Annotated in this window: 80 protein-coding genes, 2 tRNA genes and 1 pseudogene; 58 read left to right on the plus strand and 25 right to left on the minus strand. The window is 59.8% G+C overall.

The features are described 5' to 3' along the window. The 11 genes from HQL56_00005 to HQL56_00055 form a co-directional block, all read left to right on the plus strand. Positions 1-183 (plus strand): site-2 protease family protein (locus HQL56_00005; protein ID MBF0307897.1); only part of this gene is annotated, 183 nt, incomplete at its 5' end. 4 nt (positions 184-187) lie between these two features. Further along, complete coding sequence (gene bamA / locus HQL56_00010; GenBank protein ID MBF0307898.1) at positions 188-2,503, plus strand: outer membrane protein assembly factor BamA; 2,316 nt, start codon at positions 188-190, stop codon at positions 2,501-2,503. A 244-nt stretch (positions 2,504-2,747) separates the two neighbouring features. Further along, a complete protein-coding gene (locus HQL56_00015; GenBank protein MBF0307899.1) occupies positions 2,748-3,221 on the plus strand; it encodes an OmpH family outer membrane protein in 474 nt (157 codons plus the stop codon). Positions 3,222-3,224: 3 nt separating this feature from the next. Continuing rightward, positions 3,225-3,686 (plus strand): 3-hydroxyacyl-ACP dehydratase FabZ, encoded by a 462-nt coding sequence (gene fabZ, locus HQL56_00020; protein ID MBF0307900.1) that lies wholly within the window; start codon positions 3,225-3,227, stop codon positions 3,684-3,686. Next, positions 3,683-4,453: an acyl-ACP--UDP-N-acetylglucosamine O-acyltransferase gene (lpxA, locus tag HQL56_00025; GenBank protein MBF0307901.1), complete on the plus strand. Its 771-nt coding sequence runs from the start codon at positions 3,683-3,685 to the stop codon at positions 4,451-4,453. Before fabZ ends, lpxA begins: the two co-directional genes overlap by 4 nt. A gap of 41 nt (positions 4,454-4,494) precedes the next feature. Further along, positions 4,495-5,373 carry a UDP-2,3-diacylglucosamine diphosphatase LpxI gene (gene lpxI, locus HQL56_00030; GenBank protein MBF0307902.1) on the plus strand — a complete coding sequence of 293 codons (879 nt, stop codon included), beginning with the start codon at positions 4,495-4,497 and terminating at the stop codon, positions 5,371-5,373. Positions 5,374-5,384: 11 nt separating this feature from the next. Next, positions 5,385-6,389 carry a Gfo/Idh/MocA family oxidoreductase gene (locus HQL56_00035; GenBank protein ID MBF0307903.1) on the plus strand — a complete coding sequence of 335 codons (1,005 nt, stop codon included), beginning with the start codon at positions 5,385-5,387 and terminating at the stop codon, positions 6,387-6,389. Next, positions 6,386-7,531: a lipid-A-disaccharide synthase gene (gene lpxB / locus HQL56_00040; GenBank protein ID MBF0307904.1), complete on the plus strand. Its 1,146-nt coding sequence runs from the start codon at positions 6,386-6,388 to the stop codon at positions 7,529-7,531. Before HQL56_00035 ends, lpxB begins: the two co-directional genes overlap by 4 nt. Positions 7,532-7,533: 2 nt before the next feature. Continuing rightward, a complete protein-coding gene (gene trxA / locus HQL56_00045) occupies positions 7,534-7,902 on the plus strand; it encodes a thioredoxin (GenBank protein ID MBF0307905.1) in 369 nt (122 codons plus the stop codon). A 26-nt stretch (positions 7,903-7,928) separates the two neighbouring features. Then, positions 7,929-11,231, plus strand: coding sequence for a PAS domain S-box protein (locus HQL56_00050; protein MBF0307906.1), 3,303 nt, complete (start codon positions 7,929-7,931; stop codon positions 11,229-11,231). 135 nt (positions 11,232-11,366) lie between these two features. Next, complete coding sequence (locus HQL56_00055; GenBank protein ID MBF0307907.1) at positions 11,367-12,221, plus strand: NAD(P)-dependent oxidoreductase; 855 nt, start codon at positions 11,367-11,369, stop codon at positions 12,219-12,221. Between the two features lies 1 nt (position 12,222). On the opposite strand, the gene HQL56_00060 is transcribed toward HQL56_00055, so the two are convergent. Next, positions 12,223-13,671 carry a circularly permuted type 2 ATP-grasp protein gene (locus HQL56_00060; protein MBF0307908.1) on the minus strand — a complete coding sequence of 483 codons (1,449 nt, stop codon included), beginning with the start codon at positions 13,669-13,671 and terminating at the stop codon, positions 12,223-12,225. A 35-nt stretch (positions 13,672-13,706) separates the two neighbouring features. Next, entirely contained in the window at positions 13,707-14,978 is a 1,272-nt protein-coding gene (locus HQL56_00065) for a diguanylate cyclase (protein MBF0307909.1), read from the minus strand. Between the two features lie 194 nt (positions 14,979-15,172). Between HQL56_00065 and HQL56_00070 the strand changes: the two genes are divergently transcribed. The 4 genes from HQL56_00070 to HQL56_00085 all read left to right on the plus strand — a co-directional run bounded on the left by HQL56_00070 (position 15,173) and on the right by HQL56_00085 (position 18,182). Beyond that, the gene (locus tag HQL56_00070) at positions 15,173-16,189 is read left to right on the plus strand and encodes a sel1 repeat family protein (GenBank protein MBF0307910.1); all 1,017 of its coding nucleotides are present in this window, start codon (positions 15,173-15,175) and stop codon (positions 16,187-16,189) included. Between the two features lie 410 nt (positions 16,190-16,599). Then, on the plus strand, positions 16,600-17,325 hold the full coding sequence (locus HQL56_00075; GenBank protein ID MBF0307911.1) for a response regulator: 726 nt from the start codon (positions 16,600-16,602) through the stop codon (positions 17,323-17,325). Between the two features lie 14 nt (positions 17,326-17,339). Then, positions 17,340-17,717, plus strand: a complete 378-nt coding sequence (locus HQL56_00080) for a response regulator (GenBank protein ID MBF0307912.1) — start codon at positions 17,340-17,342, stop codon at positions 17,715-17,717. Positions 17,718-17,723: 6 nt separating this feature from the next. Beyond that, entirely contained in the window at positions 17,724-18,182 is a 459-nt protein-coding gene (locus tag HQL56_00085; GenBank protein MBF0307913.1) for a D-tyrosyl-tRNA(Tyr) deacylase, read from the plus strand. A gap of 12 nt (positions 18,183-18,194) precedes the next feature. Here HQL56_00085 and HQL56_00090 read toward each other — a convergent pair whose 3' ends face one another. Both HQL56_00090 and HQL56_00095 read right to left on the minus strand, forming a co-directional pair. Further along, positions 18,195-19,217 (minus strand): GGDEF domain-containing protein, encoded by a 1,023-nt coding sequence (locus HQL56_00090; GenBank protein ID MBF0307914.1) that lies wholly within the window; start codon positions 19,215-19,217, stop codon positions 18,195-18,197. A 537-nt stretch (positions 19,218-19,754) separates the two neighbouring features. Next, a complete protein-coding gene (locus tag HQL56_00095) occupies positions 19,755-20,555 on the minus strand; it encodes a flagellin FliC (GenBank protein MBF0307915.1) in 801 nt (266 codons plus the stop codon). Positions 20,556-20,712: 157 nt separating this feature from the next. Here HQL56_00095 and HQL56_00100 point away from each other — a divergent pair, with 157 nt between their 5' ends. Continuing rightward, positions 20,713-21,666 (plus strand): GGDEF domain-containing protein, encoded by a 954-nt coding sequence (locus HQL56_00100; protein MBF0307916.1) that lies wholly within the window; start codon positions 20,713-20,715, stop codon positions 21,664-21,666. Between the two features lie 3 nt (positions 21,667-21,669). On the opposite strand, the gene amrB is transcribed toward HQL56_00100, so the two are convergent. Further along, on the minus strand, positions 21,670-23,193 hold the full coding sequence (gene amrB, locus HQL56_00105; GenBank protein MBF0307917.1) for an AmmeMemoRadiSam system protein B: 1,524 nt from the start codon (positions 23,191-23,193) through the stop codon (positions 21,670-21,672). Positions 23,194-23,356: 163 nt separating this feature from the next. On the opposite strand from amrB, the gene HQL56_00110 reads away from it, so the two are divergent. Genes HQL56_00110 through HQL56_00125 form a run of 4 tightly spaced genes read left to right on the plus strand, consistent with a single transcriptional unit; the run spans position 23,357 to position 30,323 of the window. Further along, a complete protein-coding gene (locus HQL56_00110) occupies positions 23,357-24,460 on the plus strand; it encodes a hypothetical protein (protein MBF0307918.1) in 1,104 nt (367 codons plus the stop codon). A gap of 21 nt (positions 24,461-24,481) precedes the next feature. Continuing rightward, positions 24,482-28,219, plus strand: a complete 3,738-nt coding sequence (locus tag HQL56_00115; GenBank protein MBF0307919.1) for an SLBB domain-containing protein — start codon at positions 24,482-24,484, stop codon at positions 28,217-28,219. Positions 28,220-28,260: 41 nt separating this feature from the next. After that, the gene (locus HQL56_00120) at positions 28,261-29,118 is read left to right on the plus strand and encodes a co-chaperone YbbN (GenBank protein MBF0307920.1); all 858 of its coding nucleotides are present in this window, start codon (positions 28,261-28,263) and stop codon (positions 29,116-29,118) included. Between the two features lie 11 nt (positions 29,119-29,129). Next, positions 29,130-30,323 (plus strand): hypothetical protein, encoded by a 1,194-nt coding sequence (locus tag HQL56_00125; GenBank protein ID MBF0307921.1) that lies wholly within the window; start codon positions 29,130-29,132, stop codon positions 30,321-30,323. A 280-nt stretch (positions 30,324-30,603) separates the two neighbouring features. Here HQL56_00125 and HQL56_00130 read toward each other — a convergent pair. The 3 genes and pseudogenes from HQL56_00130 to HQL56_00140 form a co-directional block, all read right to left on the minus strand. Continuing rightward, positions 30,604-30,931 (minus strand): annotated as a pseudogene (locus HQL56_00130) (site-specific DNA-methyltransferase). Further along, positions 30,928-31,524: a hypothetical protein gene (locus HQL56_00135; GenBank protein MBF0307922.1), complete on the minus strand. Its 597-nt coding sequence runs from the start codon at positions 31,522-31,524 to the stop codon at positions 30,928-30,930. The pseudogene HQL56_00130 and the gene HQL56_00135 overlap by 4 nt, the downstream one beginning before the upstream one ends. A gap of 90 nt (positions 31,525-31,614) precedes the next feature. Further along, the gene (locus tag HQL56_00140; GenBank protein ID MBF0307923.1) at positions 31,615-32,442 is read right to left on the minus strand and encodes a glutamate racemase; all 828 of its coding nucleotides are present in this window, start codon (positions 32,440-32,442) and stop codon (positions 31,615-31,617) included. A gap of 148 nt (positions 32,443-32,590) precedes the next feature. On the opposite strand from HQL56_00140, the gene HQL56_00145 reads away from it, so the two are divergent. The 6 genes from HQL56_00145 to HQL56_00170 all read left to right on the plus strand — a co-directional run bounded on the left by HQL56_00145 (position 32,591) and on the right by HQL56_00170 (position 41,162). Further along, a tRNA-Leu gene (locus tag HQL56_00145) sits at positions 32,591-32,675 on the plus strand. A gap of 89 nt (positions 32,676-32,764) precedes the next feature. Further along, positions 32,765-36,343 (plus strand): DNA polymerase III subunit alpha, encoded by a 3,579-nt coding sequence (gene dnaE / locus HQL56_00150; GenBank protein ID MBF0307924.1) that lies wholly within the window; start codon positions 32,765-32,767, stop codon positions 36,341-36,343. A gap of 6 nt (positions 36,344-36,349) precedes the next feature. Then, positions 36,350-37,327: an acetyl-CoA carboxylase carboxyltransferase subunit alpha gene (locus HQL56_00155; protein MBF0307925.1), complete on the plus strand. Its 978-nt coding sequence runs from the start codon at positions 36,350-36,352 to the stop codon at positions 37,325-37,327. 304 nt (positions 37,328-37,631) lie between these two features. Then, positions 37,632-38,696, plus strand: coding sequence for a fructose-bisphosphate aldolase class II (locus HQL56_00160; GenBank protein MBF0307926.1), 1,065 nt, complete (start codon positions 37,632-37,634; stop codon positions 38,694-38,696). Between the two features lie 4 nt (positions 38,697-38,700). Continuing rightward, the gene (locus tag HQL56_00165) at positions 38,701-40,275 is read left to right on the plus strand and encodes a caspase family protein (protein MBF0307927.1); all 1,575 of its coding nucleotides are present in this window, start codon (positions 38,701-38,703) and stop codon (positions 40,273-40,275) included. Further along, positions 40,272-41,162 (plus strand): formylglycine-generating enzyme family protein, encoded by an 891-nt coding sequence (locus HQL56_00170; GenBank protein MBF0307928.1) that lies wholly within the window; start codon positions 40,272-40,274, stop codon positions 41,160-41,162. Before HQL56_00165 ends, HQL56_00170 begins: the two co-directional genes overlap by 4 nt. 147 nt (positions 41,163-41,309) lie before the next feature. On the opposite strand, the gene HQL56_00175 is transcribed toward HQL56_00170, so the two are convergent. Both HQL56_00175 and HQL56_00180 read right to left on the minus strand, forming a co-directional pair. After that, entirely contained in the window at positions 41,310-43,040 is a 1,731-nt protein-coding gene (locus HQL56_00175) for a radical SAM protein (protein MBF0307929.1), read from the minus strand. Then, on the minus strand, positions 43,037-44,062 hold the full coding sequence (locus tag HQL56_00180) for a TIGR04283 family arsenosugar biosynthesis glycosyltransferase (GenBank protein ID MBF0307930.1): 1,026 nt from the start codon (positions 44,060-44,062) through the stop codon (positions 43,037-43,039). Before HQL56_00180 ends, HQL56_00175 begins: the two co-directional genes overlap by 4 nt. Before the next feature lie 133 nt (positions 44,063-44,195). On the opposite strand from HQL56_00180, the gene HQL56_00185 reads away from it, so the two are divergent. The 3 genes from HQL56_00185 to HQL56_00195 are packed head-to-tail and all read left to right on the plus strand — an operon-like array spanning position 44,196 to position 47,570. Continuing rightward, positions 44,196-44,600 (plus strand): hypothetical protein, encoded by a 405-nt coding sequence (locus HQL56_00185; protein ID MBF0307931.1) that lies wholly within the window; start codon positions 44,196-44,198, stop codon positions 44,598-44,600. Between the two features lie 6 nt (positions 44,601-44,606). After that, complete coding sequence (gene ftsY, locus HQL56_00190) at positions 44,607-45,551, plus strand: signal recognition particle-docking protein FtsY (protein ID MBF0307932.1); 945 nt, start codon at positions 44,607-44,609, stop codon at positions 45,549-45,551. A 9-nt stretch (positions 45,552-45,560) separates the two neighbouring features. Continuing rightward, positions 45,561-47,570, plus strand: coding sequence for a lytic transglycosylase domain-containing protein (locus HQL56_00195; GenBank protein ID MBF0307933.1), 2,010 nt, complete (start codon positions 45,561-45,563; stop codon positions 47,568-47,570). Between the two features lie 28 nt (positions 47,571-47,598). Here HQL56_00195 and HQL56_00200 read toward each other — a convergent pair whose 3' ends face one another. From HQL56_00200 to HQL56_00230, 7 genes are all read right to left on the minus strand, one after another. After that, positions 47,599-48,468, minus strand: coding sequence for a chemotaxis protein CheR (locus HQL56_00200; GenBank protein MBF0307934.1), 870 nt, complete (start codon positions 48,466-48,468; stop codon positions 47,599-47,601). A gap of 12 nt (positions 48,469-48,480) precedes the next feature. Beyond that, positions 48,481-49,683 carry a chemotaxis response regulator protein-glutamate methylesterase gene (locus HQL56_00205; GenBank protein ID MBF0307935.1) on the minus strand — a complete coding sequence of 401 codons (1,203 nt, stop codon included), beginning with the start codon at positions 49,681-49,683 and terminating at the stop codon, positions 48,481-48,483. A 45-nt stretch (positions 49,684-49,728) separates the two neighbouring features. Further along, positions 49,729-51,834, minus strand: a complete 2,106-nt coding sequence (locus tag HQL56_00210; GenBank protein MBF0307936.1) for a chemotaxis protein CheA — start codon at positions 51,832-51,834, stop codon at positions 49,729-49,731. Positions 51,835-51,944: 110 nt separating this feature from the next. After that, positions 51,945-52,286 (minus strand): STAS domain-containing protein, encoded by a 342-nt coding sequence (locus tag HQL56_00215; GenBank protein MBF0307937.1) that lies wholly within the window; start codon positions 52,284-52,286, stop codon positions 51,945-51,947. Between the two features lie 191 nt (positions 52,287-52,477). Continuing rightward, complete coding sequence (locus tag HQL56_00220) at positions 52,478-53,110, minus strand: thiamine phosphate synthase (GenBank protein ID MBF0307938.1); 633 nt, start codon at positions 53,108-53,110, stop codon at positions 52,478-52,480. Then, positions 53,092-53,709 (minus strand): 7-carboxy-7-deazaguanine synthase QueE, encoded by a 618-nt coding sequence (locus HQL56_00225; GenBank protein ID MBF0307939.1) that lies wholly within the window; start codon positions 53,707-53,709, stop codon positions 53,092-53,094. The genes HQL56_00220 and HQL56_00225 overlap by 19 nt, the downstream gene beginning before the upstream one ends. Before the next feature lie 7 nt (positions 53,710-53,716). Then, positions 53,717-54,157, minus strand: a complete 441-nt coding sequence (locus HQL56_00230; protein ID MBF0307940.1) for a 6-carboxytetrahydropterin synthase — start codon at positions 54,155-54,157, stop codon at positions 53,717-53,719. Positions 54,158-54,261: 104 nt separating this feature from the next. Here HQL56_00230 and HQL56_00235 point away from each other — a divergent pair, with 104 nt between their 5' ends. The 8 genes from HQL56_00235 to HQL56_00270 all read left to right on the plus strand — a co-directional run bounded on the left by HQL56_00235 (position 54,262) and on the right by HQL56_00270 (position 61,045). After that, on the plus strand, positions 54,262-56,214 hold the full coding sequence (locus HQL56_00235; GenBank protein ID MBF0307941.1) for an ATP-dependent DNA helicase: 1,953 nt from the start codon (positions 54,262-54,264) through the stop codon (positions 56,212-56,214). Between the two features lie 2 nt (positions 56,215-56,216). Next, a complete protein-coding gene (gene tsaB, locus HQL56_00240; protein ID MBF0307942.1) occupies positions 56,217-56,918 on the plus strand; it encodes a tRNA (adenosine(37)-N6)-threonylcarbamoyltransferase complex dimerization subunit type 1 TsaB in 702 nt (233 codons plus the stop codon). Beyond that, positions 56,915-57,397, plus strand: a complete 483-nt coding sequence (locus HQL56_00245) for a GNAT family N-acetyltransferase (protein MBF0307943.1) — start codon at positions 56,915-56,917, stop codon at positions 57,395-57,397. Before tsaB ends, HQL56_00245 begins: the two co-directional genes overlap by 4 nt. A gap of 32 nt (positions 57,398-57,429) precedes the next feature. Further along, positions 57,430-58,110 (plus strand): HEAT repeat domain-containing protein, encoded by a 681-nt coding sequence (locus tag HQL56_00250; GenBank protein MBF0307944.1) that lies wholly within the window; start codon positions 57,430-57,432, stop codon positions 58,108-58,110. A 134-nt stretch (positions 58,111-58,244) separates the two neighbouring features. Next, positions 58,245-58,700, plus strand: coding sequence for a CBS domain-containing protein (locus HQL56_00255; GenBank protein ID MBF0307945.1), 456 nt, complete (start codon positions 58,245-58,247; stop codon positions 58,698-58,700). A 60-nt stretch (positions 58,701-58,760) separates the two neighbouring features. Then, positions 58,761-59,507, plus strand: a complete 747-nt coding sequence (locus HQL56_00260) for a hypothetical protein (protein MBF0307946.1) — start codon at positions 58,761-58,763, stop codon at positions 59,505-59,507. Positions 59,508-59,536: 29 nt separating this feature from the next. Continuing rightward, the gene (locus HQL56_00265) at positions 59,537-60,010 is read left to right on the plus strand and encodes a CYTH domain-containing protein (protein MBF0307947.1); all 474 of its coding nucleotides are present in this window, start codon (positions 59,537-59,539) and stop codon (positions 60,008-60,010) included. 171 nt (positions 60,011-60,181) lie between these two features. Next, complete coding sequence (locus HQL56_00270) at positions 60,182-61,045, plus strand: symmetrical bis(5'-nucleosyl)-tetraphosphatase (GenBank protein MBF0307948.1); 864 nt, start codon at positions 60,182-60,184, stop codon at positions 61,043-61,045. A 201-nt stretch (positions 61,046-61,246) separates the two neighbouring features. Here HQL56_00270 and HQL56_00275 read toward each other — a convergent pair whose 3' ends face one another. The 5 genes from HQL56_00275 to HQL56_00295 all read right to left on the minus strand — a co-directional run bounded on the left by HQL56_00275 (position 61,247) and on the right by HQL56_00295 (position 66,325). Continuing rightward, on the minus strand, positions 61,247-62,467 hold the full coding sequence (locus HQL56_00275; GenBank protein ID MBF0307949.1) for a DUF790 family protein: 1,221 nt from the start codon (positions 62,465-62,467) through the stop codon (positions 61,247-61,249). Further along, positions 62,461-63,921, minus strand: a complete 1,461-nt coding sequence (locus HQL56_00280) for a DEAD/DEAH box helicase family protein (GenBank protein ID MBF0307950.1) — start codon at positions 63,919-63,921, stop codon at positions 62,461-62,463. The genes HQL56_00275 and HQL56_00280 overlap by 7 nt, the downstream gene beginning before the upstream one ends. Continuing rightward, positions 63,902-64,327 carry a hemerythrin family protein gene (locus tag HQL56_00285; GenBank protein ID MBF0307951.1) on the minus strand — a complete coding sequence of 142 codons (426 nt, stop codon included), beginning with the start codon at positions 64,325-64,327 and terminating at the stop codon, positions 63,902-63,904. The genes HQL56_00280 and HQL56_00285 overlap by 20 nt, the downstream gene beginning before the upstream one ends. A 63-nt stretch (positions 64,328-64,390) precedes the next feature. Beyond that, positions 64,391-65,476 (minus strand): 3-phosphoserine/phosphohydroxythreonine transaminase, encoded by a 1,086-nt coding sequence (serC, locus tag HQL56_00290; GenBank protein ID MBF0307952.1) that lies wholly within the window; start codon positions 65,474-65,476, stop codon positions 64,391-64,393. 174 nt (positions 65,477-65,650) lie between these two features. Then, positions 65,651-66,325 carry a type II secretion system protein gene (locus tag HQL56_00295; GenBank protein MBF0307953.1) on the minus strand — a complete coding sequence of 225 codons (675 nt, stop codon included), beginning with the start codon at positions 66,323-66,325 and terminating at the stop codon, positions 65,651-65,653. Positions 66,326-66,829: 504 nt separating this feature from the next. On the opposite strand from HQL56_00295, the gene HQL56_00300 reads away from it, so the two are divergent. From HQL56_00300 to HQL56_00330, 7 genes are all read left to right on the plus strand, one after another. Next, positions 66,830-67,327, plus strand: a complete 498-nt coding sequence (locus tag HQL56_00300; GenBank protein MBF0307954.1) for a hypothetical protein — start codon at positions 66,830-66,832, stop codon at positions 67,325-67,327. Continuing rightward, positions 67,324-68,757 (plus strand): hypothetical protein, encoded by a 1,434-nt coding sequence (locus tag HQL56_00305; protein ID MBF0307955.1) that lies wholly within the window; start codon positions 67,324-67,326, stop codon positions 68,755-68,757. The genes HQL56_00300 and HQL56_00305 overlap by 4 nt, the downstream gene beginning before the upstream one ends. Then, complete coding sequence (locus tag HQL56_00310; protein ID MBF0307956.1) at positions 68,754-69,563, plus strand: hypothetical protein; 810 nt, start codon at positions 68,754-68,756, stop codon at positions 69,561-69,563. The genes HQL56_00305 and HQL56_00310 overlap by 4 nt, the downstream gene beginning before the upstream one ends. A 200-nt stretch (positions 69,564-69,763) precedes the next feature. Next, entirely contained in the window at positions 69,764-72,142 is a 2,379-nt protein-coding gene (locus HQL56_00315) for a hypothetical protein (GenBank protein ID MBF0307957.1), read from the plus strand. A 71-nt stretch (positions 72,143-72,213) separates the two neighbouring features. Further along, positions 72,214-75,339, plus strand: a complete 3,126-nt coding sequence (locus HQL56_00320) for an SEL1-like repeat protein (protein ID MBF0307958.1) — start codon at positions 72,214-72,216, stop codon at positions 75,337-75,339. A gap of 7 nt (positions 75,340-75,346) precedes the next feature. Beyond that, positions 75,347-76,252, plus strand: coding sequence for an ROK family protein (locus HQL56_00325; GenBank protein MBF0307959.1), 906 nt, complete (start codon positions 75,347-75,349; stop codon positions 76,250-76,252). Positions 76,253-76,462: 210 nt separating this feature from the next. Beyond that, on the plus strand, positions 76,463-77,215 hold the full coding sequence (locus HQL56_00330; protein ID MBF0307960.1) for an MBL fold metallo-hydrolase: 753 nt from the start codon (positions 76,463-76,465) through the stop codon (positions 77,213-77,215). Between the two features lie 29 nt (positions 77,216-77,244). Here the strand turns inward: HQL56_00330 and HQL56_00335 are convergent. Then, a tRNA-Gln gene (locus HQL56_00335) sits at positions 77,245-77,318 on the minus strand. A 195-nt stretch (positions 77,319-77,513) separates the two neighbouring features. On the opposite strand from HQL56_00335, the gene HQL56_00340 reads away from it, so the two are divergent. After that, positions 77,514-78,542 (plus strand): inorganic phosphate transporter, encoded by a 1,029-nt coding sequence (locus HQL56_00340; GenBank protein MBF0307961.1) that lies wholly within the window; start codon positions 77,514-77,516, stop codon positions 78,540-78,542. A 40-nt stretch (positions 78,543-78,582) separates the two neighbouring features. Then, positions 78,583-79,041: an FKBP-type peptidyl-prolyl cis-trans isomerase gene (locus HQL56_00345; GenBank protein MBF0307962.1), complete on the plus strand. Its 459-nt coding sequence runs from the start codon at positions 78,583-78,585 to the stop codon at positions 79,039-79,041. A gap of 187 nt (positions 79,042-79,228) precedes the next feature. Here the strand turns inward: HQL56_00345 and HQL56_00350 are convergent, their stop codons facing one another. Further along, the gene (locus HQL56_00350; GenBank protein ID MBF0307963.1) at positions 79,229-80,116 is read right to left on the minus strand and encodes a diguanylate cyclase; all 888 of its coding nucleotides are present in this window, start codon (positions 80,114-80,116) and stop codon (positions 79,229-79,231) included. 1 nt (position 80,117) lies between these two features. Then, positions 80,118-82,598 (minus strand): CHASE domain-containing protein, encoded by a 2,481-nt coding sequence (locus HQL56_00355; GenBank protein ID MBF0307964.1) that lies wholly within the window; start codon positions 82,596-82,598, stop codon positions 80,118-80,120. Positions 82,599-82,989: 391 nt separating this feature from the next. On the opposite strand from HQL56_00355, the gene HQL56_00360 reads away from it, so the two are divergent. From HQL56_00360 to HQL56_00415, 12 genes are all read left to right on the plus strand, one after another. Continuing rightward, positions 82,990-83,379, plus strand: a complete 390-nt coding sequence (locus HQL56_00360; GenBank protein ID MBF0307965.1) for an EF-hand domain-containing protein — start codon at positions 82,990-82,992, stop codon at positions 83,377-83,379. Between the two features lie 58 nt (positions 83,380-83,437). Next, the gene (locus tag HQL56_00365; GenBank protein MBF0307966.1) at positions 83,438-84,001 is read left to right on the plus strand and encodes a sigma-70 family RNA polymerase sigma factor; all 564 of its coding nucleotides are present in this window, start codon (positions 83,438-83,440) and stop codon (positions 83,999-84,001) included. 2 nt (positions 84,002-84,003) lie between these two features. Next, complete coding sequence (locus HQL56_00370; GenBank protein ID MBF0307967.1) at positions 84,004-84,354, plus strand: hypothetical protein; 351 nt, start codon at positions 84,004-84,006, stop codon at positions 84,352-84,354. Next, positions 84,344-84,844 (plus strand): periplasmic heavy metal sensor, encoded by a 501-nt coding sequence (locus HQL56_00375; protein ID MBF0307968.1) that lies wholly within the window; start codon positions 84,344-84,346, stop codon positions 84,842-84,844. Before HQL56_00370 ends, HQL56_00375 begins: the two co-directional genes overlap by 11 nt. Continuing rightward, positions 84,841-86,955, plus strand: a complete 2,115-nt coding sequence (locus HQL56_00380; GenBank protein ID MBF0307969.1) for an acetate--CoA ligase family protein — start codon at positions 84,841-84,843, stop codon at positions 86,953-86,955. Before HQL56_00375 ends, HQL56_00380 begins: the two co-directional genes overlap by 4 nt. Next, positions 86,952-88,847, plus strand: coding sequence for a GNAT family N-acetyltransferase (locus HQL56_00385; protein MBF0307970.1), 1,896 nt, complete (start codon positions 86,952-86,954; stop codon positions 88,845-88,847). Before HQL56_00380 ends, HQL56_00385 begins: the two co-directional genes overlap by 4 nt. A 175-nt stretch (positions 88,848-89,022) precedes the next feature. After that, complete coding sequence (locus HQL56_00390; GenBank protein MBF0307971.1) at positions 89,023-89,652, plus strand: response regulator; 630 nt, start codon at positions 89,023-89,025, stop codon at positions 89,650-89,652. A gap of 139 nt (positions 89,653-89,791) precedes the next feature. Beyond that, positions 89,792-90,187 (plus strand): Hpt domain-containing protein, encoded by a 396-nt coding sequence (locus tag HQL56_00395; GenBank protein MBF0307972.1) that lies wholly within the window; start codon positions 89,792-89,794, stop codon positions 90,185-90,187. Next, positions 90,184-91,248: a spermidine/putrescine ABC transporter substrate-binding protein gene (locus HQL56_00400; protein ID MBF0307973.1), complete on the plus strand. Its 1,065-nt coding sequence runs from the start codon at positions 90,184-90,186 to the stop codon at positions 91,246-91,248. The genes HQL56_00395 and HQL56_00400 overlap by 4 nt, the downstream gene beginning before the upstream one ends. Positions 91,249-91,253: 5 nt before the next feature. Further along, positions 91,254-93,389, plus strand: a complete 2,136-nt coding sequence (locus HQL56_00405) for a HAMP domain-containing protein (GenBank protein ID MBF0307974.1) — start codon at positions 91,254-91,256, stop codon at positions 93,387-93,389. Further along, the gene (locus HQL56_00410; protein ID MBF0307975.1) at positions 93,386-94,531 is read left to right on the plus strand and encodes an FIST C-terminal domain-containing protein; all 1,146 of its coding nucleotides are present in this window, start codon (positions 93,386-93,388) and stop codon (positions 94,529-94,531) included. Before HQL56_00405 ends, HQL56_00410 begins: the two co-directional genes overlap by 4 nt. A 4-nt stretch (positions 94,532-94,535) precedes the next feature. Further along, a partial coding sequence (locus HQL56_00415) for a PAS domain S-box protein (GenBank protein MBF0307976.1) occupies positions 94,536-97,151 on the plus strand: 2,616 nt, incomplete at its 3' end.

Consider the following 97,151-nt stretch of genomic DNA (forward strand, 5'->3'; position numbering starts at 1 on the left):
TTGCCCATTCCCATTCTCGATGGGGGCCATCTCTTCTTTTTTGTTGTGGAAGCGCTCAAAGGTTCTCCGTTGAGCGACAGGGTGCAGGGGGTAGCCAACCGGATCGGGCTGGCCATGTTGGGCAGTTTGATGCTGTTGGCTTTTTACAATGATATCGTGCGACTCGTGGCAAGGAATCCTTGAAACCATGACAGCGACCAAAAGCGGTTTCCGGCATTGGCGTCAACAAGGGCTTCGCCTGGGAGCGGTCCTGTTCCTGGCCTGCTGGTTCGGGGGGACTCCCCAGGGGCAGACGGCGGAAAATATCCAGCGGATCGAGGTTTCGGGTAACCGCCGCATCGAAACGGATACCGTCAAAAGCTACCTGGCGGTGCGGGAAGGGGAATCCTTCGACGCTCCCGGCGTGCAAAAAAGCATGAAGGATCTCTACGATACCGGCTTCTTCAAGGAGGTCTCCCTGGAGCGGGAAGGGGGCAGCCTGGTGGTGCGGGTGGTGGAAAATCCGGTCATCCATCAGATCACCTTCGAAGGACTGGATGCCTTTTCCGAAGAAGAGCTGAAGAAAACCATCAAACTTCAGGAAAACGATATCTACAACCGGGCCAAGGTGGAACGCGATTTGACGGCCTTGCGTCAGGCCTATCGCATCAAAGGTCTCTTCCTGGCCAAGGTGGAGATGTTGCAGAAGCCCCGGGACGAGAACGCCATCGATCTGGTCTATCGCATCACCGAAGGACAGAAATCCAAGGTGCAGTCGGTGCGCATCATCGGTAACCAGCAGATGTCGTACAAGGATCTGACCAAGAAGATGATGATCCAGTCTTCGGGCTGGTTCTCCTGGTTGACGGAAGACGATACCTACGATCGGGAAAAGCTGCTGTTCGATCAGTCCCATCTGCGCAACGTCTATCTGAACAACGGCTACGTGCGGGTGAAGGTCTCCTCTTCCGTGGCCGAGTTGACCCCGGACAAACAGTCCTTCGTGGTCACCCATGCCGTGGAGGAGGGGGAACGCTACAAATTCGGTCCGGTCTCCATCTCCGGGGATTTCGACGAACTGCCTCCCGAGGCGTTGCGGGAGGCCTTGAAAATCAAGGAAGGCGCCTGGTATTCCCGTGAAAAGCTGCGGGAGTCGGTGGAGGCCCTGTCGGACAAGGTGGGCGATTTCGGCTACGCCTTTCTGGAAGTCGATCCGGGCACCACCATTCACGACGACAGCCATACGGTGGATGTGGCCATTACCGTCAAGAAGGGGCGTCGGGTTTACCTGAACCGCATCGATATCGTCGGCAACAATCGTACCCGTGACGAAGTCATTCGTCGGGAGATGCGTTTTGCCGAAGGGGATCGTTTTTCCGCCTCCAAGGTGCGTCGTTCCCGCCAGCGCCTGGACAACCTCAACTTCTTCGAGAAGGTTGACATCACCACCCAGCCGGTACCTGCCACGGAAGACCGCATCAACATCAAGGTCGATGTGGCGGAGAAATCGACCGGGGCCTTCTCCATCGGGGCCGGTTTCTCGACGGCGGATCAGTTCATCGGTACCGCCAGCCTGAGCCAGAACAACTTCCTGGGGTTGGGACAGCAGATGGTCTTCAGCTTCGCCATCTCCTCCCGAACCTCCGAATACGATCTCTCCTTCACGGAACCCTATTTTCTGGGCAGGGATATTTCCGCCGGAGTGGATCTGTTCAACCGCAAAATGAACCGCATGGATGTCTCCGCCTATAAGCAGGACTCCTACGGGGGAGGGCTGCGTCTCGGTTTTCCCATCAACGAGTTCCTGGATGACCGGGTCAGCTACCAGTATTCCTACGTGACCCTGACGGATGTGGCCGAGAACGCCTCCCAGTTGATCAAGGATCAGGCTACCCGCAGCCCCTACAGCCAATCCATGATCAGCAACGTCCTGACCTGGAATACCCTGGATCACAATCTGCTGCCCACCGCCGGCCAACGGCATAAGTTGACCACCGATTTTTCGGGTGTGGGCGGGGATGTTCACTTCCTGCGTCTCATCACCGATCACAGTCTGTTCCACACCCTGTGGGATGACAAGAACCTGGTGGGCCATTTGAAAGGTCGGCTTGGCCTGATCGAAGGGTTGAACGAAGACGTTCCGATCTACGAGCGCTTCTTCGTCGGCGGACCCTATTCCCTGCGTGGTTTCAAGAAGAGCGGGGTCGGACCTCGAACCGTTACCGGAGAGGCTTACGGCGGAACCTATATGGCCACCACGAGCGCGGAGTTGCTCTTCCCCATCCTGGGTATGGAGGACAAAGGCATCCGGGCGGTCACCTTCCTGGATGCGGGTATTCTCAACGATATGGATACGGTCGGAGCCACGGTGTTGCAGGATTCCGACCCTCGGGTTTCCACGGGAGTGGGGTTGCGCTGGAACTCTCCGTTCGGACCGCTGCGGTTCGAACTGGGCTTCCCCTTGCGCAAGAGAGAGTATGATCGTCCCCGAACCTTCGATTTCAGTATCGGAACGGCTCTGTAGTATTGCGACGTCAGGGGGTGTTGACAGTTGCCGGATTTTGGTTCCGGGCAAGGCGCAATGGAGTGGGGAGGTGGAATGCCGTTCGCCTGCATGAGCTTCCGAGCCGGATGGCAACGCCGCCAGGGGCCAAAAGATGGTGAATGTCAACACGCCCAAGAGGGTAAACAGAGCAGAATAGGTGTTGCCGGTAATGTCCATCTTGCGAAATTTTAGTGTCTTTGTCGCTGTTTGTATGACCTTGAGTATGTCTCCCGTTTGGGGAGGGGAGTATCGGCTGGCCTTCGTCGATACCACCCGGGCCATCTCCGGATGTCAGGCCTCCAAACAGGCGGCGGAAATCATTCAGAAGAAGATCGACGCCATGCGCAAGGAGGCGAGCGTGGCGGAGACCGAGATCAAACGTCTGAAAGAGGATCTCGAAAAGCGTAAAAGTGTCATGAGCCCGGAAGCGCATGCCGAACTCGCCGCCCAGGTGCGGCAGAAATACACCGATTTCCAGCGACTGATGGAAGACAATCAGGTGGCCTTGGACCAGGACAGCGGGCACTGGACCAAACGTATCACCGCCGAGTTGCGGGCCGTCATCGAGGAGATCGGCAAGGAAAAGAACTTTACCGCCATTTTTGGCAAAGGGCAGGTGATCTACAGCGATCCGGGCATCGATATCACGGAGCTGGTCCTGCAGCGTCTAAACAACCGCACAAAAAACTGGTTCTGAGCGATGGTCAAATCGGACGAAATTCAGGAAATATTGCAAGCCTTGCCACACCGTTATCCCTTTTTGCTGGTGGACCGCATTCTGAGTGTGGAAGACAACCAGCGGATCGTGGCCATCAAGAACGTCACCTTCAACGAACCCCAGTTCACCGGCCATTTTCCGGATCATCCGGTGATGCCGGGTGTTCTGATTCTGGAAGCCATGGCCCAGGCGTCGGCGCTACTGGCTTCCCGCATCGATCCGGAGGCGGTTCGGGGACGGCTGGTCTACTTCATGGCCATCGATGGGGCGCGGTTTCGCAAACCGGTGGTTCCGGGTGACCAGATGCGTATCGAGATGACTCTGTTGAAACGGCGCGGTGACGTGTGGAAATTCACCGGCAAGGTGACCACCGACAATCAGGTGGCCGCCGAGGCGGAGTTGATGGCCATGGTGAGGGATCGCGACAAGGGAGAATCCTCATGATCCATCCCACGGCGGTAGTCGACAAGAGGGCCGAGTTGGGCCGCGATGTGGAGGTGGGGCCTTATGCCATCGTGGAGGGGGATGTCGTTCTGGAGGATCGGGTGCAGGTTTCCGCCCACGCGGTGATTGCGGGGCATACCCGCATCGGGGAGGAGACCCGGGTTTCCAGTTTTGCCTCGATTGGCACCCCCCCGCAGGACACCCACTATTCGGGAGAACCCACCCGGGTGGAGATCGGCAGCAAGTGCGCCATTCGGGAATACGTCTCCATCCATCGCGGCACCGTGGAGGGCGGCGGTTTGACCCGTGTCGGTCATCGGTGCATGATCATGGCCTATTCCCATGTGGCCCACGACTGCCGGGTGGGGGATGAGGTGATCATGGCCAACGGGGCTACCCTGGCCGGCCATGTCGAGATCCAGGATTTCGCGGTCATCGGCGGTCTGACGGCGATTCACCAGTTCGCCCGGGTGGGGCGCAACGCCTTTATCGGCGGGGCTTCGGCCATTTCCATGGACGTGGTGCCCTATGCCTCGGCAGCGGGCAATCGGGCCAACATCGTCGGCGTCAATGTGGTGGGTCTGCGTCGGCGCGGTTTCTCCGAGGAGCAGATCAAATCCATCCGACAAGCCCACCGTCTGATCTTCAAGGCCAATCTGCGCCTGGAGCAGGCTATTGCAGAACTCGAAAAAGAGAGTTCCGACAACCCTGAAATCCAGTTCATCGTGGAATTCCTGCAATCCAGTCGGCGAGGCATCTGCCGGTGATCGAACCGGCCCGCAACGGGCCGTGTCCACCCGATGCGCCGTTGGGGATCATCGCCGGTTCGGGGTGGTTGCCCGTGGCGATTGCCCGTGCGGTCAAGGAGCGTGACAACCTCCCTGTGGTGGCCGTGGGCCATCTGGGAGAGACCGATCCGTCGCTGGCCTCCTGGGTGGATGCCATCTCCTGGGTACGCCTGGGACAGTTCGGGCGCATCATCGATTATCTGGCGCAACAGAAAGCCCGGCGCGTGGTTCTGGCCGGGGGCATCGTCAAAAGCCGCATCTGGCAGGTTCGTCCGGACTGGCTGGCCATGAAACTGGTGGCCCGGCTGCACCATCTGCACGATGATCTCTTGTTGCGGGGTATCGGGGCGGAGCTGGAGTCCAGGGGCTTCGACGTGGTTGGAGTGGCCGACCTGCTGCCGGGATTGCTGGTGCCGGAGGGGCTGCTGACTCCCGTCGGGCCGACGCCGGAGGAGTGGGAGGATATCCGTTTCGGCTGGGTGATGGCCAAGCAGTTGGGCCAGCTCGATATCGGGCAGGGAGTGGTGGTTCACCGCAGGAATGTCGTTGCGGTGGAGGCCATGGAAGGCACCGATGCCATGATCCGGCGGGCCGGGGAGCTGTTGCGCAAAGGGGGAGTGCTGGTCAAGGTGGTCAAACCGACCCAGGACCGGCGCTTCGATCTGCCCTCCGTGGGGCCGAAAACGGTGGATGCTCTGGCAGCAGCCGGTCTTTCGGTTCTGGCATTGGAGGCGGGAGGGGTATTGTTACTGGAACCGGAAGAGACCCTCGCCCGAGCCAAACGGGCGGGAATTGTTCTGCTGGCCTTGTCGCCTTCCCCGAACGCGGCGGTTGAACTGGGTCGGTTCGGATTTGCTGTCGCCGGGCCGGAAAGATCCCCTGACGGGGCGGTGTCGTGATGGGGTGAGGGATGGAAACACTCAGGGCAGGTGTCATCGGTGTAGGATACTTGGGGCGTTTTCACGCAGAAAAATACGCTCGGATTCCGGGGGTTGCCCTGGCCGCCATCGCCGATACCGATGCGGCGAGAGGTCAGGAACTGGCCAACAGGCTGGGGGCGCACTTCGTGGCGAATTACCACGACCTTTTTGGCCGGGTCGATCTGGTTTCGATCTGCGTGCCGACCCCACTGCATCACGGCGTGACGCAGGATTGCCTGCAGGCCGATCTTCACGTCTTGGTGGAAAAGCCGTTGACCCGAACCACCGAAGAGGCGGAAGCCTTGATCGCTCTGGCTGCCGCCCGGCGTCGCGTGCTGCAGGTGGGGCATCTCAAACGGTTTCATCCCGCCATTCAGGCTCTGCGCCGCAGCGGACTGGTCACCCGACCCCGCTTCGTGCGGGCGCGTCGTCTGGCCCCCTTCAAGAATCGCGCCCTGGACGTGGATGTCTGTCTCGATCTGATGATTCACGATTGTGATCTGGTTCTGGAGTTCATGCCCGCCCCGCTGGTTCATGTCGAGGCCATCGGCGCCCGGATCCTGAGCGGTTATACCGATCTGGCCCAGGCCCGCCTGCGTTTCGCCGACGGCAGCATCGCCCAGGTGGAGGCCAGCCGTGTTTCCGGGGAGTCGCTGCGCCGTCTGGAACTCTTTCAGGAGGAGTCCTTGCTGGAGGTTGATTTCATCGGCAAACGGGTCAGCGTACAGGAAAAGGTGGCCGGTCGGAGTATGGAACTGGCGGGGATTCCGGTTCCGGAGGTGGTGCGGCGGGAGCTGGAAGTGCCCGATTACGACACCCTGGAAGCCCAGATCGCCTCCTTTTGTCACGCCGTGGCCTCGGGAGGGCGTCCGCTGGTCTCCGGTGAGGAGGGTTTGCGGGCTCTGCAGGTGGTGCAAACCATCCAGGCCGCCATCGCCGATCAGGAAAAGCACTTTCATGCCTGGTGGTCGGAACGGGAATCCGGCAGCCGATGAAAATCATGATGGTGGCCGGCGAAGCCTCCGGAGACCTTCTGGGCGCTCAATTGCTGCACGGATTGCACACCCGGTTCCCCTCCCTTCAGGCCGAGGGCGTCGGCGGTCCGGCCATGCAGCAGGCGGGTCTGGTCTCCCGGCACGATTTCCGACGGCTCTCCATTGTCGGATTGTTGGAGGTGGGGCGGGCTCTGCCCTCCCTGGTGGGCATTTTCCGGGATCTCCTCTCCTGGATGCGTCGGGAACGACCACTGCTTCTGGTCACCATCGATCTACCCGACTTCAATTTTCTGTTGGGACGGTTGGCCAAACGGGCGGGTATTCCGGTGGTGCATTACGTCAGTCCCCAGGTTTGGGCCTGGCGACCCGGTCGCGTTCACTCCCTGGCCCGGTTTCTGGACCATCTGCTGGTACTCTATCCCTTCGAGCCCCGGTGGTACGAAAATACCACCCTTCCGGTCCATTTCGTGGGGCATCCCCTGCTGAAGTGGGCGGTGCCGTCCCGCCCGAGGGAGGTGATTCGCGCCGAACTCGGACTTGAGGAGGGCCAGGAGCTGGTGGTGGTGCTGCCCGGCAGCCGCCACGGAGAGATCCGGCGCATGCTTCCGGTTCTGGCCAGGAGCTGTCGGCTGCTTCGGGAGAGACGGCCCCGGGTTCGGTGCGTGGGGGCGTTGGCCGCCACGCTGACGGAGGGGGATATCCGGCAATTCTGGCCAGCGGAATGCGGCGAGCCGATTCCGTTTTACGCCGGCCGTACCTACGATCTCCTGGCGGCCGGCGATGCGGGACTCATCACCTCCGGCACCGCCTCCCTGGAGGCAGCCTGTCTGGGGCTGCCCATGGTGGTGGCCTATCGTGTCAACGCCCTGACCTATCAGATCGGTTTGCGGCTGATCAAAACGCCCTTCATCTCCCTGGTCAATTTGATTTTGGGCGAAGGGGTTGTTCCGGAACGGATTCAAAACGAGGCCAACCCGGAGCGGTTGGCGCAGGATGTGGAACGGTTTCTTGCAGATCCGGTGGGTACTTCCCTAACCAAAGAGGCCTTCGCCAGGATGCGTCATCGCCTGGAAAGTCCTGATTGCAACGCCGTGGATGTCGTGGGCAACATAATGGCAGGACTGACCAATAAGGAGAGATGACAATGGCAACAATGGCCCTGAATCAGGAAAATTTCGAACCGACGGTTGAATCGAGCGATATGGTGGTTCTCGATTTCTGGGCTCCCTGGTGCGGTCCCTGCCGCGCCTTCGGGCCGATTTTCGAGAAGGTTTCCGCCCTTTTTCCCGACGTGGTCTTCGCCAAGGTGAATACCGACGAGGAGAGAGAGCTGGCGGAGATCTTCCAGATCCGTTCCATCCCGACCTTGATGATCATGCGACAAAAGATCCCCATTTTTTACCAACCCGGCATGCTTCCCGAGCAGCAGTTCACCGATCTGATTCGCAAAGCCATGGAACTCGACATGGATGAGGTGCGCAAGGATATGGAAGAGCAGATGGCCAAACAGTAAGGATTCGCTGCGGAGGGAAGCGTGCCATGAAGGAACGGCGTCGCATTGCCATCATGGTATTGATTCTCGCCATCTTGTTGCTGCTGGCGTCGTTCGTCACCTTTGGCCTGTTTTTCCGCACGGGGATGCAGGTTCAGAACGATCGCCTGGCGGAGCTGGCCCGGATTCAGGCGGATCTGCTGACCGGGAAGAGCGCCGACTGGACGACCGATAACCGGGAAGGGTTCACCGCTTCCCGTTCCCTGAACGATGCCTTGTTGGTCAAGCACCTGTTTGCTCCCGACCCGAGAGGGAGCATCGAATTGGGGCGGAGGGAAGGAACAGGCATCCTGTTCCTGACTCCGCCTGCCGATGCGGCAGACGAGACTCCTCCGGCCTGGTTGCCGGAGGAGGTTCCCTCGGCGGAACCCATGCGCCGGGCATTACAAGGCCAAACGGGCGTCATGGTCGGCATCGACCATCGCGACGTGTCCATTCTGGCGGCATACCGCCCCTTGCCCCGGCTCAATATGGGGCTGGTGGTCTCCCTGGAGTTGGATGTGGTCAAACGGCCCTTCCTGCAAGGCATGGTGGCCACCGGCAGCATTGGTTTGTTCCTGCTGGTCGTTGGTGGTATCGCGTTGTTCCGCATCGGTTCCCCCCTGGTTGTCAGCCTGCAGGAAAATGAGAGCCGCATCTCCCTTCTGGTCGAATCCATCGCCGACGGTTTACTGGAGGTGGATCTCCAGGGGCGTCTGATCTGGTGCAATGCTGCAGCTCATAAGTTATTGGGATTCCGCCAGCGGCATGAACTGCTGCAAAAGAATATCGAATATCTGTTGCTGCCGGATGAGGGGGAAACCCTGCGCAACCGCCTGGGGGGAGCGATTCTGGAGTCGTTTTCCCGGGGGCAGTCGGTCAATCAGGATGGGGTGCTACTGAAACGGTCCGATGGTCAGCGAGTGGAGGTGGTGCTGCGCCTGGAACCGTTGTTTCGCGAGGGGAAACGGGCGGGTTCGGTGGTCAGTTTCTCCGATGAGACGCCGCGACGCATGTATCAGGCCGATTTGCGGCGTAGCGAGGAGCGGCTGCGCTCGGTGGTGCAGAACATGCCCGTGATGATGGGGGCCTTCGATGCGGAGGGGGCCATTCTGGTTTGGAACCGGGAGTGTGAAAACGTCACCGGTTTTTCGGCGGCGGAGATGGTGGGCAATCCGCTGGCCATGGACCGGTTGGGAACCTTTGGCCGCTCCATGGGGATCGGGCCCATGGGGGAAGGGTTGGGGGAGGACGGGGCCCGTGAAGTGGAGATCTCCTGTCGCGATGGCGGGACGCGGGTCATCTCCTGGTCCGATCTGACCCACCGGTTTCCCATTCCCGGTTGGTCGGAATGGGGCATCGGTTTCGATATCACCGCGCGCAAAGAGGCCCAGCGTCGTCTGCTGCGTGTCAACCGGGCGCTGCGCGCCATTTCGGCCAGCGGCCAGTCGTTGTTGCAGGCTATGGATGAACGCTCCTATCTCGAAGGGGTCTGCGCCGTCTTGCGCAGGGAAGGGGGCTATTCGCAAGCCCGCATCACCTGGGAAAACCGTCTGGAGCGGCCCATCGGGGAGGAGGTCGACAGGTTGCTTTCCGGGGGGCGGGGTTTGAAAAACGATCCGCGCCTGACCCTGAGTTTGCGCCCCGGCGGCCTACTTCTCGGTGAGTTGTGCATCGACGCCGGAGAGGGGTTCGACGAACAGGAGATCCGTCTGCTGGAGGAGTTGGGCAATCAGGTCTCCCTGGGCATCACCTCCCTGCGGGAAGGGGCCGAACGCAAGCGATTGGCGGCGGCAGTGGATCAGACCGGGGACATGGTGATCATCTTCACCCGGGATTATGCCATTGCCTATGTCAACCCGGCCTTTTTGAACCTGATGGGTATCGACCGCTCCTCGGTGTTGGGCATGGACATCTGTTCCCTGCGTCCCTCCGTGGAGTCGGGGCCCGGCTGGACCGGACTGGTGGATGCCATGGAGCGGGGTTTGCACTGGCAGGGACGTCTGGTTCTGGAAACCGGGCAAAATGGCCGGATCACTACCGATGCCTCCTGTTCCCCGGTGCGCGATCCCGGACATCAACTGACCCACTGGGTAGGGGTGTTTCGCGATGTAACCCGCACCGAACGGTTGGAGTATCGGCTGCGTCAGGCCCAGAAACTGGAAGCCATCGGCACTTTGGCCGGTGGAGTGGCCCACGATTTCAACAACATCCTTTGGGTGATTCTGGGATTTACCGAACTGGCCATAAGCCAGCTCTCCCCGGACCATGGGGTTGTGGGGCATCTGAAGGAGGTACGTCAGGCGGGACTGCGCGCCCGGGATCTGATTGCGCAGTTGCTGACCTTCAGCCGCAGCGGGGAGGCCCCGGCCCGATTGATTCCCCTGGCCCCGTTGGTGAAGGAGACGGCCCGGTTCCTCTCGGCCACGCTGCCGGCTTCCATCAAGGTGGTGGTTCGCATCGAAACCTCCGACTGCATGGTTCGCGCCGACCCGACGCGCATGCATCAGGTCTTGATGAACCTTGGCACCAACGGGGCTCAGGCCATGGAGGAGAAGGGCGGTCTTCTGGAGCTGTCGATGGCTTCGGTAACCCTGGCCTCAGCCCAGGCCGAGGAGATGGGGTTGACGGCGGGTTCCTACTGTTGCCTGCGGGTGGAGGATTCCGGTCCGGGTATCGCTCCGCATCGCATCGACCAGATATTTGATCCGTTTTTCACCACCAAGGAGGCTGGAAGGGGTACGGGCTTGGGATTGTCCGTGGTTCATGGCATCGTGCAGCAGTGTGGTGGCGCCATCAAAGCGGAAAACCGCTCCCAGGGCGGGGCGCGGTTCACGCTGTTTTTGCCCTTGGAGCGGGTGCTGCCTGCGGAAATGGAGGAGAAACCGGTTCCGGCGCCGCTGCCTCGCTGGAGAGGACATATCCTGTTGGTGGACGATAAACCCACGCTGTTGAAGATGAGCGCCACGGGTCTGCGGGAACAGGGCTGCCGGGTGACGCCGTGTACGGGAGTGGGCAAGGCCCTGGAGCGGTTTCGACGGCATCCGGCCCAGTTCGATCTGGTCATCGCCGATTATGCCATGACCGATGGCAACGGACTGAATCTGGCCCGTGAGATTCATGGCCTTCGCCCTGAGCTGCCTATCTTTCTGGTCAGCGGTCGTCCGCCGGAGATCTCCCAGGAGGCGCTGCTGCAGGCCGGGGTGTGGTGCATTTTGACCAAACCGCTGCTCTGGAGCGAACTCTTTGCCGAAATCGCCCGGTTGCCGAAGCCGACGGCCCGTTCGGGCGCACAAGTTGTGACACGTTGAAACAATTACTTGATATTCGCAAAAAAGCCGATACAATAGACTCGGATTGAAAGGCCCGTCCATCCAGAGTGAGTGCACCCCCACGTGCTTGCCTGGAAGACGGGCCTTTTTTTATCGGATAAAGGGGAAGGTTCAATGCGCGTTGGTATGCTTGGACTGGGAGCCATGGGATCGGGCATGGCGGGCAACCTTGCCAGGGCCGGTCTGTTGCGGTCCATCTGGAATCGCACCCCGGACAAGGCCCGACTATTGTCCGCAGAGTTGGGTGCGGAGGTGGCGCAGTCGCCGCAACAGCTCATGGCGCAATGTGATCTGGTGGTGGTTTCGGTCAAGGCCGATGCGGATCTGTTGCAGGTGGCTGCCGCGCTGTCCGAGGGGATTTCTCCCGGTAAAGTGGTGGTGGATACCTCCACGGTGGCGCCCCGGACGGCCATTGCTGTCAGCGGCCAACTGACGCAACGGGGTGGAGCCTTTCTGGACGCCCCGGTTTCCGGGGGGCCGGAAGGGGCCAGACGGGGCAACCTTTCCATGTTCGTCGGCGGCGAGGCCTCCGTTCTGGAACGGGTGCGTCCCGCCCTGCAGACCCTGGCCGGACGCATTCTGCCCATGGGAGAGGTGGGTAGCGGTCAGGCGGCCAAGGCGGTCAATCAGGTGATGGTGGCCGGAATCAATCAGGCGGTGACGGAAGCGCTCGCTTTCGGCAGCGTCCTGGGTTTGCCCATGACGACGCTGTTGCCGGGATTGGCCGGGGGAGCGGCGGGCAACTGGTTTCTGGATCATCGGGGGGCGAACATGCTGGCCGGTGAGTTTCCCGCCGGATTCAAGGTGGCCCTGCACCACAAGGATCTGCGCATTTGTCTGGAACTGGCCGAAGCCCGTGGCTTGAATCTGCCTCTGGTCGCCGAAACCGCCCGCCAGTATGAAATCCTGTTGCGGCAGGAGCATGGCGAAGAGGATATTTCCGCCCTCTATCGTCTGAAACGCCCCTGATTCAGGGTTCGGGGCAAGGGATGTCCACCACCCAGGTATCCTTGATGCCGTTGCCCGGCGAAAAGTTGATGATCGGCGCCGGTTTCACCAGGCCGACCCGTGTCACTCCCCCCGGCGCCACCTCCAGCGATTTTCCCTGCACAATGAAGGTACGCAACTCCACCGGGCGCGGCTCCAGTCGTCCTCCCACCACCGTGGGTTGGGTCGAGGGAACGAGGGCGGGTTGGGCCACATAGTGGTGGGGATGCTGCTTGATCCGCGCCGCGAAGGCTTCGCGTTGCTCCCGTGTCGAGGTGGGTCCGTTCAGCATGTTGCGGGGGCCGCTTCCCTGCCTCGATTTGACGACCATGTCACGGAGATGGGCCAGGACGTGGGATTGTTCCCGGGGATCCCGACAGTGAAACGTCTGCACGTTGGGCAGAATCGCCTCCTCCCCCAGATAATAGGCGATCATCTTCGGAACGAAGGCGTAAACGGCTTTGTCGTCGGCGATGCCCGCTCCGGGTGCGTTGCAGAGAACGACGTTTCCCGCATGCCAGGCCTGCAGCAGACCGTTGACCCCCACGGACGAATCGGGAAAACAATGTTCCGGGTCCAGAAGATCGTCCCCGATGCTCCGGTAGATCACGTCGACCTTTTGCAACGTGCGCTGTTTCCGTCGGAACACGCCGGCATCCGACACCACCAGTTCGCTGCCGTCCACCGCGTCGATTCCCATGGCCTGGGCCAGGTAGCGGTATTCGAGGGACTCCGATCGGTTTTGTCCCGAAGTCAGAATCACCACATTGGCCGTTTTCCCATCCTCCCGGCTTAAGCTGCGAAGTTGGGCCAGCAACTGCCCGGGATAATCCTCCACGGGCAAAATGGCGCCATCTTCGAAGAGTTTCCGGAAGATTTGTCGGGACCGGAAGCGGTTTTCCAGCAGCAGGGCGCCGCCGGAAGGTTGGCGTAGATTATCTTCCAGAACGTAGAGGGTGCCGTCCCGGTCGCGCAACAGGTCGCAACAGCACACATTGGCCCAGACCTCGAAGGGGGGACGGGCTCCGCTGCAGGCGGGCCGATAGCTTTTCGAGGAGAGGAGTATCTCTTCCGGAAGGATGTTGTCGGTCACAATCTTCCGGGGGCCGTAGAGATCGCACAGGAAGAGGTTGAGGGCCGTCATTCTCTGCCGGAGCCCCTTTTCTACCCGTTGCCACTCGTCCGAACCGATGACTCGGGGCACGATGTCGAAGGGATTGCCGGTATCGGACTCTCCCGAGGGGGGCGGTGACAGGGTACTGACTCCGGGTGAGAGGTGCCGGGCGGACTCTTTATGAAAACGCAGTTGGTGTTTGCCCAGGGTTCGCAGGAAGTCGACGAGCGGCTCCGTTCCGGGTCGGGGTTGTCCGCTGGGATCGATCATCTCGTCGAGGTGACGGCGATGGGGATAGCTGCTCCAGTTGACGGGCATGAACGATATCTATGTACCAAGAGGCGTGGAACAGGTCACCATTCCAATTGAACCTGATTGCCACCACGTCGTTTGGCCTCTTTGAGGAGGGTTTCGGCCCGATCGAAAAGCTCCTCCAGGGAGTTGACGGGCAGGAAGGAGGCTCCGAGGCTGGCGGTGATTTGCACGGTCCGGCCTTCCAGGGGTATCTCCTCCCGGGTCAGGAATTGATTCAGGAGGAGCAGATGTTCCTCGGCCTTTTCGGGCAACATGTTGACGAGAAAGACCAGGAAGAGGTTTTCCGAGAATCGGGCGACCAGGTCGGTATCGCGGAAATGGCGTCGTATCAGCTCCGCCACCCGTTGCATGACCCGATCTCCGGCTTTGAGTCCGTAAAGTTCGTGAATCACCTGGAAGCGATCGATCTCCAGCAGACATAACCCGAGGCCGATCTGACTGCGGCGGGCGCTGGCGAAGAGCTGCATGCCGGATTCCATGGCGAAACGGCGATTGGCCAGACCGGTGACGTGGTCCCGCAAGGTGTCCGTGCCACCGGATTGCTCCTTTTGCAGATGGCCCAGACACCGGTCGATGCGACAGGAGATCTCCTCGCTTTCCACGGGCCACATCAGAAAATCGTCCGCGCCGCTTTTGAGGAAACAGGCGGAGAGCAGTGGATGATCCCGTGAGGTGATGCCGATCAGGAAGAGGTTGCGTTCGGGCATTTTTTTGCGCAGGGAGTGGCACAGCGTGGGTCCGTCCATATCGCCGGCGTGCCAGGAGAGGATGGCGCCCTGGATACCGGGGTGTTGCTGCAACAGTTCCATGGCCTCTCTGGCGGAGGTGGCTCCCAGGAGGTGAAAGCGTTTGGGACGCAACAGACTTTGCAGGTGTTGCAGACGGCGCACGTTGGGCTCGACAATTAACAGAAAAACGTCGCTATTGCTCTGAAAGGCCCGGATACTGGCCACCAGCCAGTCGATCAGCAAGGAGGTGGATTTTTGCAGATAGTCGTAGACCTTCATCTCCAACAGGGTGATGCGCTTTTCCGGATGGAGGTCCGGCAGCAGGGCCAGGATGGGAATGCCGTGGGCCTGAATCGGATCGAGAAGATCCCGAATGGGGGCCGGACCTTCCAGATCCACCACGCAGAGAAAGTGGTGCAGCGGGTATTGTTCGAGGAGCGACAAGGCCGCGTCGAGGGAACCAGCCAGGGAGGTTCGGATACCCAAACGGCGAAACAGGGCCTGGCTCACCTCTTTGCCCAGGGTGGCGGAAGGAGTGAGCAGCAGCAGTTCGGACGGCTGTGTAACGGACTGAGGGCCCATGGAGTGGTCACCGATAGCAAAGGTATCTCGATTGCGATAGCCCATTATGACAATAAAATCCTAATAAAGCTACCAACGAATAAATGGCGCCTCCGGCGGGGGAGAGGGTCGGAATCGCTGGCGCGCCTTGCGTGAATGGCGAATTCCGAGGGAAACTGTCCTTTCCGATTCGCTTCGAGCCATATGGGATTGTTATGAAAGAGGAGCAGATTCTGGAGGTGCTGCAGCGCAAGGCGATGATGGGAGACATTCCCGCGATGCGGGAGTTGGGCCTGTGGCATCTGCGCGGCAAGGGGGGAGAGCGCAACGGGGCGGAAGCCGTCAAATGGCTGCGCAAGGCGGGTGTTGCCGGAGACGCCAAGGCCCGGTTCCAGTTGGGTCAACTCTATGCCAGGGGGCCCGGTCGCAAACCGGAGGAGGCCTTCCGCTGGTTCCGGCTGGCGGCGGAACAGGGTTTGGCGGCGGCTCAGAACGTGCTGGGCATCCTCTACGCCGATGGCCAGGGAGTGGCAAAGGATGAGGCGGAGGCGGTCAAATGGTTCCGTTCGGCAGCGGAGCAGGGGGTATCCATGGCCTGGGAACGGCTGGGTCTCCTGCTGGTGAATGGTCCGGATGCGTTGCGCGCGGTGCAGGAAGGGGGGCGATGGTTGACGAAAGCTGCCGAACAGGGGAGTGCAACGGCTCGACGTTCTCTGGCGCTCCTCGTGATGGCTGGCGAGGCAAACGGGGATGTAACGTTGTGCCGCGAGGTGTTGGAAGAGGCGGGCCGGCAGGGTGACCTTGAGGCCCAGCTTTGTCTGGGACGGGCCCTGCAGGAGGGCAAAGTCTGTGCGGCCGATTTGACCCGGGCCGCCTACTGGCTCGATCTGGCCGCCCGACAGAACCATCCCGAGGCTCAGTTGCATCTCGGGGCGCTCTATTTCGCCGGGCGTGGTGTGGCCCAGGATTATCGTCAGGCAGCGGAGTGGTTGACCCGGTCGGCCAATCAGGGCCATGCCGCCGCCATGGCCATTTTGGGATCCATGTATGCCACAACGGGTCAAGGGGTAGCCCAGGATTTCGTGCAGGCCGTGGTCTGGTTCTCTCTGGCGGAGCGGAGAGGGGATGGCAATGCCGCCCACTACCGTCAGCTTCTGACCACGCTGTTGAGCGAAACCCAGTTGCAGGAGGCAAGTCGCCGCGTCGCGGAGTGGAAAGAAGGCGCCGGTTGATCGGGCCAACGGTCAACTTTGTCGTGTCGGGCCGCATCGAGGTCGTGGCAGCGCGGGTTGAAACCCTGATCCGGGTTGGTTCGGACAGGGTTGAAATCGGGAAAGGGGGCTGACAAAGCGCGTTTATCGGGTCGTACCTCTTCAAAATGATTATCGAAAATATAAGCAGGGGAGGTCCGCATCCGATCAGAGGTCGGCAACCCGGCGCAGTCGGCCCCCGTTTGCCTCCAATTGGATTCCCATGCCTCCTTGATTGGCCGTTTCGTTCATGTTTTGTCTAATCTTGAGGCAGCAACCATTGGCAAAGCATGATCATCCGGTTTACATTTTCTCCTATCCGGAGCCGGACAGGGGCGTTTTTACCCTCGGTTTGCTGGCGATAACTCTGTTTCCTGGTTTGGTTTGAACCCATGGCTGCATCGGACCACGTTCTGGTTGTGGATGACGATCCGGAAATCCGCTCTCTGGTGGGACAGTATTTCTCCCGCCACGGCTTCAAAGTCACCCTGGTGTCCAACGGTAAGGGCATGCAGAAGGCCTTGGAGAAGAAGGAGATTTCCCTTATCGTCCTGGATCTCGTCCTGGAGAATGAGGACGGTTTGGAGCTGTGCCGCAACCTGAGAGCCACCTCCGATATTCCGGTGCTGATCCTGTCCGCCAAGGGGGAGGAGATGGATCGCATCATCGGCCTTGAAATGGGGGCGGACGATTATTTGTGTAAACCGTTTCACCCGCGCGAGCTTCTGGCACGGGTCAAAAGTATACTTCGCCGGGTAAGGGTCAGCCACCAGGCCGAAGAGCAGGAAAACCATCGCAACTTCCGCTTTTCCGGCTGGGTTCTCGACAGCGTGGCCCGAATTTTGACCAGTCCGGAGGGTAAGGTGATCTCCTTGAGCGGCAGCGAACACAACCTGCTCTCGGTATTTCTGACCCATCCCAACCGGGTTTTGAGCCGCGACCAGCTTCTGGACTTTTCCCAGGGGCGCGAAACCGATCCCTTCGACCGAACCATCGACATGCAGGTCAGCCGCTTGCGCAAGAGGCTGCAGGATGATTCCAAGGATCCGCGTCTGATCAAAACCGTCCGCAGTGCGGGTTATATCTTTTGTGCCCGGGTTGAGCGCAACGATTCGTGAAAGAAGGGGAAATCATGGCCTCAAGGGTACTGATCATTGAAGATGATCGCGCCATTCGCCAGTTGTTGCATGATATTCTGGAAGGGGCGGGCTACGTCGTCGTGGAGGCGAAGAACGGTCGGGAAGGTTTGCATCTGTTTCAGAAACACCCCTGCGACCTGGTGCTGACCGATATCCTCATGCCGGAGGTGGACGGCGTGGGGGTGATTCGGGAGATGCGGTCCCACCATCCGGGGGTGCCGATTGTGGCCCTCTCCGGGGGAGGTATGACCGTCACGGCGGAAACCAGCCTGCAGGTGGCGCGGAAACTGGGGGTGAACCGTACCTTGTCCAAACCTTTTGCCATCGCCCAGGTGTTGGATGTGGTGGCGGACCTTCTGGCCGAGGGATAAGGAAGCATGAGGGCGCTGATTCAACGGGTGAGTCAGGCGAATGTCGTGGTGGGCGACCAGGAGGTCGCTCGCATCGAACGGGGCCTCCTGGTGTTTCTGGCGGTCGAAAAGGGTGACGGGCCGGAACAGATGGAACGCATGGTGCGCAAAGTGGCCGGTTTGCGCATATTCCCGGATGAAGAGGGGCGCATGAACCGGGACGTGGCGGCCATCGGCGGTGCGGTGCTGGTGGTTTCGCAGTTCACCCTGGCGGCGGAGTTGGGACGGGGCTATCGCCCTTCGTTCACCCGAGCGGAAGATCCGCTTCCGGCCAAAGAAAAGTACCTGGAATTCGTGGCCGCCTTGCGACAGCGGGGTTTGCCGGTGGCCGAGGGTGTTTTTGCCGCCGATATGGCGGTTTCACTGGTCAATGATGGTCCGGTGACCATCTGGCTCGACTATCCGCCAGGGGATGGGCTCCCCTGACGGAAGGGGGAATCAGTCGGCTACCCGTGACCGTCCCGCCGCCTTGGCGCGATAGAGGGCCGCATCGACCTCTTCGTTCCACTCGGCCAGGGAGAGGCCTTTGCGATAGGCGGACAGGCCGATGCTCACCCCGAGCGGAGGTGAATCGGGAGCCTGAATGCCCAGTTCGACCACGGCGCGACAGAGGCGTTGGGTGAGATGCCTGGCCGACTCCTTCTCCGTATTGGGCAGTATCAGAGAAAATTCGTCTCCCCCCACCCGAGCCAGCAAATCCGAGTCCCGAATGCCGCGTGACAGGGTTGAGGCCACCTTCATCAGGGTGGCATCCCCTTCGGCGTGGCCGAGCTTGTCGTTGATGGCCTTGAAATGGTCCAGGTCGAGTCCCGCCAGAACCAAGGGGTGGCCGTAACGTTGCGCGTTGTTGATCTCCTGGGCCAATCGTTCCTCGAAGACCCGGCGGTTGACCAGTCCGGTCAGGGAATCGCGCCGCGCCTGGTCGTAGAGGTCTTCATAGGCCAGGGCGCGTTCGATCGGACCCCGCAGCTCCGCCATGATCTCCTCCATCATGGAGATCCCTTTTCCCGCTCCTTTCAGCGGATTGGAAAAGAACATCACCAGAACATCCGCGTGGGTTTCGCAGTCCAGGTTCAGACAGAGATAGTGGACCTTCTCCTCCGGCAGATAGCCTTCCGCATAGGGAGGTTTGGGCTGGTGAATCAGGTTGCGGGCGGCATCGCTCAACTGCTGGCGACGGGGGCCGTGGCTGGAACAGGTGACGTGAATGCGCCGTCGCAGGTAGTGGTTGTAGGCTACCAGTTCGTGTTCCAGATAACTGGCCAGCCAGATGGAAAAGGCTTCCACCATGGAGGCGAGGTCCAGTTTTTCCGCCAGACGGCTGTGCAATTCGTAGATGCGTGCCAAGCGTTCGTTTTTGATGCGGTAGGATTCCAGCTCCTCCAAGAGGTTGACCGGCATGGCCAGCCCGCGTCGGCTGCTTTCTCTCCATCTATTCTCATGGCACACGAGAATACTCATGCAATCTCCTTGCTGCCCCGTTCCGAGTCGAATCTCCCCGCCGAGTCGTATGAACCTCGATCGGCAGTGCCATCCTTGGGGGGGATTCCTGATTAGGGCTTATTGCGTCCCTGTAACCAACCTGTTCCGGGATCGATCCCGTCTGGGGAAGGACTATTGCCAAGTTCGTGCCAAGCTGGATAGCGGCGGACAAAGGCGGGGAATTGTCGGGTCAACTGACTGATATTTGAAGAACATTACGGCAATTGTCAAATTTGGTCAGTTCGGGAGGATTGTAAAATAGCCGGAGCGGCAGGCCAGTCACGAAATTGGCGAAGGCGGGGGCTGATTTGATCAACTGATTGAAAATAAAGCGATGTGTCTGTTTCGGACGGGTGCGAGCTTCGGAACGGGCTGTTTCAAACCCGTTCCGAGGCCGGCAAGGATGATCCGGCAGCGAGGCGGCAAAAGATTCCGCTTGGCCGGAGGGGAGGGCACTTGCCGGGTTTGGGCTCCCGGCAAGGTGCAAACGGTGCGGAAGCGAAAGGTCAGCACGCCCTAAAGCAGGCTGAGTACCTGCTGGGAGAGCAGATTGGCCTGGGAGAGCATGGCCACATGGGCCTGCTGACGGATGGCCAGGCTGACCTTGCGGGCGGTTTCGGAGGCCATGTCGGCATCCATGATCCCGGAGCGGGCCTCCTGGGTGGAGAGTCCCTGGTGAGCAAGGGAGTTGATCGACGACCCCAGTTCGGCTTCCAGCGCGCCGAAACGGGACTGGCTGGCAGAAACCCGGGCCATGTTGTCGTCCAGAATTCCCAGGGCGCTCTCGGCGCCACTCCGGGTGGAAAGGTCGACGGCGGAGAGGTTCGAGGCCAGATCGTCCAGGGCGAATGGGGTTTGATTGCCGGCATTCGGCCCGGTCTGCAGGGTGAGGCTGTCGTTGGAGGAGAGGAGGTCGATTTCGTTGAAACGGGTTTCGGCGAGGGCCGTGCCAATTTGGGTTTGCAGTTGCCGGGCCTCCTCGGCCAGAGCGGCACGGTCCGTATCGTTGAGTCCGCCGCTGGAGGCCTGCACGGCCAACTCCCGCAGGCGCTCCATATTGCCTTGAACCTCCTGAAGGCTTCCCATGGCCACCTGGGCCAGGGAGACGCCGTCATTGGCGTTGAGGGTGGCCTGATTGATGGCGCGAACCTGGCTGGTCAAGGTGGTGGCCACCGCCAGGAGGGCCGCCTGATCCTTGCCCTGGGAAACGGACTGCCCCGAAGCGAGCTTGCGAAAGGCTTCAGTCAGGTTGCCTTGTACCTGCCGGGATTGACCCAGAAGGCTTTGGATGCCCTTGTCCTGGATGGAGATGGCCATATCCTGTATTCCTTGCTACCATGAACGTTGACGGATCCGAAAAAGAAATGCCCCTTTCGACAATCTTATCGGATGGAAATCGTGTTATCTTTAACATAATTTCGCGTAGGGGGCGAAATATTTTCCGCCCAAAACCCGCACCCATCCGGGGAGAGCCATGATTCAAGCCCTTCTTAAGAAGTATCCTCTTGAAAATATGCATCTTTTCCTGGGAATGTCCCAGGAGTCGGTGGGCCATTTCCTGGAACATGGGCAAGTGCGTCATTTGGCGGAAGGGGAGGTTCTCCTGAGGCCCGGTATGACCAACGCCCATCTGTTCATCGTTTTGGCCGGAAGGTTGCGAGTGCATCTGGAAGAGCCGGAGGGCGATCCCATCGCCTTTCTGGAGAGCGGCGAGTGCGCCGGAGAACTCTCCCTGATCGAGGCCCGTCAGGTATCCGCCTGGGTGCTGGCCGACCGGGAGGTGACCCTGCTGGCTCTGCCTCACGAGACGGTGTGGGCGTTGGTCAATAATTTCCATGCCATCGCCCGCAACCTGTTGTTGATCCTTTCCCGACGCATTCGCCTGATCAACAAGACGCTGGTGGCGGAAAATCAGCGGCTGGCCGCCAGTGAGTACAATGCGCGGGTCGACGCCCTGACCGGCCTTTTCAACCGGCGCTGGCTGGACGAGGCCCTGGATCGGCTGCTGAAAAGGCAGAGACGAAATGGTTCCGCCCTGGGGGTGGTGTTGATCGACGCGGACCATTTCAAACGCTTCAACGATACCTACGGGCACCTTTCGGGAGATTGTGCCCTGAGAACCATGGCGCGCACCATTCGAGACCATCTGCGTCCGGGCGACCACGCAGCCCGCTACGGAGGGGAGGAGATGGTGGTCCTTCTGCCCGACTCCAGCCGGGAAGAGGTGGAACGGGTCGGGGAGAGGTTGCGTCAGGCGGTGGAGGAGGCGGCCATCCACGGGGAAGATGGTCAGCCCTTGCCGGGAATCACCATCTCCTGCGGCATGGCGATTCCGGAAGGGGATCTCACCTCCCTTGAATTGCTGGCGCTGGCCGATTCCGCCCTCTATCGCGCCAAAGCAGCCGGGCGCAACCGGGTCTCCTGGTAGGTTTCAGTTCTCCTGCTCCAGGAAAGGGGCGCTGTATTTCCGGGTGGTGAAGACCTCGAACGTGGCTCCCGAGCGCCAGGCGTCCGCAGCCAATCCGGCCTTCCGGGAGAGTTGGGCGAGGGTCTCCTCCCGGCTCCAGCCCTGTTCCGTGGCCACTTCCGGCAGGAACACCGCCCGGCGGCCCTCTTTGGTGAGCAGGATGCCCTGTTTTCCGACGACGAAGGCTTCCGGTCCCGGGATGGGGCGCAACGGGCTCAGGACGCTGACTTCCACCTCCAGTTGAGGCAGCTCCTCGGGCTGCACCGGGCGAAAGCGGGGATCGCGCAGCGCGGCGTTGAGAGCGTTGTCGGCCACGGCGTCCCACAGAGGCATCACCGGCAGGATGGAGCCGATGCAGCCCCGCAGATCGTGATGTTTCTTGAGGGTGACGAAGGCGCCGGAAAGACGTCGCAAATGGTCCGGAACCTCGAACCCCCGAGCGATTTCCCGAACGTTGGCGGGGGTTGAACCGGAAGTGACCACCTGTTGCAGAACGCGCCGCGCCAAACGATGCAGCAGGCGCATGTCGGCTTCCCCAAGGGTATCGGTGTCGTGATCGGGCTGTGTTGACAAGGGGGCCTCCCGGGTGACGGCAATGGCCAGGTAGCTGACCGATAAGGTGTTGTCGCGGGTCATGCGTCCGGAGGTGTCGTACTCCAGCAGGGTGACCCGGCACTCCGCGTCGAGGAGATTCAGGAGTATCCCTGCCGGGGCGGCGGCGCAACTGGTGTTTCCGGTTTTTTCGAGGTGGTCTAGGAATCCCTTGGTATCGTGACGTTGCAGGAAGCCGAAGGTGGTCATGTCCATTTCGCGGAGCCGTTCCGGCAATTGTTCGTTCGCCGGCCAGGGCTGATAGCCGTAGGCGGCGCCGTAGTGGGTGAAATCTCCGGAGATGACCAGCAGGGTCTCCTGGTCCAGCAGGGGGCGGAGGGCGTCGGCAGCCCGAGCCGCCGTATCGGGCGTGGTGCGTCCCACGATCACCGGCACCAGTTGCCAGGAATCGGGCAGAGCCACCTGCAAAAGGGGCAATTCAATCTCGATGGCGTGTTCAGTATCGTGGGCTTGAGGGGCGTTGGCAAAAAGGGGTTGCCGGCGCAGGGTATCGAGGGCGGTCAGATCGAGGGGAATCTCTCCCAGGGGGGTGGCGAAATGGGTCGCCTCCGGGAGGGAGAGGCCGGAAAACCCCACACGATGCGACGGAGACAGAATGACCACCCGGCGGGGGGGATGATCGCGGAGCAGGGCGAAGCCTCCTGCGGCCACGCCGCCGCTGTACGCCAGCCCCGCGTGGGGCACCACCAGGGCGCGCAACGGCTGGGGGCCGATCTCCGGATGGGAGGTTTTCTCTTCCAGGAGGCCGCTCACCAGATTGCGCAACGACTCGGCGGAGGCGGGATACCAGCTTCCGGCCAATACCGGTTTGCGGACCTTGCGCGCCGTGGCGGGATCCATGTTCACGGCGGTCTCTTTCCAGGAGATCCAGACCATTTCATCGCTCCTTTCGGCAGCAGGCGAGGGGGGCTCCGGTGAAAAGAATGGGACTATCCTCTGTGGAAAGCAACGATTGCCTGGCCGATAACCTTCTTAAGGTTGCGCTGGAGGGCACGGCTTTATACAATCGCCTATTTTTACCCGTCCAGAATAGCGGCACATGGCAGAAAAAGGCATCATAATCGCATGGCTCACCCTTCTTCCTGCCGTCGTCCTGGGCGGGGGGTTGGCCCATGGTGCGCCGCTGGATGAATTTTTGACGGCCCAGCACGGCTATCCTCCCTGGCATGGGGAGTGGGAAGTCGGTATGGATGTCATGAACGGCAAGCTCGATCTGCTGAATCTGCGCAAAAAGGACCAGGATTTTTCCGGAACCACCGTCGGCGACTATACCGGTTGGCATGCTTTGGGCGGAATAGCCGTAACCCGGCGGCTCTGGGTCGACGGCGGCGTTTGGGACCGTTCCATCATGACTCCCCTGGATACGGCGGAGAGCGTGGGTTGGCAGGTTGGCGCCCAGTACCAGTTCACCGTCAATGTCGACAATCTGCCGGCGCTGGCTTTGCGCTGGACCCGTTGGGGCAACAGCGGCCAGGAGGTGGAGAAGAAGTCCGCCACCACCCTTCGCGGCATCACCGCCGATAAGATCGCCATCAAGGGGCCGGGTGATCGCCAGACCCAGATCGACCTTCTGGCCACCTGGATGCGAGGCGAAAACGACAGCTTCTCGTTGTTTTATGGACAGGGCTGGAGCAAGGTCAACTACGACAAGCTGCTGGTCACCTTGCGGGGGGAGTGTGTCTACGACGTGGATTCTCCCAACCCCCAACAGTTCAAGGGGTTCCTGGTCAGTGGCGACCCCGATTTTTGCGAGGTGTTGAGTTTCGATCTTCACGATGAGGGGGGGGCTTTTCCGGGGAAGGGCATGGGAGCGGCTTACGATGCCCGTTATGTCCACTTCGGCGGCATGTACCAGTGGTTGGACGACAAATGGCGCACCCGTCTGGGCATGCGCTTTCAAAAACATGATCGGGATGTCGAGGATTCGGTGCATCGCTTTGGTCGCACGACTTACGACAATAACCTGACTATTGTCGGCGACGTGGGATACAAGATTTTTAAGGAGAGCGGTTTGGTTTTTAGGATAGAATTGATGAAGAATCAATTCGTGGGGGACATTCCGTTCACCTACAATACCTTTTCATCCAACCGCTTCAATCGGAAATACGGCTTTCTGACCATTGCCTGGGTCAGTGGTTTCTGACGGTGACAAGGGGATGACGCCATGCGGCGCTTGAGGGCAGTATGGGCTTGCAATCGATGCTTTCCGAAGGCACGGGATCTTCCGATCCTGTCGGGGTTGTTGTTTCGGACGGCTCTGGCGCTTCTACCGTTGTTTCTGGTCTTCTCCGGGCAATCGTTCGCGGCCTCCTCTTTCTCGGACCAGTTGGGATCCAACAACCTGCTCAACCGGCTGGATCGCATCAACCGGTTGATGAACGACAAAGAGGATGATGATTCCTCTCCTGCCGACACGGAGATTCCCGGCAATGGCCAACAGCCGGCCCTGGGAGGAGCGGACCCGAAACAGCCCAAGCAGCAGCCGGTGCAACGCAACGACGAAAAGCTGAATAAGGTCCATCCGGCCCGGCCGCGTCCCCAACCGAAAAAAGCGGCGGCTCCCGTCAAGCGGGAGGATAACAAGAGCGGTCGGAGCGGCGCGGAAACCGAAAAGAAAAATCGCCAGGAAAAGGAAGAGGCCCTGCTGAAGGATGCCCGGGAAAATGAACTGACGCAATTCGGTTACGACTTCTTCGCCAACCAGCCGTCGACCTTCTCCCAATCCCGCAGCATGCCGATCCCCAACGACTATGTGATCGGTCCGGACGATGTGTTGCAGGTCAATGTCACCGGCAAGGAGATCAAGAATTACAATCTTCGGGTCAACCGGGACGGCATCATCAATCTGACCGGAATCGGGCCCGTTTCCGTGGGGGGCTTGCCCTTCAAGGAGGTGCGCACCATCCTGGAAAACCTGGTCGAAACCCGTTTCATCGGCATGAAACTGGCGCATCTGTCCATCAGTGCCCTGCGCTCCATTCAAGTCTTTCTGACGGGCGAAACGCAACAACCGGGTGCGTTTACGGTCAGCGCGCTGTCCACGGTGACCAATGCGCTGTCGGCCAGCGGGGGGGTCAAGCCCCGGGGCTCGCTGCGCAAGATCGAGTTGCGTCGTGAAGGGCAGGTCATCGCCACCCTCGACCTGTACAATCTCCTACTGAAGGGCGACAAGAGCGGCGATTTGCGTTTGCAGGGCGGGGACGTCCTCTTCATTCCCCGGCGCGGGGCCACGGTTGGTCTGGCCGGAGAGGTGCGCAGTCCGGGCATCTACGAACTCAACGGGGAAAAGACCGTCGGCGACGTGGTCAAACTGGCGGGAGGGTTGCTGCCCACGGCCTATGCCAACGACTTCGAACTGGAACGGATCCAGCCCGGCAAGGGACGGGTGATGGTGCCCACCCCCTCGGGGATGGATCCTTTCATGGCCTTGAAGGTGATGGACGGCGATACGGTGCGCTTCCATCCCGTGCAGGACAAGACCCTGGAGACCGTGGCCCTGATCGGCCATGCGGAGCAGGAAGGCATTCATCAGTGGAAACCGGGTATGCGCCTGGTCGATCTGCTGCCGAGCCGGGAGCTGTTGCAGCCGGATGCCGACCTGGATTATGTCCTGATCATGCGCTTCAACAAGGCGACCATGCGTTCCGAAGTCATGGCGACCCGTCTCGGATTGGCCTGGGCCAATCGCAACTCGTCCCACAATCCCGCCTTGCAGCCCCAGGACGAGATTCTGGTCTTCGGCCTGCACGAAGATCGGGCCGCGACGCTGGTGCCCTACTTGAACCGCCTGCGCCGCCAGACCGGGTCCGCCGAGCTGGAACCGGTGATTTCGGTGCGGGGTCATGTGCGTTTTCCGGGGGACTATCCCTTCGTGCCGGGGATGCGTCTCTCCGATCTGGTTCATGCCACCGCAAACATCCGCTCCGGCACCGATCTCGATTATGCCCTTTTGACCCGTGTGGTGGACAAGGACGGGCGCATCGCTCCGGTTTCGGTTCGGCTTCGGGATGTGCTGGGCGGCGAAGGTTCTCCGGCGGATCTGCCGTTGCAGGGGGAGGACCAGTTGTTGATCTTCCCCAGCAGCCAGTTTTTCGAGGAGCAGCGTAATCTGGAGGAGCGGGACGGGGTCTTCTCCCGCAAGCTGGAACTTCCGGGACAGGGCGGCTTCCGGGAGGCTTTTCCGGGTGAAAGCCTGGAGGTGAAACAGAAGGCCGCCTCCCAGGCCGGATACGGTTTCAATGCCAACCTGCAACAGTTCCACTATTCGGGACAGCCAGCCGACAACAAGGTGCCGACGGCTCCTGGCGCCCCCACCCTGTTCGGCAACAACAGCAGCTCCCGAAAACCGGGCACCAGTGTAACCAGGCTGGGTCCCAACCCGACATTGCCCGATCTGTTGGCGGCCTCCTCGTTGTCGAAGAGCCAGGAGGAGGGGACCGCCGCGCGTCGCCAGGCGGCTTCTATGCCCGGACTTTTCCCTCAGGCGGGAAAAACGGATGGCAAAGATGGGGATTTGGAGGGGAAAGAAAAGGAGAAAGGCGGGGAAGAGGGACTGGTCGATTTCGAAACCTATTTTCGCAACGAACGCTTCCGCAAATTCCGTCATGCCGTGGGGGATTTGCCGGCTTTGATGACCGGCAGCGTCTCCGAAACGAAGCTCGACAAGTTCGAATTTCTCAATGTGCCGCCCAACTCCAAGGAGTTGACGGACCACTACCGGCAATGGTCCCGGTATACCCGGGAAGGGCTGTTGGCCCCGGTGATCGAGAAGCTGACCTCCCAGGCCACCATCTTCGAGCCGTCCCGCATCGTTCAGGTGGCCGGCATGGTGCGGTTTCCCGGCAAGTATCCCCTGGAAGAGGGCATGCGCATCAGCGATCTGGTTCGCGCCGGCGGGCAGATGTCCGAACCGGCCTATGGTCTGGAAGGGGAGGTGTCGCGCTACTCCGTCAACCCGCAAGGGGAACGGGAGATCGTGCATCACAAGATCAATCTGGCGCGCATCCTGACGGGAGATGTCGGGGCGGACATGGCGTTGCAGCCTTTCGATACCCTGAGTGTCAAGGTGACCCCCGAGTGGAGCGAGGTACGCATGGTCTCCATTCAGGGTGAAGTGCGTTTTCCGGGGGTCTATCCGGTGCGCAAGGGGGAGACTCTGATCAATCTGATGGAGCGTGCCGGGGGGTTGACCTCCTACGCCTATCCGGCCGGAGCCATCTTCCTCCGGGAGAACCTGAAAGAGCGGGAGCGTCAGGAGATGGCGGCCCTGGCGGATCGGGTTGAAATGAGCATCGTCAAGGCCGCTTCAACTGTCAGCGGCGAGAATCAGGGTCGTATCGATCCCAACATGGTCATTGGATTGGCCAAAAAGCTTCGGGAGACCGAACCGCATGGCCGCTTGGCCATCGATCTGCCGGAGATCCTTTCCGGCAAGCAGCCGGGGGGACAGGCCACCCTGGTCAGTACCTTGCTGGGCAAGGGGGGGGAGCAGGATGTGCCTCAGGTGACCCTGCGTGACGGCGACCGGTTGCTGATTCCGCAACGCAGTGACGAGGTGACGGTTTTCGGGGAGGTCTATTATCCCACCTCCCACCAGTTCATACCGGGGCGCAATGCCGAAGAGTATGTCGACATGAGCGGCGGGTTCACCTCCATGGCCGACAAGAAGAACGTCTACGTGGTCAAAGCCAACGGGCGGGTGATCCCTCGCCATACCCAGAACACCTTCGGCGTCAACTGGTTCCAGTTGGGTTCCCAGGACGTGGGGCCGGGGGATGCGGTGGTGGTTCCGCTCTATCTGGAGCCGACCTGGACCATGGTGGGCATGATGAAGGAAGTGACGGGCATTCTCTACAATATCAGCGTGACCTTGGCGGCCATCCATGCGGTGGGGGCTATTTGAGTCCGGGCAGGCGTTCTTTCCAGAGGGGTTGAGAGGCGGACATGAGTTCTTCTCCGTGGATCATCGAAGCGAATACACAGAACTTTCGCAGCCAGGTGGTGGAGCGTTCCCGCACCACGCCGGTACTGGTGGATTTTTGGGCTCCCTGGTGCAATCCCTGCCGCACATTGGGGCCCATTCTGGAGAAGCTGGCCCGTGAGGGTGAGGGGCGCTTTGTGCTGGCCAAGGTCAACTCCGACCAGAACCCCGATCTGGGGCGCTATTTCCAGGTCAAGAGCATTCCGGCGGTGAAGTTGATCATCAACGGGCAGGTGGTGGATGAGTTCACCGGGGCGTTGCCGGAGTCGGGGATCCGCAAGTTTCTCGACAAGGCCATTCCCAGCCCGGAGGATCGGCTGGCCGAGCAGGGTATGATGTTGGAGGAAAGCGGGGATTTGAACCGGGCTGCCGGTTGTTATCAGGCGGTATTGGAGCGCAATGCCGCCCATGCCCCGAGTCTGTTGGGCATGGCCCGCATCTACCTTGCGGCAGGGGAGAAGGAGCAGGCCAAGGCGTTTCTGGAAAAACTGCCCGCCAAGGAGGCCGAGTCCCCGGAGGCCAAGTCGCTGAAGGCGCAGATTGAATTCGATGCCTCCGATCTGGACACCTCGGCGTTGGAGGCGCGTATCGCCGCCGACCCTGGTGATCTTCAGGCCCGTCTGGACCTGGGACGGGCTCTGGTCGGGGATGAACAGTTCGCTGCGGGCATGGATCAGTTTCTGGCGGTGGTGCGGGCGGATCGCTCCTTCCAGGAGGATGCGGGTCGCAAGGCGATGCTGCAGGTATTCGATCTTCTCGGTCCGAAACATCCCTTGGTGGTGCAGTATCGCTCAAAGCTCTCCTCGATTCTCTTTTCGTGAGGGCGTCGGACATGGAGACCGGGCCGAGGGTACTGGTGACGCCGCGCAAGAAGATGCCGTTGACCATTCCCCAGGGCATGACTCCGGTGGAGTTTTACAACAGCGCCGCCAATCTGAAGAATCTGGCCCGGGAGAATGGTCTGTTGCGTACTCCCGAGGACTTTCTGCTCTATCGCAAGCTGTTGGGCCACAGCATCGAGTTTGACACCTCCATCATTCTGGATACCTCGCAGCGCATCTTGAATCCCCTGGGCAGACCGGTGCGGCGGGATCAACTGACCCATCAGGAGAAGCGGGTTTGGAGCCGCATGACCCAGTTGATTCTGGAAGACATGTTGATGCGTTATCCGGATCCGGGCCAGCATGTCATCTTGTGCGGCGAGGCGAGTCTGGATGCCACCTGGCCTTTGTCGAAGCCGGGGGTTCCCAGTATTCGCATGATTCACAACCACTTCATCTGTTTTCCGGTCACGGATCTGGCAGCGGCCCGGATGGCGCGGGTGGATGATCCCAATCTGACGGACAGCGGGCATCACAGCCTTTTCCTGTCGCGGTTGAGCGCGGTTTACGTGCGTTTTCTGGAGGCCTTGGATCTCAAGCAGTTGCGCCCGGTGGTGACGCGGGAGGCGCGGTTGTCCTTGACGGGGTATCCCAAGGGATTGCCGAGTTGGGAGGTGGTGGACGGTGTTGCGGCGTTGGGCAGACCGGCTTTCTGGGCGGAATATGACCGGGTGTTGATGGGTTTCCTGGATTTTTACCGCACCTTTTTCAGCCAGGTTTCCTCACGGGGCGCGGAGGCGGTCGCAGAGTTGCACTTTCCGGATCATGTGGAAAATATTTTATTGTTTTCCAATGACTTTCATAAGGGGGTGCTGGAGGTTCGCAACCGTATCCTGGCGGACCCGCAGTTTGCCAACGAGGTGCGTTGGCAGCCGGCGTACAAGCAGATTTTGTATCGGGATGACCGGGGGCGGTTGATTGTGACCATCAGTCAGAACTCGGTGGGCAATGCCATTACGGAGTTGTTGGGCATTGTGGTGGAGCGGAAAGAGGATGAAGCGGCTTATCGGGCGGCGGAACCGGGCCTGATCGGCAGGCTGCTGGAGGTGCGGCGCAAGTTGATGGAGGCGGATTTGGGCAGCCCGATTTCGGCCCCGAACTGGCCGGAAGACACTTTTGTGCCGGATCCTGTATCTGTTCAATAAAATCCTTTTATTAATAAAAAGGGTTGGGGGAGTTTGAGGGGGAGCTCTGCTGCCCCCTCAAGGTTTTTCTTTTCGTATCTGTTCAGGTATACGGGGTTTTGGGGGGATTATCCCCACCCCAACGGGTCCAGGGGGCACCCCTGGGACTTTTCCTTGCGCTGTTGACTCCGTCATGTCGCGCTGCACAGGGCCCTGAATAGTTATTTCTTTTCTATCATCTAATAATATATCAAAAGAAAGCATAATCAATCCGTTCCAGGAAATGAATATCGCTGAAACAAACCCTCAAAATCATCTCCAGTCTGTCGCGCATCAACGACAACCACAAAGAATGCTCCGCACCGTCATCATAATGCTCAAACGCCGATCCGGTATTATAGGGCGGATCGATGAACACACACTTCACCTTGCCGGCGAACTCCTGCTCCAAGGCCTTCAAGGCCAGCAGGGTGTTCCCGAAGATCAGCCGGTTATCGTAAAGGTCCCCTGCGGTCCCCGGTGGCGGGCATGGTGGGATTTCGTCGCATCTTCCAGCAGAATGCGCGGCTCCGTCGAGGGCGGTACTCCTTGCCGATCCAGGTGAGTTCGAGTTTTGGCTTGTTGTTCATTGAGAGGAGTCTTTCGTTTGCGGTATGGCATTACGGGATTTATTGACTTTATTAACAACTTGAGACAAAAAACCGACTCGCCATGAATATGCTTCTGCAAGACCTTGTTCACTAATGGTTAATATATGAGGATTGATCGCTGCCTCGAAGTTTTCTAGCCACCAGTGGTCAATTTTGTGAATAAGGCTCAAGATGGCTTCTATGTGGCCGATCTCGATCATGGGGGTATGGTCATTAATAAGAATTCGTGTTATCCTATGGGCAATCTCGTTGCGATATTTGCGAAGCTCCTGGATTAAGTCTGTTTCTTCATCTGATAGTACTTCCCATTCTTTCCATTGCGCTAATTGCATTTCGAATTGTTTCGTCCCAGAGAACAAATGTGTGTATTTTTCTTGAACTTTGAACTCAATCTGTCCTGATTCAGAAGATATATCAGAAAAGAAGGTTTCCAAATGCTCGCGTATTGCTGTCTGCAACATTTCCCACGCCAGAAGATAAAGTCCCGCGAGTTGAATTTGTTGCTCCAGACAACCGTCATCATCTAGAAGAAAGCGGCGCAGTTTATTAAGAGGTTCTTCCGAATCAGACATTATCGAGTCCATTGTATAGCAAGTTTATTTGGCGTGGCCAATTATACCCTATTTATGAATATCTAACCTGTATAAATTGTTATTACCAGGCTAAAGATCCACCGTCAACACTTCCCCCAAAGCCATCCCACCCAGAAAGCGTTGCGCCACTTCGCGGAAGCGTTCCGCCGTATCGGTGACCATCAGTTGCAACCCCCCTTTGCGCCGGGCGGGGGCGGGGAAGAGGCGGCTGCCCAGGATGGCGGAAAGCTCTTCCGCCACCGCCTGGGCGGAATCGACCAGATGCACTTTATCCCCCATGACCTCCTGGATCAGCGGTTTCAGCAGCGGATAATGGGTGCATCCCAGAATCAGGGTGTCGATCTTCTGCCCCTGTAACGGGGCCAGGGTGTCGGCCACGATCAGCCGGGTGGCGGCGTGGTCCAGCCAACCCTCCTCGACCAGGGGCACGAAAAGGGGGCATGGCAGGGAAATGGTGCGCAGTCGCTTGTCCAACTGGGAGAGGGTTGAGGCATAGGCTCCGCTGGCCACGGTGGAGCGGGTGGCGATCACCCCGATGCGTCCGGTTTGGCTGGCAGCCAGGGCCGCCTTGCAGCCCGGCTCGATCACCCCCACCACCGGGATGGGAATGGTCTCGACCAGAGCGGGCAAGCCCATGGCCGAGGCGGTGTTGCAAGCCACCACCAGAGCCTTGACCTCGCGGGCCAGAAGATAATCGGCCACCTGCAGGGTGTAACGCGCCACGGTGCGGGCCGATTTGGAACCGTAAGGCACCCGCGCCGTATCCCCCAGATAGAGATACTGTTCTCCGGGAAGCTGCCCCAGAAGGGCCCGAAGTACCGTCAATCCGCCGATTCCCGAGTCGAAAATGCCGATGGGATGGGGATCCTCACGCCCTGAAATGGTGTTTCCTTCCATGGACCGACCGCTCCTTACCTTTATAACACGGTGTTACGGCCAGGGTACGCCAGGAGCGGAACCCATGCAACCGCATGCATCGCACCGATTACGGAACAAAAAACGTTGCATCCTGCCACCGGCTTTTGATACCTTCCCCCCTGCCAGTGCGGATGTGGTGGAACTGGTAGACACGCTGTCTTGAGGGGGCAGTGGCGAGAGTCATGCCGGTTCAAATCCGGCCATCCGCACCAATTTACGTTTGCAGGTATTGCATGCAAAGGCCTTTCCGCCCACAATGGCGCAAAGGCCTTTTTGCTGTCTATCCCCTTGCGGAGCCGGAATGGCCCACGCCCGCTTTGTTCACCTCCATGTGCATACCTGCTATTCGCTGCTCAAGTCCACCGTTCGCATCGAATCCCTGATCGAACGGGCCAAGAGCTGGCGCATGCCGGCCTTGGCCATTGCGGATCAGGGCAATCTCTTCGCCGCCATCGCCTTCTATACCCAGTGCCTCAAGTCGGGGATAAAACCCTTGATGGGGGCGCAGATCCTGGTGGTGCCCGACCGCCTGGAAAAACGCTCCCGGCACGACCGGGAGGTGCGGGATCAACTGGTACTGTTGTGCCGCAATCAGACTGGTTGGCGCAACCTGCTGGCCATACTCTCCATCGGCTACAACGAAGGCATGCACGGGGCTCCACGGGTCGATGCCAAGGTGCTGGACGCCCACAGCGAGGGACTGATCGTGCTGTCGGGGGGGCTGAAGGGGGAGGTGGCCCGACATCTGCTGGCCGGTCACGCCGACGAGGCTCGCGAGGCGGCCATGCGCTGGGCCACCTGCTTTGCCGGCCGCGACAACCAGCCCAACTTCTACATGGAAATTCAGCGTCACGGCCTGCCCGGCGAAGAGGGGGTCAACGCCCGACTGGTGGCCTTGGCCCAGGAACTCGATCTGCCCCTGGTGGCCACGGGCGATGTCCACTTCCTGAGACGCGAGGAGCAGAAAGCCCAGGAGGTTCTGGCCTGCATCGGCCTGGGTTTGACCCTCAACCACGAGGAGCGTCCCCGTCTCGACGAAAGCCACGCCCTGCTGTCCCCTCAGGAGATGGCGCAACGTTTCGCCGATCTGCCCGAAGCCCTGGAAAACACCCTGCACATCGCCCGACGCTGCAATCTTCAATTGCGTCTGGGCAAACCGATGCTGCCCCACTACCCCCGGGTGCCCGAGGGCTTGAAGCTGGAAGGCTATCTCTCCGATCTGGCCCGGCAAGGGCTGGAGAGGCGGCTGGCGGAGTACGTCTGCGTGCAGCTTCCCGAAGAGCTGACGGAAGAGACCGGTCGCGCCTATCGGGACCGGCTCAATTACGAACTTGGCGTCATCGTGCAGATGGGGTTTGCCGGTTACTTCCTCATTGTGTCTGACTTCATCCGGCACGCCAAGCACCAGGGGATTCCCGTGGGACCGGGACGCGGATCGGGCGCCGGTTCGCTGGTGGCCTACGCCCTGGATATCACCGATCTCGATCCCATCGAACACCAGCTTCTTTTCGAACGCTTTCTCAATCCCGAGCGGGTCTCCATGCCCGACTTCGACGTGGACTTCTGCCAGGACCGGCGCGGGGAGGTCATCGAATACGTCAAGGAGACCTACGGCGCCGATCGGGTGGCCCAGATCATCACCTTCGGCACGTTGATGGCGAGAGCGGTGCTGCGGGACGTGGGGCGGGTCATGGAGTTTCCCTACAGTCGGGTGGATCGCATCGCCAAACTGGTGCCGCCCACCCTGGGCATCACCTTGAAGGACGCCCTGGAGCAGGAGGACAAGCTGCGCCAGATGGTGGCGGAAGATCCCGATGTGGGTTCCCTGGTGGAGATGGCGCTCATTCTGGAGGGCTTGCCCCGTTCCGCAGGTACCCATGCCGCCGGTGTGGTCATTTCCGATGGTCCCCTGACCGACACGGTGCCCCTCTATCGCGATCCCCGCTCCGACATGCCCGTCACCCAGTTCAACATGGGGGATGCGGAGAAGGCGGGGCTGGTCAAATTCGACTTCCTGGGGCTGAAGACCCTGACGGTCATCGACCAGACCCTCAAGATGGTCAACGCCACCCGAGCCGCGGATGAGGCGGTGGATGTGGCGCTGTTGCCCATGGATGACCGGCCCACCTTCAAACTGCTCTGCGATGGCCATACCCGGGGTGTTTTCCAGCTGGAATCGTCGGGCATGCGGGAGTTGCTGCGCCGGCTGGCCCCGGACACCTTCGCCGACATCGTGGCTCTGGTGGCTCTCTACCGGCCCGGACCCCTCGGGTCGGGCATGGTGGACGATTTCATCAACGGCAAACACGGTCGTGTGGAGGTGCGCTATTTTCTGCCGGAGCTGGAGCCCATTCTCAAGGAGACCTACGGGGTAATCCTCTACCAGGAGCAGGTGATGCAGATTGCCCGCGTGCTGGCGGGTTATACCCTGGGGGGGGCCGATCTGTTGCGCCGGGCCATGGGCAAGAAGAAGCTCTCGGAGATGGCGGCCCAGCGGCAGAGCTTCCTGGAAGGGGCGCGCAACCACCGGGTGCCGGTGGAGATGGCCACCCACATCTTCGAGCTGATGGAGAAGTTCGCCGGTTACGGCTTCAATAAATCCCACTCCGCCGCCTATGCCCTGATCTCCTATCAAACCGCCTGGTTGAAGGCCCATTATCCCCGGGAATTCCTGGCCGCGACCCTGACCTGCGACATGGAAAACACCGACAAGGTGATCACCTTCGTGCGGGAGTGTCAGAGTCGGGGCATTCCCGTCCTTTCGCCGGACTGCAACCGTTCCGGCAAGGGTTTTACCGTGGAGGAGAAGGGCATACGTTTCGGACTGGCGGCCATCAAGAATGTGGGCGAAGGAGCGGTGGACGCCCTGCTTGCCGCCCGTTCCCAGGGGGGGGCTTTCAAGGATCTGGGAGATCTTTGCCGCCGTAGCGACGCCTCCCGGCTCAACCGGCGGGTTATGGAGAACCTGATCAAGTCCGGGGCCTGCGACGCCCTGGGCCCCCATCGCGCCGCTCTGCTGGAAGAGTTGCCCGCGGCCATGGGGGAGGGGGTGCGCCGTCAGGAGGCCAAGGCCATGGGCCTGCGCAGCCTTTTCGGCGAAGAGGGTGAGGAGACCGTTGCCGAAACGGGCCCGAATCGTCGCAAGGTTCCGCCCTGGACCGACGCTGTGCAACTGGAAGCGGAAAAAGAGGCGTTGGGCTTTTACATTACCGGCCATCCCCTGCGAAAATATGCCGAGGAGTTTGCCAGCTACGGCCTGGAAAGCACCGGTTCCCTGCGGGAGAGGCTCCTGCCCGGCGAGGCTCAGGCCGAAGGGGCGGCCCTGGCCACGACGCTTCAGACCGGCATCGCCGGCCTGGTCATCGAACGCAAGCTGCACAAGACCCGCAAGGGGGATCGCATGGCCTTCATCACCGTGGAGGACATGGACGGGCAGATCGAGGTGGTGATTTTTCCGGAGGTCTTCGAGGCCTGCCGGGGGTTGCTGGAAAGCGATGCGGTGGTGGTGGTGGAAGGGGTGGCCGAAGCCGGGGAAGATGCGGTCAAGATGGTGGCGGAGCGGGTGCAGCCGCTGCAAACCTTTCGCAAGGATCGGGCGCGTTGTCTGATTCTCTCCCTGAACGAAGAGGAGGTGCAGGCAGTGCGTCTGGAGCGCCTGCGCATGGCCTGGCAACCCTTTCAGGGGGGGGCCTGCCAGATTTTTCTGAAAGTCCGCTTCGAGGTGGCCCACGGCTGGTACAAACTGGGCGAGGCGTGCCGGGTTCAGCCCGAAGAGGCGTTGCTGACTGCTTTGATCGATGAACTGGGTTCCGGGCGCGCCCTGTTTCGTGGTAGTTTGCCTGCGGATTTGGAAGCCGAATATTCTCTCAGAAACGGGTAAATTGTTATGTCTCGCACTTTTCTAGACTTCGAACGCCCCATTGGCGAGCTTATGGCCAAGGTGGACGAGTTGCGCGCCCTCTCTTCCAACAACTCCGAGATACAGATTACCGAAGAGTTGTCCAGTCTGGAAAAGGAGGTTGCCAATCTGACGGAGCGGATCTTCACTAAACTGACGCCCTGGGAGAAGACCCAGCTCTCCCGGCATCCGGACCGGCCCTATACCAGCGATTATCTGGACTTGATCTTTGCCGACTTCATCGAGTTGCACGGGGATCGCAACTTCGCCGATGACAAGGCCATCATCGGTGGTTTGGCCGTCCTGGACGGGCAGGAGGTCATGGTCATCGGTCAGGAGAAGGGGCGGGGCACCAAGGAGAAGGTCTATCGCAACTTCGGCATGCCCCGGCCCGAAGGCTATCACAAGGCGTTGCGCCTGATGCGCATGGCGGAGAAATTCGGCATGCCCATCATCACCTTCATCGACACTCCCGGAGCCTATCCCGGCAAAGAGGCGGAGGAGAGGGGGCAGGCGGCGGCTATTGCCGAAAACCTCAAAGCCATGATCGACCTGAAGGTTCCGGTGATTTCGGTGGTGATCGGGGAGGGCGGCTCGGGTGGAGCCCTCGCCATCGGGGTGGGCAACCGGGTGTTGATGATGCAGTATGCCATCTATTCGGTGATCTCCCCGGAAGGATGCGCTTCCATACTGTGGAAGGACGCCGCCAAGGCGGAGTTGGCGGCGGAAGCCATGCGGCTGACCGCCGAGGAGATTCTGGAGCTGAAGGTGATCGACGGAATTGTGCCGGAACCGGTGGGTGGGGCGCATCGGGATCCGGTGAAAGCGGCGCATCTGCTGGGCCTCCATTTGAACCGCGCCCTGCGGGAGCTGCTCTACATGTCACCGGAGACTTTGGTGCGGCAGCGTTTCGAAAAATATTTTTCCATGGGCTTGATGTTGGGCGGGGGGATGGGGATCGACTGAGGATGGCTTGAAAATTGCTAAGATTTCTTGGTGTTTGAGGGAGTTGCAAAACTCCCGCAGCCAAGCCGGGATATATTTATAATCATTTGACTTTCAATATTTTACCTTTTAAGTGTCAAAAAAAGAAAATGTTCTATCCTTTGACTTTTTTGAGCCAAGCGCAAAACTGCGAAGTAAGGTGTTGGAGCGATCTAAATATTTTGGAAATGAAAAATCAACAGACAGAACATTTTCTTTTTTTGATATTTAAAGGATAAAATATTAAAAGTCACTCGCTTCCCGTTTGAGTTTCAGGAGGGTTATCATGCCTTTGGTCTCCATGCGGCAGCTTCTCGATCATGCGGCGGAACACGGATACGGGCTCCCCGCCTTCAACGTCAATAATATGGAGCAGGTGCGCGCCATCATGCGCGCCGCCGCCGATACCGACAGCCCCGTGATTTTGCAAGCCTCCGCCGGAGCGCGCAAATACGCCGGCGAACCCTTTCTGCGTCATCAGGTGCTGGCGGCCCTGGAAGCCTATCCCGATATTCCGGTGGTGATGCATCAGGACCACGGGCAGAGCCCGGCGGTTTGCCTGGGTGCCATTCGCAGCGGCTTCACCAGCGTGATGATGGACGGCTCCCTGAAGGAAGACGGCAAAACCGCCGCCACCTATGCCTACAACGAAGAGGTCACCCGTCGGGTGGTGGAGATGTCCCACTGCCTGGGGGTCTCCGTGGAGGGCGAACTGGGGGTGCTGGGTTCCCTGGAGACCGGCAAGGCGGGGGAGGAGGACGGACACGGCGCGGAAGGCCAATTCGGCCATGACCGCCTGCTGACGGACCCGGAAGAGGCCGCCCGTTTCGTGGCGGCCACCAAGGTCGATGCCCTGGCCATCGCCATCGGTACCTCCCACGGGGCCTACAAGTTCAGCCGCAAACCCACCGGTGACATTCTGGCCATCGACCGCATCAAGGAGATCCACGCCCGTCTGCCGGACACCCATCTGGTGATGCACGGCTCCTCTTCCGTGCCCCAGGAGCTGCTGGCCATCATCAACGAGTTCGGCGGGGCCATTCCGGAGACCTACGGCGTGCCGGTGGAGGAGATTCAGACCGGCATTCGCCATGGGGTGCGCAAGATCAATATCGACACCGACCTGAGGCTGGCCATGACAGGAGCCATTCGTCGCGTTTTCGCCAAGGATCCCAAGGAGTTCGACCCCCGCAAGTACCTCCGTCCGGCGGAAGATGCCGCTTATGCGATCTGCAAGGCCCGGTTCGAACAGTTCGGCACCGCCGGCAACGCCTCCAAACTGCGGGTGATTCCCCTGGATGAGATGGCCAAACGTTATGCGGCGGGCACTCTGGACCCGCGGATTGCCTGAGACCATGCCACGCCTCCTCTCCTTTCTGGCCATTGCCGCCGTGACGGCGGCCCTCTTCGGGGGACCGTCCCAGGCCTGGGCAGCCAAGCGGGATCCCTGCCCCGTGGCTCGGGAACTGGCCCAGAAGGGCATGGATCTCTTCGACGGACAGCAGCGGGAAAAGGGTGTCGCAGCCTTGAAGGAGGCCTACGGCCTCTGCCCCGACGATCTGGATGTGGGCTACAATCTCGGCCTGGCCCTTTTCCAGACCGATCGCCACGAAGAGGCCCGTTTCACCTGGGAAACGGTGTTGCAGAAACATCCCGAGGATCTGCGCAGCAACGCCAATCTGGCCTGGTCCTACTTCATGCTGGGGCGGGATGAGGCCGCCCATCTCAAGGCCTTCCAGCAACTGCGCAAGCATCCCGGCCAATTGTCCCTGGCCCATACCGAGGTCTACGCCCTGTTTCGCATGGGGCGCTATCTGGAGGCCTACGACTGGCTGGATCGGGCCCAGTTGGAAGGGGTGAGGGCGCAACGCTGGCGGGAGCAGGCCGTCACCTTCGTGGTGGAGGATCTGTGGCGCTCGTTTCGCGAGGGGCGTCGTCTGGAACCCATCCAGGAGGTGGTCAACAAGCTCATCGAAGAGTATCCCCAGGAAAAGGCCTTTGTGGCCGCCAAGGACAAGCTGGTGCTGGCGGCGGTGGACCCCGAGGCGGAGGTGCCGTTCCGTCTTGACCTGCCCCACGACTCCTGGCCCAAAAGCGGCGATGTGGATGACAACCGCGAGGTGCTCGACGATTTCATCCATGCGGTGCCCCCGATGGTCAACTGGAGTCGGCGCACCGACGCCTTCGGCCTGTTCGCCGGTGTCAAACAGTATCTGCGCACCGGAGGCCATCCTTTTGGCGACCGGGACGCCTCCAATCTGCATCGCTTGTTGACCACTTGGGGCTACCTGCCCGCCGCCGACGAGCATGCCCGTCTGCGGGTTGACCGGGAGGCCACGGCGCTGAATCTGCGCCAGGATCTGGAGTGGTTGCTGACTCAGGGTCGGCTGAACCCCAACGCCATGCTGATCTTCTATTTCTCCGGACACGCCATCTCCCGGGAGGGAGCGGCTGCGGGGGAGCGGGAGGTCTGGTTGCTGCCTTTCGAGGCCCATGCCGATCAGGTCGCCACCCAGGGGGTTTCGCTGAACGCTTTCCGCAACGCCCTGGCAACCCTGCCCAATCGGGAGGTGATGGTCTTGTTGGATGTTTGCTTTGACGGCTCGCCGCGTTGTGCCGGGTCGAAAACGGTTTCCAGCGCCCCGCCACCCTCCTATTTCGATATCGGCAAACCCTGGGCCGTGGCCTCCCTGTCGGGACCGGCGAGTTCTTACGGACCGGGGCGACAGGGTGCCTTCAGCTATTTTCTGACCAAAGGCCTGCTGGGTCAGGCCGATGGCAAGGTGGACGGGCAGACGGACGGTTGGGTCGATCTGGAAGAGGCGCTTTTTTACGCCAAAGAGGCCATGGCTTCCCGCAGTTTGGGGCCGGAGCCGCAACGGCGTTCCCCGGCCCGCCTGCGTGTGACCCGAGTGGGAGGTGAACAATGAAGCGCCTGCCTCTCCTGGGACTCGGGCTGGCCCTGTCGATGGGCGTGAGCCAGCCCGCCTGCGCTTTTCTGATGGATGAGTGGGCACCCATCGCGGCGGAAAGTGGGGACAATACCTCCCGCACTGCGTTGGAGCCGGGGGTTCCCTGGCAGGAGGGTACCAGCGGCATGCGCTTTCAGTGGATTGCCGCAGCCTGTTACGCCATGGGCAGCCACCCGCAGGTGGAGGACCGGGAGACCGACGAAGGGCCGGTTCATGAAGTGTGTGTAGACGGCTTCTGGCTGGCGGACCGGGAAGTGACGCAGGGGCAGTGGCGCAGCATCATGCGCACCAACCCCGCCATGTTCCGCAAAGGGGACGACTACCCCGTGGAGCAGGTGAGTTGGGAGGATGTGGAGGCTTTTCTCAAGCGCATCAACGGCTTGTATGAAAACCGGGCCCACTTTCGTCTGCCCCGGGAAGCGGAGTGGGAGTTCGCCTGCCGCAACGCCGGGGAACGCATGCGTTATCCCAACGGCGAGTCACCCAACCAGAGCGGCTGGTATGCCGAGAACGCCAGCGGGGGCAGTCATCGGGCCGCCACCCTGGCGGCCAATCGCCTGGGGTTGTACGACATGGCGGGCAATGTTTGGGAATGGACCGAGGATGCCTATTTCAGTGACGCCTACTCCCGTCATGAGCGGCAAAATCCCCTGGTGACCGGTCGATCCGTCTACCGGGTCATTCGTGGGGGTGGGTGGGGAAGTCAGGCGGCCAAGCTGCGTTGCGCCAATCGCGGGTTCGAGCTTTTTTCCGTGAAACGTTCCGATCTGGGGTTTCGCCTGGTGGTCGAAAAGGCCATCGAGAAGCCCAAGCCACCACCGGAGGTCAAGAATCTGCCCTTCTGAGGGAAGAATCGGTTGACTTTCAATATGTTCCTTTAAGTATCAAAAAAAGGAAATGTTCTGTCCTTTGACTTTTTGAAGAAATTCAAGAAAAAGTCAAAGGACAGAACATTTCCTTTTTTTGATATTTAAAAGATAAAATATTGAAAGTCAAAAATTTATAGTTTGAGTTTTTGTAACTTCCTGAAAATGCAAAGGATTCTCTTTCAGTAAGCGCCGGGTCAGATGCAGCCTGACCTCGGCGGACTCCGTCAGACGATGCAGCAGATGATGGGGACTGGTGGCCGTTCGGGCCACGGCGTCGAGATCCCCCGCACACTCCTGATAAAGGCGGGGAAGACTCGGGTCAAACCCCGCCAGGGCCCGGATCAAGGGATCCTTGTCGCGCCGGGCGGCAATCGTTTCCAGCCGCTCCTCTCCAAGCTGTCCCAGGGTTATATGGGTCGCGCCCCCCAGCACCACCTGCCCATCCATCCGCACCATGACATCCACTTCGAAGGGATCCCTCGGCGGGATACCCCTTTCCAGGTAAGCCTCCAGTTCCAGAGAGTTGGGCAGCAGCTCCACGGGGTCGAGTCGTTCCGCCCGGCCCATGCCGTCCACCTGGGCGCTCATCCAGAAGAAGGGTAGTTGTCGGGGATGATCCGTGAGCCGGAACTGGCCCTGTTGAAACGGATAACCGATGCGATCGGGCCGGGCGGGATCCCGTCGGGCCAGGGAACTCCGGCTCTGGCTGATCCAGTACATGGCCCGGTTGCGTTCGCGCAGCTCCCGCTGCAGTCGACCCAGAACACCTTCCCGGAATACCGCCTCCGAAAAATTGAGCCGTTCCAGTCGATGCAGCAGGGCAACTTGAATCCGGGGGTCGGCGGGAACGCTGGTCAGACAATTGGCTATCCAGGCGATGGGAATGCGTTCCTGCAGTCTGCCTTCCGGGGGAGTGGGGTAAATCTCCTGATGAAAGGCATCGCAACTGAACTGCAGCAGCAGACCGGCCGGGCGGGCTTTGCGGGGACGTTGGTTCAAGGCCTCCAGGCAGTTCCGGTAGAAAGAGACGACTTCCTCTTCACACTTGCCCAGGGTGCCGTTGAGGATGATGGCAAAGGTGGTCACGGCGGGCAGGGTGGCGACGGCCTGCAAGAAGAGGTCGATATGGCGCTCCGCTTCGCCGCCGGAAAAGAGCAGATGCGGGGCGAAGCGGCTGGCGGCCTGAAGAATCTCCTCCGGGGGACGGGCCTGCCCTTTCAGGGTGGGGCGCCAGGCGAAGAGACAGTGACGGCAGGATTGGCGGCAGGCCAGAGTGGGCACGATGCCCGCCTTGAGGCTGGGCAGCGGTGAAAGAGAGCCCTTTTTCAAACCGTCCACCAGGGCGAGGCGTTCCCGGTCCGGACTTCCCCCAACCTGCCGTGCAATCTGTTTCTGCCGTTGACTGAGGCGTCGCAGGGCCGTTTGCTCCTCCTCCGGATGATCCGCGGGGCAACAGGCCAGGGCCTGGGAGACGGCCTTGACCGGATCCTCTCCGCCCTGCTGCCACCAGTGCAGCACCGCCTGCCGCCGGGGATCTCCCGGAGGCTGCTCCCGCCAGAAGGTCAGATATCCCTGCAGAAAGCTGCCGTCACTGACCGCCTGGTTCATGAGGGGGCCAAGGTAGGTTTGGGAAGGGTGGGTGAAGAGACCTGCCACGGCCTGCCCGCGCCAGCGCACATGAACGAGCCGTTGCAGCTCCCGGTAGGCCTGCAGGCAGCTCAACGGATCCAGGAGGTAGGAGGGCAACTCCTCTCGACGGGCGCGATCTTCGAGGTGTTGGCTTTCCCGGTTGCACCGGGCGCGAATCCGGCGCAACTGCGCGGCAAGGTACTCCTCCGTCAGGTCCGGTTTCATGGCCGTGAAGCCTCCAGGAGTCGATAGGTTCCCCAGAGCAACCCGAAAAGCAGGAAGGCCAGCACTCCGAAGAGACCGTCAAGAGGCAGAATACGCAGAGCCGGGGCCAGCAGGTGATCATGCACGACCAGAAGAGGCCTGACCTTGCGAAAAAGGAGAAGATCCAGGAGGAGCAACGGCTGCCACAGCTCCTGCCGCAGGCAGGATCCCGCCTGGTACCAGAAAGACAGGAAAGACTTCTGTCGGACTTCGTGATGAAAAAGGGCGAAAAAAGGCGCCAGAGCCCGTTTGGGGTTTCTGCCCTGGGCGCGATAGAGATCCGGTGCCCGGTGCAGAAAATCGGGGCATCCCGCCTGCCAGGCCAACTGGATCAGGGCATTGAGAACCATGCGTCCGCTCAGACCTTCCTGTTGAAAGCGTCGTGAGGAGGTGAGCAGATGACCGGGCAGGGTGATCCACCGGCCACGCCGGGCAATACGACGGGCCATCTCCTCGTCTTCCATGTAGGGCAGACTTTGGTCGAATGGCCCCAGTTCCCGGAAAAACCCGGTGGAAAGCAGCAGCCCTTGGTCGCCATGGATGGTTCCCGGTCGATTGCTACGGGTTTTAACCTCCCAATAACGGGGTGGTCGGCCTTTGCCGGGAATGCCGTCGAAAAGAAGCGGAAAGTGACCGGCAATGCGGTCATGCCCCGCCAGACGTTGCGCACTCACCAGGCAGGCGATGGCCTTTTCCAGAAGGTCGTGCCGGGGCAGTCGGGAGTCGGCATGAAGAAAGAGCAGAAAATCACTCCGGGCCGTTTCGGCTCCCCGGTTCAACTGCCGGGCCCGTCCGGGTGAGCTGGCGAGGAGTCGGCCGTTGCCCTTCCGGGCGATGGCGGCGGTGTCATCCACGGATCCCCCGTCGACCAGGCAAATGTCGGCGCTCACCCCCGTCTGCCGATGCAGGTCTTCCAGGAGGCGGGGCAGGGCCTCGGCTTCATTCAGAACCGGAACGATGATGGAGAGCGAGTAGGGGGACATGGCCCTTCTTCGGGATGTAAATTCGCCCGGCAGGCGGCCTCGGGCATCGAGAGGGCATGACAAGATGGCCCTTCTTGCCCTATTGTGACAGAAACGAGGGGGCCTCCTCCAGGAAAAGGGCGCGTGGTCGAAAATGGTACAGGCCAAGGTGTTCGTTGTCATCGTCGGGCTGTTGGCTTTCATGGGTTCGCCGGGAGCGGCGGAGAGCCCATACGGCCAGTTGGTGGTATTCGAGAATCCGGGTTGCGGTACCTGTCTCCTCTTCGAAAAGGAGATCGGCAAAGCTTACCCGCGCACCGAGTTGGGACAGGAATTGCCACTGGTGCGGGTGAATACCTTTTCGGTACCGGAGGAGTGGACGCCGTTGGCGCAGACAGTCTGCTTCACGCCGACGTTTTTGATCCTCGACCGGGAGGGACAGGTGCGGGGGCGCTGGATCGGCTATCGTGGCGACGAGTTCTTCTGGAGCAATCTGGAAAAAGAGGTGGCTCTGTTGCGTCGGGAACAGCGGCGGGGTGAATCGGTACTGGCCCGCTGAGTCGGGATGAGGGGAGAGAGGGCAGTGGAGGAGAAGAAAGGCTTTTTCAGCCGGTTGAAGGAGGGTTTGAGCAAGACCCGGGAAAGTTTCGTGCGGCGCATGGACGCCATTCTGACCGGGCGCAAGGTGGACCAGGAGCTTCTGGAAGAGCTGGAGGCCCTGCTGATTACCGCCGATTTCGGTGTGGAAGTGACCCGGAAAATCCTCACCCAGGCCGAGGAGAAGGCCAAACGGGAGAAGATCGTCGACGGGGAGGCCTTTCGCGGCGTGTTGCGGCAGGTGATCGAGGAGCAGCTCTCCTGGCCGGAGCTCGATCTGGAGCAAAGTCCCCATAAACCGCATGTTCTTCTGGTCGTCGGGGTTAACGGGGTGGGCAAAACCACCACCATCGGGAAACTTGCCGCCCAGTTGGGCGAAGGGGGCCGCAAGGTCATGCTGGCCGCCGGGGATACCTTCCGGGCGGCGGCGGTCGATCAGTTGCGTCGCTGGGGGGAACGGGCCGGATGTCCGGTAGTGGCCCAGGAGGGGTCCGCCGATCCGGCAGCGGTCATTTACGACGCCTATTCCGCCGCCAAATCCCGACAGATGGATTTTCTCATTGCCGATACCGCCGGTCGTCTGCATACCAAGTCCAACCTGATGGAAGAGCTGCGCAAGATCAAACGGGTACTGGGACGGCAGGATCCGGCGGTCCCCCAGGATATCTGGCTGGTTCTGGATGCCACCACCGGACAGAATGCCGTCAATCAGGTTCGTCTGTTCCATGAGTCCATGGGGCTGTCCGGCCTGGTGATGACCAAGATGGATGGTACCGCCAAGGGGGGGGTGCTGGTTGGTCTGGCCTCGCAGTTCGGCATTCCGGTACGCTATATCGGAGTGGGTGAAGGCGTCCGGGATCTGCGTCCATTCGAGGCGAACGCTTTCGTGCGGGCCTTGTTCGAGCAATCGTGAGGAATCGACATGCGGTTTCATAACCCAGGGAAGGGGCTGCGGACCAGATGCCTGGCCGCGCTGGCAGGGGTGGGGCTCTGGATGACCCCGCTGTGCGGCTGGTCGGAAGAGGCCGATCTGGCCAAATTTCGGGAGCTGTTTACCGAATTGGAACAGGCGGACACCCTGGGCAGCGTGCTGAACCGGGAAAACTGGCCGGCGGATGATCATCTGCGCTCCTATCTGGAACTGGAGCTGCTTTTCCACCCCCGGTATCAGGTCACTTTTGCCCGATTGTGGGATTTCTTCCGGCGCTGGCCGGATCATCCCCACATGGATCGGGTGGCCAAGGTGATGACCCCGAAGATCCTCAAAGAAGGCAGCCAGGAGGTCTTCATGGCTTGGTTCAAGGTGCGGGAGATGCCGGAGGAAGATATCCGCAGCCGGTACCTGAAAGGGTTGATTCAGGCCAACCGCCGCCAGGAGGCCGTTCCCCTGCTGAAACAGATGTATCGCTTGGGGGACGAGTCCCTGGGCAGCGCCTTCAACTGGCTGGGCAGCGCCGCACCCACCCTGGTTCGCGAAGATCACGAAGTACGCGCCCGCGCGTTGGTGGACAAGGGCAACTGGAAAGAGTTTCTGGAGGTGACCGCCCAACTTCCCGAGAGTTTTCGGTCCTATCTGAGGGCGCTGGATGCCGCCAAACGGGCCGATAAGAGCTTTGAGGAGCGATTCCAGGATCTGACGGAGGAGGACAAACGCTCCCCGGAGCTGTGGAAGGAGCGTATCGACGGTCTGCGCCGCAAGGGCTTGCGGGAGCGGGCCACCATCCTGTTGACCGGAGCGGAGGGCAAGTTCCTCAATCAGGCGGATCGCCTCATGCTGCGTTTTCGCATCGGTCGGGACCTAGTGGAGGAGCGATCCTTCGAAAGGGGGTTGACCCTGCTGAAGGCCAATATCGAGGAAGCCGGGGGCAAACTCGACGAGTCGGCTTGGCTGGCGGGTTGGTCCTCCCTGAAATTGGGGCGGCGTCAGGATGCCCTGGAGATTTTAAGCCGTCTGGGCGCGGACGGACAAAATCCGTTGCTGCGCTCACAGGGGGCCTATTGGGCCTCGCGCATTCTGCGGGTGGAAGGTCGGGATCCGCTGCCCATGCTCAATCTGGCGGCCCAGTTGCCCGATACCTTCTATGGCCAGTTGGCCATGGAGGAGCGGGATGGTCAACCTCCCAGTCTGTCGGGTTCCACCGCACTGCCCTGTCGCTCACTGGAGGGCATTCCCGGACTGGAAAGCGGATTGCGCCGTCTGGAACGGCTGCAAGCCGTGCGACGCTCCTTCTATAATCGGGAGGAGATTCCCTGGCTGGCCAAGCGACACAATCTGACGGTCATCGATCAGCTATGCCTCACGGAACGCTATGGTGCGCCCGATCAGGCCATTCGTCTGGCCGAGCCGCGTCGCAAGGAGGGGGAAATTCTCTGGCGCGGGCTCTATCCCATTCCCCCCTGGACACCGATCGGGGGCTGGACCTTGGACCCACCGTTGGTGTGGGGCGTCGGTCGGCAGGAGAGCCTCTTCTTCCATCGGGTGGAATCCTCCGCCGGAGCGCGCGGCATTCTGCAACTGATGCCGGCAACCGCTCTGGAAGAGTCCCGCATCCTGGGCATGTCCGCTGCCAACAAACACCGGCTGCAATTTCCCTCTTACAACATGGCTCTGGGTCAGTCCTACCTGAAACGCCAGTTGGGCGTGGTCAAAGGGGATCTGGTGCAGGCTCTGGTATCGTACAACGCCGGGCCACGGCGGGCCAAACAGTGGGAGGAGACGCGCCGCACCACCGACCCGATACTCTATATCGAGGAGATTCCCATCGCCGAAACCCGGGAATACGTCAAACGGGTCATTCGCGGCTTCGTTTTCTATCGCATGATGTTGGGCAAGCCCATCTCCATTCGCAACCTGATCGCGCCGGGAAAACCCGGTGTGGAGGCCTTGCTGGCCTCGGACAGCTATCGCTTCGATTTCCAGCCGACCAAATGAGGATGGGGCGAACGGGGGAGGGTTATTTTCAGGAAGCCAGGCAGAAGACATCCGGCGCCACGGGATAGAGCGGCGCCTGGCTGATTTGCAGGTTTTCCCCCGTTCCGGTGAAGAGAAACGCTCCCGGTTCCATGAGGTTGCACATGGCGGTCAGGGCGGCTTCACGGGTGGGAGTGTCGAATTGGCACAGGACGTTACGGCAAAAGATGAGGTCCATCTTCTCTCGAAGGAACAGACCCTCCTGACGCAAATCCAACAGGCGGAACTTGGCCATGTTGCGCAGTTCGGGGACGATGCGCACCTGCTGGCTGGCGGCGCTCTTGCTGCGCAGAAGATACTTTTTCTTCAGAGCCAGCGGAATGGGACGCACCCGGTCCAGACCATATATGGCGGTGCGGGCTTTGTCCAGCAGGCTGTTGGAGATATCGGTGGCCAGGATCTGGGAGCGGAAATTGAAGCCCGGGAAACGCTCGGCAAATTCACAAAAGACCATGGCCAGGGTGTAGGACTCTTCACCCGTCGAACATCCGGCGCTCCAGGCCATCAACGGTCGTTTGACCCCGACGCCGGCATTTTTGATCAAATCCGGCAAGGCCGATTTCATCAAAAACTCGAACTGGGCGGGATCGTGGAAGAACTCGGTGCGGTGGGCCAGAAGGAAGTCCAGCAGAATCGGCAGTTCTCCGGGCCCGGTCTCCTCATGCTGCAGCAGCTCGATGTAGGCTTTCAGTGAGGTGATGCCCAGGGTTCTGGCACGGCGCGTGGCCCGACCCAGGAGGTAGGTCTCCCGGTTGGGGGGAAAGTCCATGCCCTCCTGCTCCAGCAGAATGTCTCGCAGCAGACGATACTCCGGCGAGCCGGAATCCGATCCAGGGGGTGCCTTGGAACTCCTGTCCATGGTATGTCCGACTTATCCGCAAAGGCGCAGCACTTCCGCAGCGATTTGTTCCAGCGATTTCACCGTATCGACCCCGCCGTGTTTGATGGCCTCCTTGGGCATGCCGAAGACGACGCAACTGGCTTCGTCCTGAGCGATGTTGAAGGCCCCGGCGTCCTTCATCTCTTTCATGCCGCGTGCCCCGTCGTCACCCATTCCGGTCATGATGACGCCGACCACGTTCTTGCCAGCATAGCGGGCGGCGGAGCGGAAAAGCACATCCACCGAGGGGCGGTGACGGCTGACCAGGGGACCGTCCTTGATCTCGACATGATAACGCGCCCCGGACCGTTTCAGTAGGGTGTGGCGGTTTCCGGGAGCAATCAGAGCCCGACCACGCACTACGGAGTCATTATCCACCGCCTCTTTCACCTCGATACGGCACAAGGTGTTGAGACGATCGGCAAAGGCCCGAGTGAAGTTTTCCGGCATATGTTGCACGATCACGATGGGCGGAGCGTTGGAGGGCATCATCTCGAGAAAGACCCGCAACGCCTCGGTTCCACCGGTCGAAGCTCCCACCATCACCACCTTTTCCGTGGTTTGGATCATGGCTTTGGAACTGGTGGGCGCGGGGGGAATGACGGCATCCGCCGTCAGTTTGGGCTGCACGCCGCTGTGTTTGTTGAGAATCGGTGCGGAGGTCACCGAAGGGGTGGGGGTTGGGCTGGAGGTGCTGCCATTGGCTGCTACCCCGCCACTTCCACCATTGCCTGAAGCCGGAGCAACCGGGCTGAGACGCTTGGGGTCGCGCACCCGGACCCGGGTCATGGCTGCGGCCTTGACCGTGTCGCAGATGCGGATGCTCGACTCTTCCAGAAAGAGTTTGGTGCCGACCTTGGGCTTGGTGATGACCTCCACGGCCCCGTACTCCAAGGCCTTGAGGGCGGTTTCCGATCCTTCCGTGGTCAGGGTGGAACAGATGACCACCGGGATGGGGTGTTGCGTCATGATCTTGCGCAGGAAGGTCAATCCATCCATGCGCGGCATTTCCACATCCAGGGTGATGACATCGGGAACCAGTTGTTTGATGCGCTCCGCCGCCACGAAGGGATCCTGGGCTTGGCCGATCACTTGGATTTCGGGATCCGAAGAGAGGATCTTTTCCAGAGTCTGACGCACAACCGCTGAATCATCGACGATCAGAACTTTAAACTGCTTACCTACGGGCGGCATGGAAAACTCCTTACAACGAATTCCATAAGCAATTTGTCATGGGCGTCAGGCGACGGCTTCCATGGACTCTTCAGATTCGACGAAGCGAACCATTTTTTGCAGATCCAGAATCAGGGCGACGGAGCCGTCACCCAGAATGGTGGCTCCCGAGAACTCTTCCGAGTGTTTGAAGTGCTTGCCCAGACTCTTGATGACGGTCTGATGCTGGCCGATGACGCTGTCGACGACAAAGCCGACCCGTTTTTCCTCGACTTCGGAGATGACGATCTGCTCCACATCCGGGGGATCACCCTGGATGTCGAAGCGGTCGCGAATGCGGATGTAGGGCACGATGCTGCCGCGCACGTTGATGACGTGGCGACCGTGGGTGCGTGCGACATCGTTGCGGGTCAACTCCACGCACTCCTCGACGGCGGCCAGCGGCAGAACGAAATACTCCTTGGCGATACGTACCAGCAAGCCTTCGATGATGGCCAGGGTCAGGGGCAGCTTGAGGGTGATGATGGTTCCTTCCCCCAGCTTGCTCTGTACGTCGATGGTGCCGCGAAGGGCATCGATGGAGCGGCGGGCCACGTCCATGCCGACACCCCGACCGGAGACATTGGTGATCTTGGCGGCAGTGGAGAAACCGGGGGCGAAGATGAGTTGGAAGGCCTCTTTGTCGGTGATTTCCGCATCCGGGGGAAGAATGCCTTTTTCGATGGCTTTGCTCTTCAGGACTTCCGGATTCAGGCCCTTGCCGTCGTCCTCCACGCGGATCAGCACGCTGGCTCCGGAGTGAAGGGCGGAGAGGTGAATGGTTCCCACCAGCGGTTTGCCGGACTGTTTGCGCACTTCGGGTGCTTCGATGCCATGGTCGATACTGTTGCGGATGATGTGGACCAAAGGATCGTTCAGCTGATCGATGACCGTTTTGTCGAGTTCGGTCTCCTCGCCCAGGGTGGTCATTTCGATCTCTTTGCCCAACTCCTTGGAGAGATCGCGCACCAGACGACGGAACTTCTGGAAGGTGGTGCCGATGGCCAGCATGCGGATGCTCATGGTGTTGTCGCGCAGTTCGCTGGTCAGTCGCTCGACCTCTTCGGCCACCAGTTGCAAATTATGGTCGCTGAGGGAGAAGCTGGTTTGGGTCAAGCGGGCCTGCACGGTCACCAGTTCCCCGACCAGGTCCACCAGTTTGTCGAGTTTTTCGGAAGGCACGCGGACGCTGGCCGCCTCGCCCTGGGCTTTTTTGGTATCACGCTTCTGGTTGACCGCCTGTTGCTCGATGAGGGCGGCTTCGACCTGTCCCTTGGAAACCAGTCCGGCCTCGACCAGCCGGGTGCCGATGGGTTTGGTGACCACTTCCAGGTCTTCGCGTTTGACCGCGCCACGTTCCACCAGGATGTCACCCAGTTTCTTTTCCTGGCCCTCCTCCAGGTGGTCTTCGCGGTCCAGGAGGCGCACATTCAGTTCACAGGCGTCTTCGACGAAGATGAAGACATCCCGGATCTCGTTTTCGTGGGCCTCGGTGGTCAGGAAGATTTCCCAAACCGTGTAGCAGCTCTCGGCATCCATATCCTCCAGGTGGGGGATATGGTCGGTCATGGCCACGATGCGGGCGGAACCCAGGCCTTGAAGTTCCTGAAGGAGGAGCAGCGGATTGGTTCCGGTGGAGAAGAGTTCCGGATGGGGTTTGAAGCGCACCCGGAAGATGTGCGGTCCGGCCACCTCGGCTTCCGGAGGGGGCTGGCCCGGTTTGCCGTGTCCGCCGCCGCCGCCGCTATCTCCGCCCTGACCGGGCACCAGGCTGCGCAACCCCGCGATGATGGTCTGAGCCCGGCTCATGTCCGGGGCTTCCTTGGAGGCGGCAGCGTCCAGCATGGAGCGAATCTGGTCTCTGGCGCCAAGGGTCAGGTCGATCAGCTTTTTGGTTACCGGAATGGTGCCGTTTCGCGCCAGATCGAAGACCGTTTCCACTTCGTGGGTGAAGGCGGCGACATCTTCGAAGCCGAACATGGCGCCACTGCCCTTGATGGTATGCATGGCACGGAAAACGCGGCTGATAAGCTCCTTGTCCGTGGGTGACTCCTCCAGTTCCAGGAGCGAATTCTCCAGTTCGGAGAGGAGTTCATAGGCCTCTTCGGTAAAGGCGCTTGTGTCGAATTCCATGGCCAAATCCCCATTTTCCCCGATTGGTTCCGCATGGAAACCAGATATTAATAAATTTCACGACATCGGATCGAGAAGAGACCGGATGCCGAACGGCGTCCGCCTCGGAATCACGTCGCTTTGAGGCCTTGCCAGATCGTGGTGGTGTCGCCGGACTCGACACAACCCTGGAAACCCGCCAGATGAACGACCTCCATGAAGGCGCGGGAGGGTTCCCCGGCCAGGGAGATTCTTTTGCCGCTGGAGAGAATGGCGCGATGTCCGGCGCAAAGAACCTGCAGCGCGGCCACGTCCACCCGATCGACCCGCCCCAGATCGAGAACCAGATGATCGGTCTTCTGCATGGCGTCGATGAAGGCGTTGCGAAGCTCCTGGGCGTGCTGCACCAGTACATCGTCGACGAGAACCAGACTGCCCTGATCCGAGCCTTCGTTCATGGAAAATTCAATCATGGTTTGCTCCCTCCCCCCCGATAACCGTCCAGCGTCAAACCATCATAGGCTACCCGCTTTTGACGTACCAGGATAGAACAAATTGCGAGTTCCCGAAACCGTCTTTGTCTAACACAATCAAAAGCACTATTCAATTTTTGCCGCCGTCCGGTAACGGTTACGCCCATCTTTTTGTGTTTTGAAGGCTCTTTTCACGGTATGATGCGTCGGCAGAGGTGGCGTGTAACCGATTCCGGGTCGGAATTTTCCAGAATGGCCCGAATCAGCGCCACGCCGTGGGCCCCGTTTTCGATGGCCTGAGGGGCATTGTCGGCGGTGATTCCCCCCAGTGCCAGACAGGGTCCGTTCGCCTGCCGGCATAATTGAGCGAAGACTTCAAGCCCCAGTGCCGGAGCCCCCGGATGCGAGGCTGTGGAAAAAAGGGGGGAGAGGGTTACGTAATCGGCTCCTTCTCCGAAGGCCACACGCATCTCGCGCGAGGTGTGGCAGGATCTGCCCAGCAGTCGCTCCGGGCCGAGGATGGCCCGGGCCTGACGGGTCGGCATGCCGTTTCCGGGCAGGTGGCAACCCGCATGGGGCAGCGTGAGGGCCAGTTCCACCCGGGCATGGATCAGAAAGGTCACTTTGCGCGGCATCAGCAGCCCCAGCAGTTCGATGGCCAGGGACTGCAACCGCCGATGATCGAGGGAGGGTTCACGCAGCAGGAAGGCGGGCAGACCGCCCCGGCAGCCGGCTTCCACCTTGTCGGGAAGGGCGGGGTCGGCCAGACCGTCGGAGATCAGCAGCAATCGCGGCACCGGGGGCTTCACGGCAGGCCCAGCCATTTGTGAATCTGCAGGGAGAGGCGCAAGCGTCCCTCCGAGGCCAGTACCAGTTTCAGACAGCGTTCCCGAGCCGAGGCAACCATCTTTCCTCCCTGGGAGCGGGGTTGGACCAGAACCAGATGGTGGAGGCGACTCCACTCCAGAATGAAGCCCTCCTCCTCCTTGTTTTCTCCGGGCCCCAGTACGAACTTCACCTCGTCGGCACGGCGAAAGTGGTCTTCCGGCAGGACCGTTTTGGGAGAAAGGGTGATCCAGTCCAGTCCATCGGGGAACGGCCCGCCTTCGCCGCTGGTCTCCATGGCCAGGGAGTATCCCCGGCCCCGGAAGTGGTCCACAAGCCCCTGCAAACCCGCAACCGCCAGCGGTTCCCCTCCGGTCAGCAACAGATGCGGGTTGCCCCCGGCCAAACGATTGATCTTCTCGTCGAGTCTTTCCAGTGAGAGATCCTGCCGCGTTGCCGGATCCCGATGCCGTGGTTCGTCGCACCAGGGACAGCGCAGGGGACAACCCCAGAAGCGCAGAAAGGTCATGGGCATCCCGGCGCGGGAACCCTCTCCCTGCAGTGAATGAAACAGGTCGCAGACCGGAAAGGTGGTCATCACGGCGTCAGGGCAGGGGAAGCCCCCGGGGAAAGAGTTGACGGGCCTCCTCGGGAGTGGCTTCCGCCATGGAACGGGGCGTTTCCCAAAGTCTTACCCGAGTCACCCCCGCCCGACCCAGAAGTTCCCCGAGGGGGGCATGATCCAGACACCAGACCAGAATCCAGGCAGCCAGCCGCTCGGCGGAAGGGTAGAGGATGCCGGGCAGATGGTCGTTGAGGTACTGATGATCCAACCAGGGTTCCAGCAGGTCGCCTTTGATCAAGCGGTCCAACAGGCCGAAATCGACCACGAACCCCGACTGGGGATCCTCCGGACGGACCGGTCGAACCGGACCCTGGAGCTCCAGTTCCAGATGATAGGTATGACCGTGCAAACGCCGACAGGCCCCGTCGTGATAGGGCAGTTGGTGAGCAGCCTCGAATTTGAAACGGCGTGCGATTTTCATGAGCGTATCTTATTTCAGGAAGGGCTTGAGAATCAACGCTTGCACGGGATCACCTTCCGTCCTACCCTGACGGCAATGGCAGGGCGGGTCAAGGGAATGGGTGAGTGGGTGTGAACATCGAAGAGGAAGTCAATAAACTGCTGGGCCCCGAAAGTCCGTGGGCTCGGGCTCACGGGGGTTACGAGCCCCGTCCCGCCCAGTGGCGCATGGCTACCGGGGTCATACGGACCATTGCCGAGCCTCGGGTCTTCCTGGTGGAAGCGGGCACCGGCACCGGCAAGACCGTAGCCTATCTGCTTCCGCTGTTGAGCCGTTCCAGTAAGGCCATCATTTCCACGGCCACCAAAGCGCTCCAGGATCAGATCATGGAGCAGGAGCTGCCAAAACTCCAGGCGGCGCTGGGGGCCAACCTGAATGTGGCCCTGCTCAAGGGTCGGGCCAACTATCTCTGTCTCTACCGTCTGCGCCAGTTCCGCACCCATTATCCTTTGCTGCGAGGGGCCGACCGCCGCTGGTTCGAGGTTCTGGACCGATGGAGCAACACCTCCTCGACCGGGGATCGCGACGAGATCAACGGTCTCCCGGAGAGCCTGCCCATGTGGGGGGCGCTGCATGCCGGAGGAGAGCGTTGCCTGGGCAAGGGGTGTCCCGACTATGACGACTGTTTCCTGCTCAAGGCCCGGGAGAGGGCTCTCAAGGCCCGATTGGTGGTGGTCAACCACCACCTGTTCTTTGCGGATCTCTCCCTGAAAGAGGAGGGCTTCGGCGAGTTGCTGCCCAAGTGCGATCTGGTGGTATTCGATGAGGCCCATCAGTTACCCGATGTGGTGACCCGTTTTTTCTGTTGGGAATTGAGCAATTTCCGTTTGATGGAACTGGCGCGGGATACCCGCGCCGAGTTTCAGGAGGCGGCGGACGATACCCGGGTGTCGGAAGCGGCGACCGTGTTGGAAGAGGCGGCTACGGTGTTGCGCAACGCCTTTCCCGCCGAAGACAACAAGAAAGGCCTGGAACCGGAGGATATGAACCGGGAGCCCGGCAGGGCCCTGATCAAATGCGAGTCGGCGCTGCAGGAGTTGATGCAGGCCCTGGAACCCCACCGCAGTCGGGGAACGGGCATCGCCGCCTGTGGTCGACGCGCCGAAGAGCTTCTGGAGGTGGCGGGCCATCTGCGTACTCTGGATGACCCCGAACGGGCCTACTGGTGGGAGAGCCGGGGCAAGGGCATCCTGTTGCAGGCGGCTCCTCTGTCGGTGGCCGATACCCTGAAGGACAATCTCTTCCCTCGTTTCAAAAGCCTGATTTTCACCAGCGCCACCTTGGCTACCAGCCAGGGGGCCGACGCTTTTCAGTATCAGATACGGCAATTGGGATGCGAACCGGAGAAGACGGCCACGGAACAGTTGGCCACCAGTTTCGACTGGTCTCGCCAGACCCTGCTCTACGTGCCCGGTGAGTTCGTGGAACCGGACCACCCCTCCTATCCCCAGGCGGTGGCGGAGGAGCTGAAACGCCTGTTGCAGGCCAGCCGGGGACGGGCCCTCTGTCTTTTCACCAGCTTTCGCATGCTGGAAGGGGTGCGCCAGGAGTTGTTGAAGTCGCTGCCCTATCCGTTGCTCTGGCAGGGACAGAGCGCAAAACGGGAACTGCTCGATCAGTTCCGTCGGGAAGAGGCCTCGGTGTTGCTCGGTACCGGAACCTTCTGGGAAGGGGTCGATGTACCGGGAGCGGCCTTATCCCTGGTGGTGGTCGACCGGCTGCCCTTTCCCTCGCCGGGCGATCCGCTGATTGCCGCCCGCTCCCGTTACATCCGCCACCAAGGGGGGGATCCCTTTCGGGATCTGTCGTTACCCAAGGCGGTCTTGACCCTGAAACAGGGGTTGGGCCGCCTGTTGCGGCGCAAGGATGATCGGGGCGCCATGGCCATTCTCGACGTGCGCTTCATGAACCGGCCCTACGGTCGGCAATTCCGCGCCGGGTTGCCTCCGGTACGCATCACCCGTGATCTGGAGGAGATGCGGCGCTTTTTCCATGTCGATCCGCCTCCACAGGGGTGACCATGAACATTCTGGTGCTGGATGCCGGCTTCGGACCCGCAGGCGCGGCCATTGCCCGGACCGGTTCGCCGTTGCTCTCCGAACGTCTGGAGGGTACCTTGACCAGCTCCTCCAGCGGCCTGGCTTTGCTGGTGCATCGTCTGCTGGAGAAGGCGGAACTCACTCCCGACCGGCTCGATCGCATCGGGTTGACGGCGGGGCCCGGTTCCTTCACCGGTTTGCGGGTGGCGTTGGGTCTGGCCAAGGGCCTGGCATTTTCCCGAGGAACCCCACTGGCCCTCTTGTCCACACTGAGTCTGCACGCCGCCATGTATCACGGGGCCCCGCAGGCCCTTTCGAAGGTGGCGGTGGTACTCGATGCCCGACGTGGCGAGGTTCACGGGGCGCTCTTCGACTGTGCCGCCCCCATTCCCCGGACTCTTTGGCCCGCCCGCCTGTGGCATCCGCATCCCTTGGGCGAGGCGTTGTCGGCATTTGCCGCCACGGAGGGCCAACTGGCGGTGGTGGGCGATGGCAGCCCGCTGCTCGGGGAGGGCGATCCCCTTCCCGGACTCATTTTTCCGCTTCAGCAGCCGTGGGTGGATCTGGATCGATTGGCCCGGTTGACGGCCCTGTTGCCGGACGATGAACTGCTTTCTCCCTGGGATCCTTGTGAACCCCTCTATCTGCGACCTCCCCAGATTACCCTCGCTGCGGCGAAATGATCGTTCTGCGCGGCATGACGGAGGCGGATTGCCCCGGGTTGGCCGGGATCGAGGCCCGGATCGGTTCTCCGCCGTGGAAGGCGCGGCAATTTCAAGAGGAGTTGCTCGAAAAGGCCCTGACAAGGGTGGCCTGCACCGCGAGCGGAGAGGTGATCGGCTATGCCGTGGCGCGCCGGCAATGCGACTGGTGGCAATTGATGATCCTCGGTGTCACCCCGGATTGGCAGGGCAGGGGGGTGGGCAAACGGCTGTTGCTCGACCTGCTTGAGAAGGCATGCGCTCAAGGGGGGGAGGGTATGGAACTGGAGGTGCGCGCTTCCAACGGCCCAGCCCTTGGCTTGTATGAACGGTGCGGGTTTTCACGCCAGGGGGAACGCCCCGGCTACTACCTCACCTCGGCGGCAAGAGAACCGGCCGTGCTCATGGGATATGCTTTTCGCAGGGAATCGGGAACCAAGACTGCCGGCGATTGTCCATAAAGCGCATTACGCTTCGTTCATTCAGGAGAGAAATGGAAGAGCGCACTCCACCGGATGCATTATTGGTCGTTGCGCCGGGGTGTCCCCACTGCGGCATGGTGCTGGAGGGCATGAGCCGCTTGTTGAAAGAGGGCAGGCTCTCTTCGTTGCAGGGTTTGCAGGCCCCGTATCATGCCGGGGAGGTCTCCCGGTTGGGCATTCGCAGCGTGCCCTGGTACCGCATCGGTCCGTTTGTCTTTGAGGAGGCGCAGGGCTATGCCGAGCTGTTGCGCTGGGCTGAACGGGCTGACCATATTCGGGGCATGGCCGTCTACTTCGAGGATCGTCTCAATCGCGGTCAGCGCCACCGGGTTTTGGCCATGGTCCGCGAAGATCCGGCCCGACTGCAGGCTTTCGCCTTGCTGATGGCCGATGTCGAGGTCGGACTGCAGACCCGCCTGGGCATGGGGGTGGTATTGGAGGAGTTGCAGGGCAGCGGATTGGCCGTCGGCCTTTTGTCTGCCCTGGAAAGACTGGTGCAGCATCCCGAGGCGCGGATGCGCGGGGATGCCTGCCATTTTCTCTCCCTGATCGATTGTCCCCGAAGCGCCTTGCGCCTTTTGGAAAAATCCCTGGACGATCCCGATCCCATGGTTCGCGAAGTGGCGGGGGATCTGCTGGAGGAGATGAAGAGTCAAGCGGGGTGGGAACCGGAGTATGATTCCCTTCCTTGACTCGACCCGGAAAAGGGGCGGACAATTTCGCCTCGTCTTGGCAGAAATTTATGAATAAGACGGGGTGGCTCCTTGGATAGAAACCAAAAACCCCACGGCCGTTCTGGCCATCATTTGCATGAAAGGATCAGGCAATGCTCGTCAAGGAAGTGATGATCAAAGAGGTACGAACCACCCGCCCCGACGATACGGTACGCAACGTAGCCGCCGTCATCTGCACCAACAAGATCAGCGGGTTGCCCGTGGTGGACGAGGAGCAGGCCCTTATCGGCATCATCTCCGAAAAGGATATCCTCAACTGCCTGTTGCCCAGCTATGCCGATTTCCTCAACGATCCTCTGCGCGGTCGGGATTTCGAAACCATGGAACACTCTTACGCCGATGTCATGTCCAAAACGGTGCGGGAGTTGATGACGGCCAAGGTCTTCACCGTCAATCAGGATGAGCCCATCATGAAAGCCGCTTCCTACATGGCGCTGCACAGCTTTCGGCGCATTCCCGTGGTCGATGAGGAGAACAAGCTCGTCGGCATCGTCAGCCTGGGAGACATTCACAAGGCGATATTCAAGCGGGAACTCTCCATGAAGTAGGGTTTCCTTCTCCGGGCTTCCCGGCGGCAGGCTCCTTCGTGCTGGTTATTCGGAGACTTCATGAGCAGACTGGTGATACTGGCGGGACCTTCCTGCGCCGGGAAGAATGCCCTTTACAAGGCGATGCGGCGTTTTTATCCCGATTTGGTGGGCTCGTTCCAGCAACTGGTACTCTTCAATGACCGGGCTCCGCGGCCTGGTGAGGAGGATGGGCGGGACTACTTTTTCCGCCCCCGTGGTGAGATCGAAGCCATGGCGGGAAAGGACAACCATATCCTGGCCAATGTGCGTGGGGATCTGCAGGCCCTCAATGTGACTCAGATTGCCACCATCCTGGCCCAGGGGAAGGTGGCCTTCTACGAGGGTAACTCCTTCGTGCCGGTGAAAATGCGGGAGATGGGATTCTGGCAACGCTTTCCCACCTTGTCCATCTTCCTCTCTCCGCTGTCGATGCAGGAGATTCTCTATCTGAAGGAGGCGGACAAACGGGTCGATCTGGGACGATTCGTGGCTGATGTGCAGCGCCGTAAACTGTTGCACCGCACCCGCAAGTTCAAGGGGAACCTCTCCCTTCCGGATCTGGAGGAGATCGAACGTCGCAGCGTCGCCGTCATCCTGGAAATGAGGGAGGCCTGGAAGTTCGATTACGTTCTGCCCGTCTACGACGGGGAGGGGCACGACAACTGGGATGGTTTCTACTATCCCATCGGCAGCGCCTGGCAGGCGATGACGGCATTCGCTTCGTTGCTGCGTGGTGAAAGTCCCGCCCGTGGCGCTGAAAAATGGCCGGAGGATTTGGTACCCTGAACACGGGGTGCCTTCAGGGGGAGGAAACAGTGGCAAAGGAAATCGAACGGAAGTTTTTGGTTCGTGGAGAGGCTTGGCGTCATCTGGGTGAAGTTTCGGAATATCGCCAGGGATTCCTCTCCACGGTACGGGAACGGGTGGTGCGCGTGCGCATTGCCGGGGACAAGGGTACCCTGACCATCAAGGGCGTGACCCGGGGCGTGACCCGCTCGGAATTCGAATACCCCATTCCCCTTGAAGATGCCCGCATCCTGCTGCAGGAAATTTGCGAACGGCCCCTGATCGAGAAGAAACGCCATCGTATTCCGCAGGGGGAGTTGGTCTGGGAGGTCGATGAGTTCTTCGGTGAAAACGAGGGGCTGATCCTGGCCGAAGTCGAGTTGCGGGACGAACACCAGGAAGTCACCCTGCCGGATTGGGTGGGACGGGAAGTTTCCGACGATCCGCGCTATTTCAACGCCAATCTTGTGGCCAATCCGTTCAAGAATTGGGGAAAATCCTAGGGTGTGTTGACATTTGCCTGATTTTGGTTCCTGGCAAGGCGCAAGATGGTGAGGAAGCGGAATGTAGTTCGCCTACATGACATTCCGAACCGGGTTGCAACGCCGCCAGGGACCAATAGATGGTGAATGTCAAACGCCCCAACAGTGACGGCTACTTTCCGGGAGAGTGCGATGGCCATCTTCGCCATTGGGGACATTCACGGTTGCTTCGACGAGCTTGAGCAATTGCTGAAGGTCATCGACTTCACCCGAGGGCGGGACCGCTTGTGGTTCGTCGGCGATCTGTTGAGCCGTGGCCCCAAGTCGATGGAAGTGTTGAACCGGGTGCGCGGCCTCGGCGAGGATGCGGTTTGTGTATTGGGCAACCACGATCTGCGCGCCATTTCCGTCCTGGCGGGGGTTCATCCCGGTGGCGGCGGGGCCTGGTTCGAGTGGTTGCAGAACGCGCCGGATCGGCAGGAGTTGCTGCAATGGCTCTCCGGTTTGCCGTTCATGCATCGCGATGACGCTTTGGGCTGGAGCATGGTGCATGCGGGCATTGCTCCCGGATGGAGTCTGGATGAGGCGATGGCCCGCTCCAGGGCCGCCTCGGCGGTTCTGGGGAATCCGGAACACACCGCATCGGTATTCGACGGCCAGTGGGGCCATCTGCCGGTGAAGGAGCCTCCCCCTTCCGAGGCCCGGATGCGCCTTTGGTACGACATCACCGTTTTTACCCGGATTCGGGTTTGCGCCGCCGATGGGAGTATGGTCTGGCCGGGCATGCTGCGAAAGTCGGGGTTGGCCCATCCCTTCATGTTGCCGCCACCGGAGTCTCCGGTTCAGCCCTGGCATAGCTATCGCCATTGGTCTCCGGAAGAGAAGATGGTCTTCGGCCATTGGGCGGGGGCGGGGGTGCAGTTGAGTCAACACGCCGTTGGTTTGGACGGGGCTTGTGTTTACGGGCGGCGCTTGGTGGCCATGCGTCTGGACGCTCCAGGCAACCCTTTGTATCACGTTCCCTGTCCCTGCTACAGTAAACCGGAAGAGTCCTGACGCTGTTTTGTGTTTTATATTTTCAATATTTTGTCTTTTAAGTATCAAAAAAAGAAAATGTTCTGTCTTTTGACTTGTTTATTGATTCTATGAAAATTTATTAAATGTATTATTATAAAATAAAAAGTCAAAACATTTTCTTTTTTTGATACTTTAAAGGAAACATGTTGAAAGGCAAATATTCAAACCTGGACTTCATCATCAGGCCAACGTCTCATTCAAAATCTTCACCACCCGGCCCACAGGCGGCATCTCGCTGAACAGAAAACCCTTTTTGCCAAAACAGGCCGATCCCTGCAACAGACTCATCATCTCCGGGCGGCGGGAGAGACTGCGGTCCACCCCCAGCAGCAGGGTTGCCGAAGCGGTGGACCCCTTCTCCAGAGCCGTCAACCTGCGGGTCAGCGGGCCGGCGTGCCAGGGGTGAAAAAGCTCCAGGTGAACCTCCTTGCCCGAACGATGCCGAAAGGTGAAATCCGGGACACATAACTCCTGCCCCCCTAAATCGAGCAAAGCGACTTGCTCCTCCAACAGTTGCCACTCCGAATCGGCATCCAGGAAAGCCTTGGCAAAGAGATCGATCCCTTCCGGTCGATAGGTGCCGAGGTGTCGGTGCGGGGGCCGGAGGGGCGAGGTTTCATCCAAGGTCAGGGTCATGACGGGCTTTTCAGGCCATTTTACCGTCACTTCGAGCCGCCAGTGGGTCAGAAGGGTGACGATGGGAAAAAAACAGGCCAGTTGAAAGCCGTATTTCTGCGTCTGTTCCAAAATGGACAGGGGACCATCCACCACAACGTCGTAACGATTGGCTGAAAGGGGGTGGATGCGTACCAGCAGGCGAAAGAATTTGAGAGCGCGCAACACCTGACGTAACCGCCCGACCTGCTCATCTTCCAGGGTCAGGGTCAGGGAGCCCGCCGTGATCAGGATGCCTTGAACCTGGGCCAGATTGTAACGATTGAGCAGTTCCACAGGCGTGAGGTCATCGAAGGCGAGCAGCGTCAGACGTTGCGGAAGGTCGCCGTAAAGCCGTTCGGAAAGTTCGTCGGGAGAGGTGTCGAACGCTTTGGCCACCTCGGCGCGAAAGGCTTCCAGATGGCCCATGCCGGGTTGACCGATCAGGCGGGCGGAGTGGGCCAGAATCTCCTCCCGCAGGCGCATGACGGCATCGTCCGCAGATTTGAATTGACAACGGTCCTGAACCAGTTTCAGCAACCCTCTGGCCACCTTGGGACTGCGGCTGGCATTGACCAGGGTGTCGGCGGCGTCTTCAAGCTCTTCACTGGTTTGGCCGAGGCCTTCTCGATGCAAGGTGATCAGGTCGTCTCCGAGATTGAGCAGACTCTGATCCGTCAGGTCCACGAAGCGGGGAGTGAGCTGCTGATTGCGAATGGCAAAACGCAACAAGTCCCGAGTCAGCATGCCTCCTCCTGGCGCTGATAGGCCAGATGCTGACGGCGTCTGGCGCTGGTGAAGGTTTCCGCCGTATCCGAGGAGACCAGTTCATAGAGAATGGCCTGTTTGCCTTTGGCCGGTCGCAGAATGCGCCCCAGTCGCTGCACATGCTCCCGCACGCTGCCGGTGCCCGAAACGATGATGCCTACCGCCACTTCGGGAACATCCACACCTTCGTTGAGAACCCGTGAAGAGACCATGACCGACCAAGCCCCGGAACGGAAGGCATCCATGAAGCGTTTGCGTTCGGAAACCTTGGTGCGATGGGTGATGACCGGCAGGAAAAAGGTCTCCCCGATGGTGTAGGCGGTGGCGTTGTCGTCGGTGAAAATCAGGATGCGCTCCTGCCGATGACGACGCAGCAACTCCCACAAGGAGCGCAACTTGGATCGGGAGGCCCGGGCGATACGTTTTTGCACACGCCAGGCTTCCATGGCCGCACGTCCTTCCCGGGAACGGGCGGAAATCTGGATGAAGCGACTCCAGCCGCCGGGATCCTTCAAGGAGATACCCTGTTCCTTGATGAACTGGCGATAGTGGGCATAAGAGCTTTCGTAGGCCTCGCGCTCGTCGGCATCCAGCTCGATGGCGACCTGTTCCCAGCGGTAGGGGGCCAGAAAGGAACCTTCGAGTTCGGGAATTTCGGTGCGATGACACAGGGGTCCCAACAGGTCGAAAAGCTGCTGCTCCCCCCCGTCCGCCCTTTCCGGCGTGGCGGAAAGACCCAGCCGGAAGGGCGCGATACACAGGGTGGCCGCCAGACGGGTGGAGGGTGTCGGCAGATGGTGGCATTCGTCACAGACCAGAAAGCCGAAGCGATTGCCGATGCGCTCCATGTGGATCACGGCGGAATCGTAGGTGGAGACGGTTATGGGCTCGACCAGACGATCACCGCCTCCCAGCAGGCCGATGGGTTGCGCAAAGACTCGGGACAACTGTTCATACCATTGATGCATCAGATCCAGGGTGGGAACCAGGATCAGCGTGTCCCGTTGCACCAGGCACATGGCCCTTCGGGCCAGCAAGCTTTTCCCGGCGCCGGTTGGCAATACCACCACACCCTTGCAGCCCTGTTTGTTCCAGGCGTTCAAGGCCTCTTGCTGGTGAGGGCGCATGGGCGGTTCGCCTCTGGCGCGAAAGTCTCGGGTGGAAAATTGCCGGGCCTGGTCTTGAAAGGGAATCTTGCGTTGGTGCAGATTCAATAAAATAGGTCCGTAATGACGGGCCTGGGTGCGAAAAGCGTTGGCCCTCGGATCCCATTGCACCAGATGAACCAGTGGCGCCATGTCGGCTGAACCGGCTTGAATAAGGAGGGTGCCCTGGTCGAAGGTGACCTGAATCGGCGTGGGGACACACCGCTCCGGAGGTGCCGAAACGGTCACCTCCGGAGCGGATGTCTCCTCAAAGGACGCTTTTTTCATGCAGATAGAGGCCAAAGGCGCGGTCGGCCCGATGGATGTGATCCATCAGCCAGGTATGAAGAAAACGGACCATCTCCTCCACAACCCGCATTTGCGCACCCGAACTTTCGGATTGGTCGAACTGGCGACGCAATTTGTTGAAGTCTCCGCGAATCTGATGGTGCAGTGCGGCGTGACCTTCCAGGTCGGGATAGTCGTTGTTTTTCATCAGCATCTCCTCGTAGCGGAAATGACAGGCCATATAGCCTTTCAGTCGCAACAGGAAGGTCGCCATCGATTCGATGCCGGTGCCCTGGGCCACCGAGGCATTGAGTTCGTCAAAAATCTGAAACAGGCGCCGATGCTGACCGTCCACCTCGGGAATGCCCAGGCAATAAGCGTCCGACCACGGCACGGGGTTCGTCACGGGGCTCTCCACGGGTGATCGGGTTGAGGACTCCCTGCACTGTTGGCCAACCTCCGAAAAATGTCAAGCGTGACGTTTCTCGAAATCCTGCATGAAGGCGACCAGGGCTTCCACCCCCTCTTCCGGCATGGCGTTGTAGATGGAGGCGCGCATGCCGCCGACCGAGCGATGCCCTTCCAGGGTGACCAGTCCGGCCACCTTGGCTTCCGCCAGGAAGGTCTTTTCCAGATCGGGCTTGGCCAAGGTGAAGGGGACATTCATGCGGGACCGGCTCTCCGGTTCGTTGGGATTGCGGTAGAAACTGGAAGAGTCGATGGCCTGATAGAGGCGATTGGCTTTGCGAATGTTGCGCGCTTCGATGGCGGCGACGCCCCCGGCCTCCTTCACCCATTGCAGCACCAGTCCCAGGATATAGATGGCATAGGTGGGCGGGGTGTTGAGCATGGAGCCGTTTTCCACCTGGGGCTTGTAGTCCATCATGGTGGGCAGTTTGGCGGCGGTGCGTCCCACCAGATCGTCCCGGATGATGACCACCGTGACACCGCTGGGACCAAGATTCTTTTGGGCGCCGGCGTAGAGGATGCCGTAGCGGGAGACATCCACGGGGCGGGAGAGGATATTGGAGGACATGTCCGCCACCAACGGCACGTCGCCGGTTTCGGGCACATAGTTGAATTCGGTGCCGAAGATGGTGTTGTTGGAGGTCATATGAACGTAACAGGCTTTGGGATCGAGATTCAGCTCCGCCTGTTGCGGAATACGGTTGAAATTGGTCGATTCGGAGGAGGCGGCCACCTGTACCTTGGCGAACTTGGCGGCTTCCTTGGCGGCTTTCTGCGCCCACATGCCGGTCAGGATATAATCCACCGGGGTGGTGCTGTCGGCGACCAGGTTCATGGGCACCATGGCGAACTGGAGGGTGGCCCCCCCCTGCAGGAAGAGAACCTTGTAGTTGGCGGGGATGCCCATCAACTCGCGGAGCAGGGCTTCGGCCTCGGCGATGATGGCCATGTAGACCTTGGAGCGATGGCTCATCTCCATGACGGACATGCCGCTGCCCTGGTAATCCAGCATCTCATTGCGGGCGCGTTCGAGGACCGGCACAGGCAGAACGGCCGGGCCTGCGCTGAAGTTGTAAACACGAGCCATGGCGATAATCTCCTGCAGGGTGAAAGGAACAACAACGGGCGGCACGCACCCCCGATCCAGGGGCAATATTGGACCAAAGCCGGGGCGTCAGGTCAATGCTTCAACCGAAATCCATAAAGAAAAAGCCGGTCTTGCGACCGGCTTTTTCAAACAGATGATTCGGAAAATTCCGAATTACTGGGTCATCTTCCACCAAGCGGTGACGCCGACTTCGTTGTCATTTTCTTCCTGGGTGCGAGCGAAATCAGCTTCGGTACGGAAGTTGCCCGCGCTGTAGCCGATCTCACCGTCGATCAGGGAGTCCATGGTGCTGGCCAACTGGGGAGCCACATCCTGGATCTTCATCAGATTGCCGACCAAGTTGCCGCCGGAATTAGCCGCGCGCAAATTCTGGTAGATGAAGGAGACCAACAGGGTGTGGGGACGACCGGCGGTGTCATGATAGGTCAGACGGGTACGACCCACGCCATCGGGAGCGCCACCGTCGCCCAGGGGAACCTTGATACCCCAGGAGTTCATCTCCCCGGAGAGGGTGGCCCCGGACCACTCGGAACCGTTGGTGCCGGTACGACCGCCGACTTTACCGGTGGGGGTGGTCTCGTTGTCGGCGAGAACCAGACCGGTACGCTCGTAGTACTGGTTGTAGGCCTGAGCCCACTGGCCGACGAACTTGTTGATGATCTGCTTGTAGTTGGCGTTCCGCTGCAGGTCCTTACCAACGGACAGGGCCGAAAGGATCAAGCCGATGATGACCAGGACGATGGCCATTTCAACGAGCGTGAAACCCTTCTCGCGGCGAGTTTTGAGGACGGATTGGAATTTGTGCACCGTGTTGTCTCCCTTAATCATGTGAATCAGGATGGAGTTTGAAATTTCCCTATAATACACCCTCATGCAACATGCATGAGGGCAACAGGAAGCTGGATCTATTGTACGCCCTTATAGTGGGCTATTTCGGCCCGAGCGTCAACCCCCGCATATAAGATCCCCCAATCGGGGGAGGAGGCCCGTTCCATTTCCCCGTTGCCGGGCTCTGGATTCACACCTTCTGATAGGATGGATCAGAATTTGCATGTGAAGTGCCTGTTCCCTCGGGGCGAGCCGATATTGCAGTAGCTAATCCTATCAATACCATCAGTGGGTGAAGAAGGTCAATGGTTTGCGATTCCCCTGCTTTCGGGGCGGGGAACAAGAGGGCAAGGAGGTGGGAAAAAATTCACAAGCGCTTCGGTTGATCTTGATCACTGATCGAGGTAAAGTCATGCTCCATTGTAAAAAGTGCCGGATACCCGCGACGAGAGGTAGATCCATGCGGTTGAGCGGTTGCCATGGTGATAGGGGGATGGTCTTGTCATGAAGATTTTATACCGGTTCCTGCTGCTGGTGCTGGCGGTGGTCGCTGGGGGGCTGATGCCCTTCCAGATGACGGATGGCGTCTCTGCTTACACCCGTTATCAAGAGGCGAAGAAGAAGCTGGAAGAATCACGGCGGATTCAAAGCGAAATGGCAGGGTATCGCAAGCGGGTGGAGGTCTACGGGGCCTTCTCCGAGCAGGTGCGCCAGTATTTGCAATCGGCACGTTCGGCAGGGGTGGATCCCGTGCATTGGAGCACCTACGCCGTGGATATTCGCGATCAGGCGATGAGTGTCGCTCAGATGCGGACGATTTTGGACAACGCCCGGCATGGTGGGAACTACTACTTCCAGCCGGTCACCTTCAGCATGGTGTCCCCCACCCTCCAGGGCATGGATCCGAAACAGGCTGCCGCCCTGCAGAAGGCGGTACAGGGCGAAGTGGGTAACTCCGTGGTGGTCAATCTCAAAGGCTCCTATCTGGTGTATCGCAAATGAACAAATCGTTCCAGGATCACCTCCTCCTCGAATTGGACGGCAAGTCTTATCTCGTCGGTCGTCGCAAGGCCATACCCGTGGAGGATCTGTCACTGATCCATGGCGACAAATGGTTCGTGACGGATTTTCAGGGGTGCCCACCGCGAACCATGGTGGTGGATGCCCCGGTGCGCTACGCCGAGGTCGTGCTGCGACGCAAATTGCAGGATATCGGTGAAGCGGGCGCCTCCGCCAATGTTTTGACCCAGTGGAAACGTTCTCGGGGGCGGGGGACGACCGATATCGCCTACACCGTCGTGGAGCAGGAGCGTTTCGGTCCCTATCTGGACCGGGTGTATACGGATGCAAGCCACCACTTGGTCTTCTCGACCAACGCCATCCTCTACGGAATCCTGCGTCGACTGGGACGGACCGAAAATCTGGCCGTGCTTTTCGAACACGATCGCCATGTCGACCTGATGGTTGGACGGAGCGGGAAGGTTTACGGGGCCAACCGGCTCTCTTCCTATTCCACCGACGAGGAAGCCCGGGCAACTCTTTCCCATTCGGCGGCGGACGAGATTCGCGGCATCATGAGCCGGAACAAGATCAAAGTCGACCGGTTGGTCTATTTCAACTGGTGGCCCTTCAAGGAAAAGAAGGAGTCAACCACCACCTCTGTCTCCCTTTCCGGTTTCGGTGACACCGATTCGGCCAAGGACAACACCCAGAGCGGCTGGGCGGACACTTCCAAATCTCAGGATGTGGAAGAGGCTGCCTTGCTCGCTCCCGCCTGGGTCGTCAACCTCTCCGAAACGGTCGGCATTCCCCACCAGTTCCTCAAGGGGCAACGTCTGGATGTCGAGGAAGGCGAGGCCGTCATGACCTCCCTTCCCTCCGCCATGCGCTATCTTGAAGATTCCGACAGCGTCTCCGGCTGGATGAATATCGCCAGCTATCGTACCCAGCACATGATTCTTCCGATTCTGGCGGTGGCTTGGGTGCTGGTGACCATCCTGTTCTTCGGTCAGGCCTGGCTCAACAACGAAGCCGACGCCATGACCGCCGAATACGACAAGAGCGCCCGCGAAATCGCGGTGTTGGAATCGGTCAAGGCAGTGGGCAAGGAAGAGTTGGATGTGGTGGCCTTCTCCAAGCGACTGAGCGAAATTCGGGAAATTCCTCCCATCGGGCGGATTCTTTCCGATTTGACCAGTGCTCGTGAAGGGCGCATGTTCTTGGACAAGGTGGAGGTTTCGTTCGCCAATATGACCATGCCTACGGTTGAAGTTGTGGGGCGTGTCGTCGGTGGTTTTGACGAAACCAGCATGCACCACGGCAAGTTCCTCGCGAATCTTCGGGGGATGAAGTACGAAGTTGAGAAAAGCAACTTTGGTACAAACATACAGGAACTGAGTTTTCAATTGACGCTGAAGCGGAGTCCATCGTGAAACAAAAATATCTTGGACTTGTTTCGGTCTCGGTTTTGGGGCTGGGCATGGCGGGTATGATTGCCGTCAGCGGAGCAGACCTGGTTCCTCTCCTGATCGCCTTCCAAAAAAAGGCGGCACAGTCGGGAGTCGTGACAGGTTCGGCGCCGGGGGACCTTGCCAAAAAAATTCCCGCGATCGACCCGGTGGTGCAGGAGAGCATCCTGAAGTTGGCTCCCAATCTGTTGAGCTTGCGCAGTCCGAGCAAAAGCAGTCTGGGTGATATCAAACTGCAGATGCTTGGCTATTCATCCGAAGCGGTGACAATGGACGAGGTAGCCATCAATACCCCGTCGGAGAGTTTTGATCGTCTGGTCATCACCATGGCTTTCGTATCCGGCGACAAGAAGTATGTCGTGCTGGATGGGCGCTTCTATCAGGAAGGCGACCAGATCGGGGAGTCCGGGGCCAGCATTCGCACCATCACGCCCGAGAAGGTGCTGCTGGCCGGTCGGGAAGTAAGGCAATGGATCAAGGTGCAGAATCCCATGGCCGAAGCCCCCAAAGGCAAGGCTGATAACTTGCAGAACGTCGATCCGGAACTGTTGCGTCAGCAACAGGCCGCCGCCGCCGCGCGGAATGCCACTCCTCAGCAGGGGGTTCCCAATCTGGGAGCGGGGGCTTTGGGGGGGCTCGGTGGCCTGGTGGGTTTGTCGAATGCCATGGGTGCGGCTGCCGGTGGTCAGGCGGCTCCTGCAGGAGGCAATCCCAAGGATGCCTTCCAGGGCCTGGGCACCATGATGAACCAGTTGCGTAGCGGGCAGTAGCGTTCCGACGATATTGATCTGAGCGGCTTTCTGAACAGGGCTCGAATGGCCCAGTTCCGGAAGCCGGCAGATCAACCGGAACCGCCTGCCGGGATGGCCGGGAGGTTCCGCTCCGAGGAAGAGTCGAGCGTCAATACAGATCGGCAGGTGGGGAGAAAACCGCGATCGGGCATTGGTTTCCGTTGAGTGGGGTTTGAAACATGGAACCAGTCCAGTTGCCTGCCAGATCCAGCCTACCCGTATCCGGCGACGATCTTCAGGAGAGGGAGTGGGTCAAACCGGGGGCCTGTCCCCTTGGTTTTGATGAAAAAGGGGCCCTCTGGCATCCGGATGATGTTGTTGAGTTGGCCTCTCGTGGTGAATGGAAGCGCCGGGGCCGTCACGTTCTCCACCATGCGGTCCCTCTCTTCAGCCCCTCCGATGTTGCCCGCCAAACGCCTTTGATTGCCGCGTGCGAAACCCTGGATGAAGCGGAATACCGGGTCTATCGTCTGCACCGGTTGGGAATCAAGACGGATCGGTGGCACAAAGCCATCCAGCGGTTGAAGTCCCATCTGTCTCGCGTGATGACCTCTCTCCAGGATATCCGACAGGTTGCCGCAACCCAGTCTGCCGTCGAAGCGGTGCTGCAAACCCGTGAGCGGCTGGCCCGGGAGGCAACGCAGCTCCGCCAGGAGGCCGCCTCGATCGGGGAGCCGCAGGCCTTTGTCCCCGAGGAATCCGAGTCCATAGGGGTTGACCGGCTGCTGTTACGTTTTCGTGAAGCCCGACTAGCCTCCGTTCTGAGCGAAAACAGCCTGGAGAACGACGAAATCGTCGTGGCCGCGGATCGGGAACTCGGGCTTCAAGAGGAACGGGATGCCCGCCTTCTGGGCTATTGGGAGTATTATGGCCGCTTCACTCGTTTGTACGAGAGCGGCCAGTTGGAAAAACGGGCGACCGAAGTCACCGGCGTCCGCTCCTTTCATTCACTCTTCCCGGCACGGGAACGACAACGGCATTTTCATCTGTTTCTGGGGCCCACCAATTCGGGAAAAACCTATCAAGCCCTGCAAAAACTGATTTCGGCCCGTAACGGCATTTATCTGGCTCCGTTGCGACTGCTGGCCCAGGAGGTTGCGGCGACCCTCAACGAGTGGGGCTTCCCCTGCGACATGATTACCGGGGAGGAGCAGATTCGCATGGAGGGTGCCCGTCATGTGGCTTCAACCATCGAAATGTTGCCATTGCATCGCTCCTTCGAGGTGTGTGTCATCGATGAAGCGCAGATGCTGGGGGACAGTCAGCGCGGCTGGGCCTGGACCCAGGCCATACTGGGCGTTCAGGCCGATCTGGTCTGTGTCGTCGGGGCGCCCGAATCGCGTCCTGTGCTGATGAAGTTGCTCGCCCTGACCGGTGAGACCTGGCAGGAGACCCTTCTGGAAAGAATGGTGCCTTTGGAAGTGCTGCCCCATCCGGTGGCCACGTTCGCCGAGTTGCAGCCGGGAACGGCTCTGGTAGCCTTTTCCCGTTCCGCCGTACTGGATTTGAAACGGCGTATCGAAGCCAACACCCGGCGCCAGACCGCAGTGGTCTACGGCGCCTTGCCTCCCGAGGTCAGGCGGGAGCAGGCGCGGCTTTTCGCCAGTGGCGAAGCCTCGTTTCTGGCCTCGACGGACGCCATCGGCATGGGTTTGAATCTGCCGATACGCACCCTGTTGTTTGCCCAGGATCGCAAGTTCATCGATCGTCAGGAGGTTCCCCTGACAGCGATGGAGATCCGGCAGATAGCCGGTCGGGCCGGTCGGTTCGGCAAAAACGAAGTGGGTTTCGTCGGCACCTTTCATCTGCCGGTGGAGCCTATTCGCAAGGGTCTGCAAGCCAATCCCCCTCCGATTTCGCTGGCGCCCATGGCGCCCAATCTGGAACAGCTTCTGGCCTTGGCCGATGTGGAGGATCGCAAGGATCCCAGTCTGGCGCGGTTGTTGACCCTGTTTGTCCGCACGGTGCGACCGGACCCGGAGGTCTACCGCCTGTCCGATCTGGACGATCAGATTGCCCTGGCCCGGATGACCGACCGTTACCGGCAGCTCGATCTGTCGATTCGTTTCACGCTGTCGGCGGCGCCGGTTTCCCTGCGCAGCCTGGAAGCTGTCAGGGCTTTTCAAACCATGGTTCAAAGTGTGGCCCGGGGTAAACATCTGGCCTTGGAGGAGGTATTGCCCCGGGCTCTGCCGGGACCGGGTGAAATGCGTGGACTGGACCACCTGGAAGAGTCCATGCGTGTGGTGAACCTTTACTCCTGGTTACACTATCGGTTCAGTGACACCTTTCCGGAACTGGAGGAGGCGGCGTGGCTCCGGAAAGAGATCAACGGGGGTATACTGCAGCGCCTGAAGCGTATGCGTTCCTCCGAGGCTTCCGGCAAGCCGGGAGGGGCCCGTTTCGGGGGATCGGGAAGCGGTGGGGGAAGAACGGAGGGAAAAGCTCGGCCCAAAGGGGCAGCCGAATCGGGTTCTCCGAAGGAGGCGACCTTCCGCCCCGGGCGCGCTCGGGGCAAAAACGGCTTTCGTACCCGCAGGACGCCGGGTTGTTCCTGAAGAAAGCAATCTGCTAATATGCCCGTTCAAAAGAGACAATCAGCGAGGCTTTCCGGAAGGGTGGTCGAATCATGAGTGGCAAGGATCGGGAAACGGGCTTGGGTGGTGGTGCTGGTGGAAACCGGAACACCGGTGATGACGATGCCGTGACCATCCTGGGTAGTGGCTTGCGCCTGGTGCCGGCGGATGAACCCGACAAGAGCGGGATTGCCGAGGAGGAGGATGCACCGACGGTGCTGGGCCTTCTTGTCACGCCGCCACCTTCACCGGTGGACGACGAGGATGCCCCGACGGTGCTGGGCCTTCCTGTCATGCCGCCTCCTTCCTCGGTGGACGACGAGGATACCCCGACGGTGTTGAGCCGTCCGGTCCATACCGGGGGTGTCCGCTATGATCTGTCGGACTCTGGCCGGGGAAGTGCGCCTCAGGAAGAAGACGATGCAGCGACGGTGATGGCGGTCGTTCCTCCTGCAGCGCCCACCACCCGGCCAAAGGCCGTGGTCGACGAGGCGGCTACGGTATTGGCAGTTTCGCTACCTGGCGGGGGGAATGAGGCGACTCTCCTGGCAACAGGTGAAGCAACCACCGAATCGGAGAAGACCTCCGCCACGGATGACACCGACGGTTCGGTTTTGAAACCGGCGGTGGTGGAGCATCCGGCGGACGCTTTGCCCATCGGACAGATGCTGTTGTGGTACAAGATCGTCAAGGTGCTGGGCCAGGGTGGTTTTGGTATGACCTACAAGGCCCACGATACGCGACTCGACAATTATGTCGCCTTGAAGGAGTTCCTTCCGACCCAGTTGGCCAGCCGGCGGCCCGACAAAACGATTCAGGCAAAATCGTCGGAGGCCGAACCTCTGTTCATCAAAGGGCGGCAGCGCTTTCTTGACGAAGCCCGGACTCTGGCCAAGTTCAAACATCCCTCCCTGGTTCGGGTGACCACCTTCTTCGAAGAGTACAATACCGCCTACATGGCGATGGAGTTCGAGGACGGTGAATCGTTGGCCGCCTTGCTGAAAGCCAAGAAGACCCTGGACGAAAAGGAGTTGCTGGGGGTCATGATGCCCCTGATGCAGGGTATTCAGGTTTTGCACGAAGCCCAGTATATCCATCGGGACATCAAGCCGGATAATATCTTCATTCGGGCCAAGGACAACACCCCCGTGTTGTTGGACTTTGGTTCGGCCCGCAGGGCATCCGGGGAGGATGGCGGCCACATGACGGCCATGTTGACTCCCAACTACGCGCCGATGGAGCAGTATTTCGAGGATGCCAGCCGCCAGGGCCCCTGGACCGATATCTATGCCCTGGGTGCGGTGATGTATCGCTGTATCAGCGGACGCAAGCCCATCGGGGCGCCGCAACGCAGCAATGCCTTGATGCGGCAGCAGCCCGATCCCTTGAAGCCCGCATTGGAAATTGGACAGGGTCATTATTCCGAAGCGGTTCTCAAGGCTATTGATCTGGCCTTGCGGGTCATCGAGACGGAACGTCCCAAATCGATTCCGGACTGGTTGAAGGCGGTCCAATCGGAGAAGGGGGGCGAGGACAGCGACCTGATCTCCATGCTGGAGACGGCGGCGGGTGCCAAGACCACCCCACCGCAACGCATCGCGGTACTGGCGACGGGGGCGGTGGCCATTCTCGGCGCGGGTCTGTTTCTGTGGAACACCCTGGCGGTCAAACTGCCTTCCCCCGAGGAGGTGGCCCGCGAGAAGGCGGCTGTGGAGTTCAAAAGCCTTCAGGAAAAGAGCATCCAGGGAGACGGTCAGGCCATGCTGGATCTGGCTGGTCGTTATCAGGAAGGTCGGGGTGTGGCCCAGGATCCCTTTCAGAGTCTGGAGTGGTACACCAAAGCGGCCCAGAAGGGCATGCAAGAGGCACAGTATCGTCTGGGTCTGATCTACCTTCAGGGGTTGGGAACACCGCGCAGCTCCGTCAAGGCGGTGGAGTGGTTTCAGGCTGCGGCCAAACAGGGACATGTCGAAAGCATGTTTCAGCTTGGCAAGGCGCTGGAAATGGGGGCCGGCGTCAAGGTGGACAACAAGGCGGCCCTGGATTGGCATCAGAAGGCTGCCGAGCTGGGCCATGTCGAGGCGGGGTACCGTATTGGCGTGGCCATGGAGCAGGGGCAGTTGATGCCTCAGGATCTCAAGGGCGCCTTCGATCGATTCGTCAAGGCGGCGGAGAAGGGTGTGCCCGAAGCCCAGTATCGCCTGGGCAGCATGTTTCGGGACGGGCGCGGGATTGAAGCCGATGCCGCCAATGCCACCCGCTATTTCCGTCGGGCCGCTGCCCAGGGGCACATGGAATCCCAGTTCATCCTGGCGCAACGCCTTTTCAAGGGTGAAGGCGGCAAAGCGGACCATATCGAGGCGGCGGATTGGTTGCGCAAGGCGGCTGAGTCCGGCCATGCGGAGGCCCAGTTCGATTTGGGCCGTGCCTATGAAAAGGGTGATGGCGTTCCTCTGGATGGCATGGCGGCATTGAAGTGGTATTCCACGGCGGCTGAAAAAGGGTTTCTGAACGCCCAGTTGATGCTTGCCGGAAAGTTTTTGTATGGGGACGGTGTTCCGGAAGACCACAAATCGGCTGCCAAATGGTTTCAAAAGGCGGCGGAGCAGGGCAACGCCATTGCCCAAACCAACCTGGCCAAGCTCTATCGACTGGGGCTTGGCGTGGATGTCGATTACCACAATGCCTTGCGCTGGTTTTTGGAAGCCGCCAAGCAGGGTAATGCCGAGGCCCAGAACAGTCTGGGTTCCATGCTGGAGAATGGTCAAGGGGTGGACCAGGATCTGAAATCCTCCTTCATGTGGTATCAGAAGGCGGCGGACCAGGGTGAATCCAGCGCCATGTACAATCTGGGCTGGATGTACGAGGAGGGGCGCGGAGTCGATCGCAATATTCAGGAGGCGGCGAAATGGTACGCCAGGGCGGCCTCCAAAGGCCATTCCCGGGCCCAAAACAGCCTGGGATGGATGTATGAGGAGGGGAGGGGGGTACGCAAGAGTCAGTTGAAGGCCTATTTCTGGTACTCCCTTTCGGCGGTACAGGGAGACAAGGATGCCTTGAAAAATCTGCAGATGCTGAGTCGCCAACTGACCAAGGAGCAGATTCGTCAGGTGCAGGAAGAGGCGCGTATCTGGCTGGAGAAGCAGGGCAGTGGTGTTGAGGTCAAGTTGGACGAGTAGGCGGGTCATGACCTGCGACTATCGTTTGGGCATTGATCTGGGCGGCACCAAGATCGAGGGGTGTGTTCTGGATGGGGCTGGGAAGATGGTCGCCCGGCGGCGTGTGCCCACGCCTCAGGGCCAATATCGGCAGACGGTTGAGACGATTGCCTCGCTTGTTTTCGCATTGGAGGAGGAGAGTGGTCATTCGGGGCTTCCGGTGGGGGTGGGGACTCCGGGCGCTTTGATACCGGGTAGCGGGATTCTGAAAAACGCCAATTCGGTTTGTCTGATCGGTCAACCGCTGGGGGCGGATTTGGCATCGGTTCTGGGACGACCCGTGCGTCTGGCCAATGATGCCGATTGTTTTGCTCTGTCGGAAGCGGTGGACGGGGCGGGTCGTGGGTACGACACTCTGTTCGGTGTCATTTTGGGGACAGGTGTGGGAGGGGGGATCGTTATCGGCGGGCGGTTGCTGCAGGGGCCCAACGCCATTGCCGGGGAATGGGGGCATAATCCGTTGCCCTGGCCGCGTGAGGACGAGCTTCCGGGACCGGCTTGTTACTGTGGTCGGCGGGGCTGTGTCGAAACGTTTTTGTCCGGTCACGGTTTGGCTGCCTGGTGGCGGGTTCGAGGGGGAGCGCCCTGTTCTGCCGAAGAGATTGCCGCTCTGCACCATCGGGACTCCCTGGCGGACCATTGTCTGCAAGCCTACTGCGACCGACTGGCCCGTGCCTTGTCCGTGGTCATCAATATACTCGATCCCCATGTCATTGTCCTGGGAGGGGGGCTTTCCCGGATGACGTTCCTTTATGATCTGGTTCCGGCTTTGTGGTCCCGGTATGTCTTTTCTAATTCCGTGCTGACGGCGTTGCTGCCGGCACGCTTCGGGGATGCCAGCGGGGTCAGGGGGGCGGCCCGGCTGTGGCCATGAAGTTGTCTTTTGACGTTTAATATTTAGTCTTTAAAAAATCAAAAAAAGAAAATGTTCTGTCCTTTGACTTTTTTGTACTTTAATAATATCTTTTAAAGAAAAGTCAAAGGACAGAACATTTTCTTTTTTTGATTTTTTAAAGGATTAAAATATTAAAAAGAATTCCCCAATCTGGTGGTATCGTCTCCTTCGACGAAACGGAAAAAGGCCATGCGGTTAACCGTGTTGGGCAGTGGCACCGGGATTCCCTCGGCACGACGCAACGCGCCGGGCTACCTTCTGGAAACAGGGGGGGGCCAAACAGTGCTGCTGGATTGCGGATCCGGCACTCTGCGCCAGATGGAACGGTTCGGCCACTCTTTCGCCACCTTGGCCGGGGTTTGCATCACCCATCAGCATCCGGATCATATCGGCGATCTGGTCTCCTTGCTGCACGCCTGCCGCTTGCCGGGGCTGCAACGCCGGGAACCGTTGCCCATCTACGGTCCCGCCGGTTTCGGCCGGTTTTATGAACAGTTCATCCTGCCGGTATCCGGACTGCCTTCCCAGTTCGAGGTCCGGATGCAGGAGACCCACCAACCTTTCGAACTGGGCGGCATGCAGGTTCGCTTCGCGCCGACGGTTCATTCGGAGCGATTTGCCAGTCAGGGCTATCGCTTCGAGGCGGACGGCCGGGTTGTGGTCTGTTCCGGGGATTGCGATTGGGGGGAGGCGATTCTGGAGTTGGCAAAAGGGGCGGATCTGCTGGTTCTGGATTGCTCGACTCTGCAGGCCAACAAGGCTCCGGGACATCTTTCCGCCTTGCAATGCGGTCTGCTGGCGCAACAGGCTGGAGTGGCCAGGGTTCTGCTCAGCCACTTCTATCCCATCGAGGGGCCCGACGAGCTGCGCCGCACCGAATGCGCCGTTTCCTACTCCGGAGAGTGCCTGCTTGCCGAAGATGGCATGGTGGTGGCGTTGTGAGGTGAACTGGGAAGCGATACCGGGAGAGTTGGCTGGCGGACTAGGACTCGAACCTAGACTAGCGGAGCCAGAGTCCGCCGTCCTGCCATTAGACGATCCGCCAACAGGTGCGCCATGATGCGCCCGCTTCATCGCCTTGTCAACGGTCACCGGAAGCGGGCAGCAATCTTTATGCGGACTTTTTCGTCGGTGGGTATGGCGATATGTAGCCGTTACCGTTATCCTCTTGACAACCGGGGCAAACACAAGACCCCGCGGCGGATGCGTCCAATCGAGGGGGAAAAACGTGACAGGAGAAATGGTGCTGATCGCCATCACGATTGTGGCGGTGCTGGGGTTTGACTTCACCAACGGTTTTCATGATGCGTCCAATATGACAGCTTCCGCCGTGGCCTGTGGGGCCATGACGCCAATCAAGGCGGTCGTTCTGGTCAGCATCTTTACCTTTGTCGGTCCCCTGTTGGGGGGAACGGCGGTAGCCAACACCATCGGCAAAATCGTGACCATCCACGATCAGGCGCCACTCTTTTCGACTACAGTCATCCTGAGTGGCATGCTCTCAGCGATTTTCTGGAATCTGTTGACCTGGTGGAAGGGGATGCCTTCCTCCTCGTCTCACGCCCTGGTGGGTGGCATGGTTGGGGCGACGGCGGTTGCCGTGGGGGGGGATCACGTCATTTGGGGGTTCGATACCCTGTTCCACGAAGGACATCTGACGGGGTTTGCCAAGGTTCTGGTTTCGTTGTTGATTTCGCCGCCCATCGGCTTTCTCATGGGATTGTTGGTGCAACGGGTCATGCTTTTTCTGCTCGGCACTCTGGCGACTCCCAGCATCAACCGTCCGTTGCGCTATTTTCAATATGTCACGACCTCCGGACTGGCTTTCGCGCATGGCACCAACGATGCCCAGAAAAGCATGGGCATCATCGCCCTGGTGCTGTTTCTGAACGGCATATCCCCGACTTTTGAAGTACCGTGGTGGGTGATGCTGGTCTGTGCCCTGGCCATAACCCTGGGCACCCTCTTCGGTGGCTGGCGAATTGCCCGGACTCTGGCTTTCGATATTTACAAACTTCGATCCGTCCATGCCCTGGATTCCCAATTGGCATCCAGCCTGGTGGTGTTGGGAGCCTCTCATTTGGGGGCGCCGGTTTCGACCACCCATGTGGTGGGTTCGACCATCATGGGGATCGGAACCGCCGAGTATCCCAAACGGGTGCGCTGGGCCATGGCCTTTGAAATCGTGGCAACCTGGATGATTACCATTCCCTGTTCGGCGTTGGTTGCGGTATTGTTCTGGTACAGTCTGGAATGGGTGGTTCGCTGAAGGAGGCAATACCGTGTTCTTGAAAACCCTGGCAACCGTAATGGGGAATTTTTTCCGGGGGCGCTCGCTGCCGGCTCATAATCGACGCCAGGGGGATCGCTACCGCGCGGAAAACCGGCAGCGTCCGGGGGTTGTCGAGACGGCGACGGGGCTGCAGTACGAGGTTTTGCACCAGGGCGATGGTCCCAAACCCGAGGTACTGCACCTGTTGACGGTGCATTACCGGGGCACTCTGATCAACGGTGTGGAATTCGACAGCTCCTATGGACGGGGTGTGCCTCTCGACATCCACCTTTACGAGGTTATTCCCGGATGGCGGGAAGGCATGGTCCTCATGCCGGTGGGCAGTCGCTATCGTTTCGTCATCCCTCCTGAGCTGGCTTACGGCAACCGCAAGATGGGGCTTCTGTTGGGGCCGGAGTCAACTCTTATTTTCGATGTTGAGCTGCTTAACGCCGAGAAAGAAAAGAGAAATACAGAGTGTAAACAATTAATATAATAAAAATTAAACACTGTAACTATTCAGGCCCTTGCACAGCGCGGCATGATCGTGTCAACAGCGAAAGGAAAAGTCCCAGGGCGCTGCCCTGGACCCGTCGGGGGGGATAATCCCCCCCGAACCCCCGTATACCTGAACAGATACAAAACACTTAAAACTTAGCCGAAGTGATATTGTTTTTCAATAGTTAAGGTGCAAGAGTGATGCGGTTGCGACCATTCTGTTTTGATTGATAGAGTGCGGCATCGGCCCGACTCAACAGGCTCTCTTCGCTTTCCCCTTCTGCCAGGACGGCCAAACCAAAACTGGCGGTTTTGTGGCCTACACCGACAAAAAGGTGCTGCTCGATATAGCTCCGGATTTTTTCGATATGAATCCAGGCCCCCTCTTGGTTTGATTCGGGAAGAATCAGGGCGAATTCTTCCCCGCCGTAACGGAAACAGAGATCCGATTCCCGGCTGTTTTCCCGCAAAATCTGGCCTAATTCACGCAGCACCCGGTCTCCGGTGGCATGGCCAAAAACATCGTTTACGGCTTTGAAGTGGTCCAGATCCATCATCACCAGGACCAGATCCCGTTTGTAGCGCATGGCGCGGTCACACTCCCGAACCAGGGCGGCATCGAAAGCGCGACGGTTGTTCAAACCGGTCAGCGCATCGGTTTGGGCCAGATTACGGTCTTCCACGGCTTGTCGACGTTTGCGGGCTTCGTCGACGCCCCTTTCGATCTGAACCACGAGTAGCTCGGGATCGAAGGGTTTGGTGACGTAGAGATCGATTCCGGTGCGCAACCCGGTGATCTGGTCGCTGGTGTTGCCCTTGGCGGTCAACATAATGAGGTAAATCGAGTCGTTTTTTGCGTTTTCCCGCAGGGAGCGCGCCACTTGGGGCCCCTCCATGCCCGGCATCATCCAGTCGAGGAGCATCAGCTCCGGGGTGTTTTGTTCAAGGTATTGCAGAGCGGCAGGACCATTTTCCGCCTGCACGACCGTATAACCGGCCAATTCCAGATGCAGGGCCAGCATTTGACGGATATCTGCCGAATCATCCACGATCAACACGGTACCTGGGTCCATATCACTTCTCCAAAGGGGTTGTATTCGGAGTTGAACGCGGATCGGGGGCCACGGCGGGAATTGTAAAGGAAAAGACCGTACCTTCTCCGAAACGGCTTGTCACGCTGATCTGCCCACCATGGAGTTCCACCAACTGTCGCGTGATGGTCAATCCCAGTCCGGTTCCTCCTGCTTTGCGAGTGGCGGAGCTGTCCACTTGATGGAACCGGTCGAAAACGTGATCCAATTCACCTCCCGGGATACCGCATCCGGTATCGGCAACCCGGAATTCCACAATCTTTTCGGCACTCCGGGCGGAAAGGGTGATGCTTCCCGCCTCGGTGAATTTCACGGCGTTGCCGACCAGGTTTAGCAGGATTTGGCGGAGACGGACCCTGTCGGCGTAGACCACCGCCGTTGTGGGTTCCCGGATGATGAGTAGTTTTTTCTCTGAGGCCAGGGTTTGCAGCCCGGTGGCCACCTCCTGAAGAAGCGGGTCGGCATCGAGGAGGTTGCATTGGAGTTGCAATTTTCCTGCTTCAATTTTGGAAATATCCAGCAGGTCGTTGATGAGGGTCAACAGGTGGGAGCCGTTGCGTTTCATCTCCTCGGCCATTTTCCGGATCATGGCGAAGAGTTTGCGGAGGTCGTCGAGGCTCTGCGCCCGATCTTCGAGAGAGGCGGCAATCTTTTTGGCCAGGGGGACTTTGGCATCCAGGTCAATGAGCAGCGGCAGGTAGCCCAGGATGACCGTCAGAGGGGTGCGCAGTTCATGGCTCATGACATTCAGGAAATCCGATTTCGCCTGGTTGGCCCTTTCGGCGGCCTCTTTGGCGGAGATCAGTACCTGTTCGGCTTCCTTGCGCAGGGTGATGTCTTCCTGCAGGGAGACATAGCCGGAAATCTGTCCATCCTCCTGACGAATGGGCGCAATGGCCACGGTAGCCCAATAGGTGGCGCCGTTTTTACGCCGGTTTTGCATTTCGCCCCGCCAGATCTCCCCCTTTTGCAGCAGGGACCAGAGGTGGCGGTATTCTTCTGCGTCGGTATGACCGGTTTTGAGGAAGCGTGGGTTTTTCCCCCGAACCTCTTCGGCCGGATATCCGGTAACCTCGCTGAAACGGGGATTGGTGTAAATGATGCGTCCTTCAGTATCGGCAATGATGACGACGCTTGGGCTTTGTTCCACGGCCAATGAGAGTTTGCGAATTTCCTTCAGGTTTTGTTTGTGTTCGGTCATGTCGACGATACTGCCGACAAAGAGCCAGCCCCGGCCGGAACGCGCCGCACCGACGGAGAGCCAGAGGGGGAATTGGCTGCCATCCGCTTTCAGTCCGACGACTTCCCTGTCCATTCCGATAATATGGGCCTCTTCCGTGGCGATATAACGGGAGAGGTAGCCGTCATGGGCCGAATGGTAAGGTTCAGGCATGAGCATTTTAACGTTATTACCCAGCAATTGCCGGGAGGAGTAGCCAAAAAGCTGTTCCGTGGCCGGATTGCAGGAGAGGATGCTGCCGCGTTCGTTGATGGTGATGATGGCGTGGCGCGCGATTCTTTGAACGGTGCGAAGGTGGCGTTCGCTGTTTTGCTGTGAAAACGACAGATTCTGGGATAACCCGAAGAGTAGAAGGCTGCCGATCAAACCGCCAATAAGAACGAATCGGGGTTTGTCGAAGTCGATGCTTGCTTCGAAGAGAGGTGTGCTTTTGAAATCGAGACGCCATTGGCGACCGGCTATGGAGAGGGTCTCCTGGTGGTGAAATATCGGGGGTGTTTCATAATGGAGAATTCCGTCCGAATCGAAGAGAAGGGACTCGGCGTTATCCGAATGGTCGTAGATGTGCAGATCCACGAAGGGAAACTGCGAGCCGAGAATTTTTTCAAGGAGGTCATCCATGCGAAACGGTGCATAGACGAAGCCGATAACAGCCTCTTGGCGTTGGGCGACATCCAGCAATGGAAGTCCGTTATGGTAGACGGGCAGGTAGAGAAGAACTCCGGCTTGAGGTTTCTCCCCGGTTTCCTGAACCAGCTTGACTTTTCCGGAAAGGGTGGGTTCACCACTGTCCCGAGCCTGGCTCATGGCGAGACGACGTACCGGTTCGGAGAACATGTCGTAGCCGAAGGCGCGTTGATTTCGCCAGTCGAAAGGTTCCAGGAAGAGGATCGAGGTGTAGATATCGCGGGGGCCTTCAGGCCTTGGTGTGTAGTCGGGAAAGCCCGATTCCCGAATGCGTCGTATATGGTTCTCCATTTCCGGGGGAGCGATGAAAACCGACCAGCCTACTCCTTGTATTCCCGGAAAGTTTTTTTCAAGCTGTAAATATTTGACGAAAATTCGCCAATCTTCCCGGCTGACGGAATCTTTCGTATTGAAAAGGGCGACACCACTGCGCAGAACCTGGATGTAATTGTCCATGCGGGATTTGATGGCGGAAACATGCTGTTCAACCCCGGAGTGAAACGTGTTTCGTGTATGCTCCAAGACCTCTCTACGCATCGAATCCCAGCCGTAAAATGTTGCAAGAAGGGTCATCGAGAGGAGCAGCCAGGGAAACGCGGCAGCGAAATTGATCTTTGGAAGGATTTTATTGAAATTTATTATCATCATTAGAATAAGTATCATCCACTGTGGTTGACGCTTGTCTGCGGTGGGGCGAGGGCTCCTTCCGGTTAAAGTAGACACCTGCTCAAATAAGTAGCATATGCCACGGTGGGAGGGATTTCCAGTTTCTGCAGCTGTCCAGTTTGTGGGACTACTTTTACCCCGCTTCGTATTATGCCGCGCTTTTCGAAAAAAAATGTCGCGGTTTGAGCGACGGAAAGGTACCGTTACAGCGTTTAACCCGTCAAAGGCTGCTCAATCGGACTGAACGACGGGGAGAACGACGATGAGAACTCGGATGACGGTGCTGTTGGCGGTTGCTGTCTTGGGAATGCCGGCGCTGGCAGCGGCGCAACCCTGGTGCCAGTGCGGTGGGAACGGCTGGAGACCGGTCCCCGCCCGGTCGGGTGATGCGGGCCAGACCATGCGTTCCTGGCGGGAGAGCCACTTCCATCAAATGGATGTCAACAGGGATGGTCAGGTGGACAAGGAAGAGTTGACCTCCTGGAGAGGCGCTCCCGGATGGGTGCCCCCGGTCTATACCCTTGCGGACCAGGACAAGGATGGGCGACTGAGTTTGACGGAATTTGTCACTTTCACCCCACCTGGATGGGGATACGCCCTGAATCGGGGTTGGCGAGGAAATTGTCCGCGTGGCATGGGTCGGTTCCGGTAACAGGGCTCGGGTGGCCAAGGCCTGCTCTTCCGGAGGCGAATGGAGGGAATGATCGGACATGAAGGCCGACGACGCCAGGCAACGGGAAGATGGCAGGCTGATGGAGCGCATTGCCCGGGGAGAGCCCGATGCCTGGCGGGAGATGGTGGACAAGGAGCTTTCCGGGGCCTGTTCCCTGGCCGGGCGCCTGCTGCACGATGCGGCTGAAGCGGAGGAGGTGGTTCAGGAGGCCTTTGCGGCGCTGCACGGCACGGCGCCCCACTGGCGGGAAGAAGCCTGTGTGGCCACCTGGTTGTATCGGGTGGTGCGCAATCGCTGCCTGGACCGGCTGAGGCGAACACGGGAAGAGACGGGTTTGGAGGGTTATGCGGAACAGCCCTCTTCCTGGGGCAACCCGGATGAGGCGTTGCAGGCCAAGGAGCGCCATTGTGGACTCGAAACGGCGTTGCAGGCCTTGCCGGAGAGGTGGCGTAGCGCAATTCTGCTGGTCTACCATCTTGACCGCAGCGGCGAGGAGGCCGCACAGATTCTGGGGGTGACGCCCGAGGCACTGGAATCGCTGCTGGGGCGGGCGAAGCGACGATTGAGGGAACTGCTCTGGTCCCGCAGGGGGGATCTTTAGACATGAACGGCGTAAAGCGGAGTTCCATCCCGGATGATAACCTGGCCCCGAACCCGGAAGAGGAGCTGACGCGGTTGTTGGCCACGCTGCCTCGTCGGGAACCCGGTGGGACATTGCGACGACGGATCCTCGATATCGTTCCGCAGAGTCGTGAGGATTCGGTACCGTATTGGCCTTTTCCCTCTTTCTGGCAGCCGGCCCTCTTTCTGGCAAGCTGTATGATCTTCGGGGTTGTCCTGGGATGGCAGGGTGCGGATGAGGAGGGGGTGGTCAGGGAGTCCTCCTATGAAACGGATGCCGGGTTGCTGGTCTACGGCCCGGATATTTCCGGGAGGCAATGGGATGGCGATTGACTGGCGCAAGGCCTTGATGCCGATCCTGGTGGTTTCGCTGGGAGCCAACCTGTTCCTGGGGGGGTATTTGTGGAGCAGTCGCAGCGGAAATCCGCTCTCCGCCACGGCTCATGCGGCCCCCGGTTCGCCGCTGGTGATGGGTTGGGGCAGCCTGAAGGGTTCTGCCGAGGGGTTGAAGATGGCCAGGAAGGTTTGGATCGAGAAGAAGGGGGAGGTTCATCAGGCCATGATGGCCTTGCATGAGCGGCGGGATGAGGTGCTGAAAACATTGCAGGCCCCCCTGCTGGATCGACCTCTTCTGGAGAAGAGACTGGAAGCTTTGCGCCAACAGACCCTGGTGGCCCAACAGGCCTGGCACAGTGTCCTGGTGGAGACCGCACAGGCCTTGCCGGCGACGGAACGGGGCCTGCTGGGCCTTTCCGGGGGCGGTCGGCGACACTCCGGCAGGATGTCCCTGCAGGACAACCTTGAAACGAAGGCTTTTCCATGAGTGGCGATCCCCTGTCGTTGCTGATGCAACCGCGATCCATCGCCTTGGTGGGGGCCTCTCGAACCCCCGGCAAGATTGGCCACGCCTTGTTGGCCAATTTGCTGGGGCTGGGGTTTCCGGGAACGATATACCCCATCAATCCCTATGCCGAAGAGATTCTGGGGCGGCGTTGTCACCCCTCGATTCGGGAGTGCCGCGAACCGGTCGATCTGGCCATTCTGGCGGTGCCCGCCTCATCAACCCTGGCTCTGGCCCGTGAGGCGATTCAGGCCCGTTGCCGTTCTCTGGTGGTGATTGCCGACGGTTTTCGGGAGAAGGGCGAGGAGGGGGCGGTTCTGGAAGAGGCGTTGGCCCGTCTCTGCCGGGAGCATGACGTTCCTCTCCTGGGGCCCAACTCCCTTGGTCTGATCAATGTGCATGCCCGTCTGAACGCCTCGTTTTCCATAACGGTTCCTCCTCCGGGCGGGGTGTCGATTCTTTCCCAGTCCGGGGCGGTGGCCACGGCAACCCTGGACTGGATGGCGGCCCGGGGCCTGGGTTTGGCCAAAATGATCAGCCTGGGCAATCAGGCCGATTTGACGGAGTCCGATTTTCTGGAATACCTGGCACGGGATCCGGAGACGCAGGTGATCGCCTGTTATCTGGAGGGGGTGGAAAAAGGGGAGAGCTTCCTGAAGGCGGCGGAACTGGCGGCGCAGTGCAAGCCCCTGATCATCCACAAGGTGGGGCAGAGCGGCGCCGGAAAACGGGCGGTTCAGGGCCATACCGGGGCGTGTCCGGGGGCGGAGCGGGCCTATGTAGCGGCTTGCCAGCGCGTGGGCGCGGTGCGTGTGGAAAGCCATGACGCCTGGTTGGACGCCATGGTTTGCATGGCCCGACAACCCCTGCCCGTCGGCAACCGGGTTGCCGTGGTGACCAATGCGGGCGGACCGGGGGTCATGGCGGCGGACTCCCTGGAGCAATTGGGCTTGCAGGTTCCTTCGTTTTCGGAAGAAACCTTGAGGCAACTGGCCGAAGCGTTGCCCGCCGCCTCCTTGTTGCACAATCCGCTGGACCTGATGGGCAATGCCCAACCGGAGGATTACGCCCGGGCCATGCAAATCCTCTCGACGGACGACGCGGTGGATGCCATTCTGGTCATCATGACGCCCCAGTCCATGACCCGCCCCGTGGAGACGGCCCAGGTGCTGCACCATCCCGAAGGCTGGGGCAAACCGGTGCTGGCGGTGTTCATGGGGGGCATTCGCATCATGGCGAGCTATATCGAACTCAACATCGCCAATATTCCCAATTATCCCTCTCCGGAGAGGGCGGCCCGTGCCCTGGCCGCCGCGCGCCGCTATTCCGCCTGGTTGCATCGTCCGCCTCGGGTGATCACCCACTTCCCGGTCAATCGGCGGCGGGTTCAACGGCTGCTCAACCGGTATCAGGACGGCTCCTCCAGCCGGGTGGCGGTGGCGGAGGGTCGGGAATTGCTGCAGGCCTACGGCATGGCTGTTCCGGAAGGCGGACTGGCCACCTCCCTGGATGAGGCGCTGGATTGGGTGGATCGACTTGGGTATCCCGTTGTCCTGCGCCTCAGTTCGCCGGACTTTGACGGCATCTCCGAAAACGAGTATGTGCGCAGCCACCTCTCCTCCCTGGAGGGGGTGAAGGATGCCTTCGACCTGATGGCCATGCGCTTTGCCAAACGCCATCCGCAAGGACGCTTCGACGGCATTTGCGTGGAGCGCGTGGTGGTCGGGGACCGGCAGGTGGTGATCGGCATGCGCCGGGATCCTCAGTTCGGTCCACTGCTCCTTTTCGGCCTTCGAGGCACTTTCGTGGAGGTTATGGACGGTCCGACGATTCACCTGGCTCCCGTAACGGCGGATGAAGCCATGGAGATGATGGCGGCCACCCGCATCTACCCCTTGTTGCAGGGGGGGGAGGGGGAGCCGGATGCGGTGGATCTGCGCGCCATCGCGGAGAGCTTGCAACGATTGAGTCAGCTGGCCACCGATTTTCCGGAAATTGCCAAGATCGATATCGATCCACTGGTGGTGGGACGTCCCGGATACCCTCCCCAGGCGGTGGGGCACATGATTCTGCTTGATGAGAAGAGGCATTGAACGGGGTGGAAGGTTATACGGACGAATTCGATTGGAAAAAAAGTCATGCCTCCCGATTGGCCACGCCGGAAGAGGCCGTGTCCCGCATCAAGGCCGGACAACGGGTCTTTCTGGGTACCGGAGCCGCGGTTCCGCAAACCCTGGTTCGGGCCCTGGTGGAACAACGCCGCCGTTTGGCGGATGTCGAAATCGTGCATCTGTTCACCCTGGGAGAGGCGCCCTACGCCAACCGGGAGTGGCAGGAGATCTTCAACACCAATACCTTCTTCGTGGCCGAGAACGTGCGCGCCGCCGTGCAGGGCGGATGGGGGGACTATACCCCCCTGTTGCTTTCGGATATTCCCCGGCTTTTCGCCGGAGGACACATGCCACTGGATGTGGCCATGATCCAGGTGACTCCACCGGATCAGGAGGGCGTGGTCAGTCTGGGGGTTTCGGTGGATGTGGTGCGGGCGGCGCTGGAAAATGCCGCGCTGGTCATCGCCCAGGTCAACCCCTTCATGCCGCGCACCCGAGGGGAGAGCCTGCTGCATGTTTGGGAGATCGATCTGCTGGTCGAGGCGGCGGAACCGTTGCCGGAGATGGTGTGGGCAGCTCCCGGCCCGGTGCTGCAGCAAATAGGCAGACATTTGGCATCCCTGGTGGATGATGGTTCGACGCTGCAGATCGGCATTGGCCGGGCCCCCCAGTCGGTCTTGCCGTTTCTGGCGGGCAAAAAGGATTTGGGCATCCATACCGAGATGCTCACCGATTCGGTTATCGAGTTGGTCGAGGCCGGTCGCATACCGGGTACCCGGAAAACCCACGATCCGGAGGAGATCGTGTGCAGTTTTGCCATGGGCAGTCGCCGCCTTTACGACTTTCTGCACGAAAATCCGCTTTTTTCCTTTCGCCGTACCGAGTATGTCAACGATCCGGGTCTGATTCTCCGGCAACAGCGCATGGTGGCCATCAATACGGCTTTGCAGGTCGATCTGACGGGGCAGGTGTGCGTCGACTCTCTGGGACCGCGTATCCATTCCGGTATGGGGGGCGTGGTCAATTTCAACTATGGGGCCAGCCATGCCCCGGAGGGCAAGGCCATCATCGTTCTGCCCTCCACGGCACGCAACGGCAAGGTGTCGCGCATTGTGGAAATCCTGACCCCCGGTGCCGGGGTGGCCATCCATCGGGGGTGTGTCCACTATGTGGTTTCCGAGTTCGGGGTCGCCTATCTCTTCGGTAAGAGCCTGCAGGAGCGGGCCATTGCCCTGATTGGCATCGCGCATCCCGATTTCCGGGCCCGTCTGCTCAAAAGGGCCATTCGTCTGGGGCTGTTGCGGGCGGAGATGTCGGAGGTCGAAGGGCGGATTCTGGTGGGGCCTCAGGAACTCAAAACCTCCCTGGTGTTGCAGGATGGCACGCTGGTTACCTTTCGACCGGCCCATCCGGGGGATCGCAAGGCCATCAAAGAGACCCTCTATTCCCTTTCGGAGGCTTCCATTTACAAGCGCTTCATGGCTACCCTCAAGCGGTTTCCGTTTCAGCGAATCAAGAACTTCATCTTCATTGATCATCGTCGGGATGTGGTCATGGTCGGTACGGTTCCCGAGGAGAACGGGGAGATCATCGTGGCTATCGGTGGCTATTATCTCGACCCGGAGGCCAACCGGGCGGAGGTGGCTTTTCTGGTGCGGGATGCCTGGCAAGGGCGGGGTATCGGCACCTTTTTGATGAAACATCTGGCCACGGTGGCGCGTCGCAACGGCATTCAGGGTTTGAGGGCGGAGACATTGCGGGACAATCAGTCCATGCAGGCGGTTCTGGCCAAATGCGGGTGGCCCACCACCCGGCAGGTGGAAGAAGATATCATGGTGTTTAATATTGAGTTGTTGTCCGTCGGTTCTGACTAATAATTATTTTTTTGATGCAATAATATTTATGATTATAAAAAATTGAAAAAATTAAACTACTTTAAGTTAACAATTCGTCACCAGATGAATTTGTCTTGCATCGTCGGGGAAAAGATGTCACGCTTTGCAAGTTTTGCAAGCTTTTGGGCCTTCTTCCCTTTTTGTAGAGCGCGACATGGATGATCCCAAGCCCAACCAGGGCAGTACCGACTTCGTAACGACCTCGGAAGCGGGGCGTCGCCTCGGCGTTTCCCAACGCACGGTTCATTACTGGATCGAACGCGGAGTGTTGCGTTCCTGGAAAACGGCGGGTGGTCACTGTCGCGTTTCCATGGAGTCCATCAACCGGGTTCTGGCCCGCCGGGAGACCGACCTCGAAGGGGGAAGGGAACCGGCGGAGGTGGTTCTTCTCCTGGTCGAAGACGATGTGGAGTTGATGGATATCTTTCGGCAGGTCATCACCTCCTGGGCGTTGCCGATTCGTCTGGTCGTGGCGAATAATGGTTTCGAAGGCTTGATACAGGCCGGTTTGAACCGCCCCATGATCATCATTTCGGACCTGATCATGCCTGCCATGGATGGATTTGAAATGATCAGAAGTATATATGACAACACCGATCTCGGCGGCTCCCTGATCATCGTCGTCACCGGTCTTGCGGAAGAGGAGATCGACCAACGGGGAGGACTTCCGGAAGGGGTGAGGCTCTTTCATAAACCGGCGCCCTTTCGACTGATCCGGGATTTGCTTCTGCAATGGTTCGAGGGCAAAGGGTACGCCACTCCCCGAGTTTCCAAACCTGAATGATTTGAAGAAGTTTTTGACACTTATTCAGTGTCTCTATTTTCGGTCCTTTCTCCATGGCCCTGGTATCAGATAAGCTGCACGATTCATCCGACTATAGTCAGAAAATCCCTTCATTTGACACGTTGGGGAGATGGTTTCTTTGGACGAATCGGAACAAAAGACAAGCGGGCTGTGGCTTTCGCTGGATGTTCAGGAGATGTCCGCCCTGCGCGCCGAGGTGGGCGCGGGTTTTGGGAAGCTGGTGGACAACTTTCTGGAGCAGTTACCCGGTCGCGTGGTCGCCATCGATGCGGCCTGGCAGCGGCGGGACGGAGCCCAAATGGCCTTGATGGCCCATCGGTTGAAGGGAGTGGCCGCCACCTTCGGCGCCGCCCGCCTTTCCGCCCTGGCCCTCGATCTGGAAGGGCTGGCACGTCGGGCCGAGTGGGAACAGGCCGGGAACAGGCTTCCGGAACTGTCTCGTGAAGCGCGGCAGGTGGTCAGCCTGGTGGTCCGCTGGGGTGGTGGCGCTATTCCCGGAGAGAATCGCTCATGATCGGTCGAAGGGACGTTCTGCAGCACCTCGGGTTGGGTTTGGCAACGCTTTCCATGGTTCCCCGGCCCGGTTGGTCCCTGCCCGGAAAAGAGTCGGAGCTGGTACTCCTGACCTGGCCGGATTACTTTGCCCCGGAGGTGCTGGCCGCCTTCGAGGAGACCAATAAAGTGACCGTCAAACAGGTTCCTTTCGAAAGCGACGAGGAGCGGGACCAGAAACTGCTTCGCCTGGGAGGGGATGCCTTCGACGTTATGGTGGTCAATGGCCCGAATTTGGCCTTTTACGCCCGTCGGGCCTGGGTCTCCCCGGTTAACCGGGAACGCATGCGCAATCTGGGCAACATCGAGCCCCGCTGGATGGAAGGTCCTGGAGCGGAGGGGCTGGGAATCCCCTATTTCTGGGGTACCTTGGGGCTGGCCTATCGGGAGGATCTTCTGGATAAGCCCTTGCAAGGCTGGGAAGACTTCTTTCAACCCGATGCCTCGCTTCAGGGGCGCATTCAGGCCATCTCCTCCGGACGTGAACTGGTGGGCATGGCGCTCAAGTCACTGGGCCATTCCGTCAACACGGAGGATGCCGCCGCCCTTGAAGAGGCTGAAAAGCGGTTGCTCAAACAACGTCCTTTCGTAGCCAGCTACCGCTATATCGATCTGAGCGCCAACTCTCCGCTGGTAACCGGAAAGATCAGTGCAGCAATGGTTTACAGCGGAGATGCTCTGAAATTGCAGGAGTTTCACCCCGCCATTCGCTACAGCCACCCCCGGGAAGGCTCGGCATTGTGGGTCGATTATCTCGCTATGGGAACCAATCGGGCCCGTCGTGAGCTGTCCATGACCTTCATCGATTTTCTCAACGATCCTCATATGGCCATTCTGAACGCCCAAAGCCTTCACTTCGCCACGCCCAATCAGGGGGCGCTGGCCTTGGGAAAAGCGGACTATCTCTCCAATCCGGTGATCTTCCCGCCGGAAGAGGTGCTGAAGAGATCGGAACCCGTTCGCGCCATCTCCCCGCGAACCTTGCGACGTATCAACGAGCTGACTGGACGGTTGATCCGGTGAAAGGGATGCACTCCCTCCAGCTGCGACTGGCTCTGATCGTTCTCCCGCTGCTGATTCTGGCCATCGGATGCCTGGGGTATCTGGCGTATGGACAGATGCGGGATTCCCGGGTGGAAGCCGCTCGGGAGGAAGTTGATAATGCCCTCCAACAGGCAACCGGTCGCATCCATAACCAGTTGCAGACCCTGCGCACCCATCTGGAGATCTTCTCCCATTCGGAGATTCTGGAAAAGTATCTCACCACCACCTCGGAAGAGGAGCGCTACACGGTATTGCAGCCGGCGCTGATACGTCTCTTTTCCGGGTATCAGGTGGCCGTTCCGGACTACTACGAGGTGAGTTTGATCCTGCCGAATGGATTCGAAGATACCCGTGTAACCAATACCGAACTGGCCAATAAGACGGAGGAGGAGGGTGACACCCCTTTTTTCCAGGAGCTCAAACGACCGGATCGCCCCTACTGGTATGGGTTCATGGTTAATCCGGACAATGGACTTTGGGGAATTCAGGCCGGGAAAAGGTTGCTGTTCGGTCACGGAAGTGAGGTCGTCGAAGGCTACCTGACCATTCGCATGCGTCCGGTGTTCCTGCAGACCCTGGTCGAGACCCATCGTGTCGGGGAGAGTGGGGGTTTTCTGGTTGCCGACGGGGAGGGAAAGATCCTCTACGCCTATCGGGCGTCTCTGCTGAATGGCACTCTCCCGAGCGTATTGCAGGAGGATTCCCGGGAGGGTCACCCTCGGGAAGTGGTTCTTGGCAATGAGCCCTGTCTGGTTTCGCTGGATGATTCGGAATCGGGGTTGCGGCTTGTCGCGGTCCTTCCCTTGAAAGAGCTGAAACGGGAAACCGACACCTTGTTTTACTTGACCGGGGGTGTCGGCATTCTGGCCAGCCTGGTCATGGGACTGGCCATGATTCTCGTCCTGCGCCGTCTGGTGGTGGCTCCGCTGGTGCAGTTGAAACAGGCCAGCAAACGGATCGGGGAAGGCGATCTGTCGACTCCGGTCGGTTGCGCCTCCACCGACGAGATCGGAGAGGTGGCCGGGGCATTGGAAAGAATGCGCCAGGGGCTTTCCGCTTCCTACCAGGAACTGGCCCTGGCGCGGGACGCAGCGGAACGGGCCAGTCGGGCCAAGAGCGACTTCCTGGCCAATATGAGCCACGAAATCCGTACTCCCCTGAACGCCCTTCTGGGTATGAGCCATCTGCTCGCCCGTATGGAACTGCCGCCGAAACCGCTCGAACGGGTGGCCACCATACAATGCGCTGCCCAGTCTCTGGCGAAACTGGTTGACGACCTGCTCGATTTTTCCCGTCTGGAAACGACCGGATTGGAAAGACAGCCGATAGCCTTCAGTCTGACGGGGTTGTGGCAACAGATCGAACAGCGCTATCTGAAGAAGGCGCGGGATAAAGGTCTGCTACTGGAGTACCGTCCCCGGGAGCATCTGCCCGATCGCTATTTCGGGGAGCGGCAACGATTGGATCACATTCTGGCCATTCTGGTTGATAATGCGATCAAATTTTCCGAAAAAGGCCGCATTGTGGTGGAAGTTTCCGGATCCTGTGCGGAAGAGCGGTGCCTGCTGCATTTTTCTGTTACGGATGAAGGCATTGGCATTGTCCAGGATAAGATTTCACATGTATTTGAGCCATTTACCCAGGGGGACGCATCCGCGTCGAGGCGACATGGGGGAACCGGCCTCGGGCTGGCTCTGTGCCATCGTCTGGTGACCTTTTTGGGAGGCGAGATCGGTGTCGAAAGCCGTTTGGGAGAGGGCTCCCGCTTTTGGTTCAGGGTGCCGATGACACTCACCCGCGAGGAGCCGGCGGCGATAGCGGCGCAAGAGATGGACGGAGCATCATCCCGCCCGACGCAATCTCCCGTGGAGCCGGTAAACGGGGATTATCAGGCGCTGCTGCGGGAGTTGCTCCTTCCGTTGCGCAACCGGGAGCCGAAGAGCTGCCTGACTCTTCTGGAACGAATGGACAAGATGGTTTTTCCGGAGGCCATTGCGGGGGAGATGAGGGAAATGGTGAAGTTGATTCGCCGGTATCGCCTGAAAGAGGCCGAACAGATCATTCGTGGCATCGTGGATGCCGACGCCCCGTCCGATTCTTCAGAGGGAGTTTCGCCATGAAGGTATCACAGAAGATCTTCAAGGATGGTGTGATCACAGCGGGGGGGCTGGCGCCATTGGCTGCGCTGGAGCCGCAATTGGTTCTGGTTTTCGGCTCGGAGAGCGTTTTTGCCGAGGAGTCCATGTTCCCCCGGTTGCGGGAGGCCTTTCCCACCGCTTTGCTGGCCGGATGCAGCACGGCCGGGGAAATTGCCGGCGCCAGGGTCTATGACGGTTCCTGCGTGGTGACGGTCACTCATTTTTCGCGGGTTGGCGTTCGCCAGGCCCGGGGCAGCGTTTCCGGGATGGAAGAGTCCGAAGCGGCCGGTGGCAGCATCGGAAGCCAACTGCGGGCCCCCGACCTGAAAGGGGTGTTGTTGTTTTCCAAGGGGGTTGGCGTCAACGGCAGTTCCGTCATCCAGGGCATTATTTCACAAATCGGCGCCGACATACCGGTCACCGGGGGACTGGCCGGGGACGGCGGCGCTTTTCGCCGCACCCTGGTATTGGATGACCGGGGGGTGAGCGAAAACGGCGTTGTCGGCATCGGTCTCTATGGGGAGTCCCTGCGTCTGGGACACGGCTCTTACGGGGGCTGGGAACCCTTCGGGCCGGCACGGCGGGTAACGCGATGCGAGGGCAACCTCCTCTTCGAGCTGGATGGGGAACCGGCGCTCAACGTCTACAAGTCCTATCTGGGGGAGTATGCCAAGGATCTTCCGGCCTCCGGTCTGCTCTTTCCCTTCGAGATGTTGAGTCGGGACCAGTCCCGTCTCGGCTTGATTCGCACCATTCTCGGGGTGGACGAAACGCAGGGGAGTTTGATCCTGGCGGGCGATATCGACACCAACGGCTACCTGCGTCTGATGCATGCTTCCACCGATGCTCTGGTCAATGGCGCCGAGGCGGCAGCCCAGGCCAGTCGTCGCATGGTGGAAGACGCGGGACCGGGATTGGCCCTCCTGGTCAGTTGCGTGGGACGGAAACTGGTCATGGGGGATAACGTGGATGAGGAGGTGGAGGTGGTAGCCGACTCCTTCGCCCCGGGAACCGTCACCACCGGGTTCTATTCCTATGGGGAGATCAGTCCTTTTTCCACCACCACCGATTGCAAACTGCACAATCAGACCATGACCATCACCTTCCTGAACGAGGAAGATTGAAACCATGCACCGTCTGTTGCTCCGGCAAATCAAACGGCAGTTTGCCATTCAGGAGGAGAGCGAGTTGGCCTCCGTGCTGGAGGAACTGGCTGGTTTGGGGAAGCGGGAAGAGGTTTCAGCTTCGGGCAAACGGGTTTTGCAGGGACTGAAAGAGCTGTTCGAACGGGTGGATCAGAGCTATGAGCAGAGCGACCGGGATTTGGCTTTGCGCAATCGCAGCTTGCAGTTGAGTTCCGATGAACTGATCGCCATCAACGACCGCCTGCGTCAGGAGGCCTCCCGGCAGCGCACGGTTATCGGATCCTTGCGCCTGACCGCGAACCGGCTGCTGCATCTTTCGGGGCAACCTGTCCTGGGAGAAGACGAAGCCAGTCTGGAGCAATTGACTCACCGGATGGCGCGCCTCGTCGAAGACTATCTTTTCGCCCAAAACCAACTGCATGAAACCAATGCGATGCTGGAGAGGCAAAAATTCGCCCTCGATCAACACGCCATCGTCAGCATCACCGATACGGCCGGGCGCATTCTGTACGCCAATGACAAGTTCTGCGCCATTTCCGGTTTCTGTCGTGAGGAGTTGCTTGGACAGGATCACCGCATGGTTAATTCGGGCTATCACCCCCGATCCTTTTTCCAAAAAATGTGGAATACCATCGCCTCCGGAGGGGTCTGGGAGGGGGAAATTTGCAATCGCACCAAGGACGATCATTTTTACTGGGTGGCCGCCACGGTGGTTCCGTTCGTGGACGAAAAAGGCAAACCCTTTCAATACATTGCCATCCGGACCGACATCACCTCGCAGAAGCGGCTGGAAGAGCAGCTCCTTTCCAGTCGCAAATTTCTGGGGAGCATCACCGAATCCATGGGGGAGGGGGTTTACGCCCTGGACGAGGCGGGCCATTGCACCTTCCTCAACCGGGAGGCGGAGAGGTTGCTGGGCTGGTCCAGGGAGGAGATTCTGCATCGTCCTTTTCACGATACGGTTCACTTCCAGAAGGAAAGCGGGGAGAGGGTGCCGGCCAGCCACTGTCCGATGTGGCTTCAGAACCGGCAGGGAGAATCTTTCCGTTCGGAATCCGAGTGGTTTACCAGCAAAAGCGGCGCACTCTTTCCAATATCCATCGTTTCGGTACCCCTGAAAGAAGAGGGGCGGATCATCGGATCCGTGGCCGTTTTCCAGGATATCTCGGAGAGGAAAATCGTCGAAGAGAGGCTCAAGGAGGCCTTGCGCGCGGCAGAGGCCGCCAGTCGGGCCAAAAGTCATTTCCTGGCCAATATGAGCCACGAAATCCGCACCCCGATGAATGCCATCATCGGGATGAGTCATCTGGCGCTCAGTGCCGATCTGACCCCGCGCCAGAAGGATTACGTCACCAAGATTCACTCTTCGGCCAAGGCTCTGTTGCGCATTCTCAACGACATTCTCGATTTTTCCAAGATCGAAGCAGGCCGCCTGGAGCTGGAGGATTGCGACTTTCGTCCGGATGAGGTGATGGAGACGGTGACCACCCTGGTGGCAACCCGTTGTTATGAAAAAGGCTTGGAACTGCTCTGTTCGAGGGGGGACGGGGTTCCGACCCTGGTTCGGGGGGATCCGTTGAGGTTGCAGCAGATTCTGCTCAACCTGTTGGGCAACGCGGTGAAATTTACCGAAAAAGGGGAAGTTGAACTGCGGGTGGAGGTGGCGCAGTGCCGTGACACCGAGGTTGAGTTGCTCTTTTCGGTGCGGGATACCGGTATCGGCATCAAAAACGATCAGGTGGACCATCTTTTCGAATCCTTTACTCAGGCCGACTCCTCCACCACCCGGCAGTATGGCGGCACCGGCCTTGGACTGGCCATCAGCCGGAGGCTGGTCGAGTTGATGAGGGGCCGGATTTCAGCCCGCAGTCGGGAGGGACAAGGCAGCCTCTTCTTCTTTTCCGCCTGGATGGGCCTTCTGCAAGGCAAGGCGGATGCGCTGCAACCCACCACGGAACTGCGCGGCCTGCGGGTTGGACTGGCGCTGCACAATCCCCGTGGGCGGGAAATCCTGGTGGAGATGCTCTCCTCCTTGACCTTCAAGGTCTTTTCGGAACAGACAACACCTGGCGGCGGAGGAACGGGCACGTTTTTCGAGCGGCCCGATCTGCTGATTGTGGATGCCCATTTTGCCCGGGAGGAGGGGCTCTCCTGGTTGGCCCGGGTGCGGGCCAGGGAGGGGTGGGGCAAACTTCCGGCTCTGGTTCTGACTCCCCAGCCGGAGCTTGCGCTGATGCAGGAGGCCATTTGCGGGTTGCCGGCAACACGTCCCCTGGCCAAACCGGTTACCGCTTCCCAGCTTTTCGACGCGGTGGCGGAACTGTTCGGCGTTCTGCCGATTCGGGAGAAGGGCAGCGTCGGGCGGGATCACTCGGGGGGATTCCGCGAGTTGGCCGGCAAACGGATCCTGTTGACCGAGGATAATCGGATCAACCAACAGGTGGCGGTGGAGCTTCTCGAAATGGGGGGGGTGGTGGTGGATGTGGCCTGCCACGGGGCGGATGCCCTGGAGAAGCTTCGCACCCACACATACGACGCCGTGCTGATGGATGTGCAGATGCCGGTGATGGATGGCTACGAGGCCACCCGTCGCATTCGC

The sequence above is a fragment of the Magnetococcales bacterium genome, assembly GCA_015231925.1.
Lineage (GTDB): Bacteria > Pseudomonadota > Magnetococcia > Magnetococcales > JADGAQ01 > JADGAQ01.

Excerpts from the sequence above, each read along its gene's own strand:
- bamA (MBF0307898.1), top strand. The coding sequence starts at position 188 with ATGACAGCGACCAAAAGCGGTTTCCGGCATTGGCGTCAACAAGGGCTT.
- HQL56_00015 (MBF0307899.1), top strand. The coding sequence starts at position 2,748 with ATGTCTCCCGTTTGGGGAGGGGAGTATCGGCTGGCCTTCGTCGATACC.
- fabZ (MBF0307900.1), top strand. The coding sequence starts at position 3,225 with ATGGTCAAATCGGACGAAATTCAGGAAATATTGCAAGCCTTGCCACAC.
- lpxA (MBF0307901.1), top strand. The coding sequence starts at position 3,683 with ATGATCCATCCCACGGCGGTAGTCGACAAGAGGGCCGAGTTGGGCCGC.
- HQL56_00035 (MBF0307903.1), top strand. The coding sequence starts at position 5,385 with ATGGAAACACTCAGGGCAGGTGTCATCGGTGTAGGATACTTGGGGCGT.
- lpxB (MBF0307904.1), top strand. The coding sequence starts at position 6,386 with ATGAAAATCATGATGGTGGCCGGCGAAGCCTCCGGAGACCTTCTGGGC.
- trxA (MBF0307905.1), top strand. The coding sequence starts at position 7,534 with ATGGCAACAATGGCCCTGAATCAGGAAAATTTCGAACCGACGGTTGAA.
- HQL56_00050 (MBF0307906.1), top strand. The coding sequence starts at position 7,929 with ATGAAGGAACGGCGTCGCATTGCCATCATGGTATTGATTCTCGCCATC.
- HQL56_00055 (MBF0307907.1), top strand. The coding sequence starts at position 11,367 with ATGCGCGTTGGTATGCTTGGACTGGGAGCCATGGGATCGGGCATGGCG.
- HQL56_00060 (MBF0307908.1), bottom strand. The coding sequence starts at position 13,671 with ATGCCCGTCAACTGGAGCAGCTATCCCCATCGCCGTCACCTCGACGAG.
- HQL56_00065 (MBF0307909.1), bottom strand. The coding sequence starts at position 14,978 with ATGGGCCCTCAGTCCGTTACACAGCCGTCCGAACTGCTGCTGCTCACT.
- HQL56_00070 (MBF0307910.1), top strand. The coding sequence starts at position 15,173 with ATGAAAGAGGAGCAGATTCTGGAGGTGCTGCAGCGCAAGGCGATGATG.
- HQL56_00075 (MBF0307911.1), top strand. The coding sequence starts at position 16,600 with ATGGCTGCATCGGACCACGTTCTGGTTGTGGATGACGATCCGGAAATC.
- HQL56_00080 (MBF0307912.1), top strand. The coding sequence starts at position 17,340 with ATGGCCTCAAGGGTACTGATCATTGAAGATGATCGCGCCATTCGCCAG.
- HQL56_00085 (MBF0307913.1), top strand. The coding sequence starts at position 17,724 with ATGAGGGCGCTGATTCAACGGGTGAGTCAGGCGAATGTCGTGGTGGGC.
- HQL56_00090 (MBF0307914.1), bottom strand. The coding sequence starts at position 19,217 with ATGAGTATTCTCGTGTGCCATGAGAATAGATGGAGAGAAAGCAGCCGA.
- HQL56_00095 (MBF0307915.1), bottom strand. The coding sequence starts at position 20,555 with ATGGCCATCTCCATCCAGGACAAGGGCATCCAAAGCCTTCTGGGTCAA.
- HQL56_00100 (MBF0307916.1), top strand. The coding sequence starts at position 20,713 with ATGATTCAAGCCCTTCTTAAGAAGTATCCTCTTGAAAATATGCATCTT.
- amrB (MBF0307917.1), bottom strand. The coding sequence starts at position 23,193 with ATGGTCTGGATCTCCTGGAAAGAGACCGCCGTGAACATGGATCCCGCC.
- HQL56_00110 (MBF0307918.1), top strand. The coding sequence starts at position 23,357 with ATGGCAGAAAAAGGCATCATAATCGCATGGCTCACCCTTCTTCCTGCC.
- HQL56_00115 (MBF0307919.1), top strand. The coding sequence starts at position 24,482 with ATGCGGCGCTTGAGGGCAGTATGGGCTTGCAATCGATGCTTTCCGAAG.
- HQL56_00120 (MBF0307920.1), top strand. The coding sequence starts at position 28,261 with ATGAGTTCTTCTCCGTGGATCATCGAAGCGAATACACAGAACTTTCGC.
- HQL56_00125 (MBF0307921.1), top strand. The coding sequence starts at position 29,130 with ATGGAGACCGGGCCGAGGGTACTGGTGACGCCGCGCAAGAAGATGCCG.
- HQL56_00135 (MBF0307922.1), bottom strand. The coding sequence starts at position 31,524 with ATGTCTGATTCGGAAGAACCTCTTAATAAACTGCGCCGCTTTCTTCTA.
- HQL56_00140 (MBF0307923.1), bottom strand. The coding sequence starts at position 32,442 with ATGGAAGGAAACACCATTTCAGGGCGTGAGGATCCCCATCCCATCGGC.
- dnaE (MBF0307924.1), top strand. The coding sequence starts at position 32,765 with ATGGCCCACGCCCGCTTTGTTCACCTCCATGTGCATACCTGCTATTCG.
- HQL56_00155 (MBF0307925.1), top strand. The coding sequence starts at position 36,350 with ATGTCTCGCACTTTTCTAGACTTCGAACGCCCCATTGGCGAGCTTATG.
- HQL56_00160 (MBF0307926.1), top strand. The coding sequence starts at position 37,632 with ATGCCTTTGGTCTCCATGCGGCAGCTTCTCGATCATGCGGCGGAACAC.
- HQL56_00165 (MBF0307927.1), top strand. The coding sequence starts at position 38,701 with ATGCCACGCCTCCTCTCCTTTCTGGCCATTGCCGCCGTGACGGCGGCC.
- HQL56_00170 (MBF0307928.1), top strand. The coding sequence starts at position 40,272 with ATGAAGCGCCTGCCTCTCCTGGGACTCGGGCTGGCCCTGTCGATGGGC.
- HQL56_00175 (MBF0307929.1), bottom strand. The coding sequence starts at position 43,040 with ATGAAACCGGACCTGACGGAGGAGTACCTTGCCGCGCAGTTGCGCCGG.
- HQL56_00180 (MBF0307930.1), bottom strand. The coding sequence starts at position 44,062 with ATGTCCCCCTACTCGCTCTCCATCATCGTTCCGGTTCTGAATGAAGCC.
- HQL56_00185 (MBF0307931.1), top strand. The coding sequence starts at position 44,196 with ATGGTACAGGCCAAGGTGTTCGTTGTCATCGTCGGGCTGTTGGCTTTC.
- ftsY (MBF0307932.1), top strand. The coding sequence starts at position 44,607 with ATGAGGGGAGAGAGGGCAGTGGAGGAGAAGAAAGGCTTTTTCAGCCGG.
- HQL56_00195 (MBF0307933.1), top strand. The coding sequence starts at position 45,561 with ATGCGGTTTCATAACCCAGGGAAGGGGCTGCGGACCAGATGCCTGGCC.
- HQL56_00200 (MBF0307934.1), bottom strand. The coding sequence starts at position 48,468 with ATGGACAGGAGTTCCAAGGCACCCCCTGGATCGGATTCCGGCTCGCCG.
- HQL56_00205 (MBF0307935.1), bottom strand. The coding sequence starts at position 49,683 with ATGCCGCCCGTAGGTAAGCAGTTTAAAGTTCTGATCGTCGATGATTCA.
- HQL56_00210 (MBF0307936.1), bottom strand. The coding sequence starts at position 51,834 with ATGGAATTCGACACAAGCGCCTTTACCGAAGAGGCCTATGAACTCCTC.
- HQL56_00215 (MBF0307937.1), bottom strand. The coding sequence starts at position 52,286 with ATGATTGAATTTTCCATGAACGAAGGCTCGGATCAGGGCAGTCTGGTT.
- HQL56_00220 (MBF0307938.1), bottom strand. The coding sequence starts at position 53,110 with ATGGCTGGGCCTGCCGTGAAGCCCCCGGTGCCGCGATTGCTGCTGATC.
- HQL56_00225 (MBF0307939.1), bottom strand. The coding sequence starts at position 53,709 with ATGACCACCTTTCCGGTCTGCGACCTGTTTCATTCACTGCAGGGAGAG.
- HQL56_00230 (MBF0307940.1), bottom strand. The coding sequence starts at position 54,157 with ATGAAAATCGCACGCCGTTTCAAATTCGAGGCTGCTCACCAACTGCCC.
- tsaB (MBF0307942.1), top strand. The coding sequence starts at position 56,217 with ATGAACATTCTGGTGCTGGATGCCGGCTTCGGACCCGCAGGCGCGGCC.
- HQL56_00245 (MBF0307943.1), top strand. The coding sequence starts at position 56,915 with ATGATCGTTCTGCGCGGCATGACGGAGGCGGATTGCCCCGGGTTGGCC.
- HQL56_00250 (MBF0307944.1), top strand. The coding sequence starts at position 57,430 with ATGGAAGAGCGCACTCCACCGGATGCATTATTGGTCGTTGCGCCGGGG.
- HQL56_00255 (MBF0307945.1), top strand. The coding sequence starts at position 58,245 with ATGCTCGTCAAGGAAGTGATGATCAAAGAGGTACGAACCACCCGCCCC.
- HQL56_00260 (MBF0307946.1), top strand. The coding sequence starts at position 58,761 with ATGAGCAGACTGGTGATACTGGCGGGACCTTCCTGCGCCGGGAAGAAT.
- HQL56_00270 (MBF0307948.1), top strand. The coding sequence starts at position 60,182 with ATGGCCATCTTCGCCATTGGGGACATTCACGGTTGCTTCGACGAGCTT.
- HQL56_00275 (MBF0307949.1), bottom strand. The coding sequence starts at position 62,467 with ATGCTGACTCGGGACTTGTTGCGTTTTGCCATTCGCAATCAGCAGCTC.
- HQL56_00280 (MBF0307950.1), bottom strand. The coding sequence starts at position 63,921 with ATGAAAAAAGCGTCCTTTGAGGAGACATCCGCTCCGGAGGTGACCGTT.
- serC (MBF0307952.1), bottom strand. The coding sequence starts at position 65,476 with ATGGCTCGTGTTTACAACTTCAGCGCAGGCCCGGCCGTTCTGCCTGTG.
- HQL56_00295 (MBF0307953.1), bottom strand. The coding sequence starts at position 66,325 with ATGATTAAGGGAGACAACACGGTGCACAAATTCCAATCCGTCCTCAAA.
- HQL56_00300 (MBF0307954.1), top strand. The coding sequence starts at position 66,830 with ATGAAGATTTTATACCGGTTCCTGCTGCTGGTGCTGGCGGTGGTCGCT.
- HQL56_00305 (MBF0307955.1), top strand. The coding sequence starts at position 67,324 with ATGAACAAATCGTTCCAGGATCACCTCCTCCTCGAATTGGACGGCAAG.
- HQL56_00315 (MBF0307957.1), top strand. The coding sequence starts at position 69,764 with ATGGAACCAGTCCAGTTGCCTGCCAGATCCAGCCTACCCGTATCCGGC.
- HQL56_00320 (MBF0307958.1), top strand. The coding sequence starts at position 72,214 with ATGAGTGGCAAGGATCGGGAAACGGGCTTGGGTGGTGGTGCTGGTGGA.
- HQL56_00325 (MBF0307959.1), top strand. The coding sequence starts at position 75,347 with ATGACCTGCGACTATCGTTTGGGCATTGATCTGGGCGGCACCAAGATC.
- HQL56_00330 (MBF0307960.1), top strand. The coding sequence starts at position 76,463 with ATGCGGTTAACCGTGTTGGGCAGTGGCACCGGGATTCCCTCGGCACGA.
- HQL56_00340 (MBF0307961.1), top strand. The coding sequence starts at position 77,514 with ATGGTGCTGATCGCCATCACGATTGTGGCGGTGCTGGGGTTTGACTTC.
- HQL56_00345 (MBF0307962.1), top strand. The coding sequence starts at position 78,583 with ATGGGGAATTTTTTCCGGGGGCGCTCGCTGCCGGCTCATAATCGACGC.
- HQL56_00350 (MBF0307963.1), bottom strand. The coding sequence starts at position 80,116 with ATGGACCCAGGTACCGTGTTGATCGTGGATGATTCGGCAGATATCCGT.
- HQL56_00355 (MBF0307964.1), bottom strand. The coding sequence starts at position 82,598 with ATGCGTAGAGAGGTCTTGGAGCATACACGAAACACGTTTCACTCCGGG.
- HQL56_00360 (MBF0307965.1), top strand. The coding sequence starts at position 82,990 with ATGAGAACTCGGATGACGGTGCTGTTGGCGGTTGCTGTCTTGGGAATG.
- HQL56_00365 (MBF0307966.1), top strand. The coding sequence starts at position 83,438 with ATGAAGGCCGACGACGCCAGGCAACGGGAAGATGGCAGGCTGATGGAG.
- HQL56_00370 (MBF0307967.1), top strand. The coding sequence starts at position 84,004 with ATGAACGGCGTAAAGCGGAGTTCCATCCCGGATGATAACCTGGCCCCG.
- HQL56_00375 (MBF0307968.1), top strand. The coding sequence starts at position 84,344 with ATGGCGATTGACTGGCGCAAGGCCTTGATGCCGATCCTGGTGGTTTCG.
- HQL56_00380 (MBF0307969.1), top strand. The coding sequence starts at position 84,841 with ATGAGTGGCGATCCCCTGTCGTTGCTGATGCAACCGCGATCCATCGCC.
- HQL56_00390 (MBF0307971.1), top strand. The coding sequence starts at position 89,023 with ATGGATGATCCCAAGCCCAACCAGGGCAGTACCGACTTCGTAACGACC.
- HQL56_00400 (MBF0307973.1), top strand. The coding sequence starts at position 90,184 with ATGATCGGTCGAAGGGACGTTCTGCAGCACCTCGGGTTGGGTTTGGCA.
- HQL56_00405 (MBF0307974.1), top strand. The coding sequence starts at position 91,254 with ATGCACTCCCTCCAGCTGCGACTGGCTCTGATCGTTCTCCCGCTGCTG.
- HQL56_00410 (MBF0307975.1), top strand. The coding sequence starts at position 93,386 with ATGAAGGTATCACAGAAGATCTTCAAGGATGGTGTGATCACAGCGGGG.